99 protein-coding genes (2 of these 99 running past the window's edge) are annotated in these 115,343 nt (G+C 71.4%); 65 read left to right on the top strand and 34 right to left on the bottom strand.

Annotated features, from left to right (window positions below):
- Positions 1 to 931: the 3' portion of a phosphoglucosamine mutase gene (gene glmM, locus L3i22_RS03445; protein WP_221325550.1), read on the top strand. It extends 425 nt beyond the left edge of the window; only the last 931 of its 1,356 coding nucleotides appear in the window; its start codon lies off the left edge, out of view; its stop codon occupies positions 929 to 931.
- A gap of 6 nt (positions 932 to 937) precedes the next feature.
- Here the strand turns inward: glmM and L3i22_RS03450 are convergent, their stop codons facing one another.
- Complete coding sequence (locus L3i22_RS03450) at positions 938 to 2,101, bottom strand: pyridoxal phosphate-dependent aminotransferase (protein WP_221325551.1); 1,164 nt, start codon at positions 2,099 to 2,101, stop codon at positions 938 to 940.
- A gap of 45 nt (positions 2,102 to 2,146) precedes the next feature.
- Positions 2,147 to 2,827: an MmpS family transport accessory protein gene (locus L3i22_RS03455; RefSeq protein ID WP_221325552.1), complete on the bottom strand. Its 681-nt coding sequence runs from the start codon at positions 2,825 to 2,827 to the stop codon at positions 2,147 to 2,149.
- A 158-nt stretch (positions 2,828 to 2,985) separates the two neighbouring features.
- On the opposite strand from L3i22_RS03455, the gene glmS reads away from it, so the two are divergent.
- Complete coding sequence (gene glmS / locus L3i22_RS03460) at positions 2,986 to 4,869, top strand: glutamine--fructose-6-phosphate transaminase (isomerizing) (protein WP_221325553.1); 1,884 nt, start codon at positions 2,986 to 2,988, stop codon at positions 4,867 to 4,869.
- Between the two features lie 26 nt (positions 4,870 to 4,895).
- Here glmS and L3i22_RS03465 read toward each other — a convergent pair whose 3' ends face one another.
- Both L3i22_RS03465 and L3i22_RS03470 read right to left on the bottom strand, forming a co-directional pair.
- Complete coding sequence (locus L3i22_RS03465; RefSeq protein WP_221325554.1) at positions 4,896 to 6,326, bottom strand: alpha/beta hydrolase; 1,431 nt, start codon at positions 6,324 to 6,326, stop codon at positions 4,896 to 4,898.
- A complete protein-coding gene (locus tag L3i22_RS03470) occupies positions 6,323 to 6,610 on the bottom strand; it encodes a type VII secretion target (protein ID WP_221325555.1) in 288 nt (95 codons plus the stop codon). The genes L3i22_RS03465 and L3i22_RS03470 overlap by 4 nt, the downstream gene beginning before the upstream one ends.
- 101 nt (positions 6,611 to 6,711) lie before the next feature.
- Here L3i22_RS03470 and L3i22_RS03475 point away from each other — a divergent pair, with 101 nt between their 5' ends.
- From L3i22_RS03475 to L3i22_RS03530, 12 genes are all read left to right on the top strand, one after another.
- Positions 6,712 to 7,080: a holo-ACP synthase gene (locus L3i22_RS03475; protein ID WP_221325556.1), complete on the top strand. Its 369-nt coding sequence runs from the start codon at positions 6,712 to 6,714 to the stop codon at positions 7,078 to 7,080.
- 9 nt (positions 7,081 to 7,089) lie between these two features.
- Positions 7,090 to 8,541, top strand: a complete 1,452-nt coding sequence (locus L3i22_RS03480; RefSeq protein WP_221325557.1) for an NAD(P)H-hydrate dehydratase — start codon at positions 7,090 to 7,092, stop codon at positions 8,539 to 8,541.
- 48 nt (positions 8,542 to 8,589) lie between these two features.
- The gene (alr, locus tag L3i22_RS03485) at positions 8,590 to 9,699 is read left to right on the top strand and encodes an alanine racemase (protein ID WP_221325558.1); all 1,110 of its coding nucleotides are present in this window, start codon (positions 8,590 to 8,592) and stop codon (positions 9,697 to 9,699) included.
- A 73-nt stretch (positions 9,700 to 9,772) separates the two neighbouring features.
- Positions 9,773 to 10,960, top strand: coding sequence for an alpha/beta fold hydrolase (locus L3i22_RS03490; protein WP_221325559.1), 1,188 nt, complete (start codon positions 9,773 to 9,775; stop codon positions 10,958 to 10,960).
- Entirely contained in the window at positions 10,957 to 11,406 is a 450-nt protein-coding gene (gene tsaE / locus L3i22_RS03495) for a tRNA (adenosine(37)-N6)-threonylcarbamoyltransferase complex ATPase subunit type 1 TsaE (RefSeq protein ID WP_221325560.1), read from the top strand. The genes L3i22_RS03490 and tsaE overlap by 4 nt, the downstream gene beginning before the upstream one ends.
- Positions 11,403 to 12,086, top strand: a complete 684-nt coding sequence (gene ung / locus L3i22_RS03500) for a uracil-DNA glycosylase (RefSeq protein WP_221325561.1) — start codon at positions 11,403 to 11,405, stop codon at positions 12,084 to 12,086. Before tsaE ends, ung begins: the two co-directional genes overlap by 4 nt.
- Before the next feature lie 9 nt (positions 12,087 to 12,095).
- Positions 12,096 to 12,746: a tRNA (adenosine(37)-N6)-threonylcarbamoyltransferase complex dimerization subunit type 1 TsaB gene (gene tsaB / locus L3i22_RS03505; RefSeq protein WP_221325562.1), complete on the top strand. Its 651-nt coding sequence runs from the start codon at positions 12,096 to 12,098 to the stop codon at positions 12,744 to 12,746.
- Positions 12,743 to 13,180, top strand: a complete 438-nt coding sequence (rimI, locus tag L3i22_RS03510) for a ribosomal protein S18-alanine N-acetyltransferase (RefSeq protein WP_221325563.1) — start codon at positions 12,743 to 12,745, stop codon at positions 13,178 to 13,180. The genes tsaB and rimI overlap by 4 nt, the downstream gene beginning before the upstream one ends.
- Positions 13,173 to 14,219: a tRNA (adenosine(37)-N6)-threonylcarbamoyltransferase complex transferase subunit TsaD gene (tsaD, locus tag L3i22_RS03515; RefSeq protein ID WP_221325564.1), complete on the top strand. Its 1,047-nt coding sequence runs from the start codon at positions 13,173 to 13,175 to the stop codon at positions 14,217 to 14,219. The genes rimI and tsaD overlap by 8 nt, the downstream gene beginning before the upstream one ends.
- 60 nt (positions 14,220 to 14,279) lie before the next feature.
- Positions 14,280 to 14,534, top strand: coding sequence for a hypothetical protein (locus L3i22_RS03520; protein ID WP_221325565.1), 255 nt, complete (start codon positions 14,280 to 14,282; stop codon positions 14,532 to 14,534).
- Between the two features lie 42 nt (positions 14,535 to 14,576).
- Positions 14,577 to 16,259, top strand: coding sequence for an ABC transporter ATP-binding protein (locus L3i22_RS03525; RefSeq protein WP_221325566.1), 1,683 nt, complete (start codon positions 14,577 to 14,579; stop codon positions 16,257 to 16,259).
- On the top strand, positions 16,256 to 18,070 hold the full coding sequence (locus L3i22_RS03530) for an ABC transporter ATP-binding protein (RefSeq protein ID WP_221325567.1): 1,815 nt from the start codon (positions 16,256 to 16,258) through the stop codon (positions 18,068 to 18,070). Before L3i22_RS03525 ends, L3i22_RS03530 begins: the two co-directional genes overlap by 4 nt.
- A 23-nt stretch (positions 18,071 to 18,093) precedes the next feature.
- Here the strand turns inward: L3i22_RS03530 and groL are convergent, their stop codons facing one another.
- Positions 18,094 to 19,740 (bottom strand): chaperonin GroEL, encoded by a 1,647-nt coding sequence (gene groL / locus L3i22_RS03535; protein WP_221325568.1) that lies wholly within the window; start codon positions 19,738 to 19,740, stop codon positions 18,094 to 18,096.
- 74 nt (positions 19,741 to 19,814) lie between these two features.
- Positions 19,815 to 20,129, bottom strand: coding sequence for a co-chaperone GroES (groES, locus tag L3i22_RS03540; protein WP_092548647.1), 315 nt, complete (start codon positions 20,127 to 20,129; stop codon positions 19,815 to 19,817).
- Positions 20,130 to 20,343: 214 nt separating this feature from the next.
- Here groES and L3i22_RS03545 point away from each other — a divergent pair, with 214 nt between their 5' ends.
- The 10 genes from L3i22_RS03545 (at position 20,344) to L3i22_RS03590 (ending at position 32,766) form a co-directional block, all read left to right on the top strand.
- Entirely contained in the window at positions 20,344 to 21,522 is a 1,179-nt protein-coding gene (locus tag L3i22_RS03545; protein ID WP_221325569.1) for a methyltransferase domain-containing protein, read from the top strand.
- Positions 21,523 to 21,600: 78 nt separating this feature from the next.
- Positions 21,601 to 22,083 (top strand): Cys-tRNA(Pro) deacylase, encoded by a 483-nt coding sequence (ybaK, locus tag L3i22_RS03550; protein ID WP_221325570.1) that lies wholly within the window; start codon positions 21,601 to 21,603, stop codon positions 22,081 to 22,083.
- A 302-nt stretch (positions 22,084 to 22,385) separates the two neighbouring features.
- Positions 22,386 to 23,492, top strand: a complete 1,107-nt coding sequence (locus L3i22_RS03555; protein ID WP_221325571.1) for a sugar ABC transporter substrate-binding protein — start codon at positions 22,386 to 22,388, stop codon at positions 23,490 to 23,492.
- Between the two features lie 122 nt (positions 23,493 to 23,614).
- Complete coding sequence (locus tag L3i22_RS03560) at positions 23,615 to 24,418, top strand: ATP-binding cassette domain-containing protein (RefSeq protein WP_221325572.1); 804 nt, start codon at positions 23,615 to 23,617, stop codon at positions 24,416 to 24,418.
- On the top strand, positions 24,415 to 25,677 hold the full coding sequence (locus L3i22_RS03565; RefSeq protein WP_221325573.1) for a sugar ABC transporter permease: 1,263 nt from the start codon (positions 24,415 to 24,417) through the stop codon (positions 25,675 to 25,677). Before L3i22_RS03560 ends, L3i22_RS03565 begins: the two co-directional genes overlap by 4 nt.
- A 2-nt stretch (positions 25,678 to 25,679) precedes the next feature.
- On the top strand, positions 25,680 to 26,858 hold the full coding sequence (locus tag L3i22_RS03570; protein ID WP_221325574.1) for an ROK family transcriptional regulator: 1,179 nt from the start codon (positions 25,680 to 25,682) through the stop codon (positions 26,856 to 26,858).
- A 46-nt stretch (positions 26,859 to 26,904) separates the two neighbouring features.
- Positions 26,905 to 27,849, top strand: coding sequence for a hypothetical protein (locus L3i22_RS53280; RefSeq protein WP_255657918.1), 945 nt, complete (start codon positions 26,905 to 26,907; stop codon positions 27,847 to 27,849).
- Complete coding sequence (locus L3i22_RS03580) at positions 27,846 to 29,537, top strand: insulinase family protein (RefSeq protein ID WP_221325575.1); 1,692 nt, start codon at positions 27,846 to 27,848, stop codon at positions 29,535 to 29,537. Before L3i22_RS53280 ends, L3i22_RS03580 begins: the two co-directional genes overlap by 4 nt.
- On the top strand, positions 29,537 to 31,234 hold the full coding sequence (locus tag L3i22_RS03585) for a pitrilysin family protein (RefSeq protein WP_221325576.1): 1,698 nt from the start codon (positions 29,537 to 29,539) through the stop codon (positions 31,232 to 31,234). Before L3i22_RS03580 ends, L3i22_RS03585 begins: the two co-directional genes overlap by 1 nt.
- Positions 31,235 to 31,263: 29 nt before the next feature.
- Positions 31,264 to 32,766: a molybdopterin-dependent oxidoreductase gene (locus L3i22_RS03590; RefSeq protein WP_221325577.1), complete on the top strand. Its 1,503-nt coding sequence runs from the start codon at positions 31,264 to 31,266 to the stop codon at positions 32,764 to 32,766.
- Between the two features lie 159 nt (positions 32,767 to 32,925).
- Here L3i22_RS03590 and L3i22_RS03595 read toward each other — a convergent pair whose 3' ends face one another.
- The gene (locus L3i22_RS03595) at positions 32,926 to 33,312 is read right to left on the bottom strand and encodes a WhiB family transcriptional regulator (RefSeq protein WP_221325578.1); all 387 of its coding nucleotides are present in this window, start codon (positions 33,310 to 33,312) and stop codon (positions 32,926 to 32,928) included.
- Between the two features lie 231 nt (positions 33,313 to 33,543).
- Here L3i22_RS03595 and L3i22_RS03600 point away from each other — a divergent pair, with 231 nt between their 5' ends.
- A complete protein-coding gene (locus tag L3i22_RS03600; protein WP_221325579.1) occupies positions 33,544 to 34,368 on the top strand; it encodes a response regulator transcription factor in 825 nt (274 codons plus the stop codon).
- Between the two features lie 395 nt (positions 34,369 to 34,763).
- Here L3i22_RS03600 and L3i22_RS03605 read toward each other — a convergent pair whose 3' ends face one another.
- The gene (locus tag L3i22_RS03605; protein ID WP_203739646.1) at positions 34,764 to 35,159 is read right to left on the bottom strand and encodes a DUF5319 domain-containing protein; all 396 of its coding nucleotides are present in this window, start codon (positions 35,157 to 35,159) and stop codon (positions 34,764 to 34,766) included.
- A gap of 120 nt (positions 35,160 to 35,279) precedes the next feature.
- On the opposite strand from L3i22_RS03605, the gene guaB reads away from it, so the two are divergent.
- Positions 35,280 to 36,767 carry an IMP dehydrogenase gene (gene guaB / locus L3i22_RS03610; protein ID WP_221325580.1) on the top strand — a complete coding sequence of 496 codons (1,488 nt, stop codon included), beginning with the start codon at positions 35,280 to 35,282 and terminating at the stop codon, positions 36,765 to 36,767.
- A 17-nt stretch (positions 36,768 to 36,784) separates the two neighbouring features.
- Positions 36,785 to 37,906: a GuaB3 family IMP dehydrogenase-related protein gene (locus L3i22_RS03615; RefSeq protein ID WP_221325581.1), complete on the top strand. Its 1,122-nt coding sequence runs from the start codon at positions 36,785 to 36,787 to the stop codon at positions 37,904 to 37,906.
- Here L3i22_RS03615 and L3i22_RS03620 read toward each other — a convergent pair whose 3' ends face one another.
- The gene (locus tag L3i22_RS03620; protein WP_221325582.1) at positions 37,907 to 39,310 is read right to left on the bottom strand and encodes a M1 family metallopeptidase; all 1,404 of its coding nucleotides are present in this window, start codon (positions 39,308 to 39,310) and stop codon (positions 37,907 to 37,909) included.
- A 15-nt stretch (positions 39,311 to 39,325) separates the two neighbouring features.
- On the bottom strand, positions 39,326 to 40,420 hold the full coding sequence (locus L3i22_RS03625) for an LCP family protein (RefSeq protein WP_221325583.1): 1,095 nt from the start codon (positions 40,418 to 40,420) through the stop codon (positions 39,326 to 39,328).
- Positions 40,421 to 40,585: 165 nt separating this feature from the next.
- Between L3i22_RS03625 and L3i22_RS03630 the strand changes: the two genes are divergently transcribed.
- The 7 genes from L3i22_RS03630 (at position 40,586) to L3i22_RS03660 (ending at position 49,375) form a co-directional block, all read left to right on the top strand.
- Positions 40,586 to 42,382: a S8 family serine peptidase gene (locus tag L3i22_RS03630; RefSeq protein WP_221325584.1), complete on the top strand. Its 1,797-nt coding sequence runs from the start codon at positions 40,586 to 40,588 to the stop codon at positions 42,380 to 42,382.
- Between the two features lie 83 nt (positions 42,383 to 42,465).
- Positions 42,466 to 44,013, top strand: coding sequence for a glutamine-hydrolyzing GMP synthase (gene guaA, locus L3i22_RS03635; RefSeq protein ID WP_221325585.1), 1,548 nt, complete (start codon positions 42,466 to 42,468; stop codon positions 44,011 to 44,013).
- A gap of 131 nt (positions 44,014 to 44,144) precedes the next feature.
- On the top strand, positions 44,145 to 45,092 hold the full coding sequence (locus L3i22_RS03640; RefSeq protein ID WP_221325586.1) for an NUDIX hydrolase: 948 nt from the start codon (positions 44,145 to 44,147) through the stop codon (positions 45,090 to 45,092).
- 5 nt (positions 45,093 to 45,097) lie between these two features.
- Positions 45,098 to 45,988, top strand: a complete 891-nt coding sequence (locus L3i22_RS03645) for an NUDIX hydrolase (RefSeq protein ID WP_221325587.1) — start codon at positions 45,098 to 45,100, stop codon at positions 45,986 to 45,988.
- 150 nt (positions 45,989 to 46,138) lie between these two features.
- Positions 46,139 to 47,116, top strand: a complete 978-nt coding sequence (locus L3i22_RS03650) for a phosphatidylcholine/phosphatidylserine synthase (protein ID WP_370644357.1) — start codon at positions 46,139 to 46,141, stop codon at positions 47,114 to 47,116.
- Positions 47,117 to 47,296: 180 nt separating this feature from the next.
- Positions 47,297 to 47,725: a YciI family protein gene (locus L3i22_RS03655; protein ID WP_221325588.1), complete on the top strand. Its 429-nt coding sequence runs from the start codon at positions 47,297 to 47,299 to the stop codon at positions 47,723 to 47,725.
- A 147-nt stretch (positions 47,726 to 47,872) separates the two neighbouring features.
- Positions 47,873 to 49,375 carry an RNA polymerase sigma factor gene (locus L3i22_RS03660; RefSeq protein ID WP_221325589.1) on the top strand — a complete coding sequence of 501 codons (1,503 nt, stop codon included), beginning with the start codon at positions 47,873 to 47,875 and terminating at the stop codon, positions 49,373 to 49,375.
- Between the two features lie 483 nt (positions 49,376 to 49,858).
- Here L3i22_RS03660 and L3i22_RS03665 read toward each other — a convergent pair whose 3' ends face one another.
- Genes L3i22_RS03665 through L3i22_RS03675 form a run of 3 tightly spaced genes read right to left on the bottom strand, consistent with a single transcriptional unit; the run spans position 49,859 to position 52,848 of the window.
- The gene (locus L3i22_RS03665) at positions 49,859 to 51,103 is read right to left on the bottom strand and encodes a phosphatidylserine decarboxylase (RefSeq protein ID WP_221325590.1); all 1,245 of its coding nucleotides are present in this window, start codon (positions 51,101 to 51,103) and stop codon (positions 49,859 to 49,861) included.
- A gap of 54 nt (positions 51,104 to 51,157) precedes the next feature.
- Complete coding sequence (locus L3i22_RS03670; protein WP_221325591.1) at positions 51,158 to 51,502, bottom strand: phage holin family protein; 345 nt, start codon at positions 51,500 to 51,502, stop codon at positions 51,158 to 51,160.
- Complete coding sequence (locus L3i22_RS03675; RefSeq protein ID WP_221325592.1) at positions 51,499 to 52,848, bottom strand: PspC domain-containing protein; 1,350 nt, start codon at positions 52,846 to 52,848, stop codon at positions 51,499 to 51,501. The genes L3i22_RS03670 and L3i22_RS03675 overlap by 4 nt, the downstream gene beginning before the upstream one ends.
- Before the next feature lie 132 nt (positions 52,849 to 52,980).
- Between L3i22_RS03675 and L3i22_RS03680 the strand changes: the two genes are divergently transcribed.
- From L3i22_RS03680 to L3i22_RS03710, 7 genes are all read left to right on the top strand, one after another.
- Positions 52,981 to 54,243 (top strand): ATP-binding protein, encoded by a 1,263-nt coding sequence (locus L3i22_RS03680; protein ID WP_255657919.1) that lies wholly within the window; start codon positions 52,981 to 52,983, stop codon positions 54,241 to 54,243.
- Entirely contained in the window at positions 54,240 to 54,905 is a 666-nt protein-coding gene (locus L3i22_RS03685; protein WP_221325593.1) for a response regulator transcription factor, read from the top strand. The genes L3i22_RS03680 and L3i22_RS03685 overlap by 4 nt, the downstream gene beginning before the upstream one ends.
- Positions 54,906 to 55,152: 247 nt before the next feature.
- Positions 55,153 to 56,790, top strand: coding sequence for an ABC transporter substrate-binding protein (locus L3i22_RS03690; RefSeq protein ID WP_221325594.1), 1,638 nt, complete (start codon positions 55,153 to 55,155; stop codon positions 56,788 to 56,790).
- A gap of 133 nt (positions 56,791 to 56,923) precedes the next feature.
- Positions 56,924 to 57,850, top strand: coding sequence for an ABC transporter permease (locus L3i22_RS03695; protein ID WP_221325595.1), 927 nt, complete (start codon positions 56,924 to 56,926; stop codon positions 57,848 to 57,850).
- Entirely contained in the window at positions 57,843 to 58,781 is a 939-nt protein-coding gene (locus tag L3i22_RS03700) for an ABC transporter permease (RefSeq protein WP_221325596.1), read from the top strand. The genes L3i22_RS03695 and L3i22_RS03700 overlap by 8 nt, the downstream gene beginning before the upstream one ends.
- Positions 58,782 to 58,785: 4 nt before the next feature.
- Positions 58,786 to 59,823 carry an ABC transporter ATP-binding protein gene (locus L3i22_RS03705; protein ID WP_221325597.1) on the top strand — a complete coding sequence of 346 codons (1,038 nt, stop codon included), beginning with the start codon at positions 58,786 to 58,788 and terminating at the stop codon, positions 59,821 to 59,823.
- Positions 59,816 to 60,823, top strand: a complete 1,008-nt coding sequence (locus tag L3i22_RS03710; RefSeq protein ID WP_221325598.1) for an ABC transporter ATP-binding protein — start codon at positions 59,816 to 59,818, stop codon at positions 60,821 to 60,823. Before L3i22_RS03705 ends, L3i22_RS03710 begins: the two co-directional genes overlap by 8 nt.
- Before the next feature lie 750 nt (positions 60,824 to 61,573).
- Here the strand turns inward: L3i22_RS03710 and L3i22_RS03715 are convergent.
- Together L3i22_RS03715 and L3i22_RS03720 are read right to left on the bottom strand one after the other, a co-directional pair.
- Positions 61,574 to 61,885 (bottom strand): chorismate mutase, encoded by a 312-nt coding sequence (locus tag L3i22_RS03715; RefSeq protein WP_221329768.1) that lies wholly within the window; start codon positions 61,883 to 61,885, stop codon positions 61,574 to 61,576.
- 693 nt (positions 61,886 to 62,578) lie between these two features.
- Entirely contained in the window at positions 62,579 to 64,423 is a 1,845-nt protein-coding gene (locus tag L3i22_RS03720; protein ID WP_221325599.1) for a bifunctional UDP-sugar hydrolase/5'-nucleotidase, read from the bottom strand.
- A gap of 171 nt (positions 64,424 to 64,594) precedes the next feature.
- On the opposite strand from L3i22_RS03720, the gene pcrA reads away from it, so the two are divergent.
- A complete protein-coding gene (pcrA, locus tag L3i22_RS03725) occupies positions 64,595 to 67,012 on the top strand; it encodes a DNA helicase PcrA (RefSeq protein WP_221325600.1) in 2,418 nt (805 codons plus the stop codon).
- A gap of 15 nt (positions 67,013 to 67,027) precedes the next feature.
- On the opposite strand, the gene L3i22_RS03730 is transcribed toward pcrA, so the two are convergent.
- Positions 67,028 to 67,870 carry a M23 family metallopeptidase gene (locus L3i22_RS03730; RefSeq protein ID WP_221325601.1) on the bottom strand — a complete coding sequence of 281 codons (843 nt, stop codon included), beginning with the start codon at positions 67,868 to 67,870 and terminating at the stop codon, positions 67,028 to 67,030.
- 106 nt (positions 67,871 to 67,976) lie between these two features.
- Positions 67,977 to 68,735 carry a M23 family metallopeptidase gene (locus tag L3i22_RS03735; protein WP_221325602.1) on the bottom strand — a complete coding sequence of 253 codons (759 nt, stop codon included), beginning with the start codon at positions 68,733 to 68,735 and terminating at the stop codon, positions 67,977 to 67,979.
- Between the two features lie 1,021 nt (positions 68,736 to 69,756).
- On the opposite strand from L3i22_RS03735, the gene sucC reads away from it, so the two are divergent.
- The 8 genes from sucC (at position 69,757) to L3i22_RS03775 (ending at position 81,562) form a co-directional block, all read left to right on the top strand.
- Positions 69,757 to 70,935 carry an ADP-forming succinate--CoA ligase subunit beta gene (gene sucC / locus L3i22_RS03740; RefSeq protein WP_221325603.1) on the top strand — a complete coding sequence of 393 codons (1,179 nt, stop codon included), beginning with the start codon at positions 69,757 to 69,759 and terminating at the stop codon, positions 70,933 to 70,935.
- A gap of 4 nt (positions 70,936 to 70,939) precedes the next feature.
- On the top strand, positions 70,940 to 71,821 hold the full coding sequence (gene sucD, locus L3i22_RS03745) for a succinate--CoA ligase subunit alpha (RefSeq protein WP_221325604.1): 882 nt from the start codon (positions 70,940 to 70,942) through the stop codon (positions 71,819 to 71,821).
- Between the two features lie 114 nt (positions 71,822 to 71,935).
- Complete coding sequence (locus tag L3i22_RS03750) at positions 71,936 to 73,390, top strand: DUF6350 family protein (RefSeq protein WP_255657921.1); 1,455 nt, start codon at positions 71,936 to 71,938, stop codon at positions 73,388 to 73,390.
- Positions 73,391 to 73,435: 45 nt separating this feature from the next.
- Positions 73,436 to 74,053 carry a phosphoribosylglycinamide formyltransferase gene (purN, locus tag L3i22_RS03755; RefSeq protein ID WP_221325605.1) on the top strand — a complete coding sequence of 206 codons (618 nt, stop codon included), beginning with the start codon at positions 73,436 to 73,438 and terminating at the stop codon, positions 74,051 to 74,053.
- Positions 74,050 to 75,612 carry a bifunctional phosphoribosylaminoimidazolecarboxamide formyltransferase/IMP cyclohydrolase gene (gene purH / locus L3i22_RS03760; protein ID WP_221325606.1) on the top strand — a complete coding sequence of 521 codons (1,563 nt, stop codon included), beginning with the start codon at positions 74,050 to 74,052 and terminating at the stop codon, positions 75,610 to 75,612. The genes purN and purH overlap by 4 nt, the downstream gene beginning before the upstream one ends.
- A 173-nt stretch (positions 75,613 to 75,785) precedes the next feature.
- Positions 75,786 to 80,270, top strand: coding sequence for an RICIN domain-containing protein (locus tag L3i22_RS03765; protein WP_221325607.1), 4,485 nt, complete (start codon positions 75,786 to 75,788; stop codon positions 80,268 to 80,270).
- Positions 80,271 to 80,282: 12 nt separating this feature from the next.
- Positions 80,283 to 80,963, top strand: coding sequence for a pentapeptide repeat-containing protein (locus L3i22_RS03770; RefSeq protein WP_221325608.1), 681 nt, complete (start codon positions 80,283 to 80,285; stop codon positions 80,961 to 80,963).
- A gap of 8 nt (positions 80,964 to 80,971) precedes the next feature.
- Positions 80,972 to 81,562, top strand: coding sequence for a pentapeptide repeat-containing protein (locus tag L3i22_RS03775; RefSeq protein WP_221325609.1), 591 nt, complete (start codon positions 80,972 to 80,974; stop codon positions 81,560 to 81,562).
- Here L3i22_RS03775 and L3i22_RS03780 read toward each other — a convergent pair.
- Positions 81,555 to 82,091: a hypothetical protein gene (locus L3i22_RS03780; RefSeq protein WP_221325610.1), complete on the bottom strand. Its 537-nt coding sequence runs from the start codon at positions 82,089 to 82,091 to the stop codon at positions 81,555 to 81,557. The genes L3i22_RS03775 and L3i22_RS03780 overlap by 8 nt on opposite strands.
- A 112-nt stretch (positions 82,092 to 82,203) precedes the next feature.
- On the opposite strand from L3i22_RS03780, the gene L3i22_RS03785 reads away from it, so the two are divergent.
- Positions 82,204 to 83,418 (top strand): NADP-dependent isocitrate dehydrogenase, encoded by a 1,215-nt coding sequence (locus L3i22_RS03785; RefSeq protein ID WP_221325611.1) that lies wholly within the window; start codon positions 82,204 to 82,206, stop codon positions 83,416 to 83,418.
- A 306-nt stretch (positions 83,419 to 83,724) separates the two neighbouring features.
- Here the strand turns inward: L3i22_RS03785 and galT are convergent, their stop codons facing one another.
- From galT to L3i22_RS03805, 4 genes are all read right to left on the bottom strand, one after another.
- Positions 83,725 to 84,819, bottom strand: a complete 1,095-nt coding sequence (gene galT, locus L3i22_RS03790; RefSeq protein WP_221325612.1) for a galactose-1-phosphate uridylyltransferase — start codon at positions 84,817 to 84,819, stop codon at positions 83,725 to 83,727.
- A complete protein-coding gene (locus tag L3i22_RS03795; protein ID WP_221325613.1) occupies positions 84,816 to 85,592 on the bottom strand; it encodes a DeoR/GlpR family DNA-binding transcription regulator in 777 nt (258 codons plus the stop codon). The genes galT and L3i22_RS03795 overlap by 4 nt, the downstream gene beginning before the upstream one ends.
- Positions 85,593 to 85,683: 91 nt before the next feature.
- Positions 85,684 to 86,598, bottom strand: coding sequence for a glycosyltransferase family A protein (locus L3i22_RS03800; RefSeq protein ID WP_221325614.1), 915 nt, complete (start codon positions 86,596 to 86,598; stop codon positions 85,684 to 85,686).
- 40 nt (positions 86,599 to 86,638) lie between these two features.
- On the bottom strand, positions 86,639 to 87,571 hold the full coding sequence (locus tag L3i22_RS03805) for a sulfotransferase (RefSeq protein ID WP_221325615.1): 933 nt from the start codon (positions 87,569 to 87,571) through the stop codon (positions 86,639 to 86,641).
- 62 nt (positions 87,572 to 87,633) lie between these two features.
- Here L3i22_RS03805 and L3i22_RS53285 point away from each other — a divergent pair, with 62 nt between their 5' ends.
- Positions 87,634 to 88,683, top strand: coding sequence for a WecB/TagA/CpsF family glycosyltransferase (locus L3i22_RS53285; protein WP_255657927.1), 1,050 nt, complete (start codon positions 87,634 to 87,636; stop codon positions 88,681 to 88,683).
- A 206-nt stretch (positions 88,684 to 88,889) separates the two neighbouring features.
- Here the strand turns inward: L3i22_RS53285 and L3i22_RS03820 are convergent, their stop codons facing one another.
- A complete protein-coding gene (locus tag L3i22_RS03820) occupies positions 88,890 to 89,432 on the bottom strand; it encodes a DUF4262 domain-containing protein (protein ID WP_221325616.1) in 543 nt (180 codons plus the stop codon).
- Between the two features lie 107 nt (positions 89,433 to 89,539).
- On the opposite strand from L3i22_RS03820, the gene L3i22_RS03825 reads away from it, so the two are divergent.
- The 5 genes from L3i22_RS03825 to L3i22_RS03845 all read left to right on the top strand — a co-directional run bounded on the left by L3i22_RS03825 (position 89,540) and on the right by L3i22_RS03845 (position 92,757).
- The gene (locus tag L3i22_RS03825; RefSeq protein ID WP_221325617.1) at positions 89,540 to 89,935 is read left to right on the top strand and encodes a glyoxalase; all 396 of its coding nucleotides are present in this window, start codon (positions 89,540 to 89,542) and stop codon (positions 89,933 to 89,935) included.
- 117 nt (positions 89,936 to 90,052) lie between these two features.
- Positions 90,053 to 90,433 (top strand): hypothetical protein, encoded by a 381-nt coding sequence (locus L3i22_RS03830; RefSeq protein WP_221325618.1) that lies wholly within the window; start codon positions 90,053 to 90,055, stop codon positions 90,431 to 90,433.
- On the top strand, positions 90,430 to 91,407 hold the full coding sequence (locus L3i22_RS03835; protein WP_221325619.1) for a hypothetical protein: 978 nt from the start codon (positions 90,430 to 90,432) through the stop codon (positions 91,405 to 91,407). The genes L3i22_RS03830 and L3i22_RS03835 overlap by 4 nt, the downstream gene beginning before the upstream one ends.
- Complete coding sequence (locus L3i22_RS03840; protein WP_221325620.1) at positions 91,404 to 91,904, top strand: hypothetical protein; 501 nt, start codon at positions 91,404 to 91,406, stop codon at positions 91,902 to 91,904. Before L3i22_RS03835 ends, L3i22_RS03840 begins: the two co-directional genes overlap by 4 nt.
- Positions 91,905 to 91,920: 16 nt before the next feature.
- Positions 91,921 to 92,757 carry a hypothetical protein gene (locus L3i22_RS03845; RefSeq protein ID WP_221325621.1) on the top strand — a complete coding sequence of 279 codons (837 nt, stop codon included), beginning with the start codon at positions 91,921 to 91,923 and terminating at the stop codon, positions 92,755 to 92,757.
- On the opposite strand, the gene L3i22_RS03850 is transcribed toward L3i22_RS03845, so the two are convergent.
- From L3i22_RS03850 to cysC, 8 genes are all read right to left on the bottom strand, one after another.
- Positions 92,750 to 93,757, bottom strand: coding sequence for a glycosyl hydrolase (locus L3i22_RS03850; protein ID WP_221325622.1), 1,008 nt, complete (start codon positions 93,755 to 93,757; stop codon positions 92,750 to 92,752). The two genes, L3i22_RS03845 and L3i22_RS03850, sit on opposite strands and share 8 nt — an antisense overlap.
- Positions 93,750 to 94,487 carry a class I SAM-dependent methyltransferase gene (locus L3i22_RS03855; protein WP_221325623.1) on the bottom strand — a complete coding sequence of 246 codons (738 nt, stop codon included), beginning with the start codon at positions 94,485 to 94,487 and terminating at the stop codon, positions 93,750 to 93,752. Before L3i22_RS03855 ends, L3i22_RS03850 begins: the two co-directional genes overlap by 8 nt.
- Before the next feature lie 8 nt (positions 94,488 to 94,495).
- Positions 94,496 to 96,049: a lipopolysaccharide biosynthesis protein gene (locus L3i22_RS03860; protein ID WP_255657929.1), complete on the bottom strand. Its 1,554-nt coding sequence runs from the start codon at positions 96,047 to 96,049 to the stop codon at positions 94,496 to 94,498.
- Entirely contained in the window at positions 96,046 to 96,924 is an 879-nt protein-coding gene (locus L3i22_RS03865) for a sulfotransferase domain-containing protein (RefSeq protein ID WP_221325624.1), read from the bottom strand. Before L3i22_RS03865 ends, L3i22_RS03860 begins: the two co-directional genes overlap by 4 nt.
- A gap of 29 nt (positions 96,925 to 96,953) precedes the next feature.
- Positions 96,954 to 98,192 (bottom strand): hypothetical protein, encoded by a 1,239-nt coding sequence (locus tag L3i22_RS03870; RefSeq protein ID WP_221325625.1) that lies wholly within the window; start codon positions 98,190 to 98,192, stop codon positions 96,954 to 96,956.
- A complete protein-coding gene (locus L3i22_RS03875) occupies positions 98,189 to 99,559 on the bottom strand; it encodes an O-antigen ligase (RefSeq protein ID WP_221325626.1) in 1,371 nt (456 codons plus the stop codon). Before L3i22_RS03875 ends, L3i22_RS03870 begins: the two co-directional genes overlap by 4 nt.
- Positions 99,556 to 101,271: a Wzz/FepE/Etk N-terminal domain-containing protein gene (locus L3i22_RS03880; protein ID WP_221325627.1), complete on the bottom strand. Its 1,716-nt coding sequence runs from the start codon at positions 101,269 to 101,271 to the stop codon at positions 99,556 to 99,558. The genes L3i22_RS03875 and L3i22_RS03880 overlap by 4 nt, the downstream gene beginning before the upstream one ends.
- Positions 101,272 to 101,354: 83 nt before the next feature.
- Positions 101,355 to 102,875 carry an adenylyl-sulfate kinase gene (gene cysC, locus L3i22_RS03885; protein WP_221325628.1) on the bottom strand — a complete coding sequence of 507 codons (1,521 nt, stop codon included), beginning with the start codon at positions 102,873 to 102,875 and terminating at the stop codon, positions 101,355 to 101,357.
- A 175-nt stretch (positions 102,876 to 103,050) separates the two neighbouring features.
- On the opposite strand from cysC, the gene L3i22_RS03890 reads away from it, so the two are divergent.
- From L3i22_RS03890 to L3i22_RS03925, 8 genes are all read left to right on the top strand, one after another.
- Positions 103,051 to 104,151: a glycosyl hydrolase gene (locus L3i22_RS03890; RefSeq protein WP_255657930.1), complete on the top strand. Its 1,101-nt coding sequence runs from the start codon at positions 103,051 to 103,053 to the stop codon at positions 104,149 to 104,151.
- A 132-nt stretch (positions 104,152 to 104,283) separates the two neighbouring features.
- Positions 104,284 to 105,198 carry an ABC transporter ATP-binding protein gene (locus L3i22_RS03895; RefSeq protein WP_221325629.1) on the top strand — a complete coding sequence of 305 codons (915 nt, stop codon included), beginning with the start codon at positions 104,284 to 104,286 and terminating at the stop codon, positions 105,196 to 105,198.
- A complete protein-coding gene (locus L3i22_RS03900; protein WP_221325630.1) occupies positions 105,191 to 106,051 on the top strand; it encodes an ABC transporter permease in 861 nt (286 codons plus the stop codon). The genes L3i22_RS03895 and L3i22_RS03900 overlap by 8 nt, the downstream gene beginning before the upstream one ends.
- A 29-nt stretch (positions 106,052 to 106,080) precedes the next feature.
- Positions 106,081 to 107,013 carry an ABC transporter ATP-binding protein gene (locus L3i22_RS03905; protein WP_221329772.1) on the top strand — a complete coding sequence of 311 codons (933 nt, stop codon included), beginning with the start codon at positions 106,081 to 106,083 and terminating at the stop codon, positions 107,011 to 107,013.
- 1 nt (position 107,014) lies between these two features.
- Positions 107,015 to 107,725 (top strand): ABC transporter permease subunit, encoded by a 711-nt coding sequence (locus L3i22_RS03910; RefSeq protein WP_221325631.1) that lies wholly within the window; start codon positions 107,015 to 107,017, stop codon positions 107,723 to 107,725.
- Positions 107,726 to 107,867: 142 nt separating this feature from the next.
- Positions 107,868 to 108,230 carry a DUF4365 domain-containing protein gene (locus tag L3i22_RS03915; protein ID WP_255657931.1) on the top strand — a complete coding sequence of 121 codons (363 nt, stop codon included), beginning with the start codon at positions 107,868 to 107,870 and terminating at the stop codon, positions 108,228 to 108,230.
- Positions 108,231 to 108,373: 143 nt separating this feature from the next.
- Complete coding sequence (locus tag L3i22_RS03920) at positions 108,374 to 109,552, top strand: hypothetical protein (protein WP_221325632.1); 1,179 nt, start codon at positions 108,374 to 108,376, stop codon at positions 109,550 to 109,552.
- A 22-nt stretch (positions 109,553 to 109,574) separates the two neighbouring features.
- Positions 109,575 to 110,204, top strand: a complete 630-nt coding sequence (locus L3i22_RS03925) for an SMI1/KNR4 family protein (protein ID WP_221325633.1) — start codon at positions 109,575 to 109,577, stop codon at positions 110,202 to 110,204.
- Between the two features lie 55 nt (positions 110,205 to 110,259).
- Here L3i22_RS03925 and ppc read toward each other — a convergent pair whose 3' ends face one another.
- The 3 genes from ppc to L3i22_RS03940 all read right to left on the bottom strand — a co-directional run.
- On the bottom strand, positions 110,260 to 113,058 hold the full coding sequence (ppc, locus tag L3i22_RS03930) for a phosphoenolpyruvate carboxylase (RefSeq protein ID WP_221325634.1): 2,799 nt from the start codon (positions 113,056 to 113,058) through the stop codon (positions 110,260 to 110,262).
- Positions 113,059 to 113,183: 125 nt separating this feature from the next.
- Positions 113,184 to 114,206 (bottom strand): glycoside hydrolase family 6 protein, encoded by a 1,023-nt coding sequence (locus L3i22_RS03935; RefSeq protein WP_221325635.1) that lies wholly within the window; start codon positions 114,204 to 114,206, stop codon positions 113,184 to 113,186.
- A 6-nt stretch (positions 114,207 to 114,212) separates the two neighbouring features.
- Positions 114,213 to 115,343, bottom strand: the 3' portion of a protein-coding gene (locus L3i22_RS03940) for an enoyl-CoA hydratase-related protein (RefSeq protein WP_221325636.1). The gene runs 669 nt beyond the window's last position; the window shows 1,131 of its 1,800 coding nt (coding positions 670-1,800); the start codon falls outside the window, past its right edge — the gene reads right to left on this strand; it ends in the stop codon at positions 114,213 to 114,215.

Raw genomic sequence — 115,343 nt, forward strand, 5'->3', positions numbered from 1 at the left:
CCGCCCCACCGGCGCCAGCATCGGGCGGGTCCACGACCTGCTGGACGGTGCCGAGCACTACATCAAGCACCTGATCGAGTCGCTCCCGCACCCGCTCGCCGGCATCAAGGTCGTGGTGGACTGCGCGAACGGCGCGGCCAGCGAGGTCGGCCCGGTGGCGTACCGGGAGGCCGGCGCCGAGGTGATCGCGATCCACGCCGAGCCGGACGGGCTGAACATCAACGAGGAGTGCGGCTCCACGCACCTCGACAAGGTCCGGGACGCGGTCCTGGCCGAGGGCGCCGACCTGGGCCTGGCCCACGACGGCGACGCCGACCGCTGCCTGGCCGTCACCGCCGCCGGGGACGTGGTGGACGGCGACCAGATCATGGCGATCCTGGCGCTGGCCATGCGCGACGCCGGCACGCTGACCGACGACACCCTGGTCGCGACCGTGATGAGCAACCTGGGCCTGCGGATCGCGATGAAGCAGTCCGGGGTCAAGCTGATCGAGACCAAGGTCGGCGACCGCTACGTGCTGGAGCACCTGCAGGGCCACGGGCTGGCGCTGGGCGGCGAGCAGAGCGGGCACATCGTGATGCCGGCGTTCGCCACCACCGGCGACGGCGTGCTGACCGGCCTGCACCTGATGGCGCAGCTCGCGTCGAGCGGCAAGTCGCTCGCCGACCTGGCCGCCGTGGTGCACAAGCTGCCCCAGGTGCTGATCAACGTGCCGGTCGGCGACCGGGATGCCGGGGCGGCCGCGCCGACTGTGCAGGCCGCCGTCGCGCTGGCCGAGGCGGAGCTGGGCGAGACCGGGCGGGTGCTGCTGCGCCCCTCCGGGACCGAGCCGCTGGTCCGGGTGATGGTCGAGGCCGCCACCGAGGAGCAGGCCCGCGGCGTCGCCGAGCGGATCGCGGACGAGGTGCGGTCGGCCAGCCCGGCCGTCTGACGCCGGCTACAGCGCCTTGAGGCGGTCGGCCGCCTGGTCGATCACCTCGGGGCGCTTGCAGAACGCGAACCGGATCAGGTGCCGCCCGGCCTCCTGATGGTCGTAGAAGACCTGGGTCGGCACCGCCACCACCCCGCACCGGCCGGGCAGCTCGCGGCAGAACTCGACGCCGTCGGTCCCGCCCAGCGGCCGGATGTCGGCGGTCACGAAGTACGTCCCCTCGGGCCGCAGCACGCCGAACCCGGCCGCGGTGAGCCCGTCCACCAGCCGGTCCCGGTTCGCCCGCAGACCGGCCGTGAAGCCGCTGAAATACGCCTCCGGCAGGGCCAGGGCGACCGCCACGGCCGGCTGCAGGGGTGACGCGTTCACGAACGTCAGGAACTGCTTCACCCGCTGCACCGCGGAGACCAGCGGGGCCGGGCCGGTCGCCCAGCCGACCTTCCAGCCGGTGCAGGAGAACGTCTTGCCGGCCGACGAGATGCGCAGCGTGCGCTCGGCCATCCCGGGCAGGGACGCCAGCGGGGTGTGCACGCTGTCGAAGACCAGGTGCTCGTAGACCTCGTCGGTGACCGCCCAGGTGTCGTGCTCCCGGCACAGCTCGGCGATCAGCGCCAGCTCCGCCGGGGTGAAGACCTTGCCGGTCGGGTTGTGCGGGGTGTTCAGCAGCACCAGCCGGGTGCGCGGGCCGAACGCCGAGCGCAGCTCCGCCTCGTCGAACTCGTACCGCCCGTCGGCGCCGGGGCGCAGCGTCACCGGCCGCCGGACCGCGCCGGCCAGGGTGATCGAGGCCGCGTAGGAGTCGTAGTACGGCTCGAAGCAGACCACCTCGTCGCCGGGCTCGCAGAGGGCCAGGATCGCCGCCGCGATCGCCTCGGTGGCGCCGGCGGTGACCACCACCTCGGTGTCCGGATCCCGGGTCAGGCCCCAGAAGCGCTGCTCGTGCCCGGCGATCGCGTGCCGCAGGGCCGGGATGCCGGGCAGCGGTGGGTACTGGTTCGCCCCGCTCGCCAGCGCCTGCGCGGCGGCGGCCAGCATCTCCGGTGGGCCGTCGGTGTCCGGGAAGCCCTGGCCGAGGTTGACCGCGCCGGTCCGGGCGGCGAGCGCGGACATCTCGGCGAAGATCGTGGTCCCGAACGGGCGCATCCGCTCGACCAACGGGTCCGTGCGCACAGCACTCCCTCTAGTTGAAGGTGACCTCGTCGCAGGTCGCGGAGGCTAGTTGAAGGTGACCTTGTTGCAGGTGGCGGTGGCGCCGACCCCCGACGCGGTGTGCTCGGACACCACCTTGCCGTCGATCGTCGCCCGGCAGGTGATGCTGCCGTCCTCCAGGGACGTGCGCAGCGCCGACACCGAGGCGAACGACAGCCCCTCCATGGTCACCGACAGCTTCCACGGCAGTTTCGCGTCATTGACCGTCTTGGGCAGGCCGCCGAGCTTTTCGGTGTAGATGACGGTCGCCGGTCCGTCGCCGGTCACCTCGTACTTCACGGTGATCTTCGCGCCGCTGTCGATGCCCGGCAGGTTCGGCACGTCGGTCGGCAGGGCGGTCGGCACCCCCGTCGGCAGACCGGTCGGGATCTGCTGCGCGGCGGCCTTGGCCTTGTCGGTGGCCCGCTGGATCAGCAGCACGCTGGTGGTCACCACCCCGCCGCAGAGCAGCAGCGTGACGGCCAGGACCAGGGCGATCAGCGGGACGTTGCTGCGGCGCGGGGGCGGCGGGCCGTAACCGGGGTGGCCGGGCGGCGGGCCGTAGCCGGGCGGGCCCGGCGGCGGTCCATAGGGACTCTGTGGGCCATAACCAGGCGGGGCATAGCCGACCGGGGGAAACTCCGAGGTGGGCGGATAGTCCGGAGACGGCTCGGAGGGCGGCCACGACGGGTCGCGCTGATCGCTCATCTCATTCCTCCCGGTGGAGCCCCTGGTGAGGCCGATGCTGACGGTACGCCACCGGGGCGAGCTCCCCCTATCCGGTCTATGTTTCCGATCACGTAAGATGCTCGTAAGAGTGCTTCTCGAGCATGACGTTTGCGCGAAAGTCGGCTACGCTGCCCGGCATGTGTGGGATCGTGGGTTACGTAGGCAATCGCCCGGCATTGAGCATCGTCCTCGATGGCCTCCGCCGGCTGGAGTACCGCGGATATGACTCCGCCGGCATCGCCGTCATCGACGACGGTGCGGTGCACACCGAGAAGCGGGCCGGCAAGCTCGCCAACCTGGAGAAGGCGCTGGCCGAGCGTGCCGCGGGCGGCATCGCCGCCGGGCGGACCGGCATCGGGCACACCCGGTGGGCCACCCACGGCGGGCCGACCGACCGCAACGCCCACCCGCACCTCTCCGCCGACGGCCGGGTCGCGGTCATCCACAACGGCATCATCGAGAACTTCTCCCGGCTGCGCGCCGAGCTCGAGGCGGACGGCATCGAGTTCCGCAGCGACACCGACACCGAGTGCGCGGCGCACCTGCTCGCGGCCGAGATGCGCGCGCTGCGTGCGGCCGGCGGCGAGGACGGCCCGGCGCTGCTGGCCGAGGGCATGCGGCGCGTCGTGCGCCGGCTGGAGGGCGCGTTCACGCTGCTCGCGATCGACGTCGACGTGCCCGACGCGGTGATCGCCGCGCGGCGCAACTCGCCGCTCGTGGTCGGGCGCGGCGACGGGGAGTACTTCCTGGCCAGCGACGTCTCGGCGTTCATCGAGCACACCCGCGAGGCGGTCGAGCTCGGGCAGGACCAGGTCGTCCTGATCACGCCGGCCGGCATCGAGATCACCGACTTCGACGGCGCCCCGGCCACCGGCAAGGAGTTCCATGTCGACTGGGACCTGTCGGCCGCCGAGAAGGGTGGCTACGAGTACTTCATGCTCAAGGAGATCGCCGAGCAGCCGCAGGCGATCGCGGACACCCTGCTCGGCCGGCTCAGCGACCGCGGCGAGATCATCCTGGACGAGGTCCGGCTCACCGACCAGGACCTGCGGGACGTGGACAAGGTGTTCATCGTGGCCTGCGGCACGTCGTACCACGCCGGGATGGTCGCCAAGTACGCCATCGAGCACTGGGTGCGGATCCCCTGCGAGGTCGAGCTGGCCAGCGAGTTCCGCTACCGCGACCCGATCCTGGACCGCTCCACCCTGGTGATCGTGATCAGCCAGTCCGGCGAGACGATGGACACGCTGATGGCGCTGCGGCACGCCAAGGAGCAGAAGGCCCGGGTGCTGGCGATCTGCAACACCAACGGCTCCACCATCCCGCGCGAGTCGGACGCCGTGCTCTACACCCACGGCGGCCCGGAGATCGCGGTCGCCTCGACCAAGGCCTTCCTCACCCAGCTGGTCGCCTGTTACCTGATCGGCCTGCACCTGGCCCAGATCCGCGGCGTGATGTACGCCGACGAGGTCGCCGCCGTGGTCGAGAAGCTGCAGGCCACCCCGGACAGCCTGCGGACCCTGCTGGCCGGCATGGAGGAGGTCCGGGCGCTGGCCCGCGACCTGCGGACCGCCTCGACGATCCTGTTCATCGGGCGGCACGTCGGCTTCCCGGTGGCCCTGGAGGGCGCGCTCAAGCTCAAGGAGCTCGCCTACATGCACGCCGAGGGCTTCGCCGCCGGTGAGCTCAAGCACGGCCCGATCTCGCTGATCGACGAGGGCACCCCGGTGGTCTGCGTGGTGCCGTCCCCGGCCGGCCGGGGCGTCATGCGGGACAAGGTCGTCTCCAACATCCAGGAGGTCCGCGCCCGCGGCGCCCGGACCATCGTGATCGCCGAGGAGGGTGACGACGACGTCCGCGCGTTCGCCGATCACCTGATCACCGTGCCGCCGACGCCGACGCTGCTCGCGCCGCTGATGACGACCGTGCCGCTGCAGATCCTGGCCTGCGAGATCGCCGCCGCCCGCGGCAACGACGTGGACCAGCCGCGCAACCTGGCCAAGTCGGTCACCGTCGAGTAGTCCGCCGCCGAGTTGTCCGGCGGCCCTCACGGCGCCCCGCCCAGTGTGATCCGGGCGAGGGCGTCGAGGGCCGGCCGGCCCGGGTCCCAGTAACCCAGGTGGCCGGCGTTCCACTGGCTGCCGAAGACCCGGGCGCCGAACGCCGGGTCGCTCGGGTTGTGCCCGAACCACAGGTCGTCGGCGGGCCCGGTGACCGGCACGCCGGGCAGCAGGTGCCGGGCGACGGTGGCCGGGGAGACCGCGCCGTACTGGATCGGGTCGGTGATCGAGGTCGACGCGAAGACCCGGTCGGCCGGGACGGTCAGCCCGGCCGCCGAGTCGACGCCGACGCCGGGTGAGCCGACGAAGACCACGCCGTCCGCGGCCAGCGCGCCGGTCGCCGCCTTGCCCACCACCAGCGAGCCGTAGCTGTGCCCGAGCACGGTCTGCCGCGCCGCCGGCCCGTCGTGGGTGGCCCGCAGCCCGTCCTGGAACCGGCGCAGCCCGGCCGCGCCCTCCTCGGCCGGCCGCGCCGACCACGCCTCCTGCAGGAAGTCCGGCGCGTCGTAGTCCAGCCAGACCAGTGAGCTCGTCGCGGCGGCCGGCCCCAGCTCGGTGGCCCGGGTCGCGACCCGCTCGGCCCGGACCAACTCGTGATCGAGCGAGGCCAGGTCGGCGGTCATCCCGGGCACGTGGGTCAGCACGTTCGCCGCGCGGTCCGGATCACCGAAGGCGACCACGGCCCGGCCGTCGCCGGAGACGTCCAACCCGATCAGGTACGCCCGGGGCCCGCGCTCGTCCGCCAGCCGGGACGCCAGCCGGTCCAGCCCCCGGGGATCGCCGCCGTGGCGCAGCAGGTCGTCCCGCCGGTCGTCCAGGAGCAGCCGGTTGGCCAGGTCCCGGTCGGCGGCCGGCACCCCGTCCAGCCCGGCGACCGAGCCCGGATCGACGGCCAGCAACCAGTACCGCTCGCCGGGGGTCAGCCCGGCCCACCACTGCCGGACCCGGGCCGGGGTGGCCGTGCAGTCCGGCCGGGTCAGGGCGGTCGGCGCGACCGGGACGGCGGCGAGCTCGGCCAGACGGTCGGCGGCGCTCCGGTCGGCGTCGGCGGCCACCCGGAGCGCGCCGGCCAGGTCGGGATCGTCGAGCGCGGGCTCGGCGCCGGCGGCCCGGGCGCGGGCCCGATCGAGCAGCGCGCGGGCCCGCCGCAACGCCGCGGCGAACTCGCTCAGCACCTGGTCGGCCCGCCAGCAGAACAGGCGGAACAGCAGCAGCCGGCGGCGGAACGTGGCCAGGCGGGCCACCGCGGCGTCGGCGGCGGCCCCGGACCAGGCCGCGCGGAGCCGCTCGGTCAGCGGTGCGAACTCGCCGCAGAGCACGCCGGCCAGCGCGGCCCAGCGGCGCCAGGACAGGGCGGCGGCGGTCCACCGGGCCGGGTCGGTGGTGCGCAGCCGGGTGTAGGTGACGGCGCTGCTCATCGGGTGGCCCGGAGACGGGTGGCGGCACGGGCGTCGGTGTCGTCGTACGCCGCAATCGTGGTTTTGATCTTGTTGGCGGTCGTCGTCAGGTCGGCGGCGAGGTCGCGCAGGCCGCGTTCCAGGGTGTCCGCGGCCCGGAGCGCGGCGTCGACGGCCGACCAGCGCGGACCGGCGGCCGGCGCGGGGGCGGAGGCGGCGGCCTCCCGCACCCGGGACGCCGTCGCGTCGAGCGCGGTGGCGACCGCCTGGAGGTGCCGGGTGTCGACGTCGAGATCGGGATTCATGGCGGCGAGGCTAGGCCGTTCCGGAGGGCCGCCGGGACGGCCTGTGGACAACGCCGCGCAGCCTGTCCACAGGCCGCGGGCAGACCGTTAGGGTGTCCGTTGTGATCGTGTCTGTCGGCATCGACGTCGTCCTGGTGGACCGCTTCGCCCGCGCCCTGGATCGGACCCCGCTGCTCGCGGATCGGCTGTTCACCGAGGAGGAGCGGCAGAACGGGTCGGGCAGCCCGCGTTCACCCGAGTCGCTGGCCGGGCGGTTCGCGGCGAAGGAGGCGGTGGCCAAGGCCCTCGGCGCGCCGGCCGGCCTGCGCTGGCACGACTGCGAGATCGTCACCGACCCGGACGGGCGGCCCTGGTTGACCGTTTCCGGTACGGTCGCCGCCGCCGCGTCCGAGCGCGGCATCAATCGATGGCACCTGTCGCTGTCGCACGACGGCGGCATCGCGTCCGCGATGGTGGTCGCGGAAGCCTAGGAGGACAGCATGCGGCAGGCGTGGCGGGTCGCGGACGTACGCGCGGCCGAGAAGACGCTGATGGCGACGGTGCCCGAGGGCGCGCTGATGCAGCGCGCCGCGGCCGGCCTGGCCCGGCGGTGCGCGCTGCTGCTGGACGACACCGGCGGCGTCTACGGCGCCCGGGTGCTGCTGCTGGTCGGCAGCGGGGATAACGGTGGCGACACGCTCTACGCCGGCGCCGCGCTGGCCCGCCGGGGCGCCCAGGTGCGCGCGCTGCTCCTCAGCCCGGACCGGGTGCACCTGGCCGGGCTCGCCGCGCTGCGCCAGGCCGGCGGGTTCACCACCGCCGACCTGCCGACCCGGGCCGACCTGGTGCTGGACGGGATCGTCGGGATCGGTGCGTCCGGGGGCCTGCGATCGGCGGCCGCGGCGATCGTGGACTGCCTCGGTGACCTGCGGGGGCGTACCGGGGAACGGCCGTTGATCGTCGCCGTCGACGTCCCCAGCGGGGTGCGCGTCGACACCGGTGACGTGCCCGGCGCCGCGGTCACCGCGGATGTCACGGTGACCTTCGGCTGCCTGAAGCCGGCCCACGTGGTCGGGCCGGCCGCGACCCGCTGCGGGCAGATCGAGCTGGTCGACATCGGGCTGGGCCCGGCGCTGGTCACCGATCCGGCGGTCCGGGTGGCGGAGGCCGAGGACATCGCCGGGTGGTGGCCGCGGCCGGTCGCGACCTCGGACAAGTACACCCGCGGCGTGGTCGGCCTGGCCACCGGCTCGGCCGGCTATCCGGGCGCGGCGCTGCTCTCCACGGCCGGGGCGCTGGCCGGCCCGACCGGGATGGTGCGGTACGCCGGCAGCGCCCACCGGGAGGTGGTCCGCGCCCACCCGTCGGTGGTCGCCGCGCCGAAGGTCGCCGACGCCGGCCGGGTGCAGGCCTGGGTCTGCGGCTCCGGGCTGGGCACCACCGAACAGGCCCGGGTCGAGCTGCGCAGTGTGCTGGCCACCGCGCTGCCGGTGCTGCTGGACGCGGACGCGATCACCATGCTGGTCGGCGGGGCGCACGCCACCGACCTGCGCCGGGACGCGCCGCTGGTGCTGACCCCGCACGACGGCGAGTTCAAGCGGCTGGCCGGGGAGGCGCCGGGCGCCGACCGGATGGCCGCCGCGGCGAAACTGGCCGCCTGGACGAACGCGGTGGTGCTGCTCAAGGGCGACCGGACGATCGTGGCGACCCCGGGCGGCGAGATCTGGGCGAACCCGACCGGCAGCGCGGCGCTGGCCACCGCGGGTAGCGGCGACGTGCTCGCCGGGCTGCTCGGCTCGCTGCTCGCGGCCGGTCTGCCGGCGGTCCGGGCGGCGGTGGCGGCCGCGTTCGTGCACGGTCTGGCCGGTCGGCACGCGGCCCTGGACGGGCCGGTGACCTCGGCCGAGGTGGCCGCCGCGGTCCGCCCGGTGCTGGCCGGGCTGCTGGGGTAGACACCCGGTCCGACAGAAACTGTCGTACCCCTCAGTAGGGTGGACGACATGTGGCAGGCCGAAGTCCGCGTCGATCTGGACGCCATCCGGGACAACGTCGCGACGCTGCGCGCCGGCACCTCCGCCGAGGTGCTGGTCGCCGTCAAAGCCGACGGCTATGGGCACGGCATGGTGCCGGCCGGCCGGGCCGCGGTGGCCGGCGGGGCGACCTGGCTCGGCGTGGCCACCCTGGACGAGGCGCTGGAGCTGCGCCGGGGCGGCATCGAGGCCCGCGTGCTGGCCTGGTTGCTCGCGCCCGGGCTGCCGCTGCACGAGGGCGTCGAGGCCGGCATCGACCTCAGCGCCGCCACGCCGGGCCTGGTCGGCGAGCTGGTCACGGCCGCGCGCCGGGCCGGGCGGCCGGCCCGGGTGCACCTCAAGCTGGACACCGGGCTGTCCCGGGGCGGCGCGGTCGCCGACGAGTGGCCGGCGCTGTTCGAGGCGGCGGCCAAGGCGCAGGCCGGCGGCGACCTGGAGGTGGTCGGCGTGTGGAGCCACTTCGCCTGCGCCGACGAGCCGGGCCACGAGTCGATCGACCGGCAGCTCGCCGCGTTCCGCGCCGGTCTGGAGCTCGCCGAGCGCTACGGGCTGGCCCCGCGCTATCGCCACATCGCCAACTCGGCGGCCACCCTGACCCGGCCGGACGCGCACTTCGACCTGGTCCGGGTCGGCATCGCGGCCTACGGTCTGTCGCCGATCGCCGGTGGGTCCTACGGCCTGCGGCCGGCGATGACCGCCCGGGCCCGGGTGACGCTGACCAAGCGGGTGCCCGAGGGGCAGGGCGTCTCCTACGGGCTGACCTATCACACCGATCGGGAGACCACCCTGGCCGTGATCCCGCTGGGCTACGGCGACGGGGTGCCCCGGCACGCGTCCAGCGCCGGGCCGGTGCGGATCGGGGCGGTCACCGCGCGGATCGCCGGGCGGGTCTGCATGGACCAGTTCGTGGTCGACGTCGGGGACGCGCCGGTCGTGGTCGGGGACGTGGCGACGCTCTTCGGCGAGGGCGGGCCGAGCGCGGACGACTGGGCCGCGGCGACCGGCACGATCAACTACGAGATCGTCACGCGGTTCGGCAGCAGCCGGGTGCCCCGGGTCTACACCGGGGAGCAGGCATGAGCGAGCTTGCGAGCGAATCATCGGGCTCAGTTGTCAGCTCATGCCGACGCCGTAGCGAAGCGGAGGTGGCGGCATGAGCCCGTCCAAGGCGGCCAAGACCGCGGGGATAGCCGGGGCCGTCGTCGGTGTCGCGGCGGCCGGGTTGGCCACGGCGTTCGCCGTGGAGCGGGTGCTGGTCCGGCGGTCGGTCAACAAGCCGGGGGACCCCTATGTGGACGAGCCGTTCGGGGACCAGCCGTTCGACGAGGAGTTGACGGTCACCGCGTCGGACGGCACCGACCTGCACGTCGAGATCGTCAACGCCCGCGCGCCGGAGGAGCCGCAGGCAAGGGCCGAAGCGCCCCGGCCGTCGTCGGCCAGGCGCTGGCTGGGCCGGATAAAAGCCGAAAAACCCGAAAAATCCGAGACCACTGACGGTACGGACGAAGCCGCGGCGCCCAAGCCGACGATCGTCTTCGTGCACGGCTTCGCCCTGGACATGGGCACGTTCTACTTCCAGCGCAAGGCCCTCGCCGAACGCGGCGACCACCGCATGGTCTTCTACGACCAGCCCGGGCACGGCCGTTCGTCGAAACTGCAGTCCGGGACGTACGACATCGCCGCGCTCGGCCGGTCGCTGGCGGCGGTGCTGGACGCGACCGTGCCGGACGGCCACATCATCCTGGTCGGCCACTCGATGGGCGGCATGACGATCATGGCGTTTGCCGAGCAGTTCCCGGAGTGGTTCGGCAACCGGGTGACCGGCGTGGTGCTGATGTCCACCTCGGCCGGCCTGTTCGACAAGGCCACGCTGGGCGTGAGCAACGTGGTGGCCCGGGTCAGCGCGCCGTTCTTCCCGCTCTGGGACAAGGCGGCCAAGCTCGGCGGCGGCACCATCGACCGGGCCCGGGTGGCCTCGTCCGACCTGGCCTGGCTGCTCACCCGGCGGTACGGGTTCGGCGAGTCCCAGCCCAGCCCGTCGCTCGTCACGTTCGTGGAGAGCATGAACTCCAAGACCTCGGCGGAGACGCTGACGAAGTACCTGAACACGCTCTACCGGCACAGCCGGCTGCCGGCCCTGTCCGTGCTGCGCGGCGTGCCGGTCCTGGTGGTGGTCGGCACCCGGGACTACCTCACCCCGGTGACCCACTCCGAGCAGATCATCAAGGAACTGCCCGAGGCCGAGCTGCTCAAGATAGAGAACAGCGGGCACGTGGTGATGCTGGAGAAGTCCGACGAGGTGAACGCGGCCCTGATCCCGTTCCTGGAGAAGATCTCGTGAAGCTGACCACCGTCGAGCAGACGAAGGCGTTCGGCCGCCGTCTCGCCGCCGTGCTGCGCCCCGGTGACCTGGTGCTGCTCGCCGGCCCGCTGGGGGCCGGCAAGACCGCCCTGGCCCAGGGCATCGGCGCCGGGCTGGGCGTGCGCGGGCCGATCACCTCGCCGACCTTCGTGATCGCCCGGGTGCACCAGGGCCCGGTCCCGATGGTGCACGCGGACGCGTACCGGTTGGGCGACCGCCCGGATCCGCGCGCCGAGATCGACGACCTGGACCTGGACGCCTCCGCCGACGAGGCGGTCACCGTGGTGGAGTGGGGCGCCGGCCTGGTCGAGCGACTGAACGACGAATATCTGCTGGTCCGTATCGACCGGCTGGACGACGACACCCGCGTGCTCGAACTGGTGCCGCACGGCGGCGACTGGGCCCGACGACTGGAGAGAATGTGAACCTGACCGAGCTGCTTCCCGCGCCGTGGCGCGCCGAGCTGGCCCCCTTCCTGGACGAGAAGGCGACGGCCGCGCTGGGCGAGTTCGTCGCCGCGGAGTACGCCGAGCACACCGTCTACCCACCGGTGGAGGACCTGTTCTCGGCGTACCGGCTGTGCCTGCCGGAGCAGACCCGGGTGCTGATCCTGGGCCAGGACCCGTACCACGGGGCCGGCCAGGCGCACGGCCTGAGCTTCAGCGTGCGGGACGGGGTCCGGGTGCCCCCGTCGCTGCGCAACGTGTTCAAGGAGCTCGCCGAGGACGTCAACATCGCCCCGCCGAAGAGCGGCAACCTGACCGGCTGGGCCGAGCAGGGCGTGCTGCTGCTCAACGCGGTGCTCACGGTCCGGGCGACCAAGGCCGCCTCGCACGCGAACAAGGGCTGGGAGACGTTCACCGACGCGACCATCCGGGCGCTGAACGAGCGGGACGAGCGGGTCGTCTTCATGCTCTGGGGCAACTACGCGAAGAAGAAGGCGGCCCTGGTCACGAACCCGGTGCACGCCGTGCTGGAGGCCGGTCACCCGAGCCCGATGAACCCGGCCGGCTTCCTCGGCACCCGCCCGTTCAGCGCGGCGAACAAGGCGCTGGCGGACGGTGGCCGCCCGGTCATCAACTGGGATCCGCGGGGCACCGACTAGGGTCTAAGCGTGCTCGTACTCGCTCTGGACACCGCCACGCCGGCCTCGACGGCGGCGCTCGTCGAGGTCACCGCCGACGGACTGTTCGGGGTGGCGGAGAACCGAACCGTCGACCCCCGCGCGCACGGCGAGAAGCTGGCGCCGGGGATCGCGGCGGTGCTCGCCGAGGCCGGCGTCCGGCCCCGGGATCTGACCGCGATCGTGGCCGGCCTGGGCCCGGGGCCGTTCACCGGCCTGCGGGTGGGCCTGGCCACGGCCGCGAGCATGGGGCAGGCGCTCGGGATCCCGACCTACGGCGTGTGCTCGCTCGACGCGCTGGGTCGCGCGGCCGGGCCGGGGCGGGTGCTGATCGCGACGGACGCGCGGCGCCGTGAGGTCTACTTCGGGACGTATGTTGACGGCGTACGGGAAAACGGTCCTGATGTTGCGAAGCCCGCGGATGTAACCATAAATGTGGACAAAGCCGCTGGCGAGGGCGCGCTGAAGTACGACTTCGGTGTGCCGGTGGAGGAGCACCTGCTCTACCCGCCGGGCGCCGCCCTCGTCGCGCTGGCCGCCGATCGGATCCGCGCGAAGGCGCCGGGCGAGATTCTCACCCCGCTCTACCTGCGCCGCCCGGACGCGGTCGAGCCGGCCGCCCGCAAGTCGGTGCTGACGTGAGGATCGAACGTTTCCGCTGGTGGCACATCGAGGACGTGCTCCCGCTGGAGGAGGACCTCTTCGGTCCGGAGAAGTGGTCCGCCGCGATGTTCTGGAACGAGCTGGCCCAGCGGAACTACTACATCGCCGCCCTGGACGACGACGCCCTGGTCGGTTATGCCGGATTGTCCGTTGTGGACCAGGAGGAGTCCTGGGTGCAGAACATCGCGGTCCGGCGGGACGCCCAGCAGCGGGGCATCGGCCGCGCCCTGCTGGAGGACCTGCTCGCCGAGGTCGCCCGGCAGCAGGTGCGGCGGACCCTGCTCGAGGTGGCGGTCGACAACCACCCGGCGCAGAAGCTCTACGCCACCTACGACTTCGAGCCGGTCGGCATCCGGCGCGGCTACTACCAACCCAGCAACACCGACGCCCTGGTGATGATGCGAGATGCGTGACGAGCCCCTGGTCCTCGGGATCGAGACCTCCTGCGACGAGACCGGCATCGGCATCGTGCGCGGGCACACCCTGCTCGCCGACGCGATCGCGTCCAGTGTGGAGCAACACGCCCGGTTCGGCGGGGTGGTCCCCGAGGTGGCCAGCCGCGCGCACCTGGAGGCGCTGGTCCCGACCATGCGACGGGCCCTGGACGAGGCCGGCGTCACGCTCGCCGACGTCGACGCGATCGCGGTGACCAGCGGTCCCGGCCTGGCCGGCGCGCTGCTGGTCGGGGTGGCCGCGGCGAAGGGCTGGGCGCTCGCCGCCGAGAAACCGATCTACGGCGTGAACCACCTGGCCGCGCACGTCGCGGTGGACACCCTGGAGCACGGCCCGCTGCCCGAGCCGGCGATCGCCATGCTGGTCTCCGGCGGGCACTCGTCGCTGCTGCTGGTCGACGACCTGACCGCGGGCGTGACGCCGCTCGGCGCGACCATCGACGACGCGGCCGGCGAGGCGTTCGACAAGGTGGCGCGGCTGCTCGGGCTGGGCTTCCCGGGCGGCCCGATCGTCGACCGCTCGGCGCGCGCCGGCGATCCCCGGTCGATCGCGTTCCCGCGCGGGCTGACCGCGCCGAAGGACCAGGCCGAGCACCGGTTCGACTTCTCCTTCTCCGGGCTGAAGACGGCGGTGGCCCGCTGGGTGGAGGCGCGCGAGCGGGCCGGCGAGCCGGTGCCGATCGCCGACGTCTCGGCGAGCTTCCAGGAGGCGGTCTGCGACGTGCTCACCGCGAAGGCGATCGACGCGTGCCTGAGCACCGGGGTCGGCACGCTGGTGATCGGTGGGGGTGTGGCGGCGAACTCGCGGCTGCGGGTGCTCGCCGAGGAGCGCGCCGCGAAGCACGGGATCGTGGTTCGGGTGCCGCGGCCGCAGCTGTGCACCGACAACGGGGCGATGGTGGCGGCGCTGGGCTCGCACCTAGTCGCCGCCGGGGTCGCGCCGAGCCGCCTGGACCTGCCCGCGGACTCGTCGATGAGCCTGACGACGGTGAGTGTCTAGGGCGCGACGTCACATCGTGCGAGTTTGACCGCGATCGGTGTCGCGGGGTAGACAGCGAGCATGATCGCGCGGATGTGGGAGGTGCGGGCCTCGCGCAGTGGCTTCGACGAGCTGCTGAGCTGGGTCTGTGACAAGGCGGTGCCGGCACTCGAGGTGCTGCCACAACATGTGTCGAGTGACGTCTATTCGTCCACGGATCATCGCATCGTCGTCATCACCAAATGGCGAAACACCCCGGAGAGCCTGCCCGCGCCTCCGGAGAAGCTGGTAGCACGCGCTCCGCACGTCTGGGATTTCACTCCCGTCGATCGCTGAGCAGTCGCTCCACGGGCCTCCCGGCCGTACCGTCGGGGCCTGATGCGCAGACTGCCCGTGGCCGATCCCGGCCCGCCCGACGCCCGATCCGCCTCCCGATTTCTCAGCTGGCTGGTCCGGCGCTCCCGTATGACGATCGTCACCGCGATCGTGCTCGCGGTCGCCTGGATGGGCTGTCAGTCGCTGGTTCCGGCGATGGTCGGCCGGGCCATCGACGCGGCCGCCGAGGAGCGCGCCCCGGCGCTGGTCGGCTGGGGCCTGGCGCTGTTCGTGGCCGGGGTGGCGCAGGCGCTGACCGGGATCAGCCGGCACCGCTACTCGGTCTACAACTGGCTGGGCGCCAGCTTCCGGACCGTGCAGGTGACGGTCCGCCAGGCGATCCGGCTCGGCTCGTCGCTGCCCCGCCGCCTGGAGGCCGGCGAGGTGGTGGCGATCGGCACCGCGGACATCACGCACATCGGCGGCGCGGTCGACGTCGCCTCCCGGGGCACCGGGGCGCTGCTCGCGGTCACCACGGTCACGCTGATCCTGCTGCACACCTCGGTCCCGCTCGGGCTGGTGGTGCTGATCGGCGTGCCCGCGCTGATGCTCGTCGTGAGTGGACTGATCCGGCCGCTGCACCGGCGCCAGCAGGCGTACCGGGAACAGCAGGGCCGGTTGACCGGCCAGGCCGCGGACCTGGTCACCGGGCTGCGGGTGCTGCGCGGCGTGGGCGGCGAGGCGGTCATGGTGGCGCGCTATCGCGCGCAGTCCCAGGCGCTGCGCGCGGCCGGCGTACGGACCGCCACCGTCGAGTCCCTCCTGGAAGCCGCCCAGGTGCTGCTCCCCGGAACGTTCCTGGTCCTGGTGACGTGGCTGGGCGCCCGGTTCGCCGCGGACCGGCAGATCACCGTCGGCCAGCTGGTCTCGTTCTACGCCTACGCCGCGTTCCTGGTCGCGCCGCTGCGCCAGCTCACCGAGTCGATCGACAAGGTGACCCGCGGGCACGTCTCGGCCCGCCGGGTGGTGAAGATGCTGAAGCTGTCCCGGGACGTGCCGGCCCGGGCCGCCGCCGAGCGACCACCCGGGGAGCTGGCCGACCCGGAGTCCGGGGTCCGGGTCGGCACCGGCCGGCTCACCGCGATCGTGACCGAGGACCCGGCGGACGCGGCCCGGATCGCCGACCGGCTCGGCGGGTACGAGCCCGGCGGGATGCTCGGCGAGACGCCACTGGAGGAGCTGCCCCTGGCGTACGTCCGGGGGCGCATCCTGGTGGCGGAGAACGACGCCCGGCTCTTCTCCGGGCACCTGCGGGCCGACCTGGACCCGGAGCGCGGCGGCCGGCTGGCGCAGGCGCTGGAGGCCGCGGCCGCCCAGGACATCGTGGACGGTCTGCCGCGCGGACTGGACAGTGTGGTGGCCGAGCGCGGCCGATCCTTCTCCGGCGGCCAGCAGCAACGGTTACGGCTGGTCCGGGCGCTGGTCGCGGACCCGGAGATCCTGATCCTGGTGGAGCCGACGAACGCGGTCGACGCGCACACCGAGGCGCGGATCGCCGAGCGGATCCGGGCGGTCCGAGCCGGCCGCACCACGCTCGTCTGCACGTCCAGCCCGCTCGTGCTGGGCCACACCGACCGGGTGCTCTACCTGGAGGACGGCCGGGTGGTCGCGGCCGGCACCCATCACGAGCTGCTCGACTCGGAGCCGCGGTACGCCCGCGCCGTGCTCCGCCAGGAGCGGCCGTGACCCACGCGCTACCCGTCGCCGACCGCTCCCAGGCCTGGCGCTACGCACGCTCGTTGTTCCGGACCCACCCCGGGATGTTCCGTGCCACCGTCGGGCTGCACCTGCTCGCCGCCCTGGCCGGGGTCACCGGGCCCCGGCTGCTCGGCGACCTGGTCCAGGCCGTCCAGCGCGGGGCGCACGCGGCCGAGCTGAACCGGGTGGCCGGCGCGCTGGCCGGGTTCGTGCTCCTGCAGGCGGTGCTGATCCGGTTCGCGTACCTGGCCTCCGCCCGGCTCGGCGAGCAGATCCTGGCCGAGCTGCGGGAGGAGTTCATCGCCCGGGTGCTGACCCTGCCGCTGGGCACCGTCGAGTCGGCCGGGACCGGGGACCTGCTGACCCGGACCACCCGGGACGTGGACGCGCTCTCCAAGTGCGTCCGGCTGGCCGTGCCGGAGACTCTGATCGCGCTGCTCACCGGCGGTCTCGTGGTGGTCGCACTGATCACCGTGAGCCCGGTGCTGGCGATTCCGCTGGTGATCGGGGTGCCGATCACGGTGGCCGGGACGCGCTGGTACGTACGCCGGGCGCCGTCCGCCTACCTGCGGCAGAACGCGGCCTACTCGGAGGTGACCGACGGGCTCGCCGAGACGGTCGAGGGGGCCCGCACGGTGGAGGCGCTGGGGCGGCAGGGGCAGCGGGTCGCGCGTACCGACCGGGACCTGGGCCGATCCTGGCGGGCCGAGCGGTACACGCTGTTCCTGCGGACCGTCTGGTGGCCGGTGATCGAGGTCAGCTACGTGGTGCCGATGGTGCTCACCCTGCTCGCCGGCGGCTGGCTCTACCTGCGCGGGTCGGTCACGCTGGGCCAGCTGACCGCGGCGGTGATCTACGTCCAGCAGCTGATCCACCCGCTCGACCGGCTGCTCTCCTGGCTGGACGAGCTCCAGGTCGGCTCGGCCTCACTGGCCCGGCTGCTCGGGGTGGCCGACGCCCCGGAGCCGCCCCGGCCGGCCGCGCCGCTGCCCGACGGGGTCCGGATCGAGGTCCGTGGCGTGCGGTTCGGCTATCTGGAGGGGCGGGAGGTGCTGCACGGGGTCGACCTGACCCTGCGGCCGGGGGAGCGGCTGGCCGTGGTCGGCCCGTCCGGCGCCGGCAAGTCCACCCTGGGCCGGCTGCTCGCCGGCATCCATCAGCCCACCGAGGGCAGCGTGACGGTCGGCGGGGTGCCGCTCGGCGCGCTCGCCCCGGACCGGCTGCGTGCCGAGGTGGCCCTGGTCAGTCAGGAGCACCACGTGTTCATCGGAACCCTGCGCGAGAACGTGGCGATGGCCCGCCCCACCGCGCCCGAGCCGGACGTCCGCAGCGCGCTCACCGCCGTGCACGCGCTGGCCTGGGCGGACGCGCTGCCGGCCGGCCTGGACACGATGGTCGGCGACGGCGGGCACCAGCTGACCGCGGCCCAGGCGCAGCAGGTGGCGCTGGCCCGGCTGATCCTCGCCGACCCGCACACGCTGGTGCTGGACGAGGCGACCGCGCTGCTGGACCCACGGGCGGCCCGGGACCTGGAACGGTCGCTGGCGGCGGTGGTGGACGGGCGGACGGTGGTCGCGATCGCGCACCGGCTCTTCTCCGCGCACGACGCGGACCGGGTGGCGGTGGTGGAGGGCGGCCGGATCACCGAGCTCGGGTCGCATGACGAGCTGGTGGCGGCGAACGGGCCGTACGCGGCGCTCTGGCGATCGTGGCAGGGCGGCGCCGAACCGCCGGAAGAGCCACCGGAGAAACCGCCGGACATGGCAAGGGCGCGTCCCCGGGAGGACGCGCCCTTGTAGAACCGGTGGAACCGCGGGACGGATCAGAAACCCGGACCGTGCTGGTGGCCGTGCCCGTGGCCGTGACCGTGACCGCCGTCGCCGGCCGGAGCCGCCTCAGCCGGCTTCTCCACGATCAGGCTCTCGGTGGTCAGCAGCAGACCGGCGATCGAGACGGCGTTGGAGACCGCGTTGCGGGTCACCTTCACCGGGTCGATGATGCCGGCGGCGGCGAGGTCCACGTACTCGTCGGTGGCCGCGTTGAGGCCGTGGCCCCAACCCAGCTCGGCCACCTTGTTGACCACGACGTAGCCGTCGTGGCCGGCGTTCTGAGCGATCCAGCGCAGCGGCTCGACCAGCGCCTTGCGGACGATCGAGACACCGACCGCCTCCTCGCCGGTCAGGCCGAGGCCACCGTCGAGCTCCTTGGCGACCTGCGCGAGCGCGGCGCCGCCACCGGGGACGGTGCCTTCCTCGACAGCCGCCTTGGTCGCCGCGATGGCGTCCTCGATGCGGTGCTTGCGCTCCTTCATCTCGACCTCGGTCGCGGCGCCGACCTTGATCACCGCGATGCCGCCGGAGAGCTTGGCCAGCCGCTCCGAGAGCTTCTCGCGGTCCCAGTCGGAGTCCGACGCCTCGATCTCCTTGCGGATCTGCGAGACCCGGTCGGCGACCTCGACGGAGTTACCGCCGCCGTCGACGATGGTGGTGTTCTCCTTGTCGACCACGATCCGCCGGGCGCTGCCCAGCTGCTCAAGGCCGACCTGGTCGAGCTTGTAACCGAGCTCGGGGGCGATCAGCTCGCCACCGGTCGCGATCGCCAGGTCCTGCAGGATCGCCTTGCGGCGGTCCCCGAAGCCGGGCGCCTTCACCGCGGCGACCTTGATGGTCTTGCGCAGCGAGTTGACCACCAGGGTGGAGAGCGCCTGGCCCTCCACGTCCTCGGCCACGATGAGCAGCGGCTTGCCGGTCTGCAGCACCTTCTCCAGCAGCGGGAGCAGCTCCTCGATGCTGGAGATCTTCTGGGTGGTGATGAGGATGTGGGCGTCCTCGAGCACCGCCTCCTGCGACTCGGCGTCGGTCACGAAGTTCGGCGAGATGAAGCCCTTGTCGAACTGCAGACCCTCGGTGACCTCGAGCTCGGTCGCCATCGCCGAGCCCTCCTCGACGGTGAGCACACCGTCGCGGCCGACCCGGTCCATCGCCTCGGCGATCAGCTCGCCGATCGTGGTGTCCTGCGCCGAGATGGCGGCCACGTTGGCGATCGCCTTGTGGTCGTCGACCCCGACGGCCTTCGCCAGCAGCGCCTTGGAGACGGCCTCGGCGGCCTGGTCCATGCCGCGCTTGAGACCGATCGGGTTGGCACCCGCGGTCACGTTGCGCAGGCCCTCGCGGACCAGCGCCTGGGCGAGAACGGTCGCCGTGGTCGTCCCGTCGCCGGCGACGTCGTTGGTCTTCGTCGCCACCTCCTTGACGAGCTGGGCGCCGAGGTTCTCGTACGGGTCGGAGAGCTCGATCTCCTTGGCGATGGTCACGCCATCGTTGGTGATCGTCGGCGCGCCGAACTTCTTGTCCAGGACGACGTTGCGGCCGCGCGGGCCGAGAGTGACCTTGACCGTGTCGGCGAGCGTGTTGACGCCGTGCTCCAGCAGGTGCCGGGCGTCGTCAGAGAAGCTGAGAATCTTCGCCATGTATAGGTCCCTTCACGCGCCGACGCCCTGCCCCGAAGTTGCCGGAACAGGGCGTCTGCACAGTCGGTTAGGTCTTACTTCTCGATGACCGCGAGGACGTCGCGGGCGGAGAGCACCAGGTACTCCTCACCGGCGTACTTGACCTCGGTGCCGCCGTACTTCGAGTAGAGGACCACGTCGCCGACATTGACGTCGAGCGGGACGCGGTTGCCCTTGTCGTCGATCCGGCCGGGGCCGACAGCGAGGACGGTGCCCTCCTGCGGCTTCTCCTTGGCGGTGTCGGGGATCACGATGCCGGAAGCGGTCGTGGTCTCAGCCTCGTTCGCCTGGACCACGATGCGGTCCTCGAGCGGCTTGATCGCAACCTTGGTCGCGGTAGTCACGGGCATACCCTCCTGGGTACAGGTTTCGCCGGCCTGGAATCAGACCGGTCAATGCCTCATGCCACCGGGCGGGGCCGTCGTCGCGGGTGCCGGTCCGCCTGGTGCCTAGCGTCCGGGACGGGCCCGGGCGCTGGCACCCTCATGTTGAGAGTGCTAATCGGAGATTATGCCGGAACTAGCACTCCGTCAACCAGAGTGCCAGCCTGTCACGCCGGGGAGAATGCCTGGTGTGACCCCTGAACTCCTTGCTCTGCTGCAGACCCCGGAAGGGGCGGATGCCCTGGCCGCGGCGGCTGAGGTCGGCGACGGCGAGCCGCTCGCCGCGGCCTCGGCCCTTCGGGCCCGGGGCTTCGGCGCGGAGCTGGCCGCTGCCGCTCTCACCCAGGCTAGTTTGCGCCGCCGGGCGGCGGTGAAGTTCGGCCCGGACGCCACCCGAATGTTCTTCACCCGGCCCGGCCTGGAACAGGCCACCCGCGCGGTGGTCGCGGAGCGCCGGGCCGCCCGGCTCGCCGCCTCCGGCGCCGCGACCCTCGCCGATCTGGGCTGCGGGCTGGGCTCCGACGCGCTGGCCGCGGCCCGCCTGGGGATCTCGGTGTACGCGGTGGAGGCCGACCCCGGCACTGCCGCGCTCGCCGCCGCGAACGCCCAGGCCGCGGGGCTGGCCGACCGGATCACGGTGACCTGCGCGGACGCGACCACGGTCGACGTGGAGCGGTTCGACGCGGTGTTCGCCGACCCGGCGCGGCGACAGGCCGGGCGGGGCCGGGTGTTCGACCCGAAGTCGTACTCGCCGCCCTGGGACTTCGTCGCCGGCCTGGCCGAGCGGGTCCCGCGCACGGTCCTCAAGCTGGCCCCGGGCATCGACCACGGGCTGTTGCCACCGGGCGCCGAGGGGGAGTGGGTGAGCGTCGGCGGGGACCTGGTCGAGGCGGCCTTCTGGTGCGGCCCGCTGGCGTCGGCGCCCCGCCGGGCGACCCTGGTCGGGGTCGGCGAACTCACCGGTTCGGGTCTGCAACGGGCCCCGGTCGGGCCGGTCGGCGCCTGGTTCTACGACCCGGACCCGGCCGTGGTCCGGTCGCACCTGGTCGCCGAGTTCGCGGCGGCGATCGGCGGGCGGCTGGGCGACCCGGAGATCGCGTACGTCTACACCGACGATCCGGTGGACACCCCGTTCGCCCGGCGGCTGGCGGTGACCGACGTGCTGCCGTTCTCGCTGAAGCGGCTGCGGGCGCTGCTCCGCGACCGCGGGGTGGGGACGCTGGAGATCCGCAAGCGCGGGTCCGCGCTCGTACCGGATCAATTGCGCAAGGACCTGAAGCTGAGCGGACCGCTTGCCGCGGGATTGGTTCTGACCAGGGTCGACGGCGCGCCGACCGTGCTGTTGACGGCGCATTCCTGAGCCGGAACGTAACCGGCACGTCGCAACGTGTCCGAATCGGGGTGAGGTGGAGATCACTCCCGGAGTACCGTGCGGCGCATGCCGAAGAAGGCGGCCGGTACCCCGGCCACTGTGCTGCTGAACGCGGAGAAGGTGCCACACACCTTGCATCCGTACGAGGTGTCCCCGGACGCGCCGAACTACGGCGCCCTGGTCGCGGCGGCCCTCGGAGTAGCGCCGGAACGGCTGTTCAAGACGCTCGTCGCCGAGGTCGACGGGCGTCTCGTGGTCGGCGTCGTGCCGGTCACCGGTGATCTCGATCTGAAGGCGCTGGCACACGCCGCGGGTGGCAAGCGTGCCGCCCTCGCCGACCGTGCCGCCGCCGAGCGGAGCAGTGGCTACGTGCGCGGCGGCATCAGTCCGCTGGGCCAGCGTAGGCAACTGCCCACAGTGATCGACGAGTCGGCGCGGGAACTGGACCTGATGTATGTCTCCGCGGGACGCCGCGGTCTGCAGGTCTCCCTGGCGCCGGCCGACCTGATCCGGTTGACCAGCGCGACCGTTGCGGTGATCAGAACCTGACACCCGGGCCCGGCGAAGGTAGCCGGGGATGTCGTTCGGTGGATGCGTGGTGTTACGCCCAGTTACACACAGCGGCCTTTGGTGTGCCTTCCAGCGCGGCTGTGTTGCTGGATTGTTATCCAGCGTTACGAGATAGATCTCCGCAGTGCCTTGTGTTCCAGGCCACCATCGGAATACGTTGCCGGGCACAACAAACCGGTTCCTGATCCATCGGCGCCCAGGGGAGCGACACTCCCAGGCACGCACCACCCCTGACAAATCCGAATAAGGCCCCGGATTTACCCCCCGAAAGGACATATGGAATGCGTAAGGGACTGTTCGCCCTTGCCGCGGTCGGCCTCCTGGCCACCGGAAGCATGGCTGCCTGTGGCGACGACAAGGCTGCCGACACCGGTTCTTCTGCCGGTACCGCCACCAAGGCGGGCAAGGTTGGCGTGATCCTGCCCGACACCAAGAGCTCGGCTCGTTGGGAGACGGCGGACCTCAAGTACCTGACCGAGGCGTTCAAGGCCGCGGGCGTCGAGGCGGACATCAAGAACGCCCAGGGCGACAAGGCCTCCTTCCAGACCATCGCCGACGGGATGATCCAGGAGGGCGTCAAGGTCCTCATGATCGTCAACCTGGACTCCGGCACCGGCAAGAACGTGCTGGACAACGCCAAGAAGGCCGGCATCGCGACGATCGACTACGACCGTCTGACGCTGGGTGGCGGTGCGAACTACTACGTCTCCTTCGACAACGTCGAGGTCGGCAAGCTGCAGGGTCAGGGCCTGATCGACTGCCTGACCGCGGCCAAGGCGACCAAGCCGGTGGTGTCGTTCCTGAACGGCTCGCCGACCGACAACAACGCCACCCTGTTCAAGGAGGGTGCGGTCTCCGTCCTCCAGCCGAAGTTCGACTCGGGCGACTACACCAAGGGCCCGGACGACGCGGTTCCGGACTGGGACAACGCCAAGGGCGGCACGATCTTCGAGCAGCAGCTGACCAAGGACCCGAAGATCGCCGGCGTGCTCGCCGCGAACGACGGCCTCGGCAACGCCGCGATCGAGGTGCTGAAGAAGAACAAGCTGAACGGCAAGGTCCCGGTCACCGGCCAGGACGCCACCGTTCAGGGTCTGCAGAACATCCTCGCCGGTGACCAGTGCATGACGGTCTACAAGGCGATCAAGAAGGAGGCCGACGCGGCCGCCGGACTCGCGGTCGCCCTGGCCAAGAGCGAGACGCCGACCACCGCCACCGGCACGGTCACCGACACCGAGTCGAAGGCCACCGTCCCGGCCGTGCTGCTCAAGCCGGAGGCGATCACCAAGGCGAACGTCAAGACGGTCGTCGACGACGGCTTCGTGACCAAGGCCGAGCTGTGCACCGCTGCCTACGCCGCGGCCTGCACCGCTGCCGGCATCAGCTGATCCAGCCCAGCTTCACCGCTTGAACCGGCGACGGCGCCGCTCACGCACCTTCGCGTGGGCGGCGCCTGAGTCGGTTCCGGCGGGCCCCGAACGGCCGGTCACCGAACGAAGGAGAAACACCCGTGGCCGCGACACCCCTTTTGGAGCTGCGCGGGATCGACAAGAGCTTCGGTCCCGTACAGGTCCTGCACGATGTCGAACTGAACGTCTACCCCGGCGAGGTGACCGCCCTCGTCGGTGACAACGGCGCCGGCAAGTCGACGCTGGTCAAGTGCATCAGTGGCATCTACACGATCGACGCGGGCACGGTGACTTTCGACGGCAAGCAGGTCGCCATCCACAGTCCCCGCGAGGCCGCCGATCTCGGCATCGAGGTCGTGTACCAGGACCTCGCGCTCTGCGACAACCTGGACATCGTCCAGAACATGTTCCTCGGCCGGGAGAAGGTCCGCGGCATCGTCCTGGACGAGCCGACCATGGAGCAGATGGCCGGCGAGACCCTGGCCAGCCTCTCGGTGCGCACCGTCAAGTCGCTGCGCCAGCTGGTCGCCAGCCTCTCCGGTGGTCAGCGCCAGACCGTGGCGATCGCCAAGGCCGTGCTCTGGAACAGCCGGGTCGTCATCCTCGACGAGCCGACCGCCGCGCTCGGTGTGGCGCAGACCGCCCAGGTTCTGGAGCTGGTCCGCCGGCTGGCCGACAACGGCCTCGGCGTGGTCCTGATCTCGCACAACATGAACGACGTCTTCGCGGTCTCCGACCAGATCGCCGCGCTCTACCTGGGCCGGATGGCCGCCCAGGTCAAGGCCAGCGACGTCACGCACTCGCAGGTCGTCGAGCTGATCACCGGCGGGCGCAGCGGCAACCTGGGCCTCCCGCCGGAGAAGCCCACCGACTTCGTCGACATCACGCCTGGAGCGGATCAGTGACCACCACACCCACCCTTGAGACCGCCGGTGGCGTCAAGGTAGTCAAGCCCACCGTCGGCACCCACGTCCGGGACTACATCGGCCGGATCCGGGGCGGCGACCTCGGCGCACTGCCCGCCGTGCTGGGCCTGGTCATCCTGGTGGCGATCTTCGGCAGCGCCCGGAGCGACACCTTCTTCAGCGCCGGCAACTTCGCGAACCTGTTCAACCAGGCCGCCGGCATCATCATGATCGCGATGGGCCTGATCTTCGTCCTGCTGCTGGGCGAGATCGACCTGTCCGCCGGTTTCGCCGCCGGCGTGTGCGGCGCGGTGATGGCCATCCTGCTCACCGAGCACGGCTACAACCAGGGCCTCTCCCTGGCCGCCGCGCTGGCCACCGGCGTCGTGATCGGCCTGCTGCTGGGCCTGCTGGTGTCGAAGGTCGGGATCCCGTCCTTCGTCGTCACGCTGGCCGCGTTCCTCGCCTTCCAGGGCGTGCTGCTGAACCTGCTGGGCGAGGGCAAGAACATCTCGATCCCGGACGGCTTCATCAAGTCGCTGAACAAGGACAGCCTCCCGGTCGGGTGGAGCTGGGGCCTCGCCCTCGCGGCGGTCGCGGCGTTCGGACTGGTGCAGTTCCTGCGCTACCGCGGCCGGGCGGCTCGTGGCCTGGTCACCGAGCCGATCGGGATCATCCTGCTGCGGGTGGCCGGCATCGCCGCGCTGCTGCTGGTCTCGACCGCGATCCTGACCCAGGAGCGGGCGATCAACCCCGCGATCGCCACGCTCAAGGGCGTCCCGATCGCCGCGCCGGTGATCGGTGGCTTCCTGGTGCTCTGGACGTTCATCCTGGGCCGCACCACGTACGGCCGGCACGTCTACGCCGTCGGTGGCAACGCCGAGGCGGCCCGCCGCGCCGGTATCCCGGTCGACCGGATCCGCATCTCGGTCTTCGTGATCGGTTCGTTCATGGCCGCGGTCGGCGGCGTGATGCTGGTCAGCCGGGCCGGCTCGGTCGACCCGAACACCGGTGGCAGCAGCACCCTGCTGTACGCCGTCGGCGCCGCCGTGATCGGTGGCACCAGCCTCTTCGGCGGCAAGGGCAAGGTGATCCACGCGGTGATCGGTGGCGCGGTCATCGCGGTCATCGACAACGGCATGTTCCTGATGGACTTCTCGTCGGGCACGCGCTACATGTTCACCGGCATCATCCTGCTGATCGCGGCGGGCGTCGACGCCCTCGCACGGCGCCGGGCCGCGGCTACCGGCAACCGCTGACGATGCGCGCGGGCCCCAGCCAGGAAGAGGTTCGCCGACACAATCTCGGGACACTGCTGCGGTACGTCCACGTACACGGCGCCACGTCCCGGGCGGAACTCACCACCCGGCTCGGACTCAACCGCAGCACCATCGGCGCACTCACCGGCGAGCTGATCACCGCAGGGCTGGTCAGCGAGGCGGTGCCGAAGGAGACCGGCCGGGCCGGGCGACCGTCACTGGTCGTCCGGCCCGAGTCGGAGAAGATCTTCGCGTACGCCCTCAGCATCGAGGTGGATCGCCTGCGTGCCGCCCGGGTCGGGCTGGGTGGGCAGATCCTGGAGCAGTACGAGACCGTCCGCCCGCCCGGGATGAGCGCGGACGAGGCGGTCGAGCCGCTGGCCCGGTTCGTCCGGGCGATGCACGACCAGGTCGGCGACGACTCCCGTTGCGTGGGCAGCGGGCTCGCGGTGGCCGGCATGGTGCGCCGCGAGGACGGCATGGTCCGGCTCGCGCCGACGATCGGCTGGGTCGAGGAGCCGGTCGGCGCGGCGCTGCGGGCCGAGCTGGGCGCGCCCGGCTCGCTCAGCATCGGCAACCACGCCGACGTCTGCGCGCTCGCCGAGCACGCCCGGGGCGCGGCGGTGGGCTGCGACAACGTCATCTACCTGTACGGCGACGTCGGTGTCGGCGCCGGCATCGTGGCCGGCGGGCGCCGGGTCACCGGGCACGGCGGGTACGGCGGCGAGGTCGGCCACATGGTGGTCAACCCGTACGGCCGGCCCTGCGACTGCGGGTCCCGTGGCTGCTGGGAGACCGAGATCGGCGAGCACGCGCTGCTGCGCCTGTCCGGCCGGGAGGACCGGACCGGGCGGGACGCCGTGCTCGAGGTGGTGGACGCCGCGGTCCGCGGGGACAGCCAGGCCCAGCACGCACTGCGGCACGTCGGCGACTGGATCGGCTTCGGCGTCGGCAACCTGGTCAACATCTTCAATCCGGAGGTGGTGATCTTCGGTGGCACGTTGCGGGACGTGTACCTGGTCGCCGCCGCCCAGATCCGCAGCCGGCTGAACGCCGTCGGCCTGCCCGCCTGCCGTGAACACGTCCGGCTGCGCACCCCGGAGCTCGGCGCGGACGCGGCCCTGATCGGGGCCGCCGAGCTGGCGTTCGATCGCCTGCTCGACGATCCACTGGTCTCCTGATCACCCGGGACGCGCGGATCGCCCGAGAAGCTCTATGCTGCCGCGCATGCCCCCGCACCACCCGGTCCTGGACGTGGCCGTCGCGTACCCGAAGATCGCCGAACTTCGCTCCCTCCTGACCGCCCAGGACTGGTCCGCCGCGCGCACGATGCTCGACGTCGCCGAGCCGGTCGAGCGCGACTACCTGATCCGGGCCGGAAGCGAGGTCGCCGGGTGTGCGGAGCTGCTGCGCGGGGTGCTCGCCGGCGATCCCGCGGACAGCGCCGCCGCCGCGATGCTCGGCCAGCACCTGATCGCCGCGGCCTGGGCGATCCGGACCGCGGCCCGCGCGCAGCACGTCGGCAAGGAGCAGTTCGCCCGCTTCCACGACGGGCTGCGGCAGGCCGAGATGGTGCTGATCGACGCGGCCGCGCGTACCCCGGACGACCCGGCCGTCTGGTCCGCGCGGCTGACCACCGCCCGCGGCCTGGAGCTGGGCCAGTCCGAGGCGCGCCGCCGCTACGACCGGCTCGCCGAGGTCAGCCCACACCACCTGCCCGGCCAGCTCCAGCTGCTGCAGCAGCTCTGTCCGAAGTGGAGCGGAAGCTGGGAGAAGGGGCACGCGTTCGCCCGGGAGGCGGCCGCCGCGGCGCCGGAGGGCGCGCTGAACGCGGTGCTGATCCCCGAGGTGCACATCGAGCACTGGCTGGAGCTGGAGGGCGCCGCGGCCCGGCGCGCCTACGTGATGTCGGACGCGGTCCGCGGCGAGGTGTACGAGGCGGCCCGCCGCTCGGTCTGGCACCCCGAGTTCCGCCGGACCCACGGCTGGGTGCTGGTGATGAACACCTTCGCGGCGTACTTCGCGATGGTCGACGACATGCCGGCGGTCGGCTCGCTGTTCACCGCCCTCGGCGACCTGGCCACCGAGTCGCCCTGGCGCTACCTCGGCGACCCGGCCACGGTGATCAGCCAGTTCCGGGCCCGTGCGCTGCCGGCCGGGAGCCCCGCATGATCACCCAGGTCGAGGTGGACGGCGTGCCGGCCGTACTCGCGCCGACCACCGGCCCGATGCACGCCGGCCTGGTCTTCCGGGTCGGGGTGGCGGACGAGACGCTGCCGCTGCGCGGCCTGACCCGCCTGGTCGAGCACCTGGCGCTGGACGGGCTCGGCACCGCCGACCAGCAGCACAACGGCACGACCGGCGCCGAGCACACGTTCTTCCACGTGCAGGGCACGGCCGAGGAGATCACCGGGTTCCTCGGCGCGGTCTGCGACGCGTTGCGCGAGCCGGACCCGGCCCGGATCGCGGCCGCCCGGGAGCGGCTGCGCGCCGACGAGCGGGGCAACGACCCGCTCGCGCTCTGGCGGCACGGCGCCCGCGACTTCGGCCTGACCGGTTACCCCGAGTGGGGTCTCGACCGGATCGGCGAGGAGCAGCTGCGGACCTGGATCGGACGGTACTTCACCAGGGAGAACGCGGCGCTCTGGATCGCCGGCGCGGAGGTGCCGGACGGGCTGAAGCTGCACCTGCCCAGCGGCGAGCGCCAGCCGGCCCGGACGCCGTCCTCGGCCCTGCCGAGCAGCCCGGCCTGGTTCACCGGGGCGGACAGCGACGTCGCCTGGGACGCGGTGGTCCCCCGGGAGTCGCGCGCCGCGGTCTTCGCCAACGTGCTGGAACGGCAGATGTTCCGGGAGCTGCGGCAGCACGACGGCATCTCGTACACGGTCCGCACCGACTACCAGCCGCGGGCCGGTGGCACCGCGCGGATCGTCGCGTACGCCGACGCCCTCCCGGAGAAGCGCGAGGCGGCCCTCGGCGGCCTGGTCGACCTGCTGGCCGCGATGCGGGCCGGCCGAATCGACCCGGAGGACGTGGCCACCGTCCGCACCCTGACCGCGGACGGGCTGGCCGAGGCGGACACCCGTGGCGGGCGGCTGCCCGGGCAGGCGTTCAACCTGCTCGCCGGCCGGGAGCTGAAGGACCTGGACGAGGCGGTCGCCGAGGTCCGCGCGGTGTCGGCCGAGGACGTGGCCGGGGTGGCGGTGGCGGCGTACGACGCCGGCCTGCTGATGACCCCGGCCGGGACCACCGGCGACTGGGCCGGCTACACCGCCGCCCCGACCCACTCCGAGTCGACGATCGCCGGCCGGGCTCACCGCGCCATCCGCGACCCGCGGCACCACCTGGTCAGCGGCCCGGACGGGGTCAGCCACGTGATCGGCGAGCAGGCCGCGACGGTCCGCTACGACCAGGCCGTGGCCGTGCTGGCCTGGCCGGACGGTGCCCGGCAGCTGATCGGCCAGGACGCGATCGTGGCCCGGATCGAGCCGTCGCTGTTCCGGGCCGCCGCCGCGGTGACCCGGGACGTGGACGCGCGGGTGCCGGCCGGCCTGCGGATCGAGATGCCGGCCCGGGATCCGGAGCGCGTCCCGCAGCCGCCGCCCAAGCCCGAGATGGGTCTCCGGGAGCGGATCCGGCCGTACTTCATAGTTCTGGTCTTTGTTCCCTTCGGTCTTCTCCTGCTCGCCGTGGCGGGCTACGGGCTCTGGCAGGTGATGAACGGACGGCCGTTCACCGGGGACGGCACCACCGCCAAGGACCTGGTGGTCGTCTGCGGCAGCGTCCTGATCGTCGGGGTACTGCTCCAGCTCGTCCGGCAGGGCGTGCGTGAGCTGCGCGAACGCTGGGCGAACCGCTGATGGTCCGGCGACTCGACGTGGACGGGGTGCCCACGCTGCTCGCTCCGACCACCGGGCCGATGCACGCCGGCCTGGCGTTCCGGGTCGGCCTGGCCGACGAGCCGCTGGCCCGGCGCGGCATCACCCACCTGGTCGAGCACCTCGCGCTGCACTCGTTCGGGATGGCCGACTACCACTACAACGGCGCGACCGGGGTGGAGCACACCTACTTCCACATGCGCGGCGCCGAGGCGGACATCGTCACGTTCCTCAACGGCGTCTGCGCCGGGCTGCAGGACCTGCCGATGCGGCGGCTCGAGGTGGAGAAGGAGATCCTGCGCACCGAGGAGAACGGGCGCGGCGAGGGCGCCACCGACGGGCTGGCCCTGTGGCGGCACGGCGCCCGGGACTACGGCATGCCCGCCTACCCGGAGTGGGGCCTGACCGGGCTCACCCCGGACGACCTGCGGGCCTGGGTGGCGCATTGGTTCACCAGGGAGAACGCGGTGCTCTGGATCGCCGGGGCGGAGGTGCCGGCCGGGCTGCGGCTGACCCTGCCGGCCGGCGAGCGCCGCCCCGCACCCCGGCCGTCGTCCGCCCTTCCGGTCCGCCCGGCCTACTTCCACGGGCCGTCCAACGTGGTGGCCTGGAACGCGGTCGTGCCCCGCCGGCCGGCCGCCTCGGTCTTCACCGGCGTGCTGGAGCGGGCGCTGTTCCGCTCGCTGCGTCAGGAGAGCGGCCTCTCCTACACCGTGCAGACCGACTACGACCCGCGCGGTGACGGCACCGCGGTGCTGACCGCGCTCGCCGACGCGCTGCCGGAGAAGCAGGACGCGGTGCTCGGCGGCTTCGTCGACGTGCTGGCCGCGGTCCGCGCCGGCCGGATCGACCCGGCCGAGGTGACCGCCGTGGTGAACCAGCGCCGCGAGGACCTGGCGCACGCCGAGGAGATCGGCGCCCGGCTGCCCGGGCAGGCGTTCAACCTGCTCGCCGGCCGGCCGGTGCAGAGCGCCGAGGAGGTGCTGGCCGAGCTGGGCGCGATCACCCCGGAGGACGTCGCCGAGGTGGGCCGGGTCGCGGTCGAGGACGGGCTGCTGATGACGCCGGGGCGCACGACGGCCGACTGGGCCGGGTACACCGCGGCGCCGGACAGTTCGCCCGAGGCGGTTCCGGGGACGTCGTACGCCTCGCTGGAACGCCCCGAACGACGGCTGATCGCCGGCGAGCACGGGGTCAGCGCGGTCGACCCGGAGTCGGTGACCACCGTGCGGTTCGACGCGTGCTCGGCCGTGCTGGTCTGGCCGGACGGCGCCCGCCGGTTCGTCGGCGAGGACGGCATCCAGGTGCACATCGAGCCGACCCTGTTCGGCTACGGCTACGCCGTGGTGGCCGCGCTGGACAGCCGGGTGCGTCCCGAGCTGCGCGTCGCGATGCCGGCCCGCGACCCGTCCCGGATCCCGTCGCCCCGGCCACCCGCCGGGCCCGTCCCCGCGCCGGGGCCCGCGCGGACCGGGCACGGCGCGCTGATCACCCTGCTCGTCGTGCTGATCCTGGTCGTCCTGGCCTGCGGTGGGCTGGGCCTGCTGATGGGCATCGCCTCGGTGGTGGAGTCCGAGGACCGGGCCTACGGGATCGGCGTGACCGTGTTCAGTCTCGGACTCGCGGCCGGCGCCGCCTATGGCGCATATCGCCTTACGAAACGCTTACGCGCCAGCTGACTTCCAGTTTCGCGAGGCAGGATGGCCCGGTGAGAACATCGATCCGGGCCGGACTGGCCGGCGTGGCGGCGGCCGCGGCCGCGCTCGGGGTGGCGGAACTGCTCGCGGTCTTCGCCGGAGCACGCTCGGCGCCGCTGGTCGCGGTCGGCGGCGTGGTCGTCGACCACGTGCCGCCCGGGGTGAAGGATTTCGCCATCGCGACGTTCGGCACCCACGACAAGACCGCGCTGCTCACCGGCACGGCGGTGCTGCTCGGGCTCTACGCGTACGGCGTCGGTGTGCTCGCCGCGCGCCGCCGGCCGTTCGCCCTGGCCGGGATCGCGCTGTTCGGCGTGGTCGGGATCGCGGCCGCGGTGACCCGCCCGGGCGCCGGCGTGGCGGCCGGGATCCCGTCGGCGGTCGGGGCGGCGCTGGCCGTCTGGGTGCTGCGGCACCTGCTCGGTCTGGAGGGGGCGTCGCACGAGACCGATCCGGAGGCCCGGCGCCGCTTCCTCAAGCAGGTCGGGATCGTCGCCGCGGTCGCGGTGGGCGGCGGGACGGCCGGCCGCTGGCTGACCTCGCGCGGCGCCGCCACCGAGGCCCGGAAAGAGCTCACCCTCCCGGCGGCGAGCGAGCCACCCCCGGTGGTCCCGGCCGGCGCGCAGGTGCCGGGCGCGGTGCCGTACGTGACGCCGAACGCGGACTTCTACCGCATCGACACCGCCCTGATCTCCCCGCAGGTGGACCCGGCGAACTGGACCCTGAAGATCCACGGCATGGTCCGCAACCCGATCGAGATCACCTGGGCGGAGCTGCTGCAGCGCCCGATGGTCGAGCGGTACGTGACGCTGGCCTGCGTCTCCAACGAGGTCGGCGGCGACCTGATCGGCAACGCGCTCTGGCTGGGCACCCCGATCAAGGCGCTGCTCGACGAGGCGGATCCGCTGCCCGGGGCGGACCAGGTGGTGCAGCGCTCGACCGACGGCTGGACCTGTGGCACGCCGACCGCGGCGCTGCGCGACGGGCGGGACGCGCTGCTGGCGATCGGGATGAACGGCGAGCCGCTGCCGGTCGAGCACGGCTTCCCGGTCCGAATGATCGTTCCCGGACTGTACGGATACGTCTCGGCGTGCAAGTGGATCACCGAGATCGAGCTGACTCGATTCTCTGACTTCGATGCCTACTGGGTGCCGCGCGGCTGGTCGGCGCAGGGCCCGATCAAGACCGAGTCGCGGATCGACACACCCCGCGACCACGCGTCCCGCAAACCCGGCCCGGTCGCGGTGGCCGGCGTGGCCTGGGCTCAGCACCGGGGCATCGCCAAGGTCGAGGTGCAGGTCGACGACGGGGCCTGGGAGACGGCGTCGCTGGCGCCGGCGGTTTCCGACGACACCTGGCGGCAGTGGAAGCACACCTGGACGGCGTCCTCCGGCGAGCACGTGCTGCGGGTCCGGGCGACCGATCTCGACGGCTACACGCAGACGTCCGACCTGGCCGATCCGGCCCCGGACGGGGCCACCGGATGGCACCAGGTGACGGTCTCCGTCAGCTAGTTGAAAGCCGCACTTTCGGTCCGACTCGAAAACGCAAGTCGCTCATACGGTGGGTTGCATGTCCACCAATGCGGTTGAAGAACCGCTGAACCACTCGACACGGCCCCCTGGGGAGGACCGTGTCGCCAGTCGTGTGGTGATGCCGCGTACCGGGCGTTCTCAGGCCGCCGGTGCCTGCCGCTGTGCGGGCACCGCCGACTTGTGGGGCCGGCCGAGGCGTGCCTCGAGCCGGAGCAGGTCGACCCGGCCGTGACGATCGGCCAGGTCCTCCCAGCCGACCGCGAGCAGCCGCAGCCGCTCCGATTCGCTGAACCCTCCCCACACCCCGTACGGCTCGCGCACCGCGAGTGCGTGGGCGGCGCACTCGGCCCGCACGGGGCACGCGCCGCACATCGTCTTGGCCTTCGCCTCGCGGCGGTTGCGGGACGACCCGCGCTCACCGTCGGGGTGGAAGAACTGCGCACTGTCCCGGCCCCGACACAGTCCCAGTCGCTGCCAGTCCCACAGGTCGGCGATCGGACCGGGCAGCCTGCGAACGTTCGACATCAACACCCTCCTCACCGCGCGGCACCGCGGATTGGTCGACATGGGGGCCTTCGACGGGCCTCACGCGGGTGTACCCCGGCGAAAGCCGGCTCACACGCAACATGTCGATGTCTCTCCGAGCGCAGTGGCAAAGAGGTGGCAAGTCATACCTTTCTTTCCCGTTTTTTCCATCTAAAGCGCGTAATGCTGCGGCCCTCGCGTGATCTCCTCTGAGAGAGAAGGAGGATCACTGTGCGTACCGTCCTCGTGTGCGTCCGAACCCCGCTGGCGGCCCAGACCGTCGCGTCCACCGCGGCCCGGCTCGGCATGACCGGCGTCGTCCGGACCGCGGTCAGCGAGACCGAGGCCATGATCCGACTGGCGGAACGGCCGGCCGAAGTGGTCCTGGCCGACACCGCCGTGACCCGACCCGACAGCGTCGGCTTCACCCGGCGCGTACTCGCCCGGGCTCCGCAGGCCCAGCTGGTGCTCTTCGGCGCTGAAGACCCCCGGGTGGCGGCGGCGGCCGTCGCCGCCGGCGCCCGCGGTGTCATCCGCGGCGTCGAACACGACCTGGTCAGCGTCGTCGCCAAGGCGCTGCTCCTACTACTGCTGCCGGTACGCCCGCAGGGCATGCCGATCAACGGCAACGCGCAGCCGGCCACCGTGGCCGGCGGAATGCGCAACAACAACTCGCCCGCGACCCGTGGGCAGTACGGCATGGTCGGTGCGCCGAACGCGGCCGCCGTCCCGGCCATGCTGCCGAACTCGCCGATGGTCCCGGCCCAGCGCGGCGACGCGCCCATCGACCCGGCCACCGGCCGGCCGATGGTCGCCTGGCCGGGCAACGAGATGGGCGAGGCTCAGCCGGCCGGGCGGCGGCTCACGCTCACCGAGCGCGAGCTGCAGGTGCTTCGCGGGATGGCGGACGGGAAGAGCAATGCGGAGATCGGCCGCGAGCTCTTCGTCTCCGAGGACACCGTGAAGACCCACGCGCGGCGGTTGTTCCGCAAGCTCGGCGCGCGCGACCGGGCGCACGCGGTGGCGGCCGGTTTCCGCGCGGGCCTGGTCGCCTGAACGGAAACAGCAGCTCCAAGACCGGCGGGGGAGATCTTTCCTCGCCGGTCCGCTTTACCCCGAAGGTCAAATTCTGCATTGCCTCGGCTGCGGCCAATAACTGATCGCTGCTCCCGCGGGGACCCTTCCGGGCTTTGCTGGCCGCTGGCGCGTCCAGAACGCAAAGCCCTACAGGGCGATGTCCGTGGGTGGTTGCGGAAAACCGTTCCCCGCGGCCGGGCCTGGACCGGCATCCGCGTCGCGGGGTCCTTTGAAACCGTGCCCACCCGCGGACGTCGCCCTGGAGGGTCTCGCGTTCTGGGCGCCCCGCGCCCTGCGAGGCCCGGAAGGGTCCCCGCGGGAGCGACGATCTGTACCCCGGCGGACCGGGGCAATGAAGATCTTGAAGTTGATCCTCAGTCGTCGTCGCTGCCCTCGGTGAGTGTGTCGTGTACGCCATCGGCGTAACCACGCGCGTACTCCCACGTCACGTAGTGATCCGGGTCCGGGTCGTAGGCCGGCTCGTGCACCCGCGGGCGGCCACTGCTCAACAGGTGGCGCAGGTTGCCGCGGAGCAGGTCCCAGTCGAAGTAGTGCGGCTCGTGACAGTCCTCGCACTCGATGACCAGCCCGCGGATTCCCGTCGGGCTCAGTAAGGCCTGATAGATCTCCAGGTCGGAGAGATCCTCCAGGACGTCCTGCCGCTCGTCCTCGGTCAGCGGTTCGTTCTCGGCGTCCTCGTTGAGGTCGTCGAGTTCCGCGGCCGGGTCGGCGGGGTCGCCGTTGAACGGGTCGATCGGCTCTTCTTGCACCCCCATACCGTACTCACCTCGCGGTGGTGTGTGCTGGCCCGCACGTTCTGTCCGCCGCCAGGGTGCCCCCGTCCAGGATGGGTAGGATGGACAACTCCGCCTCTTGCCTAGGGATGATCTGTGGAATTTGACAGCGCTCGCACTGTTCCCCTCGGTCTGACTTTCGACGACGTGCTGCTGCAGCCCGGGGAGTCGGACGTGGTGCCCAGCCGGGTCAACACGGTCACTCGCCTGACGCGCAACGTCGAGCTGTCCATTCCGCTGCTCTCGGCGGGCATGGACACCGTCACCGAGGCGCGGATGGCGATCGCCATGGCCCGCCAGGGCGGCATCGGCGTGCTGCACCGGAACCTGTCGGTGGAGGACCAGGCGGCCCAGGTCGACCTGGTGAAGCGGTCCGAGTCCGGCATGATCACCAACCCGATCACCTGTGGTCCGGACGACACCCTGCACCACGTCGATGCGCTGTGCGGGCGGTACCGGATCTCCGGCGCCCCGGTCGTCGACGAGCAGGGTGTGCTGGTCGGCATCGTCACCAACCGGGACATGCGGTTCGTCAGCGATCTGGACGCCAAGGTCCGGGACGTGATGACCAAGACCCCGCTGATCACCGCCCGGGTCGGGGTGACCAAGGACGAGGCGCTCGAGCTGCTCGCCAAGCACAAGGTGGAGAAGCTGCCGCTGGTCGACGAGGGCGGCCGGCTGCGCGGTCTGATCACCGTGAAGGACTTCACCAAGTCCGAGCAGTTCCCGAACGCGGCGAAGGACCCGCAGGGCCGGCTGCGCGTGGCCGCCGCGGTCGGGGTCGGCGACGACTCCTACAAGCGGGCCCGCGCCCTGGTCGACGCCGGGGTGGACGTGGTGATCGTCGACACCGCGCACGGTCACCAGCGGGCCGTGCTGGAGATGGTCGCCCGGCTCAAGAAGGACGTCACGGTCGACATCATCGGCGGCAACATCGCGACGTACGCGGGCGCCAAGGCCCTGGTCGAGGCGGGCGCCGACGCGGTGAAGGTGGGCGTCGGCCCGGGTGCGATCTGCACCACCCGGATCGTCGCGGGCGTGGGTGTGCCGCAGATTACCGCGATCATGGAGGCCAGCCGGGCCTGTGCGCCGGCCGGGGTGCCGGTGATCGGCGACGGCGGCATCCAGTACAGCGGTGACATCGCCAAGGCGATCGTGGCCGGCGCCAGCACGGTGATGCTCGGCAGCCTGCTGGCCGGCTCGGAGGAGAGCCCCGGCGAGCTGATCTTCATGAACGGCAAGCAGTTCAAGTCGTACCGGGGGATGGGGTCGCTGGGCGCGATGCAGTCCCGCGGTCAGGCCAAGTCGTACTCGAAGGACCGCTATTTCCAGCAGGATGTGAACGAGGACAAGCTGGTCCCCGAGGGCGTCGAGGGTCAGGTGCCCTATCGTGGTCCTCTGTCCAGGGTGGCGCACCAGCTCATCGGCGGGCTGCGCGCGGCCATGGGCTACGTGGGTGCGGAAACCATCCCCGACCTGCAGGAGCGGGGACAGCTCATCCGGATCACGGCGGCCGGGCTCAAGGAGAGCCACCCGCACGACATCCAGATGACGGTCGAAGCTCCCAACTACCACTCCCGTTAAGAGGATCTGGAAGCCCAATGCGTGACGTAGTGGAGATCGGCCTAGGAAAGACCGCCCAGCGCGGTTACCACCTGGATGACATCGCGATCGTGCCGAGCCGGCGGACCCGGGACGTCGACGACGTCTCGACCGAGTGGAAGCTCGACGCGTACCCGTTCAAGATCCCCTGCGTCGCGCACCCGTCGGACGCCACCCAGAGCCCGGAGTCGGTGATCGCCCTGGGCCGCCTCGGTGGCCTGGGCGTGCTCAACGCCGAGGGCCTCTGGACGCGCTACGAGGACCCGTCCAAGATCCTCGAGGAGCTCGCCTCGCTGGACGAGGAGGCGGACGCCACCAAGCGGCTGCAGGAGGTGTACGCCGAGCCGATCAAGCCGGAGCTGATCGCCGAGCGGGTGCGCCAGATCCGGGAGGGTGGCGTCACCGTCGCCGTCCGGGTGTCGCCGCAGCACACCCTGGCGCTCGCCCCGGTGATCCTGGACGCCGGCGTGGACCTGCTGGTCATCCAGGGCACCCTGGTCTCGGCCGAGCACGTCTCGACGACCGACGAGCCGCTGAACCTCAAGGAGTTCATCGCTGACCTGGACCTGCCGGTCATCGTCGGCGGCTGCACCGACTACAAGACCGCCCTGCACCTGATGCGCACCGGCGCGGCCGGCGTGATCGTCGGCGTCGGCGCGGACGAGTGGTCGACCACCGACACCGTGCTCGGCATCCGGGTGCCGATGGCCACCGCGATCGCCGACGCGGCCGCGGCCCGGCGGGACTACCTGGACGAGACCGGCGGGCGGTACGTGCACCTGATCTCCGACGGCGGCATCGCCACCTCCGGCGACATCGCCAAGGCGATCGGCTGCGGCGCCGACGCGGTGATGCTGGGCGAGCCGCTGTCGCTGGCCGAGGGCGCGCCGGCCGGGGGTGCCTGGTGGCACTCGTCGGCCAGTCACCCTGCTCTGCCGCGCGGTGGGTTCTGCATCGCCGGTGAGCCGGACGGGACGTTGGAGCAGCTGCTCTACGGCCCGGCGGACCGGGCGGACGGGCAGCTGAACCTGTTCGGCGGGCTGCGGCGCGCGATGGCGAAGTGCGGCTACCGCGACGTCAAGGAGTTCCAGAAGGTCGCGTTGGTTCTGGATCGCGCCTGATCAGATGACTGGGCGGGTTTTTCCGTTCAGCCAGGCCGCGAAGAAGGTGTCCAGGTCCTTTCCGGACACCTTCTCCGCGGTGGCGATGAACTGGGCGGTGTCGCCGTTCCCGTCCCGGTGCTCGCTGGTCCAGGTCTTCAGCAGGGTGAAGAACGCGTCGTCGCCGATCGTCTTGCGGAGCGCGTGCACGATCAGCGCGCCGCGCTCGTAGACCGGGGCGCCGAAGAGCCGGGCCGGCCCGGGGTCGCCCGGCGGCTGGGTCCAGTCGACCGAGGCGTAGGACCGGTCGAACTGCTTCTGCACGGTCTCCTGGTGATCGTGTTCGGACCAGAGCCATTCGGCGTACGTCGCGAACCCCTCGTTCAGCCAGATGTCCTGCCACCGGCTGAGCGCCACGCTGTCCCCGAACCACTGATGCGCCAGCTCGTGCGCCACCACCCCGGGGTTCGCCCCGCCGGCGAAGAACGTGGCGCCGTAGACCGGGCGGGACTGGGTCTCCAGCGCGTACCCGATCCGGGTGTCGGTGACCACCACCCCGCCGTTGGCGTCGAACGGGTACGGCCCGAACACGCTTGCCAGATAGTCGGTGATCTCCCCGGTCCGGGCCAGTGAGGTCGCGGCCGCGCTGCTGGCCGGCATCGAGTCGGGCACCGCGATGATCATCGGCCGGCCGTCGTGGGTGCTCGTGGTGATCCGGTACTGCCCGATCACCACGGTGGACAGATAGCTGGCCATCGGCGCGCTCTCCGCCCACCGCCAGGTGGTCCAGCCGTCCTTCGTGGCGCGCGGGCCGGGCACCCCGTTGCTGATCACTTCCAGTCCGTCCGGCACGGTCATCGCCAGCGTGAAGGTGGCCTTGTCGGACGGGTGGTCGTTGACCGGATACCAGGTACTGGCCGACTCCGGCTGGCCGAGCGCGATGCCGCCGTCCGTGGTGCGGATCCAGCCGCCGTTGCCCAGCGACTTGTTCTCCAGTTGGTCGGGGGTGCCGCCGTACTCGGCGACGACGGTGAACCGCTGCCCGTCCGGGATCCCGGCGGCCGGGGTGACGATCAGCTCGTTGCCACTGGCCCGGCTGGTCGCGGCGGCACCGTCCACGGTGATCTTCGAGACGGTCAGGTGGGCCAGGTCGAAGTCGAACGAGGACAGGCTCTGGGTGGCGGTCGCGGTGATCGTGGCGCGGCCGTCGAGCTTGCCGGTCTTCGGGTCGTAGCGCAGGTCGAGGTCGTAGCCGGCCACGTCGTACCCGCCGTTGCCGTACTTCGGGAAGTACGGGTCGCCGGCCCCGTCCGCGCCGGGCCGGAAGTCCGGCGCGGCCGCGGAGGAGGGCGCCGGGTCAGGCTGATGCCCGGTGCATCCGGCGAGCAGAAGCACAACGGCCAGCAGGGAACCCCGTCGTCTCATCCTTCGAGGCTACGGTCACCCCTTGTTGACCATTTTGGGGTGTGCCTTCAGATATGCGGGGATCGTTCCCTTGGCGACCGCGGTGAGGAACCCGCGGGCCTCCGAGTTGAGCTGCTCGCCGAGGTAGCCGCTGCCGCTGCCCACCCCGCCGCCGTCCAGCTGCACCGACGTGATGTTCGCCGGGGTGAGGTCGCGGAGCGCGTAGGCGTACTCGATCGGCTGCCGTCCGCCGAACGTGACGAGCGACTTGCCCAGGGCGGTGATCACCGTCTGCAGCTTGGCGCTGTCGCTGAGGTCCTGGCCGAGCGCCTTGTCCAGGATCGCCTCGACCATCTGCCGCTGGTGCCGCTGCCGGTCGTAGTCGCCGTTCGGCAGGCCGTAGCGCTGACGCGCGTAGTCGATCGCCTGCCAGCCGGTCAGGTGCCGCTTGCCGGGCAGGTAGACCGCCTGCGGTCCGATGTAGTCGTGGCCGGTCAGCTTGCGCAGCTTGCCGTCCGGCGTGCGGTGCCGGGACTTGACCTTCTGGTCGATGGTCATGTCGATGCCGCCGAGCTCGTCGACGAGCTGGTCCAGGCCACCGAAGTTGAGGATCGCGCCGGCCTGGATCGTCTTGATCCCGGTGTAGTTGCTGATCGTCTTGGTGAGCAGCTCGTACCCGTTCGGGATGTTCTTGGTGCTCTTGCCGGGGATCCGCGACCCGAAGGCCATCGCCTCGGTGATCTTGCGTTTCCCGCCGGGAAAACCGGATTTCTTGTACGCCGGGATCTGCACCCGCAGGTCACGGGGGAGCGAGTAGAGGTACGCGGACTTCAGTCCGGCGTCGACGTGCAGCAGCATGATCGCGTCCGAGTGCGGCTCCCAGTCCGGCACCGAGACCCGGGTGTCGACGCCGGCGATCAGCAGGTCGAACGGGCCGGTCAGGTCGGCGCCGGGGGAGGGCGCGGGTGACGCGGCGGGGCTCGGCACCGACTCGGTCACCGGCGCGGACGCCGACGACGACGCATCGGTGCTGCTCGACCGCTTGCTGACGGCGACCGCCACGCCGACACCGGCGAGCGCGGCGACGACCACCCCGATGACCACGACCCACGTGATCTTGCTGATCCGCATAGCCGGAACCCTAGATGACGTCCGGTAGCCCACTCAATGGTCGCGAAATCGAGTGGCCGAACGGCCGATTTCGGTATGGAAGATCTTAAGTACGCTATCCCGGCGCTTCACCGATGCGCGGTGATCGCTTTCGGGGGCTCATAGATGAACCGTAACGCCCGGCGGTTGACCGTCGGACTCCTCTCCACCGCCCTGGTCACGACAGCTGGTGCCTTCATCGGCGCGCCCGCGGCCACGGCAGACGCCCTTCCGGTACGCATCGTGGTCGGGCTCAAGCCCGGCAACGACGCCCGGGCGAGCGTTCCCACGCTCAGCCGTCTCGGCCTGAGCAACGCGGAGGCCGCCGGCCGCAAGCACGGCGACCTCCTGGCTCTGATCGGCGCGAAGACCCTCAGCGTGCCGAGCGGCAAGGTCAACACCACGCTTGCCGCGCTGCGGTCGGACCCGTCCGTGGCGTACGCCGAGATCGACGGTCAGAGCCGCGTCAGCGCGGTCACGCCGAACGACCCCGGCTACGCGTCGCAGCCCGAGCTGTCCCAGATCAACGTGCCCGAGGCCTGGGCCACGAGCACCGGATCGGACGTCGTCGTCGCGGTCGTCGACTCCGGCGTCTCGCCGGTCGGTGACCTGGCCGGCAAGGTGCTGGACACCGGCTACGACTTCTTCAGCTACGACAACGACCCCACCGACGAGGGGCAGTTCCCCCACGGCACGGTGGTGTCCTCGCTGATCGCCGCCACCACCGACAACGGCGCGGGCATGGCCGGCGTCTGCTGGCAGTGCAAGATCCTGCCGGTCCGCGTGATGGGGCCGGAGGGCTGGGGCTACAACTCCGACATCGCCCAGGGCGTCATCTACGCGGCCCAGCACGGCGCGAAGATCATCAACCTGTCGCTGGGCGGCGGGTACAGCGCCGACCTCGCGGCGGCGGTGGCCTACGCCACCTACAGCGGTGTGCTCGTGGTGGCCGCGGCCGGCAACGAGAACACCAGCGTCGCGTCGTACCCGGCGGCACTGCCGGACGTCATCGCGGTCGGTGGCACCAACACCCGGTCGAAGGTCAGCAATCACGAGCGGGTCTACTTCTCGAACTGGTCGAAGACCTGGGTGGACGTGGCCGCTCCGGCGATCACGGCCGGCATGCTCAACGACGGCACCTTCTGCTACGACGGCACCTCCGACCCGAAGTGCCTCGAAGCCGATTACCCGGACGACCCGTACATGGTGCAGGGAACCTCGTTCTCGTCGCCGCTGGTCGCCGGGGTGGCCGCTCTGGTCAGTTCGGTCCACCCGGACTACAACGGCTGGAGCCTGGGCAACGCGATCGTCAAGTCCACCGTGCCCGGCACCAACAGCTGGACGCAGTACGGCCTGGTGGACGCGGCCAAGGCGCTGACCATCGGCAAGGACACCACGGCGCCGACCCTGACCGGGATCACGCCGGCGCAGTACGCGCCGGTCAAGGGCACGATCAAGGTCACGCCGACCGGGCTGAAGGACGCGTCCGGCATCGGCCTGGTCGAGCTGTACGTCAACAACGTGTTCAAGAGCCGGTCGTACGCCTCGCCGTACGCCCCGGGTCTGAACACCACGGCGTACAACGGCCGGATCAACGTCCGGCTCAAGGTGACCGACAAGGCCGGCAACGTGACCATGTCGGGCAACCGGGTGCTGATCGTCGACAACGTCAAGCCGAAGCTCACGGTCACCACGTGGCCGGCGAACAAGGCCAAGATCAAGGGCACCGTCACGATCAAGGCCAAGGCCACTGACGTCGGTACCGGGGTCAGCAAGGTCCAGCTGCTGGTGAACGGCAAGGTCGTGGCGACCGACACCAAGTCGGCCTACGCCCTCGCGTTCAGTGTCGCCAAGCAGTCGAAGACCATGAAGGTCCAGGTCCGGGTGTACGACAAGGCGGGCAACTACGTCGTGTCGTCCACGCGTACGTACTACCGCCGCTGACACAGCGCGATCGCGAGGGGCCGTTCCGTCAGGGACGGCCCCTCGTGGCGTTCCGGCCCGGGAGCCGCCGGTAAACTCGCCGGGTGAGTACCCCGCGTCCCGTCCTCGTCGTCGACTTCGGCGCCCAGTACGCCCAGTTGATCGCCCGCCGGGTCCGTGAGGCCCGTGTCTACTCGGAGATCGTCCCGCACTCGATGCCGGTGGCCGAGATGCTGGCGAAGAACCCCGCCGCGATCATCCTGTCCGGCGGCCCGTCCAGCGTCTACGAGCCGGGCGCGCCCTCGCTCGACGCCGGCCTGTTCGACAGCGACGTGCCGGTCTTCGGGATCTGCTACGGCTTCCAGGCGATGGCCCAGGCGCTCGGCGGCACCGTCGCGCACACCGGCTCCCGGGAGTACGGCCGCACCCTGCTGACCGCTCAGGGCGGCTCGCTGCTGCGCGACCTGCCGGCCGACCTCCCGGTGTGGATGAGCCACGGCGACAGCGTCGCGGTCGCCCCGGCCGGCTTCATGGTCACCGCGTCCACCCCGGGCGCCCCGGTCGCCGCTTTCGAGGACCTGACCACCCGGCGGGCCGGCGTGCAGTTCCACCCCGAGGTGGCGCACACCGACCAGGGCCAGGAAATGCTCAAGCGCTTCCTGTACGACATCGCCGGCCTCGAGCCCACCTGGACGCCCGACAACATCATCGAGGACCAGGTCGCCCTGATCCGCGAGCAGGTCGGCGACAAGCAGGTGCTCTGCGCGCTCTCCGGCGGCGTCGACTCGGCGGTCGCCGCGGCGCTCGTCCACAAGGCCATCGGTGACCAGCTCACCTGCGTCTTCGTCGACCACGGGCTGCTGCGGTCCGGCGAGCGCGAGCAGGTCGAGAAGGACTACGTCGCGGCCACCGGCATCCGGCTCGTGGTGGTCGACGCCGAGGAGCAGTTCCTCGGCCACCTGAAGGACGTCACCGACCCGGAGCAGAAGCGCAAGATCATCGGTCGCGAGTTCATCCGGACGTTCGAGGCCGCGGCCCGTGACCTGGACTCCGAGCGGCACATCGAGTTCCTGGTCCAGGGCACGCTCTACCCCGACGTGGTGGAGTCCGGCGGCGGCACCGGCACGGCGAACATCAAGTCCCACCACAACGTCGGCGGCCTCCCGGACGACCTGCAGTTCGCGCTGATCGAGCCGCTGCGCACGCTGTTCAAGGACGAGGTGCGCGCGCTCGGCGCCGAGCTGGGGCTGCCCGAGGCGATGGTCCAGCGGCACCCGTTCCCGGGCCCGGGCCTGGCCATCCGGATCATCGGCGCGGTGGACCGGGAGCGGCTGGACATCCTGCGCCAGGCCGACCTGATCGGCCGCGAGGAGCTGACCGCCTCCGGGCTGGACCGCGACGTCTGGCAGTTCCCGGTGGTGCTGCTGGCCGACGTGCGCAGCGTCGGCGTGCAGGGCGACGGGCGCACCTACGGGCACCCGGTGGTGCTGCGGCCGGTCTCCTCCGAGGACGCGATGACCGCCGACTGGTCCCGGCTTCCGTACGACCTGATCGCCAAGATCTCCAACCGGATCACCAACGAGGTCCGGGAGATCAACCGGGTCGTGCTGGACGTCACGAGCAAGCCGCCGGGCACCATCGAGTGGGAATGACGGTCAGTAGTGGATCAATCGCCCAGGGCGGTTGAATCCGCTCTGACCTGCAGTTACGGAGCGCGATTCAACTGTCAGGAACCCGACAGACCTCCTGGATAGGTAACATAATCCGGGCAGAATGCCGCTTCGTGACCCCCGCACTGGAACCGCTCCGCAGGATCGCCGCCTACGCCGTCGCCACCGACGACGAAGGCCGCGTCCTCCTGGTCCGGGCCTCGGCCAAGTCCGGTACCCCCGGCATCTGGTCGTTGCCCGGCGGCGCCGTCGACCACGGCGAAGATCCGAACCACACCGTCGTCCGCGAGACCGCGGCGGAGACCGGGCTCTCCGTCGCGGTCACCGGGCTGCGTGACGTCCTGGCCGACATGCGCTCGCTGCCGCACCGAGGCGTCACCATCCACACCGACCGGTTGATCTACACCGTGTCGGTGCGTGGCGGCACGCTGGTCGACCGGGTCGGGCACAACACCGACCTGGCGCGCTGGCACACCCTGGAAGAGGCCGAGGGGCTGAAGCTGCGCCCGTTCGCCGCGGCCGCGCTCGGGCTCAGTGACGCCGCGCCGGATCTGCGACCCGACGTGCCGCCGACGTTCCCGTCCTTCTACGCCTACGAGGGGCCGGACGGGCTGCATCGGGCGCAGCGCTTCGCGGCGTACGCGATCGCCACCGATCCGTACGAAAATCTGCTCTTGACCCGGATCTCTCCCGGCTACCCCGGCGCCGGCTGCTGGCACCTGCCCGGCGGCGGCACCGACTACGGCGAGCAGCCCGGCACCGCGCTGATCCGGGAGCTGGTCGAGGAGACCGGCCAGGAGGGGCGGCTGATCGAGCTGCTCGGCGTGGCCAGCCACCGCGACGCGGCCTCGCTCGGGCCGGAGGGCTACCCGATCGACTGGCACGGCGTCCGCGCGTTCTACCGGGTCGTCGTGGACAAGCCGACCGAGGTGGTCATCCACGACGTCGGCGGCTCCACCTCCGAGGCCCGCTGGATGCCGCTGCGCGAGGTCGCGGCGCTCGCCGGCGAGGAGCTCACCGAAGTCACGGCCGATGCGCTGCGGGCGGCCGGGCTAATCTAGGTCCAGTGAAGATCAGACGAACGGCGGCGTACGGCGTCTGCCACACCGCCGACGGCAGCGTCCTGCTCGCCCGCGGGTCGGACCTCGGTTCCTTCCCCGGCGTCTGGTCGCTGCCCGGCGGTGGGGTGGACCACGGTGAGCACCCGGCCGACGCGGTCGTCCGGGAGTTCGCCGAGGAGACCGGCCTGGCCGTCGTCGTCCGCGGCGTGCGTGCCGTGGTCGCCGACGTGATCGCGCTGCCGGACGGGCCGGTCGAGCACACCGACCGGATCATCTACGACGTCGAGGTCGCCGGTGGCGATCTGCGGGCGGAGGTCGACGGCACGACCGATCTGGCCGCGTGGGTGACGCATTCCGAGGTGGCCGATCTGCCGCTGCTGCCGTTCACCGCCCGGGCGCTCGGCGTGCAGTTCCAGGCGCCCGGCCCGGTGCCGCCGAGCGACGAGCCGGTGCGCCGGCCGGACCGCGTGCAGCGGTTCGGGGCCTACGGCGTGGTGTCCGATCCGGCCGGTCGGGTGCTGCTGGCCCGGATCACCGAGAGTTATCCCGGTGGCGGCCGCTGGCACCTGCCCGGCGGCGGGACCGACTTCGGTGAGACCCCCGAAGAGGGCCTCCTTCGTGAACTTTATGAAGAAACCTCACAACGTGGCGAGGTTTACGCCTTACTCAGCGTGGGTCACCGATACGACCCGGCTACGCTCGGTCCCGAAGGCGTGCCGATGGACTGGCATGTGATTCGCGTCGTATACCGCGTAAGAGTGGACGAACCGGTCACCGCGCGGGTCACCGAAGCGGCCGGCGGATCCACCGACCGGGCGTCCTGGTTCACCCCCGGTGAGGTGGCCGAACTCCCCCTGACCGAGCTGGCCCAGGAAGCACTCGCTCAGGCGGGCTAAAATCGTTGCAGTACGTCGGAGAGCGGCCCGTAGCACAGCGCAACCAAACGGCCTCTCGCCAAGGCTGCTTCGCTGTGCGATGGTGTAACCCGCAATTTCGCCGGGCTTCAAGGATGACGCCGGTGACCACGAACTCCATGGAGGAACCACGTGCCGAGTACGCCTTGGCGCCGGCGTCGTACGACGGATAGTCCCCGTCCCGCCGGTCGTCGCTGGGCTGGCCGTCTGCGTCGCGGCGGGACACTCGCCCGCCAGGCCCTGCTGGTTCGGGTGGGTCGCCGGAACACCGAGACGAGCCGGGCCGCCACCGCGACACGTGCCGAGGTGCTGTACACCGGGCCGGAGCCGGGGCTGACCCACACCCTCCCCGCCCTCCCCGGAGTTTCGCTGAACACCCCCGTCACCCCCCTGAACTTCGACGACGAGCCGGTCCCGGCGACCATCCCGCTGCTCCCCGGTGAGCACACGATGGCCCGTCGCGTCAGCTTCGCGCTGGTCAACGCGTGCACGCTGAGCAGCCTCGGGCTCGGTCTGATGGCCATCTTCCTGGCCATGAACCACGAGCCCCGGATCGCCGCGGCGTTCCTCGTCGCCTGCGTCGGCTTCGACGGCCTGGACGGCGCGCTGGCCCGCAAGCTCGGCGTCGCCAGCCCGTTCGGCGCGCAGATGGACTCGCTCGCCGACATGTGCTCGTTCGGCCTGGCCGCGCCGGTCGTGGTCTACGCCTCGCTGTCCGGCACGGTGCCGCAGCCGGCCGCCGCGCTGGCCTGCGCCCTGGTCGCCGGTTGCGCCGCGATCCGGCTGGCCCGCTTCAACGTCTCGCCGAAGGACGGCCGCTTCTTCTGCGGCGTCCCGACCACGATGGCCGCGGCGGTCCTCGCCCTCGCGGTGCTGATCGGCCTCCCGTTGCCCGGCCCGGCCGTGCTCGCCGGGGTCGCGCTGCTGGCGTTCGCGATGGTGTCGAGCTTCCCGTACGCGAAGCTCGCCCGGATCGTGAAGTTCCCGCCGTGGCTGTGGCTGCTCCCGGTGGTCGGCGCGCTCGTCGAGCCGCGCATGACGTTCGTGCTGATCGTCGCGACGTACCTGGTCAGCGGCCCGATCCTGTGGGTCCGCGCCAAGCGCGCCTGACGCCCGTTCCTCGGAAAAGCCGCCTCTTCGGAGGCGGCTTTTTTTGCTTTCTCACCCGCCGCCCCGGTCCAGCTCAACCCTTGCTTCGGTACGTCGTGAAAAAGTTCTGACCGGGTGTCGACTGGGCCGCCCGCCGTTCGACGCACCGGTGAGAAGGCACCTTGAGATGAGGAGACAGCGATGCGGTTCATGGTGATCCTGAAGGCCACCGCCGAGAGCGAAGCCGGCGTCCCGCCCACCACCGAGGACTTCGAGACGATGGGCGCGTTCATCGAGGAGCTGATGGACGCGGGTGTGCTGCTGGCCGCCGACGGTCTGCACCCCAGCTCGATCGGCGCCCGGATCTACTTCGACGGCGAGCAGAAGACCGTGGTGGACGGGCCGTTCACCGAGACCAAGGAGCTGATCGCCGGCTACTTCCTGATCGAGACGAAGTCGCTCGAGGAGGCTGTCGAGTGGTTCAAGCGCTACCCGATCCTGCGCCCGGGCCAGGGGGCCAACCTGGAGATCCGGCGGGTCGCCCAGGCCGAGGACTTCGGCGACGAGTTCACCCCGGAGCAGCGTGAGGCGGTAGCCCGCCGGGACGCGGCAGCAGCCGGCAACAGCTGATCAGCTTCGCGCCGGCGGGCCAACAACTGATCGGCCTCGCGCTGGCGGCGGCCAACCGCGGGTCGGCTCGGTGGCGGGGTGTGGCGGTGGTCGGCGACGGCTGGGCGGTGGGTTTGCGCCTGATTGCGCGGTGGGGTAGACGAGGGCATGGCCACTGACACCCACCGTGCGATCGAGGCGGTCTGGCGGATCGAGTCGGCCCGGCTCGTCGCCGGCCTGACCCGGCTCGTCCGGGACATCGGCGTAGCCGAGGAGCTGGCGCAGGACGCGCTGGTCGCGGCGCTGGAGCAGTGGCCGGCGGACGGCGTGCCGCGCAACCCGGGCGCGTGGCTGATGACCATCGCCAAGCGCCGCGCCATCGACCAGATCCGGCGCGACGTGACCTTCCACCGCAAGATCGCGGAGGTCGGCCGGGACCTCGCGGAGGCCGTCCCGGACATCGGCGTGCAGGTGGCCGAGGACGACGGCATCGGCGACGACCTGCTGCGGCTGGTGTTCGTGGCCTGCCACCCAATACTGTCCGCGGAGGCCCGGGCCGCGCTGACCCTGCGGTTGTTCGGCGGCCTGACCACCGACGAGATCGCCCGGGCGTTCCTGGTGCCGGAGCCGACCGTGGCACAACGGATCGTGCGCGCCAAGAAGACCCTGGCCACCGCACGGGTCCCGTTCGAGGTCCCGCGCGGCGACGAACTGGCGGCCCGGCTCGCATCGGTGCTCGAGGTGGTCTACCTGATCTTCAACGAGGGCTATTCGGCGACCGCCGGCGACGACTGGATGCGCCCGGAACTGTGCGCGGACGCCCTACGCCTGGGCCGGATCCTGGCCCGCCTCGCCCCGCGCGAACCCGAGGTACACGGCCTGGTCGCGCTGATGGAGATCCAGGCCTCCCGGGCAGCCGCCCGCACCGGCCCCACCGGCGAGCCGATCCTGCTCGCCGACCAGAACCGAGCCCGCTGGGACCACCTACTGATCCGCCGCGGCCTGGCCGCCCTGGCCCGAGCCGAAACCCTGACCACCCCCTCAACCCAGCCGGAGCCCACAGCCTCGGCTTCAACCCGGCCGGACTCAACCCGGCCGGAGCCCGCAGCCTCGGCTTCAACCCGGCCGGAGCTCGCAGCCTCAGCGCGATCGGAGCCCGCAGCCTCCGCCTCGGCGCTGCCGGATTCCGCGGCCTCCGGTTCTGCCCGGGCCGGCGGTCACCCCGGCCCGTATTTTCTGCAGGCTGCCATCGCTGCCTGTCATGCCCGGGCCCGCCGCTTCGAGGGCACCGACTGGGTGCGGATCGCCGAGCTCTACGAGAGGCTGGCCCAGGTGGCGCCGTCCCCGGTCGTGGAGCTGAACCGGGCGGTGGCACTCTCCATGGCCTACGGTCCGGCGGTCGGGCTGGCGCTGCTGGACCAACTGATGGCGTTCCCGGCCCTGCGGAACTATCACCTGCTGCCCAGCGCGCGCGGCGACTTCCTGGCCAAGCTGGGCCGGCACGCGGAGGCCCGCCTGGAGTTCGAGCGCGCGGCGTCCCTCACCCGCAACGAGCGCGAGCGAACCCTCCTGTTGAACCGAGCGCGAGCCAGCCCTGCTGCTGAAGTAGGTGCGAACGAACCTCCTGTTGAACCGAGCGGTCATCGGCGAGCACCTGCCCGACCGTCCTGACCGTCGGGAGGCGCTGTCACTGCCGCAATTGTGCTCGGATCTTCAAGATCGTGCCGACGGGCTGTGGATAACCCGCCAGTGTGGATAACTCCCGCGGGGTGGGTTTTTGGGGTAGAGCGCAACCACCCGCGGACGTCGCCCTGGAGGGTCTCGCGTTCTGGGCGCCCCGCGCCCTTGCGAGGCCCGGAAGGGTCCCCGCGGGAGCGACGATCAGTTATTGGCCGCAGCCGAGGCAATAAAGAATTTGATCTTGATTGGCGGCTGTCCGGAGCTGGGGCGTGAGGCCGGGGCGGACCGCGGCCTCACGCCATGCGCAAGAATCAGCGCCTACTCAAGATCGGCGCCTCACGTGAGGATCGCCTTGCCTGGGGATCGCCTCGCGAGGGATCGCCGTGCGTGGGGGATCGCCTCGCGAGGGATCGCCGTGGGTGGGGATCGCCTTGCGGGGGAGCGCCTTGTGTGGGGACCGGCGTCTCGTGGGGGTCAGCGCCAGCGGGCGATGACCGTGGCGCCGCCGATGACCCGCTCGTCGACGCTGACCAGGGCCTCGGCCTTGTCGGCCGGGAGGTAGACGTCGGTGCGCGAGCCGAAGCGGATCAGGCCGTAGCGCTCGCCCTTGGCCAGCAGCGTGCCGACCGGCGCGCGCTGGACGATGCGGCGGGCGATCAGGCCGGTGCGCTGGGCCACGACGACCGTGCCGTTCTCGGTGTCCAGGACGGTGTAGGCGGCCACGTTGTGCTCGGCGGCGGCGGTGGCGGCGTTCGCGTAGCCGCCCTCCTCGACGAAGTAGTCGGCGACGCGGCCGGCGACCGGGGTGCGGTTGACGTGCACGTCGAAGACCGAGAGGAAGACCGCGATGCGGAGGAACTCGCCCGGGCCGAAGCGCTCGTCGTGCATCCGCTCGACGGAGAGGACCTTGCCGTCCGCGGCGGAGACGACGGAGGACGCGTCGGTGGGCACGTCCCGCTGCGGGTCGCGGAAGAACGCCGCGACCGGGGCGGCGGCCAGCGCCGGGATCAGCCAGAGCTTCGACTTCGGGCGGGCGCGGCGGGCCAGCGCGGCGAGGCCGAGGGCGATGCCGGCGGCGGCGACGCCGTTCGAGTCGATGTGCATGGTGCGGGTCAGCGGGACGCTCGACGTCCGGTACGCCGGGGCCAGGGTCGCCGCGGTGGTCACGTCGGCGGGGGTGAAGCGCAGCTTGTGCACCCGCAGCGGCGGCTGGTTGCGGACGATCAGGTCGGAGCCGACGCCGAAGAGCGAGCCCTGGCGGAACAGTTCGGCCGCGGCGCCCTCGGTGCGGCCCGGGCCGGCCGGGGTGGCGACGGTGAGCACCGCGCCGTCGTTCAGGTGCTTGGCGAGCTTGTCGATCAGGCCGCGGGTGTCCTCGGCGGTGCCGGTCAGCGGCTCACCGACGATGATCACGTCGGCCGGCTGCGCCTCGTCCAGCGACTCGAGGATCTTCACCCGGTCGGCCACCCAGCTGCCGAGGCCGGTGATGTGGCCGCGGAGCAGGTCGGCGCTGCTGTGCTCGCCTGCGACGAGGACCAGGGTGTCTCCCGGCAGCAGCGCCTCGACGGCGGCGGCGACCACGGTCGATGCGTGGTCGGCCCCGACCAGCAGCGCGGTGGTGGCCGCGTTCTGCCGGGCGAACTCGGCGGTCAGGGCACGGGCGGCCCGGGCTCCGACGGCCGGAACGGGCGTGGCGGACACGACGGGGAACTGGCTCATTCCGCGAGCATATTGCCCCGCCCACGGCTGTCGGCCTGTGGGCGGGGCATCGGGTCATTTCTCCGTTTTGTGCGCGGGGTGCTCGGTTTCGAACTTGGTGGCCGGGTCCTCCATGAGCTCCTGGACGATCGAGGCGTGCACCTCGGGCGGCAGGTCGCCCGGCGTGGTCGCCACCCGGGTCTCGGCGGCCACCGGGGTCGGGACCGGCTGCTCACGGCGTCCGGAAGTGATCGCCCCGAGCAGGCCGACCGCCCCGAACAGGATCAGGCCGCCGGCGACCGTCCAGCCCAGCGCCGGCAGGTGCAGGGTGATCACCCGGGAGATCGCCCACCAGGCCGCGATGACCAGGAAGAGCAGGCCGAAGGTCAGCGAGACGGCGTCCATCCGATGCGGTTTCATCGGATCACCTCCAGGTTTCCGGTGTCCAGGTGCAGGTCGAGGGCGAGCTTGCCGCCGCCGGCGCCGTCCGCGCCGAGGTCGGTGACGGACTGCGACTCCGCGGCGGAGCCGCTGTACTCCTGGCCGAAGACCAGGGCGCGACCGCCGACCCGGACCTGGGCCGTGGTGTCGACGTTGTCGGGCAGCATCACCCGCAGCTGGCCGACCTTCATGTCGACCGTGGTGGCCTGGTCGGCGTTGGTGAAGTCGACGCCGCGCAGGTCCAGGGTCACGTTGCCGAGGGTGAACTCGTACGAGTCGGCGAGCTCGGCGAGGCTGGCCGGACGGTACACGCTGTCCCGGAACTCGCCGCCCCAACGCTCGGTGCCCGTGGAGATCAGCAGACCGATTGTGGTCAGGATGGCCAGGAAGATCAGCCCACGTGCCCGGCCGAACCAGGTGCCGACCAGCAGGCCGAAGCCGATGGTGGTCAGCGCGGTCGCGAAGTACGCCGAGACGGAGACGTTCAGGCCGGCCATGTCCATCGCGGCCAGCACGCCCATCACCACGATCAGCGCGAAGAAGGTCAGCTTGCCCAGGATCGAGCGCTCCTTCGGCGGCTTCGGCGGCTTGGGCGGTTTCGGCGGGAGGGGCGCGGGCGGCGGGTACGCCCCGGAGTTCGCGAACGGGCCGTGCGGTGCGAACGGCGGCCGGTAGCCGGACTCGGCCGGCGGGGTCCAGCGGGGCGGCTCGTACGCCGTCACCGGTTCCTCGGCCGATGCGGCCGGGGCCGGGGGCGGCTGGGTGAACGCCATCGTCGGTTCCTCGGCCGGACGCGGCGGGGGCGGCCCGGCCGGTGCCGGCGGAAACGTCCCGGCCGGCGCCGTCCGCTTGATCAGCAGGAACGCGCCGACCAGCGCCGCGGCCGCCAGCATGCTGGCCCGGGCGCCGTCGCTGACCACGAACGAGAAGGTGAGCAGGGCGGCCGCGCCGAGCAGGACCACGGAGAGCGGCGACATCCCGGAGTGGCCCTTGCCGAGCAGCGACTCCACCGGGGAGGCGGTGTCCCCCTCGGACGGGATGATCAGCCAGCCGATCAGGTAGAACAGCACGCCGGCGCCGCCCAGCACGCCGAGCACCGCGAGCAGCACCCGCCACAGCACCGGGTCGGTGTTGGTGCGGCGGGCCAGCGCGCCGCAGACGCCGGCGATGTAGCGGCCCTCCCGGGGGCGGACCAGTTGCTGCCGGGCGAAGGCGGCCTGGGCCGCGGAGAGCCACGGCGGGATGTTCGCAGTTGAGGCGGAAGGTGCCGGCCCGCCCTCTGGACCGGTACCCGGGGTACGGGGTTCGGCAGCTTCGTCGTTCATGCCTTCGATCCTGCGTCCCGCCCGGCCCGAGTTGCCTCCGGCGCCGACCCTGAGGCCACCCTGATATCCGGAGTCTGTCTTCCCGGGGTGTTCCCCGTGGTCAGGGCTTGCCGTACGTGTGACGATCGGAGAGTGACCACAACCGTCGCTCCACCGCAGCCGCGCCGGCTGTACCGCCCCCGCGATCATCGCATCGTGGCCGGCGTCGCGTCCGGGCTCGCGCGCCATCTGGGCGTGCCGGTCCTGGCGGTGCGGATCAGCCTGGTGGTTCTGCTCGGCTTCAACGCCCTGGGCCTGCTGCTCTACGCGGCCTACTGGGCGGTCCTGCCGCAGGAGGCGCGCAACGACGAGAAGCCGGCCGGCCGGGACTTCGCCGCGCTGATCCCGTTCGCCGCGATCGGCCTGGGCGTGGTGATCCTGCAGACGCTGGTCTTCGGCGACCAGGTGGCCACCACGGTGGGCTGGATGATCGCGGTGGTCGCGGTCGGCGCCGGGGTGATCTGGCACCAGTCCGACCCGAGCCGCCGTGAGCAGTGGACCGATCCGAACGCACCGTCCGGCCTGATGGCCGCGATCGTCGGCGAGGGCGACCGGCGCTCGTTCATGTTCCGCTTCGTCGGCGGTGGCGTGCTGGTCGCGATCGGCGTGATCGGGGTGGTCGCGATCTACTCGCCGGCCGACTCGCTCTCCTCGGTGCTCAACGGCATCATCTTCGCGCTGGTCGGCCTGCTCGGCGTCGGCGTGGTGGTGGCGCCGCTGGTCTGGCGCACGTTCGGCCAGCTGCGCGCCGAGCGCGAGGGCCGGATCCGGGAGCAGGAGCGCGCCGAGGTGGCCGCGATGATCCACGACCAGGTGCTGCACACGCTGGCGCTGATCCAGCGCAACTCGGCGGACATCAAGGAGGTCCAGCGGCTGGCCCGCGGCCAGGAGCGCAGCCTGCGCAACTGGCTCTACAAGCCGACCGCCTCGCCGACCGAGCGGTTCGCGGCGGCGCTCGAGCAGGCCGCCGCCGAGGTCGAGGACACGTACGCGATCAGCGTCGAGACCGTGGTGGTCGGCGACACCCAGTGCGACGAGCGGGTCGCGGCCCTGGTCGCCGCCGCGCGGGAGGCGCTGGTCAACGCGGCCCGGCACGCGGGGGTGCAGACCGTGTCGCTCTACGCCGAGGTCGAGCCGGACGAGCTGAGCGTCTTCGTCCGGGACCGAGGCGCCGGCTTCGACCTGAGCGGCGTGGCCGAGACACGGCACGGCGTCCGTGGTTCGATCATCGGGCGCATGCAGCGTCACAACGGGCGGGCGGAGATCCGCAGCGCTCCCGACAGCGGTACCGAGGTGCGTCTCACGCTTCCGATGGCCCGGGAGAGCGTGACCGCCGGTAAGGAGTCAGCACGATGACCGAGCCCGTGACGCAGTCGGAGGGTCGGCTGGCCGTCTTCCTGGTGGACGACCACGCGATGTTCCGCGCCGGGGTGCGCGCCGAGTTGGGCCGCCATGTCGAGGTGGTCGGCGAGGCGAGCACGGTGGCCGAGGCGATCAGCCGGATCGGCACGATCCAGCCGGACGTGGTGCTGCTCGACGTGCACATGCCGGACGGCGGCGGCCGCGCGGTGCTGGAGTCGATCCGGCGCACCCACCCGCAGGTCAAGTTCCTGGCGCTGTCGGTCTCGGACGCCGCCGAGGACGTGATCGGCCTGATCCGGGCCGGCGCCCGGGGCTACGTGACCAAGACGATCTCGCCGGACGAGCTGGCCGCCGCGGTGCGCCGGGTGGCCGACGGCGACGCGGTGTTCAGCCCGCGGCTGGCCGGTTTCGTGCTGGACGCGTTCGCCTCCCGGCCGGACGTGCCGGTCGCCGACCCGGAGCTGGACCAGCTGACCAACCGCGAGCGCGAGGTTCTGCGCCTTCTCGCGCGGGGTTATGCGTACAAGGAAATCGCCAAAGAGTTGTACATCTCGATCAAGACGGTCGAAACGCACGTGTCCAATGTGCTGCGGAAACTCCAGATGAGTAACCGTTACGAGTTGTCACGCTGGGCGGCTGACCGCCGCCTCGTCTGAAGCGAGATCAACCGAGCGTCACCGAAGATCACATGATCGGCTGCGCTCGGTGTACGTTTGGCCACTACAGGGAGTACTTGCAGCTCAGACCCGTCGAATCGGCCGAAAGAACGATCTTTGGGCTTGCGTACGGACGTAAACGGCTAATATCGGCTTGATAACGGCGCTCTTTGGTTTCAGTGCCCCTGTGTCACAGTGGCAGCTACTCACACAACCCCTCGTGAGCGCCCTTGAAGGAGACACTCCCATGCTTGGGAAAGCCCCATGGAAGATGGCGGCCGGTGCGACCGCCATCGCCTTGTTGGCCGCTGGTTGCGGTGGCGGCGGGTCCGATGACTCGTCGACCACTTCCAATACGGTCGTGATCGGTATCGGCGAGCCGCAGCACCTGATCCCGACGAACTCCACGGAGTCGAACGGTTCCGAGGTCCTGGCTTCGCTGTTCTACCCGCTCGTCGACTTCGACGCCCAGAACAAGCCGGTTCCGGTCGCCGCCGAGTCGGTCACCCCGGACGCCACCAGCACCACCTGGACCGTCAAGCTGAAGTCGGGCTTCACGTTCAGCAACGGTGAGCCGGTCACCTCGGACAACTACATCAACGCCTGGAACTACGGGGCCTACGGCCCGAACGGTCAGGGCGCTTCGTACTTCTTCGAGAAGATCGCCGGTTACGCGGACATGCAGTCCACCGACCCGGACGGTGAGGAGGGCCCCAAGAAGGCCCCCGAGCCCAAGGCGAAGACCCTCACCGGTCTGAAGAAGGTTGACGACACGACCTTCACCATCACGCTCTCGGCGCCGTTCTCCGGCTGGGAGTCCGTCATGGGCTACAGCGCGTTCTACCCGCTGCCGAAGGCCGCCTGGAAGTCCGAGGGCGTCATCGCCGACGGCTTCGAGGACGCCATCATCGGCAACGGCCCCTTCAAGCTGAAGGGCAAGTGGGAGCACGACTCCCAGATCGTCGTGGAGAAGGTGGCCGACTTCAAGGGCACCGTTCCGAAGGTCGACGGCGTCACCTGGAAGATCTACCAGGACCAGCAGGCGGAGTACGCCGACCTGGTTGCCAACAACGTCGACGTGCAGACCACCATCCCGATCGAGTCGCTCGCCAAGGCGTCGGCCGACCTGGGTGACCGGTTCAAGAAGAGCCCGAACTCCGTCTTCCAGTTCGTCGGTTTCCCGACGTTCCAGAAGGAGTTCCAGGACGTTCGCGTTCGTCAGGCGATCTCGATGGCGATCAACCGCCAGGAGATCACCGACCAGATCTTCCTCGGTTCGCAGTCGCCGGCGACCTCGTTCGTCTCGCCGGTCGTCGCGGGTTACCGCGAGAACACCTGTGGCAAGAACTGTGAGTACAACCCCACCGAGGCCAAGGCGCTGTACCAGGCTGCCAAGGGCCCGTCGGAAATCAAGATCACGTACAACGTCGACGGCAACCACAAGGCGTGGGTGGACGCGACGTGCAACCAGATCAAGGCTTCTCTCGGCATCAACTGCGTCGGCGGCGAGGAGCCCAAGTTCGCCGACCTGCTGAGCAAGGTTGAGAAGAAGCAGCCGGTCGGCCTGATCCGTCTCGGCTGGATCATGGACTACCCGCTGATGGAGAACTACCTCGGCCCGCTGTACAGCACCGACGGTTCCTCCAACTACTACGGGTACAGCAACCCGACGTTCGACAACCTGGTCAAGGAAGGCTCGGCCGCCAAGACCTCCGAGGAGGCCATCGCCAAGTGGCAGGCCGCCGAGGACATCCTGGCGAAGGACATGCCGGTCATCCCGCTGCGGAACGGCCAGAACGTCTACGGCTACTCGACCAAGGTCTCCAACGTGAACGTCGACCTGTTCCAGAAGGTCGACCTTTACAAGATCGAAGTTGTCGGCTGATCTGATCTGCCTGCACGACTGGTGGTGGCGTCACGGAGAATGTGAAACCGTGGCGCCACCACTGCGTTACCCCAACCTCATCGTCGCCGTGCTCACGAGGCCGGCGCTCTTCCGCGGAAGAGGCTAAACCCGTATGTTCCGCTATATCGTGCGGCGCTTGCTGCAGATGGTCCTGACGTTCTTCGGGGCCACGTTTCTGCTGTACGCGCTCGTGTTCGCCAACCAGAAAGACCCGATCCAGGCCTTGGTTGGCGAACGTCCCGTAACTGAGAGTCAGCGCATCGCGCTGACCGAGCGGTACCACCTGGATGAAGGCTTCTTCATGCAGTACTGGTACTACATGAAGGGCCTGTTCACCGGGGACTTCGGCACCTCGCTGACCGGTCGAAAGATCCTCGACATGATGTCCGACGCGTGGCCGGTCACCCTTCGCCTCGCCCTCATCGCGATCGTCATCGCGGCTGTCTTCTCCGTGACCGCGGGCGTTTACTCCGCCATCCGGCGCGGTGGCATCTTCGACAACGTCACGCTGATCATCACGCTGGTCCTCCTGGCCATGCCGATCGTCGTCCTCGCGCCCCTCGCGCAGCTGGTCTTCGGTATTCAGCTCGGCTGGTTCGCACCTACCGCAACACGCGACGCGACCTTCGTGCAACTGCTTTTGCCGGCGATCGTGCTCGCCTGCATCGTGATCGCGCCCGAGATGCGAGTGACCCGGACGTCGGTCGTCGAGAACCTCCGCGCCGACTACGTGCGCACCGCGCGAGCCAAGGGCCTGACCCGGATGCGCGTCATCTGGGTGCACGTCCTGCGTAACTCGCTGATCCCGGTCGTCACGCTGATCGGCGTCGACCTGGGCACCTTGATGGCCGGCGCGATCGTCACCGAGAAGATCTTCAACATCCCCGGTGTCGGCTTCAACCTGGCCCGGGCGATCCGCACCGAGGACGGCCCGCTAGTGGTCGGTTTCGTGAGCATCCTGGTGATCCTGTTCCTGTTCATCAACCTGCTCGTCGACCTTCTGTACGCCGCCCTCGACCCCAGGATTCGCTATGAGTGACTTGAACACCGTGACCGCGGCCGAGGCGCCGGGCGGTCAGCCGAACGTCCCGCGCGGCCCGGTCAAGAAGGACAAGCCCCGCAGCCTCGCCGCGGACGCCTGGTCCGACCTCCGGGGCCGGAAGATCTTCTGGATCGCCGTGGTGCTGGTCATCATCGTGCTGGTGATGGCCGCCTGGCCGACCCTGTTCACCTCGGCGGACCCGGACTCCTGCGCGCTGTCGCACCAGTTCAAGGGGCCGTCCGGCGCTGCCCTGTTCGGGTACGACTTCCAGGGCTGCGACGTCTACGCCAAGGTCATCCACGGCGCCCGCAACTCGATCCTGATCGGCATCTCCTCCACCCTGCTGTCCGGCGTCATCGGCCTGGTCTTCGGTCTGGTGTCCGGCTACTTCGGCGGCTGGGTCGACGCGGTCCTGTCCCGGTTCATCGACATCATGCTGGGCGTGCCGTTCCTGCTGGCCGGCATCGTCCTGTCCAGCCGGCTCTCGTCCGGCCCGACGGACAACGGCAAGGTCGCGGTCACCCTCACCCTGGGCCTGCTCAGCTGGACCTCCGGGGCCCGCGTGATGCGGTCCGCGGTGATCTCGGCGAAGAACCAGGACTACGTCGCGGCCGCCCGGATGCTGGGCGCCCCGCCGATGCGGCTGATCCTCCGGCACATCCTGCCGAACTCCATCGCGTCGTACATCGTCCTGTTGACCCTGCTGCTGGGCATCAACATCTCCAGCGAGGCGACCCTGTCGTTCCTCGGCGTCGGTCTCCGGAACGGCGCGATCAGCTGGGGCATCATGATCGCCGACGGCACGGGCTTCGCCCGGACCGAGCCCTGGCCGCTGGTCTGGCCGGCGATCTTCCTCGGCGTGACGGTGCTCGCGTTCATCATGCTCGGCGACGCGGTCCGCGACGCCTTCGACCCGAAGTTGCGGTGACCCTGTGACTGATATCAAGGCGCGAATCGATGTCCTACCGGGCATCGACCCACGCGCACCGCTGCTCGAAGTGAGCAACCTGCACGTCGAGTTCCGCACCAACTACGGCGTGGCCAAGGCCGTCAACGGCGCCAACTTCTGGCTCTCCCCGGGCGAGACGCTGGCGATCCTCGGCGAGTCCGGCTGCGGCAAGTCGGTCACCGCCCAGGCGATCATGGGCATCCTGGACACCCCGCCGGGCTACGTCACCCAGGGCGAGATCAAGTACCGCGGCGTCGACCTGCTCAAGATGAAGGAAGAGCAGCGGCGCAAGGTCCGGGCCAACCGGATCGCGATGATCTTCCAGGACGCGCTCTCCGCGCTGAACCCGGTCTACACCGTCGGCTTCCAGCTCAGCGAGCTCTTCCGCAAGCACCGCGGAATGTCCCGCTCGGACGCCAAGAACCGGGCGATCGACCTGCTCGACCAGGTCAAGATCCCGGCCGCCCGGGACCGGATCAACGACTACCCGCACCAGTTCTCGGGTGGCATGCGGCAGCGCGTCATGATCGCCATGGCGCTGGCGCTCGACCCTGAGGTGCTGATCGCCGACGAGCCCACCACGGCGCTCGACGTCACCGTGCAGGCGCAGATCATGGGCCTGCTCGCGGACCTGCAGAAGCAGCGCAACATGGGCCTGATCCTGATCACGCACGACATGGGCGTGGTCGCCGACGTGGCCGACCGGATCTCGGTGATGTACGCGGGCAAGGTCGTCGAGGAGGCGCCGGTCTACGACATCTACGCGCGCCCGGCCCACCCGTACACGCGGGCCCTGCTCGAGTCGATTCCCCGGCTCGACATGAAGGGTCAGCAACTCAGCGTCATCCGCGGTCTGCCGCCGGCGCTGACCGACGTGCCGAAGGGTTGCGCGTTCAACCCGCGGTGCGCCTACGCGCGGGATGCCTGCCGTCAGGACCCGGCGCCGCCGGCGTACCAGGTCTCGGTCCAGCCGCACCGCACGGCCCGCTGCCACTTCTTCCGGGAGGTCATCGGTGAGTGACGTAGTCCTCGAGACCAAGGGTCTCACCAAGCACTTCCCGATCACCCAGGGCATTCTCTTCAAGAGCAAGGTCGGGGCGGTCCGGGCCGTCGACGGCGTCGACCTGCACCTGCGGCGCGGCGAGACGCTCGGCGTGGTCGGCGAGTCCGGCTGCGGCAAGTCGACCCTGGCCAAGCTGCTGGTCGGCCTGGAGAAGCCGACCGCCGGCACGATCAACGTGCGTGGCCAGAACATGGTCACCATGAAGGGCGGCGAACTGCGCCGGGCCCGTCGCAACATCCAGATGGTGCTGCAGGACCCGTACACGTCGCTCAACCCCCGGATGACGGTCGGCGACATCATCGGCGAGCCGTTCGAGATCCACCCCGAGGTGGTCCCGAAGGGCGGCCGGCAGCGCGCGGTGCAGGACCTGCTGGACACGGTCGGCCTCAACCCCGACCACATCAACCGGTACCCGCACCAGTTCTCCGGCGGTCAGCGCCAGCGCATCGGCATCGCCCGCGCGCTCGCGCTCAAGCCCGAGATCATCGTCTGCGACGAGCCGGTGTCGGCGCTCGACGTGTCCATCCAGGCCCAGGTGATCAACCTGCTCGAGCGCCTGCAGGACGAGTTCGGCCTGTCGTACATCTTCATCGCGCACGACCTCTCGGTCGTCCGGCACATCTCCGACCGGGTCGCCGTGATGTACCTCGGCAAGGTCATCGAGACCGGCCACGACCAGGCGATCTACGAGCAGCCGACGCATCCGTACACGCAGGCGCTGCTCTCCGCCGTCCCGGTTCCGGACCCGCGCCTGCGCGGCCACCGTGACCAGATCGTCCTGGAGGGCGACGTCCCGTCCCCGGCCAACCCGCCCTCGGGTTGCCGCTTCCGTACCCGGTGCTGGAAGGCTTCGGACATCTGCGCCCAGCAGGAGCCCCTGCTGCAGATCCGCGAGCGCTCCCCGCACCCCAGCGCTTGCCACTTCGCGGAAATTCGCGACGTCGTGCACGGTCGCTGACCTCGGGCAGCAGGCCGGGCCGGATCCGCTTTCCCGCGGACTTCCGGCCCGGCCTTCGCCGTTTCCGGGGGCTTTCCGACGCGGCTGCGCCATTTTTAAGATCAAATTCTTTATTGCCTCGGCTGCGGCCGATAACTGATCGTCGCTCCCGCGGGGACCCTTCCGGGCCTCGCAGGGCGCGGGGCGCCCAGAACGCGAGACCCTCCAGGGCGACGTCCGTGGGTGGTTGCGGTTCAAAGAACCCACGCGAGGCCCGCCGAGGTCCAGGCCGTAGCGCGTCTCTCGGCTCCGGCTGGTCCGCCGGGATGCCGTAGCGCGTCTCTCGGCTCCGGCTGGTCCGCCGGGATGGCGTAGCGCGTCTCTCGGCTCCGGCTGGTCCGCCGGGATGGCGTAGCGCGTCTCTCGGCTCCGGCTGGTCCGCCGGGATGGCGTAGCGCGTCTCTCGGCTCCGGCTGGTCCGCCGGGATGGCGTAGCGCGTCTCTCGGCTCCGGCTGGTCCGCCGGGATGGCGTAGCGCGTCTCTCGGCTCCGGCTGGTCCGCCGGGATGGCGTAGCGCGTCTCTCGGCTCCGGCTGGTCCGCCGGGATGCCGTAGCGCGTCTCTCGGCCCCGGCCGGTCCGCAGGGATGGCGCAGCGCGGTGAAGGCGCCGGCCGAGAGCCGCGACCGCTGCTGGGGGCCGGGTCGCGGCTGGTGGTGAGGGCCGTTTCGTGGTGATTGAGGCAGCTCCGCGGGCCGGCCGGGAGCGCGGGTTACAGGGGGCCGCGGCCGGAGCGGAGCAGGAGCAGGGCCACCTGGGTGCCGTCGGGGCCCAGCGCGGCACGGAAGCGGTCGACGATCTCGCGTTCGCGGGCCAGGACCAGGCGGGTGCCGCCGGAGGCCATCCGGGTCTTGCCGACCTCCTGGGAGAGGCGGGACCGCTCCTGCCAGAGGTCGATGATGGCCTGGTCGATCTCGTCGATGCGCTCGCGCATGGCACGGATCTCGTCGGCGGCCAGCGGGCGGCCCGCGCCGGTCGAGGCGTCCAGGGCGGCGGTGGCGGCGACGGACTTGTCGGTGACGATCCCCGGGTTAGCGGGAGCGTTGCCGCCGGTCGGGCCCGCGGGCGCGCCGGCGACGGCAGCCGAACTCGCGGGCACCTCGGCTGCCGCGGTCGGGCTCGCGGGGGCTGCGCGGTCGGCGGCGGCGAGGGTCGGGCTCGCGGAGGCGGCGGCGGCCGGGCTCGCGGAGGCGGCGGCGAGGGTCGGGCTCGCGGAGGTGGCGGCGGCCGGGCTCGCGGGGGCCGCGCTGTCCGGGGCGGGCGGATTCGGGGCGGCGGGGGAGTCGTCCGGGGTGGTCTGGGCCATCACGTCGGCGGTCATGGTGTGCTCCTTGGGTGCTTTGTCGCTCCGGACAGCCCGGCCCGGGAAGCAACAAGCCCCGGGCTGTGGAAGCCCGGGGCTTGAAGTAGGTCTGTCGTTCAGGGGCGACCTACGGCTGCCGGACTTCCGGAACCGTAGTAAAAAAATCGCGCCTGCTGGATCACGCAGCCGAGTATGCCCCGCTCCCGGACCGCCCCGCAAGGAAACCGCCCGAACGTTGGGAAACCGGCCCGGCGGGGCGGGGATCCCGCCGTACCGGGAAGGGTTTTGCCTGGTCTGAAGCGGATGAGAAACGCGCCTTGACTCTGCCCCTGGGGCCGACCCCACCATGGTTCTCAAGAAGAAAACGGCCCGGCGCGAAGAAGCGCCGGGCCGTCGGAGAAGCGAGTGGAAGGGTCAGGGGGTGGTCGTGATGCGGTTGGCCGGACCGGGGGCAATGGTGCCCGTGGCGAGGTAGGCGGTGAGCGCGTCGATGTCGAAACCGGGCGCGGTGACGACCTTGGCGGGGTCGACGACCAGGTTGCCGAAGCCGTCCCCACCCGCGGCCAGGAAGTTGTTGATGGTGACCTGGTAGGTGGCGGCCGGGTCGATCGGCGTGCCGTTCAGGGCGAGGTTGCTGACCCGCGAGCCGAGCGCGGCGGAGGCGCTCCAGGTGTAGGTGAAGCCGGCCGAGACCTGGAGGATCTTCGTGGTGGTCTGCCCGGAGTAACCGGCGAACTGCTGCTCCAGCACGCTCTTGAGCTGCGCGCCGGTGAGCGGCTCGGTGGCGACCAGGTTGTTGAACGGCTGAACGGTGAACGCCTCGCCGTAGGTGACCTGGCCGTAGGCCTCGCCACCGGTCGACTGGTCGGCGTCGAAGTCGGCGCGGATGCCGCCCGGGTTCATCAGGGCGATCTGCGCGCCGGCGGACTTGGTGTAGGACAGCTGGGCGTCCGCGATGACGTCGCCGAGCGGGCTCTCACCGGCCGCGGTGTTGGTGCGCACGATGTCACCGGTGATGCTGCCGACCACCTTGTTGGCGAGCGGGGCGACGGCGACCCGGTACTTGTCGGCGACCTTCTTCGCGGCGGCGTCGACGGTGGCCGGGTTCTTCAGGTAGACGCCGGCCGCGTCCTTCTTCCAGCCGCCGTTGCCGTCCGGGACGCCGTTCTCCACGATCACGTTCTTCGCGGTGATCTCGGCGAACTTACCGGTGCGCTTGTCCAGCGAGTAGTCGATGTCGGTGATCAGCTGGCCGTTGGTGCCGGCGCTGGTCACCACGGTGTCCGTGCCGGTCTTGTTCGGCAGCTTGCAGCTGTAGAACCGGTGCGTGTGCCCGGAGACGACCACGCCGATCTCCGGGTTCAGGCCCTTGACGATGTCGACCACCGGGCCGGTGAAGTTCACGCAGTCCGAGACGCCCGGGGTGGGGGTCGCCGAGCCCTGCGCGCCGCCCTCGTGCAGCAGCAGGACCTGCGCCTTGACCCCGAACAGCTTGAGGATGTTGCTCCACTTGTTCGCGGTCACGATCTCGTCGGTGAAGTGCACGTTCTTGATGCCGGCCGGGTTGACGATGCCGGCCGTGCCCTCCAGCGTCAGGCCGATGAAGCCGACCGGCACGCCCTTGACGTACTTGATCTCGATGGGCGGCAGGATCGGCAGCCCGGTCTTGTTGTTGATCGTGTTCGCGGCCAGGTAGGTGAACTTCGCCCCGCGGTACGGGTCGCCGTCCTGGCAGCCGTCGACCGGGTGACACCCGCCGCGCTGGATCCGGATCAGCTCGTCCACGCCCTCGTCGAACTCGTGGTTGCCCACCGAGCTGACCTGCAGGCCGATCGTGTTCATCAGCTCGATCGTCGGCTCGTCGTGGAACGCCGCGCTGACCAGCGGGGACGCGCCGATCAGGTCGCCGGCCCCGGCGGTGATGGTCGCCCGGCCCTCGCTCGTGGCCTCGGCGCGCAGCTTCTTCAGGTACGTCGCGAGGTACTCCACCCCACCGGCCGGGGTGCTGGTGCCCCCGGCGTTGACCACCGCGCCGCTGCCGATCGGCGGGTCGATCGCGCCGTGGAAGTCGTTGTAGCTGAGGATCTGACCCTTGACCAGGGCCGATCCGTGCGACGCGCCGTAGCTGGCGGTGACCGGCGTGAACTCGGCGGGCGGCGCGGCGGCCGCGGACTGGGCGGCGGGCATCGCGGACAGCGCGCCCACGACGGCAAGGGCGACGGCTGGTACGCCGATACGCCGCCGAAGCGGAGAAGTCATGTTATGGAGCCTCCGGATTCTGCAGTGGACGTTCAGGCAACCCGATCAGACTCGTTGATCAGGCTCTTCGGCGCCACCACTTCGAGGTGACATGTCGATTGCCGAACACCGATGTCCGCCCCGCCGTGGCGCGATCGGGTGTCGGAGGGTCGGCATACACTGGCTCCCGCGATGCGACCTTCATCTGAACCTTCCGACAACGCCCTGTTCGCGCTGCCCACGGCCGTTCCCCCGGCGCCCGTGCGGCCGGCCCCGCGGAGATCCGCCGACCCCGAGGCTCTGCTCGAAGGGCTGAACGGCCCGCAACGGGACGCGGTGACCCACGCCGGGGGCCCGCTGCTGATCGTGGCCGGCGCCGGCTCGGGCAAGACCCGGGTGCTGACCCACCGGATCGCGTACCTGCTGGCCGCGCGGAACGTGCACCCCGGCGAGATCATGGCGATCACGTTCACCAACAAGGCGGCCGGCGAGATGAAGGAGCGGGTCGCCCACCTGGTCGGCCCGCGCGCCCGGCTGATGTGGGTGTCGACGTTCCACTCGGCCTGTGTGCGGATCCTGCGCGCCGAGCACGAGCACGCCGGGCTGAAGAGCACGTTCTCGATCTACGACGCGGACGACTCGCGCCGGCTGATGACCCTGGTCGCCCGGGAGCTGGATCTGGACCCGAAGCGGTACACCGCGCGGGGCCTGGCCGCCCAGGTGTCGAATCTGAAGAACGAGCTGGTCGACCCGGAGACGTTCAAGCAGCGGGCGAACGGGCCGAACGAGCGGGCCGTGTCGGAGGCGTACGAGTTGTATCAGCGCCGCCTGCGTGAGGCGCACGCGCTGGACTTCGACGACATCATCATGTCGGTGGTGCACCTGTTCCAGTCGCACCCGCTGGTCGCCGAGGCGTACCGGCGCCGGTTCCGGCACGTGATGGTCGACGAGTACCAGGACACCAACCACGCGCAGTACACGCTGATCCGCGAGCTGGTCGGCAAGGATCACGAGGACCCGTCCGAGCTGTGCGTGGTCGGTGACGCCGACCAGTCGATCTACGCGTTCCGGGGCGCCACGATCCGCAACATCCTGGAGTTCGAGCGGGACTACCCGTCCGCGCGGACCATCCTGCTGGAGCAGAACTACCGCTCCACCCAGACGATCCTCTCCGCGGCGAACGCGGTGATCGACCGGAACACCTCGCGCAAGCCCAAGCGGCTCTGGAGCGACCAGGGCGCCGGCGAGCAGATCGTGGGCTACGTCGCCGACACCGAGCACGCCGAGGCCGACTGGGTGGCCCGGGAGATCGACCGGCTGACCGACAACCATGACGTCCGCCCCGGTGACGTCGCCGTCTTCTACCGCACCAACAACCAGTCCCGGGTGTTCGAGGAGGTGTTCATCCGGGTCGGCCTGCCCTACAAGGTGGTCGGCGGGGTGCGCTTCTACGAGCGCAAGGAGGTGCGGGACGCGCTGGGCTACCTGCGCGCGATCGTGAACGACGACGACACGGTCAGCATCCGGCGCGTGCTGAACACGCCGAAGCGCGGGATCGGGGACCGGGCCGAGGCGTGCGTCGAGGCGCTGTCGAACCGGGACCGGATCTCGTTCGGCCAGGCGCTGCGGCACGCGCGGAACGCGCCAGGCATCTCCACCCGCGCGGCGAACAGCATTCTGGACTTCGTGCGGCTCCTCGACGACCTGCGGGAGCTGGCGCTGACCGCCCCGCCGGAGGAGGTGCTGGAGTCGGTGCTGCAGCGCTCCGGGCTGCTCAGCGAGCTGGAGGAGAGCCTCGACCCGCAGGACCAGGGCCGGGTGGAGAACCTGCAGGAGCTCGTCAGCGTCGCCCGGGAGTACACCGAACGGGTGGAGTCGCAGGCGAGCGAGGACGATCCGGAAGCGCCGGCGGCGACGCTGGCCGGGTTCCTGGAGCAGGTGGCCCTGGTCGCGGACGCCGACCAGATCCCCTCCGACGACCCCGATCACCAGGGCGTGGTCACGCTGATGACCCTGCACACCGCGAAGGGCCTGGAGTTCCCGGTGGTGTTCCTGACCGGCCTGGAGGACGGCATCTTCCCGCACATGCGGGCGATGTCCGACAACACCGAGCTGGAGGAGGAGCGCCGGTTGGCGTACGTCGGGATCACCCGCGCCCGCCAGCGCCTCTACCTGTCCCGCGCGGTGACCCGCTCGCAGTGGGGCCAGCCGCAGTACAACCCGCCGTCGCGGTTCACCGACGAGCTGCCGGCCGAGCTGGTGCGCTGGGAGCGCACCGGCGGGTCGTACACGTCCTGGTCCGGCACGGGTGGCGGGCACGGCGGCCGGGCCGGCGGCGACCGGGGCCGGGGTGGCGGTTTCGCCGGCGGCACGCCGAAGGCGCAGCGGATCGCCGAGCGGCTCGGCATCGACGCGAGCAAGCTGTCCACCGCGAGCGAGCTCAAGCAGGCGCCGAAGGTGGAGCCCGGCGACCGGGTCAACCACCAGCGTTACGGCCTGGGCCGGGTGGTCACCGTGGAGGGGCAGGGCCCCGGCGCCCGCGCGCAGATCGACTTCGGCGATCAAGTGATGTGGCTGATCCTGCGGCACGCCCCGATCGAGAAGATCTAAGACCAAAATTCCGATTCAGTACGTATCGCAGCCGGGAATGTCCACCCCGCGCTGATGCATCCACGCGGTCGGTTCGATCGGGTTCTTGTAGTGCCCCTCGTGCACCTCGAAGTGCAGGTGCGGGCCGGTCGAGTGCCCGGTCGAGCCCTCGTCGCCGATCTGCTCGCCGGCCCGCACGACCTGGCCGACGGTCACCGCGATCCGGGACATGTGGCCGTAGTGGGTGAGCCAGCCGTCGCCGTGGTCGATCAGCACGGCGTTGCCGTAGCCCTCGGCCGCCCCGGCCCGGACCACGACGCCGGCGCCGGCCGCGAGGATCGGGCTGCCGTCCGGCGCGGCCAGGTCCACGCCGGCGTGCAGGCGGCCCCAGCGCTGCCCGAAGCAGGACGTGACCCGGGCGGCCGGGTTCGGGTTCACCCAGCCGGTGCCGGTCCCGCCGGTCGTGCCGTGCGAGGCCACCAGCGGGACGATCGCGGGGGCCGGCTTTGCCTTGCGCAGCACCGGCGCGGCCGAGGAGACGCCCAGGCCGGCCGCGATGCCCAGCCCCTCGTCGTCGGTGCCGAGCCGGGGGTACGTCTTGCCGGGCGCCTCGTCACCGCTGGGCGGGACGATCGGGAGGGCGGCGGTGGCGTGCGCGGCGGTGTGCCCGCGGCTGGAGGAGTGGTCGCCCGGGCCGGCCGCCGAGGCGGCGGCGCCGGCGATCCCGATCCCGGTGGCGAGCGTGGCGGTCAGCGCGGTGAGGGAGAGGACGGACCGGCTGCGGCTGGCGAAGAGTGCCGGGAAGACCGGGGCCCGGTGCCGGCCGAGGCGTTCCTGACGGTGCCGCCCGTTGGCGCCCGCAGCCGTTGTCTGCCCCACGCGTAACTCTCCTCCCGACGACCGTGATTCGTGCTGTCACGGTTCTGTCGGCGGGGCGCGCGGAGCGCTGAGGGAGATCGTGGCCGGTACAACCGGCCGGCAACTCTTAGGAGGCGGCTTCGGCCGCGGCCATGCTCGCGTAGACCGACTCGGTCTGGAGCTGGATGTCGACCCCGTGCGCCTTGAGGAAGGTGATCGGGTCGATCGGCTTGCCGCTGACGTGGATCTCGAGGTGCAGGTGCGTGCCGTACGAGTAACCGGTGTTCCCGATCTCGCCGACCACCTGCCCGGCCTTGACCGTGTCGCCCTTCTTCACCAGCAGCCGCCGGGAGTGGGCGTAGATGATCTCGGTGCCGTCGTCCTGCTGGACGGTGATCGAGTAGCCGTAGCCGCCGTTGTAGCCGGCCGCGGTCACCGTGCCGCCGTGCACCGCCTTGTAGGGCGTGCCCTCCGGGGCGGCCAGGTCGATGCCGGCGTGCAGCTTGCCGAACCGGACCCCGAACGCCGAGGTGAACTGGTAGTCGTCGACCGGCAGCAGGTAGACCTCGGCGGCGGCTTCCTCGTCGGAGAGCTTCGTGCCGGCCTTGGCGGTGGCGTCCCGGTTCTCGCTACGGGAGGCGCGGGTGGCGTCCGTACGGTTCGCCAGCGCGTCGGAGGCGGCCTGGGACTGCTGCGACTGGTCGAGGCTCTGCAGGACGTCCGGGCTGATCGTCTTCGCGTCGGAGAGGTTCGCGGCGCCGAGGGCGACCACACCGGCCCCGACGAAGGCGGAGGTGACGACTGCGGCGTAACGGCTGCGCGGAGGGGTAGGTACACGGCGGCGGCCGCGATAGCGATCGGGCTCAGACGACAAGCGCTGGCGCACGAACAACCCTCCGTCGACGACATTGCGGCGGCACCCTCGAAACCCGCCGTCAAGCGGTTATCAAGTGTTGGCCGGGCCCTCGCTTAGGGGTGAACCTGTGCGGGAGCCGTCGCCACGGTAACGAAACGACTGCCCGGTCACAAGTCGCAGCGCCATTTTCGTGACAGTTCCGCGCCGGTAATGATCAGTTATTGTCCGAATTGGCTTACTTTCCTTAGGGGCAAATTAGCGACGGTGTGTAATCGCCTATAAAGCGGAACGTGATGTGACCGGAGTAACCATTCCCAAGCCGTGTCCTGGTAGGGGGCGCGCCCCGGGCGTGGTGCCGCGGGGTCGGCGAGGTTGGCACACGAGCGGGGGCCGGATCCGGCGGCGTCGTGGCATTTGGTGGCGAGGTCATTCCGGAGGGCGACATCACGGAATGGAATTCACTCGGTGTAGCCGAGGCATTTACGGGCGGTGCTACCGCCGTACCGTCGGCGAATGGTTTTCGCGGCAATGCGGGTCGCCGGGACATAGGGAGGGGCCGGACGCACCCCTCACACGTCCGGCCCCTCTATGCGCGATGCCCCGCCGCCACCCCTCGACCGACAGGGCATCGGCCGCTTTCTGATCCGCGGGCCCGAGTAGCAGCTCGCTGACATCACACTCAACGACGCCCTTCTCCGAGGGGTTACGCGCCGTCGCGTGACTTTTTGCGAACACTTCCGTGGACGGGCCGGCGAGCGCGGCCGGGGCGAGCCGGCGAGGGCGACCGTCGGGCCCCGGCAACCTCTTCTTGCACAGGTGTCCCGACCGTCCCGGACCTGCGATTTCGTCCCCCTGGTGTGTGGTCTTGCACACCGTGTACCCGCGCGGGCACGGAGCCCGATTCGGTCGCTAGTCTGCGGATGAAGGCCATTTCACGATGGCCCGACGATCCTCACGCTGGCGGCGCCACTGCGACGCGCCGCGCACACAACAGGTCGGGACGCAATGGTGCGGCTTGCCGGCGCTTGGCGTCGCGAGCGAAAGGAGACACGTGGACCTGTTCGAGTATCAGGGGCGCGACCTGTTCGAACGGCACGGGCTGCCCGTGCTGGGCGGCGGCGTCGCCGAGACCCCGCAGGAGGCCCGGGCGATCGCCGAGCGCCTCGGTGGCAAGGTCGTCGTCAAGGCGCAGGTGAAGGTCGGTGGCCGCGGTAAGGCCGGCGGCGTCAAGCTGGCCGACGGCGCCGACGAGGCGGAAGCCCGCGCGACCGACATCCTGGGCATGGACATCAAGGGTCACACCGTCCACAAGGTGATGCTGGCCGAGACGGCCGACATCAAGGAGGAGTACTACTTCTCCTACCTGCTGGACCGGGCGAACCGTACGTTCCTCTGCATCGCCAGCGTCGCCGGTGGTATGGAGATCGAGACGGTCGCCGAGACCGACCCGGACCGGGTCGCCAAGGTCGCCATCGACGCCAGCAAGGGCGTGGACGAGGCCACGGCGCGGGAGATCGTCACCCTCGCCAAGTTCCCGGCCGACGTCGCCGACCAGGTCGTCGACATCGCGGTGAAGCTGTGGCAGGCGTTCGTCGCCGAGGACGCCCTGCTGGTCGAGGTCAACCCGCTGGCCAAGGTGGGCGACGGCCGGGTGCTGGCGCTGGACGCCAAGGTCACGCTGGACGAGAACGCCGGCTTCCGGCACCCCGACCACGAGGCGCTCGAGGACAAGTCCGCGGTCGACCCGATCGAGCAGGCGGCCAAGGCCAAGAACCTCAACTACGTCAAGCTCGACGGCGAGGTCGGCATCATCGGCAACGGCGCGGGCCTGGTCATGTCGACCCTCGACGTGGTCGCGTACGCCGGTGAGAAGCACGGCGGCGTGAAGCCGGCGAACTTCCTCGACATCGGTGGCGGCGCCAGCGCCCAGGTGATGGCGAACGGCCTGGAGATCGTCCTCGGCGACCCGTCGGTGAAGTCGGTCTTCGTGAACGTCTTCGGCGGCATCACCGCCTGTGACGCGGTGGCCAACGGCATCATCCAGGCGCTCGAGCTGCTCGCCGACCGCGGCGAGACGGTCACCAAGCCGCTCGTGGTGCGTCTCGACGGCAACAACGCCGAGGCCGGCCGCGCCATCCTCGACGGCGCCAACAACCCGCTCGTCACGCGGGTCGACACGATGGACGGAGCGGCAGAGAAGGCCGCCGAGCTCGCGGCTGCGGGGAAGTGAACTAATGGCTATCTGGCTCACCAAGGACTCCAAGGTCATCGTCCAGGGCATCACCGGTGGCGAGGGCTCCAAGCACACCAAGCGGATGCTCGCCGCGGGCACCCAGGTGGTCGGCGGCGTGAACCCGCGCAAGGCCGGCACCAAGGTGGACTTCGACGGCACCGAGCTGCCGGTGTTCGCCACGGTCGCCGAGGCGATCAAGGAGACCGGCGCCGACGTGTCGGTCATCTTCGTGCCGCCGGCGTTCACCAAGGCCGCGGTCCTCGAGGCGATCGACGCCGAGATCCCGCTGGCCATCGTGATCACCGAGGGCGTACCGGTGCAGGACTCGGCGTCCTTCTGGTCGTACAACGTGGCCAAGGGTGAGAAGACCCGGATCATCGGCCCGAACTGCCCGGGCATCGCCTCGCCGGGCGCGTCGAACGCCGGCATCATCCCGGCCGACATCACCCCGCAGGGCCGGATCGGCCTGGTCAGCAAGAGCGGCACGCTGACCTACCAGCTCATGTACGAGCTGCGGGAGTTCGGCTTCTCCACGGCCGTCGGCATCGGTGGCGACCCGATCATCGGGACCACGCACATCGACGCGCTGAAGGCGTTCCAGGAGGACCCGGACACCGACGCGATCGTGATGATCGGTGAGATCGGTGGCGACGCCGAGGAGCGGGCCGCCGAGTTCATCAAGGCGCACGTGACCAAGCCGGTGGTCGGCTACATCGCCGGCTTCACCGCTCCGCCCGGCAAGACCATGGGTCACGCCGGCGCGATCATCTCCGGCTCGGCCGGCACCGCCGACGCGAAGAAGGCGGCGCTGGAGGCGGCGGGCGTCAAGGTCGGCAAGACGCCGAGCGAGACGGCCCGGCTCATGCGCGAGATCATGAGCTGACCATCGATCTGCCTACGATCGGCGCGCCGCCGGCCGGGTCGACGAGACCCGATCGGCGGCGCGCCGTCGTATCTGCATCGCTGTAAGTGCCCTGGCGTGACAAGGTAGGTCGCGATGCCCAGCACAACCGACCGTCCCGGCGGCTCGGAGGACCCGTTCGCGGTCGCCGAGGCGCTGCAGTCTGTCGTGCGGGACACCGAGCAGCTGCCCGCCCCGGGCGCGAGCCGGGAGCCCCAGCCGCAGGCCGCGGGCGCGCCGGACACCCGGGACACCGTCGTCGTGGACGACGCGATGCTCGGCCGCCGCGAGACGGTCCGGGTCCCCAACCAGCGCCGGCCGCCGGAGCGCGCCAAGGGCGCCCCGCTGCCGGTGGCGGTGGCCTTCGCCACGACCTGGGCGGCGCTGCTCACCTATCTTCCGGTCGCCGCGGCGCTCGGGCTGGCCCGCACCCTGGAGGGCCAGGGTGGCCTGCTCGGGGCGGCCCATGCCGGCGCGGCCGCCTGGCTGCTCGGCCACGGGGTGCCGATCGGCACGTCGATCGGCTCGCTCGGGCTCTCGCCGCTGCTGCTCACCGGGCTGGTGCTGTGGCGGCTGCAGCGGGCCGGGCTGCACGTGACCCGGGCGATCGGGGCGCGGCGTACCGGCTCGATCGGCTCGGCGCTTCTCGTGGCGATGTGCGTCGGGGTGGCGTACGGCGCCATCGGTTTTCTGACCGCGCAGCTCACCGATGGCCGCGGCACCCACGTCTCCACCGCCCGCGCCGCGGCGGATTTTCTGCTGCTCGGGCTGGTCGGGGCGCTGATCGGCGCGTTGCGCGGCAGCGACGCGGTCACCACGCTGGCCCGGCGGGTCCCGTCGGCGCTGCGCCACGGCATCCGGACCGGGCTGGTCGCCGGGCTCCTGATGGTCGGGGCGGGCGCGGCGGTCGGCGGGCTGTCGGTCGCGCTCGGCGGTGGCGACGCCGCGAAGATCATCGCGGCCTATCACACCGGGGTGGCCGGCCAGGCCGGGATCACCCTGATCAGCGTGGCCTACGCGGCGAACGCGGCGGTCTGGGCCACGGCGTACCTTCTCGGTCCCGGTTTTGTCCTGGGGGTTGGCTCGATCATCCGGCTGACCGAGTTCGCGGTCGGTGACCTGCCCACGTTGCCGCTGCTGGCCGGCCTGCCGAACGGGCCGGTGGGCTCCGGCGGCACGCTGCTCCTGACTCTTCCGGTGATCGCCGGCGCGGTGGCCGGCTGGGGGCTCACCCAGCGGCTGCGCTACGGCCGCGCGCACGCCTGGGGGCCCGGTCGCGGCTCCGGCGCGGACGCCCCGGAACCGGCCTGGTCGCTGCTGTTCGGCGCGGGCCTGCTGGCCGGCCCGGTCGCGGGTCTGCTGCTCGCCGGGCTGGCCTGGTGCTCCGGCGGCCCGGTGGGGGACGGGCGGCTCGCCGAGATCGGCCCGGCGGCCGGTCAGGTCGGGCTGGTGGCCGCGATCGTCGCCGCGATCTCGGTGATCGTGGGCGCCTCCGCGGCCCGGATCTTCAGCACCCCGCGGCGGCCGGTCGTGACCAAGAGCCGCCGATAACCGCCCGATTTCGGTTGACCTGGGCGTCCCGGATAGGGTGCTGAGGTGACTGACCCCGCGCCCGCCCGCCTGGTCGTCCTGATCTCCGGATCGGGCAGCAACCTGCAAGCTCTTCTCGACGCGGCCACGGATCCGGCGTACGGCGCCGAGGTCGTCGCGGTCGGTGCGGACCGGGACGGCATCGCCGGCCTGGAGATCGCCGCCGCGGCCGGTGTGCCCACGTTCGTGGACTCGGTGAAGGCCTACCCGACCCGCGACGACTGGGACGCCGCGGTCACCGGGCACGTCGCCGCGCACCGCCCCGACCTGGTCATCTCGGCCGGCTTCCTGAAGCTGGTCGGCAAGCAGTTCCTGGACGCGTTCGGCGACCGGTACATCAACACGCACAACGCGCTGCTGCCGTCGTTCCCCGGCATCCACGGGCCGCGCGACGCGCTCGCCTACGGCGTGAAGCTGGCCGGCGCGACGCTTTTCTTCGTCGACGCCGGTGTCGACACCGGGCCGATCATCGCCCAGGTCAGTGTCCCCGTGCTCGACGACGACACGGAAGCCACGCTGACCGAGCGGATCAAGGTGGCCGAGCGGGCCCAGCTGGTCGAGTTCGTCGGCCGCCTGGTCCGCGACGGCTGGACCATCAAAGACAGGAAGGTACGGATTCCGTGAGCACCGAGGGTCTGCGTCCGATCAAGCGGGCGCTGCTGAGCGTGTGGGACAAGGCCGGCATCGTCGAGCTCGCCCAGGCCCTGCACGCCGCCGGCGTGGAGATCGTCTCGACCGGCTCCACCGCGAGCACCGTGGAGAAGTCCGGCGTGCCGGTGACCCGGGTGGAGGATCTGACCGGCTTCCCGGAGATCCTCAGCGACCGGGTGAAGACCCTGCACCCCAAGGTGCACGCCGGTCTCCTCGCCGACCTGCGGCTGGACAGCCACGCGCAGGAGCTGGCCGAGCACGGGATCGAGCCGTTCGACCTGCTGGTGAGCAGCCTCTACCCGTTCTCCGAGACGGTCGCCTCCGGGGCGAGCGAGGAGGAGTGCATCGCCAAGATCGACATCGGCGGGCCGGCGATGGTCCGGGCCGCGGCGAAGAACCACGCCTCGGTTGCCGTGGTGGTCTCCACCGAGGGCTATCCGCTGATTCTTTCCGCGCTGGCGGCCGGCGGCTTCACGCTGGAGCAGCGCAAGGTGCTCGCCTCCCGGGCGTTCATCAACATCGCGGAGTACGACGTCGCGGTGGCGAACTGGACGGCGACCGTGCTGGCGCCGGCCGCGGAATGGCCGGACTTCGCGGGCATCGCGCTGAAAAAACAAGACATTCTCCGGTACGGCGAGAACCCGCACCAGCAGGCCGCGCTCTACGTCGACGCGAATGCTCCCGCCGGGCTGGCGCAGGCCGAGCAGCTCAACGGCAAGGAGATGTCCTACAACAACTACGTCGACGCGGACGCCGCCTGGCGCACCGCGAACGACTTCACCGACCCGGCCGTGGCGATCATCAAGCACGCGAACCCGTGCGGCGTGGCGATCGGCGCGGACGTGGCGGAGGCGCACCGCAAGGCGCACGAGTGCGACCCGGTCTCCGCGTTCGGCGGCGTGATCGCGGTCAACCAGGCGGTCACGCTCGAGCTGGCGCAGCAGGTCGCGGAGATCTTCACCGAGGTCATCGTGGCCCCGTCCTACGCCCCCGAGGCGCTGGACCTGCTGCGCGAGAAGAAGAACCTGCGCGTCCTGGTCGCCCCGGCGTGGAACCCGCCGCCCGCCGAGATCAAGCAGGTCGGCGGCGGCGTGCTGGTGCAGATGTCGGACCGGATCGACGCCGAGGGCGACGACCCGGCGAACTGGACGCTGGCGACCGGCGCGGCCGCGTCCCCGGCGGACCTGCGCGACCTGGCCTTCGCGTGGCGGGCGATCCGCAGCGTGAAGAGCAACGCGATCCTGCTGGCGCACGACGGCGCGACCGTCGGCGTCGGCATGGGCCAGGTCAACCGGGTCGACTCGGCCAAGCTGGCGGTCGACCGGGCCGGCGCCGAGCGGGCGGCCGGCAGTGTGGCCGCCTCGGACGCGTTCTTCCCGTTCCCGGACGGCCTCGAGGTGCTGATCGCGGCCGGCGTCAAGGCGGTCGTCCAGCCGGGCGGCTCGATCCGCGACAACCTGGTGATCGAGGCGGCCGAGAAGGCCGGCCTGACCATCTACTTCACCGGAACGCGGCACTTCTACCACGGCTGATCGCTTCTCCCGAAGAGCCGGCCCGCACCCGCGGGCCGGCTCTTTCGTGTTCCGGAACCACGGGGTTACCGCCGAGTATTGATTTTGTTACATCAGTAGATCTAAATTCTTAGCCGCGCTCGTGCGGGGGCGTCGCCGTCACGGCGTTCACGGGGGAGAGGACGGGCATCGGCGTGCGCGGACAACGATGGCTGCAGGCGGGGGTGGCGGCGCTGGCCGCGCTCTCCTTGACGATGGTGGCGCCGGCGACCGGCGCGCACGCCGACACCGGGGACACCTGGGCCTATCCGAGCCGGCTCGACGACGGACTGACCGCGGCCCGGCTGGACCGGTGCCGGCTCGGCTTCGTGGCCCAGGCCGGCGGCCCGGCGATCCGCTCGGTGGCGCAGACCGGGCTGACCGGGACGACCGCGGCGATGCACACCGCGGCCGATCCGAGCTACTGGAACGCGACGCCGCTGTCGACCGCGTACGACCAGGACCGGGCCGACTACTCGGCCAAGGTCGACACGCTCTACGGCCGCAAGGACGTGTGGAGCGACTCGATCCCGAACAACTTCGAGGTCGTCGACGAGACCGTCACCGGCTTCCAGTGGGCCCCGAACTTCTACGGCGACCTGGGCATCCTCTCGTTCTACAACCACCGGTTCTTCGACGGTGAGGGCAGCCTCTACGAGGACCTGGCCCCGGTCGGCTCGGCCGAAGCGGTGGCCAGCGCGGTCGCGATCGCCAAGGCGCAGGGGTTGTACACCGGGTCGGGCGGCTCGTCGTACGAGCGGTGGGCCTGGGGCGAGGTCGGCGACGAGGACCCGTTCAACGACGGCCACGTCTACCCGGGCAACCACCACGCCGACGACCTCCGGCTGTTCCTGCAGGCCGGCGGCTTCCCGAAGAGCGCCCCGGCGCCCGGCTCGACCGAGTTCCGGCTCGAGGTCGAGGCGATCAAGCAGCGGTTCGCCTCGTGCGACACGGACAACCCGCTCGACCCGAACCACGTGCTCGCCCCGGTGGTGCACACCGCCGCCGCCGAGTGGCAGGCCGAGCTCGACTCGCAGGCCACCCAGCGGGCCGCGATCCTGGCCGCGCACGCCAAGGCGTACCTCGACCTGGAGAACGCCGCGATCGCGATGGGCGAGGCGGTCGGCCAGTCCTGGATCGCGCACCAGCTCACCAAGTGGCAGTCCTGCTGGAGCGCGGGCGGCCTGTGCACGGCCGGCTCCGGCCCGATCACCTTCAAGTACAAGCCGTCGACCACGTTCTGCCTGGACAACACCAGCGGATCGGCGACGAACAACAACAAGATCGAGCTCTGGACCTGCAACAACGGCACGGCCCAGCAGTGGCGCCCGTACGGCTACAACTACCTGGACGGCCCGCTCTACAACGCGGCCACCGGCAAGTGCCTGGACCTCAACGGCACCAATGTGGTGCTCTACGCCTGCACCACCAACAAGGCCAATCAGCACTGGCAGTGGTCCACCACCGGCGGCCTGACCCGGCTCTACAACGTCGGCGCGAACAAGTGCCTGGACTTCGCCTCGGCCACCAACGGGCTGGCCGCCGCGGTCAAGACCTGCACCGGCGGCACCACCCAGCAGTTCGTCTCGGCGCAGAACAACGCCGGCACCGGCACCGGGACCGACATCCTGGACGCGCCGAAGGCGGCCGACTTCACCTACGCGGTCAACGAGATCAAGAACGCCCAGAACCGGGCCGCCGCGCAGCTCACCATCGCCAACAACGCCGCCGCCGACGCCCAGGTCCAGGCGACCGCGGTGACCAACGCGCAGAACGCGGCCGCCACGATCGCCACCGCCGGGCACTACCCGGTGGGGCGTGGTCTCGCCTACGCGCAGCAGTCCGCCCAGGTGGTCAAGGCGTCCGCGGCCGGCACCACCGCCGCGGCCAAGGCGACCGCCACCGCGGTGCAGGCCACCAAGGCCGCCGTCGCCGACAGCGACACCCTGCTGGCCCTGGCCAAGACCCAGGCCACGGCGATGCGCGCGGAGTACGCCAAGAACGCCGCCCAGGAGGCCGCCCGTCAGGCGCAGGCCGCCGCGCAGTCGGCCGCGGCCGAGGCGACCGCCGCGGCCAGGGACGCGGCGACGGCCAAGGCCAAACGGGCCGAGGCCGAGCAGGCCCGGGCCACCGCCAAGATCGCCGCGGACCAGGCCGCGGCGCAGCGGAAGATCGCCGAGCAGCAGCGGGACGTCGCCGCGCAGCAGCGCCGGATCGCCGAGAGCCGGCGGGCCGACGCGGCCGCCGCCGACGCCGAGGCGCAACGCCAGCTCGGCATCGCCGGCAGCGCCCGGGCCTCGGCCGACGCCGACGCGGTGACCGCGGCCGACCGCGATCACGACGCCCAGGTCTCCGCGAACAACGCGATGATCGCCCGGGAGACCGCGGAGAACGCCAACGCCAAGCACGACTCGCTGGCCGCCCGGGCGATGGCCATGCAGGCCAAGGCGGACGCGCTGGCCGGCACCGACCAGGCCGCCGCGGCCCGGGCCGCCGCCGACCATGCCCAGCAGGAGGCGGATCGGGCCCAGGACGCGGCCGACGCGGCCGGCCGGGCCGCGGACACCGCCACCCGGGCCGCCGAGGACGCCCGTGAGGCCGCTACCCGGGCGCACGCGGCCGCCGCCCGGTCCGAAGCGGCCGCCAAGAAAGCCGACGCCCAGGTCGGGATCACCCGGGCGGCGATGGCCAAGGCGCACTCCGCGGCGGCCGACGCGCTCGCCGCCTCCCGGGACGCCAAGGCGCATGCCAACGCCGCCGACGCGGATGCGGCCGCCGCGGCCGCCGCGATGCGGGTCGCGGCCCAGCAGTCCGCCGCGGCCTGGGCCGCGGCGCAACAGGCGCAGTTGGACAGCGCGGTGACCGCCGGCAAGGCGTACGCCACGTCGCTGGCCGCACTCGCCGCCCGGGACTCCGCGGCGCAGGTGGCCACGCCCGCGAACGAGGCGATCGCGCTCGGCGCACCCTTCGTCGAGCGGGACTCCGCGGCGGCCCTGGCGGTGCTGGTCGGGCAGAGTGCGATGACCGTCGCCCAGCAGCAGAGCGCCGCGGCCGACGCCCGGGCCGCGGATGCGGCGACCGCCGCCGGGACCGCGGCCGCGCTCGCCGCCGCCGCGGTGGGCGACGCCAAGATCGCGGCGCAGGCCGCCGCCGACGCGGCCGCCTCGGCCTCGGCCGCGGCGAAGTCGGCGCGGGATGCCCGGGCCTCGGCCGCCGCAGCGGCCGCCGACGCCGCCGCGGCGGCGACCGCCGACGCCGAGACCGCCCAGCTCAACGCGCAGGCGGAACGGGATGCCGCGGCCGCGCACGCCGCCTCGCAGCAGGCGGCCGGGGAGGCCGACGCGGCCGACGCGGCGGCCGACAGTGCCGAGCGGGACGCGGCCTCGGCCCGGTCCGCGGCCACCCAGGCCCAGCAGGAGGCCGACGCGGCGCAGGACGCGGCTGACCGGGCCGACGCCTCGGCCGACGACGCCGAGGCGGCCGCACAACGGGCCAGGGAGGACGCCGCCGCGGCCGAGACGGCCGCGTCCAGCGCCGAGGCGGACGCCCGGTACGCGGACCGGATGAACCAGGTGGTGGCCACCTGGGACGGCGGCTACATGGCCCTGATGCTGCGGCCGGACCTCACGGTCGACGCCTGGGAGGGGCACTGCTCCACCGGTAACGGGTCGCCGACCTGTGACATCGACGTGCCGCTGCACATGCACGGGTTCGTCTACTACGACCTGATCATCTGCACGCTGACCGGGACCACCAGCGCGACCTGCGGCTCGCTGCCGCTGGCGGTCAAGACGGTGGACACCACCGTGCACCGGACCCTGCACATGGACGTCCGCGACCAGATCAAGGCGTCCTGGGACAACCTGGTCCACCTGGTCTTCGGGGATTTCATCGAGTGCGGCAAGAAGGCCACCAAGGGCGACATCCTGAACAGCAGCTGCGCGTGGGCGGCGGCCGAGCTGATCCCGTACGACCGGGTGTTCGCCTGGGTCAAGGGTGTGGTCGAGGCCCGGGCCGCGCTGCGGGCCGGCCAGGGGATCACCGACGCGCTCGAGGTGCTGCGGGCCAGCGACCTGCCGGCCGAGGCGCTCCCGCTGCTGGAGCGCGAGGCGTCGGCGGCCACCCGGCTGCTCTCCTGCGCGGCCAACGCCGCGGCCGCGGCCCGGGTGACCGCCCGGGTGACGGTGGCCCGCGCGGCGCAGACCGAGATCTGCCCGGTGGATCTGCTCACGGCCGCCGGCAAGGCCAGCTACCAGCTGCTGCGGGCGGCCGTGGAGCGGGCCCGGGCCCGGTCGGCCGCGGACTTCCGGGCGATGCTCGGGCCCGGTGAGTACGCTCGGGGCAAGACCGAGCCGTGGCTGCGTAGCATGTATGTCGGCACCGCGCTGGAGAAGATGGTCGCCGACGACGCGGCCGTCCTCGCCGACGCGAACATCGAGCACCTCGGTGCCGGGATGCGCGGTCAGTCACTGCCCGACTTCGTGATCGAGCACGGCGAAATGGAGTGTCCCATCGACGTCACCGGCGGCAGCGCCACCTCGATCCGGGATCACCTCAACTACGCCTTCGTGATCGGCCGGGACCAGATCATCGACTATCCGTCGTTCTCCGCCGACTTCCTCGCCGAGATCTTCTCGTGAGGGAGATCGTCGGTGAGTGACGGCGTCCGGGTCGAGAAGCAGGACTTCTCCGGGGTCAAGAGCATCGGCAGTCATCGGACGCTGCGGGGGTGGGAGCTGAGCGGGTGCCGGTTCGCCGGCTCCACCCTCTCGCAGTTCGACGATCCGGGGATGAACCTGGTGGTCCGGGACACCACGCTGACCCGCAGCGTCTGCAAGCAGTCGTCGCTGAGCGGCGTGCGGCTGGAGGACGTGCTGGTCGACGGGGTGACCATGACCGGCTCGCTGAACCTGTACGGCTGCGCCCTCCGGCACGTCACGTTGCGCGGCCGGGTCGGCACGTGGTTCGTCATGCCGCCGAACCCATCGCTGCCCGCGCCGGTACGGGCGGCGTTCGCCGCGGAGATCGAGCGGCACTACGCGGACGTCGACTGGGCGCTGGACATCACCGCGGCCGAGTTCACCAGCGCCCAGCTCCAGTACGTGCCCGGTGAGCTGGTCCGCCGTGACCCGGAGACGCAGTTCCTGCTGCGCCGGGCGGTGGTCGGCGCGGTGCCCCGCGCCGAGCTGCCGACATTCGCGTCGTTCGAGGTGAGTCGCTTCGAGACGACTCCGCTGGACTGCATCGTCGCGGTGGCGCCGAAGCGGTCGAAGGACTTCGCGGCGATCCTGGCCCAGCTGACCGGGCTGCGGGACCAGGGCCTGGCCGAGTGAGCTCGGCCATGCGGCACATCCAGGGCGAACGGCTTTCCGGTACGGACCGGGCCCTCGCCGAGGAGGAGCGGGTCCACTACGAGGACTGTGTCTTTCACGACGTGGACTGGAGCGAGTCCACGTTCACCGGGTGCACGTTCGAGCGGTGCGAGTTCGGCAACGTCAAGTTCAACGCGGCGACGTTCGTGCGTACCGCGATTCTGCAGTCGACGCTGCAGCGGTGCTCGTTCTTCGACGCCACGTTCGACGACTGCAAGCTGACCGGCACCACCTTCGTGGACTGCGGGCTGCGGCCGCTCACCGTGACCGGCGGGGACTGGGGGTTCGTGTCGCTGCGCGGGCACAACCTGAGCGGCATCCGGTTCGGCGCGCTGCGGCTGCGGGAGGCGGACCTGACCGGGGCGGATCTGTCGAAGACCGACCTGCGCGGGGCGGATCTCTCCAACGCGCGCCTGAAGGATGCCGTACTGAAGGGATCTGATCTTCGCGGAGCGGACCTGGACGGCACGCCGCTGCGCGACGTCGACGTGACCGGGGCGAAGATCGACCTCGGGCAGGCGGCGCACTTCGCCCGCGCCTACGGTGCCATCGTCAGTTGATCCGGCCCAGGACCACTGCGAGCGCGAGCATGGCCGCCGCCCAGAGGGTGACCAGGAGCGCGGCCAGGCGCCGGTTCGGGTGCTTCGCGGTGGCGAGGACGCCGGCGGCGGCCGGGAGGCCGGTCAGCGCGCCGAAGATGGTGCCGGTCCGCAGGGCCTCGGCGCCGTCCCCGGTCACCTCGGCGGGCCCGCAGTGGTGCCGGTCGCAGCCGGGCAGGAACCACAGCGCGACGACCGCGAGCAGGACGGTGACCACGATCAGCGCGATCCGGCCCGGCCGGCCGAGCCGGTCGGCGAACAGCCAGCACAGGAACCCGGTCAGGAACGGCGCGACGACGACCAGCCAGCCGGCCGCCGCCATCCCGGCCGGGGCGCCCCCGGTGACGTCGTGGATCAGGCCGATCACCCGGTCCCGCCACAGCATGCCGGCGACGGCGACGGCGGCGAACCCGGCGACGGCCACCGCGGTCCGGCCGAGATCGAGCAGCTTCTCCCGCACATGAGGCTTATTGGCCCGGCTGGTCTTCATCGCCTGGGATGGTAGAGGCAGATCACCGGTTCGGGGCCGCCCGGCGATCTTCAGCGGGCGGGCAGTACGCTCGTACTGCTAAGCATGTGTTTCGGGAGAGGAGCGCCGGCCGATGGCGAAAATCAAGGTCAAGAACCCGGTCGTGGAGATCGACGGCGACGAGATGACCCGGATCATCTGGAAGCAGATCCGTGAGCAGCTGATCCTGCCCTACCTCGACGTCAACCTCGAGTACTACGACCTGTCGATCCAGTACCGGGACGAGACCGACGACCAGGTCACGATCGACTCGGCCAACGCCATCAAGCGACACGGCGTTGGCGTCAAGTGCGCGACCATCACGCCGGACGAGGCGCGGGTGCAGGAGTTCGGGCTGAAGAAGATGTGGCGGTCGCCGAACGGCACCATCCGCAACATCCTCGGCGGCGTGGTCTTCCGTGAGCCGATCATCATGAGCAACGTACCCAGGCTGGTGCCGGGCTGGACCAAGCCGATCATCATCGGCCGTCACGCCCACGGTGACCAGTACAAGGCGACCGACTTCGTCGCGCCGAGCGCCGGCAAGATGACCGTCACCTTCACGCCGGACGACGGCTCCGCGCCGATGGAGTTCCTGGTCTCGGAGTTCCCGGCCGGCGGCGTCGGCATGGCGATGTACAACTACGACGCGTCGATCCGCGACTTCGCGCGGGCCTCGTTCCGCTACGGCCTGGCCCGCAACTACCCGGTCTACCTCTCCACCAAGAACACCATCCTGAAGGCCTACGACGGCCGCTTCAAGGACCTGTTCGCGGAGATCTTCGAGACCGAGTTCGCGGACCAGTTCAAGGAAGCCGGCATCACCTACGAGCACCGGCTGATCGACGACATGGTCGCCGCCGCGATGAAGTGGGAGGGCGGCTACGTCTGGGCCTGCAAGAACTACGACGGTGACGTGCAGTCCGACACCGTGGCCCAGGGCTTCGGCTCGCTCGGCCTGATGACGTCGGTGCTGATGACGCCGGACGGTCAGACCGTCGAGGCGGAGGCCGCGCACGGCACGGTCACCCGGCACTACCGGCAGTGGCAGAAGGGCGAGAAGACCTCGACCAACCCGATCGCGTCGATCTTCGCGTGGACGGGCGGGCTCAAGCACCGCGGCAAGCTGGATGGGACGCCGGAGGTCACCCAGTTCGCCGAGACGCTGGAGCAGGTCTGCATCGACACCGTCGAGGGCGGTCAGATGACCAAGGACCTCGCGCTGCTGATCAGCCGGGACGCGCCGTGGCTGACCACGGATGAGTTCATGAACGCGCTCGACGAGAACCTGGCACGCAAGCTCGCCTGATTTCTCGACACGACAAAAACCCCAACTTCTTCTTCGGTACGGCGGGAGCGGTGCTCCGGTCGTACCAAAGCGGGGGTTGGGGTTTTGTTGTTTTGGAAGATCCGACAAAGCCGGAGGTTTAGGGTCGTAACCACTGGGTATGACAGTTCGTTTGTCTCAGTGGTGCGGGTGGCGGGCTCGGGCTTGCCGCTCGCCGTCCCCTTCAGCGGGGGCCTTGTCCCGGGCCCCCGCTGGTCCCCCCATGCAAACGGCCCCGCCTGGGTCAGAGGCGGGGCCGTTCTGGGTCTTCTGCTCGTCGTGCTGCCGTCAGAGCGCGTCGCGCAGCAGCTGAGCGGCCTTCTCCGGGACGACGTCGCTGACGAACGCGCCCATCGCCGACTCCGAGCCGGCCAGGTACTTCAGCTTGTCGGCGGCGCGGCGGATGCTGAACACCTGCAGGTGCAGATAGCCCAGCTCCCGGCCCTCGCCGACGACCGCCTGGTGCCAGGCCGAGATGTACGGCATCGGCTTGCCGAACAGCCCGTCGAACCGGTGCAGCACCTCGAGGTAGAGCGGGCCGAACGCGTCCCGCTCGTCGCCGGTCAGCCCGGGCAGGTCGAGGACCTGGCGGTGCGGGGCGATCTGCACCTCGAACGGCCAGCGGGCGGCGGCCGGCACATAGGCCGTCCAGTGCTCGTTGGCGCCGATGACCCGGACCTTCGCCTCCTGCTCGGCGGCGAGCACGTCCGCGTACAGGTTCCGTCCGCCGGTCTTCGCGGCGTGCTTCGTGGCGGCCCGCAGCATCGCCTCGGTGCGCGGCGGGACCGTCGGGTACGCGTAGATCTGGCCGTGCGGGTGGTGCAGCGTCACGCCGATCTCGACGCCCCGGTTCTCGAACGGGAAGACCTGGGCGACGCCCGGGAGCTGCGACATCTCGGTGGTCCGGTCGGCGAGCGCGTCGACCACCGTGCGCACCCGGGCCGGCGTCAGCGCGCCGAACGAGCTGTTGTGGTCGCTGGTGAAGCAGACCACCTCGCACCGGCCGAAGCCCGGCTTGACCGGCACCATCCCGGTCAGCTCGGTGATCTCGCCGCCCGGCACCTCGCGGTAGCTGAACGACGGGAACTGGTTCTCGAAGACCACCACGTCGTAGTCCGGCGCGGGGATCTCGCTGGCGAACCGCGAGCTGGTCGGGCACAGCGGGCACGCGTCCGACGGCGGCAGGAACGTGCGGGTCTGCCGGTGCGCGGCGACCGCGACCCACTCGTCCACGAGCGGGTCGTAGCGCAGCTGCGAGGCCGGCGGGGGCGGTGGGAGCTCGCGGGCGTCCGCGTACGCCGAGCGGCCGGAGTCCGGCTTCTCGTCGAAGTAGATGAGCTCGCGCCCGTCGGCAAGGTTGACGGTCGAGCGGAAGAACGTCACTGCGGGTTCACCACCACGAGTTCAGGAACGGTTTCGGAGAGCAGGGATCGTGCGGTGGCGTCCAGGCCGTCGTCGGTGATCAGCACGTCGGCCCGTTCCAGCGGGACGATCGAGGAGATGCCGACGGTGCCCCACTTGGTGCTGTCGGCGAGCACGACCAGGCGTTCCGCGGCCTCGACCAGGGCGCGGTTGACATCCGCCTCCATCAGGTTGGGCGTGGTGTAGCCGGCCCGCTCGCTCATCCCGTGCACGCCCAGGAACAGCATGTCCAGGTGCAGGGTGCCGATCGCGGCCACGGCCACCGGGCCGACCAGCGCGTCGGACGGGGTGCGGGTGCCGCCGGTCAGCACGACGGTCTGGTCCGGCCGGCCGGCGCGGTAGAAGACGTCGGCGACCGGGATCGAGTTGGTCACCACGGTCAGCGACGGGACGTCGACCAGCCGCTGGGCCAGCTCGGCCGTGGTGGTGCCGGCCGAGAGCGCGATGGCGTCGCCGGGCGAGACCAGGGCGGCCGCGCGGGCCGCGATCGCGGTCTTCTCGTCGCGCTGGCGCACCGACTTGGCGGCGAAACCCGGCTCGTGTGCGGAACCGGGGCTGACCGTGGTCGCTCCACCGTGTACCTTCGCCAGCAGCCCGCGGTCGGCGAGCGCCTCGAGGTCACGGCGGATCGTCATGTCGGAGACGCTGTACTCCGCGGCGAGCTCGGAGACCCGGACGCCGCCGGTGGCACGGACCCGATCGAGGATCGCGGCCTGACGCTGCTGGGCGAGCATCAGCAATCCACCAACTTCGGTCGTGGTTTCCGCACTATTTCGAACACACTTGAACAGTACCGCGATTTCGGGTGTGCGCGAAAGAGTGACTTCAGATACCCCGGCCCCGTTTGTGCAGCGCTGAAAGGACATTCTCCACCTTCACCGCTCCGGTCATCGCGGCGAGAGCGATCGCCGTCCGCGGTTCCTTCCAGTTCGCCCGGACCGCCTCCTTGCTGAACTGCCACGCCTGGCTGCGGTTCCCGGTCGCCGCCGACCAGCACGCGAGCTGGCCGTACACCCGCGCGGCGCCCGGCCGGCAGCCACTGATCTCCGGGTGCCGCTGCATCATCCAGCGCAACGAGGAGATCTTCGTGGCGTACTCGTAGGCGTAGTGCGAACTGCGCCCCCATAGCACCTGCACCAGAGGTTCGTCCACATGCACGATCGGCGCGCGGCGGGCCGCCCTGAGCAAAAGGTCCCAATCCTCGTTCTGGCTGCCGGGCGCGTCCTCGGCGACCATCCCCATCGCGTCCTCGGCCAGCACCTCGCGGCGGACCAGGAACGACGACGAGTGCAGCATCGACATCCGGGAGCGGGCCAGGTCGTCCACGGTCACCCGGCTGTGGCCGGCCAGCCGCGGCGTGGTGCGGCCCTCGAACTCCACCTCGATCGCGCAGGTGGCGAACTCCGCGTCCGGCTCGGCCAGCAGCGCGGCCACCTGGCGGCGCAGCTTGTCCGGCAGCCAGCGGTCGTCGTCGTCGCAGAACGCCACCAGCTCGGTGTCCAGGGCCAGCACGCCGGTGTTCCGGGCGCCGGCCAGGCCGCCGGTCCGCCAGTTCGTCAGCACCAGCACCGGGACGTCCTCGGTGTGGGCGAGCAGATAGTCCGGCTCGGTCTGGTCGTAGACGACGACGATCCGCAGCTCGCCCGGGTACTTCTGGGCGCGGACCGCGGCGATCGACCGGCGGACCAGCTCCGGGCGGTTCCGGGTGGGGATGACGACCCCGACCGACGGCCAGTTCATCGCGCCTCCTGCTGTGCGGTTCGTCCTCGGGATGGGCGGCTCATCGGGCGTCGTCGGGGTTCAGCTGGTAGCCGTAGGCGCGCAGCATCGGGCCGCACACCGCGCCGACCAGGCGGCGCTGGGCGACCGGCAGCTTGCGCATCCACGCGTCGTCCTGGCGCAGCGGCAGCCGCCCCACGGTGAACCGCATCGGATTGCCGGCCGCGCTGTGCCCGACCCGCAGCCGGGCCTCACCGGGCCGGAGGAAGTCCAGATCGGCCGGCTGCAGCGTGAGCCCGGCGAAGTCGGCCAGCCGGATCAGCCCGGCCCGCGGGTCGGCCAGGAACTCCTCGTACCGGATCCGGCGCAGCGGCACACCCCGGCGGGCGAGCAGTCCGAACGCGGCGTTGTGCGCGTTCCAGAGCAGCGCCGAGCGGCCGGGGGAGTAGCGGGTCATCTCGTCCGCGCCGTCGGTCTCCGGGCGGGCGACCCGCTTCGTCCAGGAGTAGGCGACGCCGCGGGCGTCCCGGACCACGTGCACCACGCGCAGGTCGATGTCGCCGGCGGCGCGGAGCACGTGCGCCAATGCGGAATGCTTCGACGAATCGACGACCAGCTTCGCCCCGGAGACCTCGGCGGCGGCCGCATAGACCTTTGCATAAAAAGAGGCATATTCCCGTACGTCCACAGCGGGCTTGGCGGCGGATGCGAGCCGGGGGATGTGGCGGGTCCGCTCGACCGCGTCGCGCAGGGCGTGCACCCGATCGACGTCGACGTTCGCCCAGCCGTCGAAGGCGCTCTTGCCCACCCGCTGCCAGAACTCGCAGGCGGAGAAGCGCTCCCCGCAGCCGCACCGCTCGTCGTCCCGCAGGTCCCGCTGCCACAGGTGGACGACCTCGCCGAGCGCGCAGACCCCGGGCAGCTCTCCGAGCAGTCGTTCGACGAGCGTGGTGCCGCTTCGCCCCAATCCGCCCAGAAATAGCACTTGTGCCACTTTGGCCCGCCTTCACTCGTTTCGCTCTGGTAACGAGTGAAGCAGGCAAAAGGAGGCGTCAAGTGGTTATCGAGGCTTTCGAACGCGTGCACCTGGACGGCACGGGAATTGACCGGATCACCGAGGAGGAGGTGGTGGCGGTCGTCCGGGAGGCCCTGTCCCGAGGTCGGGGCGGGCGCATCAGCACGCCGAACATCGACATCCTGCGGCGGGCGGCGATCGACCCGGAGGCCCGCCGCCACCTGAACGACGCCGACCTGATCGTCGCCGACGGGATGCCGCTGATCTGGGCCAGTCGGCTCGGTGGGGCTCCGCTTCCGGAGCGGGTCGCCGGGAGCAGTCTGATCTGGACCCTCTCCGAGGGGCTGGGGCGGGACGCCCGCTCCGTCTTCATCGTCGGCGGCACCCCGGCCCCGCGGGTGATCAGCCCGAACGCCGGTGAACCGCACCGCGCGGAACTCCCCGCCACCCCGCGCAAAACCCCAGCCCCGGCCGGTGCCCCAGCCCCGGCCGCAGCCCCCGGCCCGGCCGCAGCCCCCGACTCGGCCGTTGGCCCCGCTCCGGTGCCGACTCGCGACCTCGGGCGCGGGCAGGCGGCTCTCACCGGGTCGACCGCGGAGGCGCCGATCGTCGGGTCGCGGCGGGTCGCGGTCGCCGGGGCGGTCACGGTTCGCGAGGTGCGGGCGTCCGGCGCGGTCCGTGCCGCGGTGCGGCTCGCCGCCGCCAGCCCGGGCCTGCGGATCGCGGGCGCGATCAGCCCGCCGTTCGGCTTCGAGGAGGACGAGACGTCCTACGCCGAGGTCTGTGATCGGGTCGTCGAGGCCCGGCCTGACCTGGTCTTCGTCGGCCTCGGCTTCCCCAAGCAGGAGTCAGTGATCGAACGCCTCCGCCGTGACCTCCCCGCCACCTGGTTCGTCGGGTGCGGAGCCGCGGTCAACTTCGTGGCCGGCGACGTGCACCGGGCCCCGCGCTGGATGCAGCGCACCGGCCTGGAGTGGGCGCACCGGCTGGGCGCCGAGCCGCGTCGCCTGGCCCGCCGTTACCTCCGCCAGGACGCCCCCTACGCCCTCCGCCTGCTGGCCCGGGCCCCCCGCCGAGCCCGCCGCACCTGACCAGCCCCAGCCCCCACTCGTGCCGCCGTGTGCCGCCGCCCCGCCGTGTGCCGCCGCCCCGCCGTGTGCCGCCGCCCCGCCGCGTGCCGCCACCCCGTCTCGCGCCGCGCTGCTCCTTTTTGCGCCGCGAGGCTTCTGCCTGCGCCGCGCTGCACCCGTCTCGCGCCCGGCCTGCGCTGAACCCGTCTCGCCTCCTGTCCCGGGGGTCACGGGGTGGCTCGGCCGCGACCCGTCGCCGAGCGGCGCCCGCGCGGACCGGCCAGGCTGCGCGGGGCGCGGCACCGGACCATGGCCGCCGACGGGGCGTCTATCAACGGCTGCCGGTACTCCTCCGGCTCATACCCCTCCTGCCAGGGGAACAGGTTGCCCGGATCGGGCCAGACCAGCTGCTGGAGGCGCAATCGCTCCCGCCCGTACCGCGCCAGCGCGGCGCCCGGCCACAGCTCCGCGGTGGGCCGGCCGGAGAGGATCACCAGATCCTGATCGACGATCACGTCGGCGACCCGGCGCCCGTGCCCGAACCGGGCCCCCTCGTCGTGCACCCGCCCGGCCACCTCGTTGAGGAGCTGATGCCCGAGATCCGGCGGCAGCCCCGCGATGATCAGCTCGGGGTGGCCGGCGGCGGTCAGCCCCACCGTGTACGCGAACGGGACCGCGTCGGCCGGATCCTCCTCGGACGGCACCACGTGCACGACGGCCCAGCCGAACTGCTGGATGATCTCGGTCTGCTCTCGGAAGTAGTCGGACATCACGTGACCCCTCGGCTCGGTCGGGAAGACTGAGCCCCACTATGGAACACGTGTACGACACTTTTGAGGGATCGAAAGCAGTACGCCCGTACTGTTAAAGTCGCCGAATGACCTTCCGCATCGATGATCTGCATCATGTCCAGCTCCTGATCCCGCCCGGCGGCGAAGCCGTGGCGAGATCCTTCTACAGCGGCGTCCTGGGCATGGCCGAGGTGGTGAAACCTCCGGTGCTGGCCGCGCGGGGCGGCTGCTGGTTCCGCGCCGGCGGCTGGGAGGTCCACCTCAGCCCGGTCCCGGACTTCACCCCGGCCACCAAGTCCCACCCCGGCGTCCTGGTCCGCGACCTCGACGCGCTGGCGGCGACGCTGAAATCCGCCGGTCACCCGATCGAGTGGGACCCGCACTTCCCGGCCCACCGCCGCCTCTACTCCGCCGACGGCCACGGCAACCGCCTCGAATTCCTCGAACCGGACCGCGCCCAGATCAATTCAACAGGAAATTGATCTACGACGTTGCTTGAACCTGATCATCGATAGTGGCGTGTACGTTGTTAGCGCATCGAGCTGAGTTGAGGTGTCGCGCGATTTGACCTGGTAGCCGAGGTGCGCGGGGAGCCGAGAATGGCGATCAATCCGAATCTTGCTGTTGATCTCTATAACCTCTTGAAGGCCGCGAAGGACAACTACCCGTCGGTCGCCTATCAGTACGCCCAGGCGCTTCAGTATGTCGACGGCACCGAGCGCAGCCTCACCTACGCGTTCCGCCGCCCGGACGTCCTCGGCGGCGGCACCTATGGCCCGGTCCTCCAGCCGTGGCGTGACCTGCGGGACGCCCTCTCGGACGCCCTCGGCGAGACCAGGACCAATCTGCTGGGCGTCGCCGAGGTCCTCGCCATGGCGGTGACGACCTATCAGGAGACCGACGACGCGGCGGCCGCCGCGTTCAAGGAGGTCCTGGCCCGCAAGGGCGAGCCGCACCCGGTGCTGGGGATCGGGTCATGAGCTTCGAGCAGCTGATGCAGCACGCCCACGACATCCGGGCCACCGCGACCGCGAAGGCGCTGGAGCAGCACGGCGTCCGCGAGGCGCCGAAACCCGGCGATCCGCCGTTCGCGCCACGCCCCGGCGAGGACGCGTCCCGGGCGAGCATCGTCGCCGGCTTCGCCGACATCGTGTCGCTGTTCGAGCCGTTCGCGATGATGCCCGATCCGGCGACGTTCGACGGGCCCATCCTGGACCTCCTGAACGGGCTGCAGTACCTGGCGGTCGGTGTGAAGCCGATCGATCCGATCACCGGGCATCCGCTCATCACCAACCTGGTCATGGACCGGGTCGGCGCATCGGAGAGCTATCTGGAGGAGTGGACGGGCGACGCGGCGGATGCCTTCCGATCAGACCTGGTCCACCCATTTCTGCTGATCGTGATGAACCAGCTCATCGGGTGCTCGGTGCTGCGCAGCGCTCTCATGGCCCAGCGGGCACTGTGGGTGAGCGCTCGCGAGGACATCGACAAGGTCGCCCACGCCACGCTCACCGCGCTCGACAACATGGGTCACTGCGGGCAGAACACCTGGACCATGAGCTGGACCATCGTGTCCTCCATCGCGGCGGTGGCGGCGGTGCCGATCTCGGCCGGCACTTCGTTGCTGGGGGAGGCAGCCGCGCTCGGCACCGCGACCGCGGTCACCGCGGTCGGTGCGGCCGGGCAGGTGGCCGCGGCGTACCAGGTCGAGCCGGAGAAGGAAACCACGTACCACGGCGAGACCGCCGAAGCCGTCATCGAGCAGATGCGCCACGGCGTGAACCAGGCGATCAGCGAGATCCAGCAGGGTGAGCAACTGATCGCCGCCGCGCTGCGCAGTGTGAGTGGAACCGTGCGGCAGAGCCGGCGGGCGTTCGTCGGGCCCCAGCCGAAGCTTCTCGACGCCACGTCGCGCACCGTGTTCGACGAGTGGTACCTGGGGCGTGCGCGATGAGGCTGCGGGACGCGCTGGAGCGCATGCGGGTGCGGGTGTCCGTCGCGGGTGGCGCGATCACCGGTGAGTTGTCCGACAACGACCGGGTCGAGCTCTCGTTCGCTCCCGGCTACTACGACCGGGTCTCTGAGCCGGCTCTGGAGGAGCACCTGGTGGCGCTGGCCCGGGTGATGCACGCCGAGTACGTCCGGCAGTACTTCCAGGCGGTCAGCGCGGCGTATGGACGGACGATCTCGAAGGATCCACCCGCCATCGGACGGCAGGACCGGGAGTACACCGCGCGGCGGGCGGAACTGGTCGCCGAGGGCCGCTCTGCGGACGACCGGATCTCCGTCACCGTCCGTGGAATGCGGTCCTGGCGGGTGCGGATCGCTCCGGGCACGCAGCGAGCGCTCGACGAACGGCAGTTCGCCGTGAGTTTCGGCGCGGCCGCCCACGCGCTGATCCGGGATCAGTTCGCCGGTGTTCGTGTCTTGAAGAACCATGTCTACGGCTGAGACGACGAGAGGTGCCATGACCCGGCTAGCTCGATGGGCCGCCGTGCTCGGCCTGACGTTGATGGCTTCGGTGAGCGGCTGCGATCGTGGATCGTCCGCCCAGCCGCCCGGGTGCGCGATCCCGACGGCCCCGCCGGCCGGGGCCTACGCGCCGTCCGGGAGCGCGCCCGGTGGTGGCGGCCTCGTGGTGGTCGATCATGGGTTCACCGAGGTCGGCGGCAGGTTCAACGTGAGTCTGGGCGGCTTGGTGCGCAACACCAGCGAGAAGATCGCCTACCGCACCGAGGTCCGGCTGCGGATCACCGACGGGCAGGGCCGGGACGCGGTCCACCCGTCGCAGGCCGCCTGGCTCCTCCAGGAGATTCCGGTGATCCGCCCCGGCGAGGTGGCGGCGATCGGAGTGACGCTCAATACCCGGACCGACGTGAGCCCGGATGAGACTCCGGACCGGGTGACCTCGTTCGCGGTGAAGCTCGGTTCGTCGACCTGGCTGCCGGTCGAGGACGGGGCGTGGTTCCCGGCTTTCCCGGTCACCGTTGAGCGGATCGAGCGGAACGGTGCGGCATCGGTCGACGGCGGAGTGCGGTACTCGGTCGCCTCGACGGCCTGCCGCCAGATGATCGCTCGGGGGACGGGCGCGGTCTTCCTCGACAAGTCCGGTGCCGTGGTCGGCGGCCTGATCGATGTGGCGGGGGGCGCGATCCATTGCGGAAAGTCCGGATTCACCGACAAGACCGTGGCCAGCGACATTCCGCTGGGCATCGACGAGGCGAAGACGGTGGTGACCGAGTACTGCGATGTCGCGAAGTCGCAGTGGGGGGTCTACCGGCCGTCCGGGGCGCCGATCAATTGAGTTTGCGGGCGTTGAAGTACGGGTCCTTGACCAGCGAGTGGAACGCGCCGAACGCCGCCCGGTCCCCACTCAACCGGAACTGCTGATTGGGCCCGTTCCCCGCCGGATCCGACTCGAAGTACGCGACCGCCTTGATCTGCCGGTTCGCCTTGAACGTCCGCTCCGCGTCCCGGAGCCACGCCGCCCGATTGGCCGACCCCCACGCCTTCGCCACCCCGAACTCGCCGATGATGATCGGTTTCGGGCGCTGGCCCGCCCACTGCAGGAACGGCCCCATCAGCTCCCCGATCGGCTGGAACGAGGCGCCGGCGTACACGTCCACGCAGTTCCAGTCGACCTGGTCGTCGCCGGGGTAGAAGTCGGCGGCCTCGCCGCGCTGGAAGCCCTCGGCGGTCGGGCACCACACCCAGGACACGTTGTCGGCGCGCTCCCGCTTGAAGATCGCCCGCACGTATTTCCAGGCCGCGATGTAGTCGGCGCCGGACCACATGGTCGCCCGCAGGTTGGGCCGGTCCATCTCCCAGCGCATCCGCAACAGCACCGGCTGCTTGATCCGCCGGATCGCCCGGGCCTGTTCCCGGATCAGCGCGTCGTGCTCGCCGTCCAGGATGGACCGGTTGTCGCCGGTCGCCCAGCTGATCATCAGGGATTGCCCCTGGGACAGGAACTCCTGATCGGATTCGGTCCCGACCATCTGGTCGAAGCGGCGGTACGTGTTCAGGATGTCCAGCCGGCGCCCGAGGGAGCTCTCCAGCGAGCCGACCGCGGCCAGGCGCCCGACGTGGGTCAGCTCCTCGGGCTTGATCCACGCCCCGACGTACGCCCCCTTCGCCGGAGGCGCGAACGGCCCGGCGGCGAACGGACCACCCTGCACCGCGACGGCCTGCGGCCGGCCGGAAAGATCCGGCGAGGGCTCCGGCGCCGGCTCCTTCTTGTCGTCACTGCAGGCCGCTACCAGCAGAAGTACGGCGATCAGTACGCCCGTGACCGCCCTACGCATGGACGCGCCGCGCCGTGTAGAGCACATTGACCGCGTACCCGTCGGTGCCGGGCAGGCGTTGCGCGGCCGCGTCGGCGAGCCGGGCCAGCCGGTTGTCGTGCAGCGACGGGGTGAGCATGGAGAAGCCGCGGCGTTCCACGATCTCGAAGCCGTGCCGGTCGAGCAGCGCCGCGACCTCCTCGTGGGACAGTTCGGCGAACCAGCGCCGGCCGCGGTGCCGCCGGGCCCGCAGGTGCCGGACCGAGCCGGCGTTGCCGTGGTTCTCCACGACCAGCAGCCCGGAGCCGCGGTGCGGCAGCGCCTTGGCGGCGAACGCGAGCGCCCGGTCCCGGATCGTCTCGTGCACGTTGAGCAGCAGCCGGAAGATCGTCACGATGGCCGGGAAGCCGGCCGCGACCGGGGTGGGCACCGGCCCGTCGGTGGGCACCTGGTGCCAGTAGGCGCGCGACCCGACCTCGGCCGCCTTCGCCATCATCTCGGCCGACGTGTCGTAGCCGTGCGCCTCGCGGACCAGTCCGTGCAGGGTCCGGATGGCCCGCCCGGTGCCGCAGGCGAAGTCGTGCTGGACCGGCGGGTGCTGGCCCTCGAACTCGCGGCGGACCAGCGAGCGCAGGTAGTCGCGCTGCCGCTCGTTGATCCGGGTCGCGTAGCTGTCCGGCGCGTACGTCACCGACTCGTACTTCTCGACCGCCTCGGTGTCCTGGAACACCTCGGTGTAATCGCTGGTCAACTCGCCTCCTAGGGGTTTCGTCGGGTGAACGCGCCGAGTTCGAGCCGGCCACGCAGCAGCCATCCGCCGGCGGCGAAGGCCGGGACGGCCAGCGCGACGGCGAGCGCCAGGCCGGCCGGCCCGCTCCCGAACAGGGCGGTCACCGCCCGGGGCAGCAGGCCGAAACAGCCGATCGAGAGCAGCGCGGCGGCCCGGGTGCCCGGACCGAACGGGTGCAGTCGGGTGCCACGGAAAACCTGGATCAGCGGCAGCAGGTTGTTGGCGACCATCGCGCCGGCCAGTCCCACGGCCGCGCCCAGCGCGCCCCACCGGGGAATCAACAGCACGTCCAGGCCGATCGTGACGGCCAGGGCGACCAGGACGTTGCCGAGGTTCAGCGAGGTGCGCCCGGCCATCGACAGAACCATGTCGACCATGCCGCAGCCGGTGGCGATCAGCATCGCGACGGCGAGCAGCCGGACCACCGGCGCCCCGGCGGTGTACTCGTCGCCGAAGAACCGCAGGTAGTACGGCGCGAACAGGATCACCAGCAGGCTCACCGGCCAGGTGATCAGGACCAGCCAGCCGGTGGCGACCTGGTAGAGCCGGTTCGCGCCGGCCCGGTCGCCGGTGCTCAGCGCCTCGGCCAGCCGCGGCTGCACGGACTGGGAGATGCCCTGGTTGGCGAACTGGATCAGGATCACGAACCGGCCGGCGACCGCGTAGACGGCGGCCGGCCCGAGTCCGCCGAGCGCGGCCACCAGCAGCACGTCGACCCGCTGCAGCGCGAGCTGGGCCACCGCGGCGAGCGCGCGCGGGCCGGTGAACAGCCAGAAGTCGCGGCGCAACCGGCGGCGTTCGGCCCGTTCCGAGGCCGCGCTCCGGGGGCGTCCGGCGAGGTAGAGGCGGCGGGCCGCGTACGCGGAAAAGATCGTGACCGGAAGGTAGGGGGCGGCCCAGGCCAGCGCGAAGATCGGCAGCGAAGCTGCCGCGAAGAGACCGGCCGCACCGACCGCGAGCAGTTGCAGGCAGCTGCGCAGGATCCGGTCCAGCAGCACGGTCGGCCGCATCGAGCGGTACCCGCGGGTCACCGTGAGCAGCACGTCGGTCAGGGCCTGGAGCGGGACGAAGACGGCCAGCACGCGCAGCCCGACGACGATCCCGGGCGCCTCGTGGGCGGTGAGCCGGGCGATCTCCGGCGCGGCCGTCCACACCACCGTCGCCAGGATCAGCGAGAACACGAGAACCGGGACCAGGCCGGTCCGCAGGCAGGCGCCGAGCAGGTGACTGCGGCCGGTGGCCCGCAGCCGGGCCGGCCAGTAGACCAGCCCGGTGTTGGTGCCGAGCTTGGCCAGGCCGCCGGCCAGCACGAACGCGGCGGTGGCGGAGAAGAACGCGCCGGCCTCGGCCTGTCCGAGGCGGCGGGCGACGACCCAGGTGACCAGCACGCCGGTGCCGCCGGCCAGCGCGGAGCCGGCCATGTTGGCCAGTCCGCCGCGGGCCGCGCCCCGGGTGCCGCGGCCGGGCGTGGCCGCCGGATCGGCGCCGGGCGGGGCCGGGTCGGTGAGCGAGCCGGCCGTCACCGGCGGCGCCAGATCGGCGTGTGCCCCAGCCAGCCGGCGAGCGCCTCGTCGTGTGACTGGTAGTAGGCGCTCAGGTCGTGGCGCAGTCGCGGGTCCATGTCGGCCTGCCGGGGGCGGGCGTTGTGCTGCTCGAACGCCGGTCGTTCCAGGTCCGGCGGGAGCCCGAGGAACCGGCAGACCTCGTCGTAGACCGGCTCCGGGTCGGTGAAGAAGCGCTCGCTCTCCACCACGTGGATGCGTTCGCGGCCGACGTGCTGGGCCATCACGCTGAGGTAGCGGGCGTATTCGCCGCGGGCCCGGTAGGCGTGGTGCTGATGGGCGAAGCTGTAGTACTCCGGGTCGCTGGCCAGGCGTTCCTCCTGCCGGTGCAGCCGGGCCGGTTCCAGCGCGACCGCCGAGCCGAAGTCACGCTCCGTCTCGAAACCCCGCGCGACCTCGTGGTGGTGCTGTGAGTAGGCGCGCTCCACCGGATCCCGGACCAGAACCACGAGCTTTGCGTACGGCAGGTCGTGCGCGATCCGAGCCACCGCCTGCGGGTGGTACATGTAGTACGGACTGGACTCGAAGGTCTGGGCCGGTACGCCGTACTTCTCGGCGATCCGCTCGGCCGACCGCCGGGCCGGGAAGTGCGCCCGGTACCAGTCGATCCCGCGCTGGTACGACGTGTCGAAGTAGTGCACGCCCTTGTGCAGCACGGCCTTGAGCACCACCGGGTGCGCGGCCAGCGCGCGGTAGAGCGAGGTGGTCCCGCACCGCTGGCCGCCGCAGATCAGGAACGACGGCAGCATCCGGTGATCCGAGGTGAGCCGGCCGTACGAGCGGGAGCCCAGGTGCACCACCCGCTTCATCGGGGCGGGCAGTTTGCGGACGTTCATTCCAGCTCCTCAACACGGCGGACGTTCATCTAGAGCTCCTCAACACGCCGGATGAGCACCGGCAGCAGCCAGGTGCCGAGCACGCCGAGCCGGGCGCCGGCCTCGGCCTGCCGGTCGGTCAGATAGCGCACGGCCAGGTCGACCAGGTACAGCAGCGCGGTCGTCTCGCGGGCCACCGGCGCCACCCCGAACGGGGCCAGCAACTCGTCGGCCCGCTTGACCGTGGCCTCCACCGCGGCCCGCGCGTCGCCGCTGGTCTGAATACGTTTCTGCAGCTCGTGGTGCACGGCGTCGAAGCCGAGCGGCACCCCGGTGGCGAACCGCTCCCAGTCCCAGACGAGCAGCGCGTCGGCGAGGTTCGCCATGTTCCACGGTGCCCAGTCGCCGTGCCACGCCCCGTAGCGCAGCGTGGTCTCGCCGCCGTGCGTGGCGAGCAGGTCGACGGCGGCGGCGAGCGCGGCGCCCTCGGCGCGGTCGGCGACCGCAGCCAGCCGGGCGCGCAACTCGTGCCAGTACGCGCTCTGGCTCAGCGGCCCGGTGGTGTATCCGCAGCACCCGGCGATGTCGAGCATCGCGGCGGTGAGCCGGCGCGGGGTCAGCGGCGCCCGGGGCAGCCACACCGGCAGCGCCGACTGGACCAGCACCTGCAGCCCACGCCACTGGCCGGCGTGCAGCACCCGGGGAATGGTCAGCTTGGTCAGCCCGCTGCTGCCGATCGCGTTCAGCGCGGCGGTCTCGGCGCGGACCAGGCGCTGGGTGAGCGGCCCGGTCCCGATCTTGCCGAAGGCGAACGTCTCGCCCTCGGGGGTGAGCAGCTGCAGCACCGGCTTGCGGTTGGCGCGCGCCGGACCGATGTGGACACTTACTGACAAATCGCGCCGGAGCGCGTCGCTCAGATATCCGTCGATGCTGGCCGAGACCGGGCCGGTGACCCGGATCCGGTCCCGGAACACCAGCCGGTCGGCGCGGGCGTGCACGGCGGCGACCACCGCGTTGCGCTTCAGCCGGGCCATCCGGGACTGCGGCTCGGCGTAGCGGCGGACGGCGGCCGCGGCGATCGCCGGGGACGCGTTCGGGACCAGCAGGCGGGGGCGGTGCGCGTTCGGCACCACCAGGTACTCCGCGATCAGGTTGCGCTCGCCGTCGTCGTCGCGCGAGGTCCGGCACGGCGGCGGATAGAGCAGCGACAGGACCTCGGTCAGATATTGGGTACGCAGTGCGGCGTCGCCCGCGGTCAATTCGGCGGGCGCGGTCTTTACCGGACTCATTCGTTGTCAGTCCCCTCGATCCAGTTGCGCCAGAGCAGCGCGTACGCCAGAACCATGAAGGCAAGCGGGGTGACCAGGGAGTTGTACCAGAGCATCGCGGAGAACGAGCTGACCAGCGCGGCGCTGCCGGCCACCCCGATCGCGCTGCGGTCCCGGCGGAACCGCCACAGGCCGTACCCGAAGAAGCCCAGATAGCCCGCGGTGCCCACCGCGCCGTGCGAGAAGAGCAACTGCCAGAGCTGCCCGTTGCCGCCGATGGTGAAGTTGCCGCAGCGCTCGCACTCGGAGCTCTCGCCGACCGTGATCGAGTTGCGCCCGCCGAGGGTGTTGCGGGTGCCGCCGTAACCGATCACCGGGGAGTCGGCGAAGCCGGCCACCGCCCGCTCGGTCAGGAACGCGCGGACGCCGTTCGACTTGCCGTTGTCCAGCCGGGCCTGCACGGTGTTGCCGAGCGGGGTGGCGGCCAGCGCCACCGCGATCGCCGCGGCGGTCACCGCCAGCGCGCCGAGGATCCAGAGCTGGCCGGCGAGCACGTAGCGGGCCGACACGTAGAGCAGGAGCACGCCGAGCCCGATCCACAGGCCCCGGTTCAGCGAGACCACCGCCGGCGCGACCGAGACCAGCAGGCACAGCCAGGCGAATGTCCGCTTGCGGCGGCTCGCGGTCGCCGCGGCGGCCACCAGCAGCCAGCCGACCAGCAGGCAGAAGTTGTTGCCCCAGGTGTTGGTGTAGCCCCAGGGCGCGGCCGGGCGCGGCGCGGCGCCACCGACCAGGTCCATGATCTGGGCGGCGTACGGATGCACCAGCGACCGCACGAACCCCTTGTCCCGGATCCCGTGCGGCAGCAGCCACTCCACCGGCGAGGTGAACTCGAAGTTCCCGGCCACCATCCCGAGCAGGCCGCCGAGCACGGTCAGCACGAACATGCCGGCCAGCAGCCGGACCAGGCGGCGTTGGGACAGCTCGCGCGCGGTCAGGTTCCCGGCGTAGAGCAGGAGCACGGTGAGCGACACGTACATCGCAAGTTTGTAGATGACCGCGGGCAGGCGGCCCGCCGCCCGCTCGACCACCGTGCCGCCGGGGTCCGCGCCGAGCGCGGCGATGCTCACCACCACGGCCAGCAGGAACACCACCCACCAGGTGAAACCGGGTGGCACGCGGAGCGGGCGACCGGCGGCCCGGCGCCGGATCAGCAGGAACAGCATCGGCGCGGCCAGCACCGGGAAGATCAGCACGCCCAGGCCGAGCGCCCACCAGAGCGGGTAGAGCAGCAGGATCCCGGCGACCGGCCAGGCCGGCAGGGTGAGGTCCTTGGTGGCGCCGCGGTCCGCCGGGCGGGTGGGGGTCGCCGGGACGACCGTGGTCACTTCTCGTCGCCGTCCGTGGCGCCCGTGCCGGACCGCTCGATGATCGTGGTCTGCTCGCCGGTCTCGTCGGCCGGGCGCTGCCGCACCGAGGTGGCCGCGACCGGCTCCTTCAGCGCGGAGATCTGCTGGGTGGCCTCGTCGATGATCGGCTCGTGGCCGGGCGACGGCAGGGCCACGGCCGGTTCGGCCAGGCTCCCGGTCCGCCGGGCGGTCAGCCGGGGCAGCACCACCGCGCCGAGCAGCCGGGTGCCGACCCGCTGCAGTTGCTCGGCCGCGTCGACCAGGGCCGGGCGGGCGGTCCGGCGCAGCTCGACCGCGAGGATCGCGGCGTCGGCGAAACTGGCCAGGCTCTGCGCGTCGGCGCTGCTGCTGGTGGACGGGGCCTCGATCACCACGTAGCCACCCTGCCGGCGCAGCGCGTCCAGGGTGTCCCGCAGCCGCTGCGACTGCATCAGCCCGGCCGCGGTGGCCGCGCCGCCGGTGGTGATCACCCGCAGCGACGGGATGCGCGGCGTGCGCTGCAGCACCCGGTTCAGGGCGACCCGGCCGGCGAGCATCTCGGAGAGGCCGGGCACGGCCGCGACGCCGAGCATGCGGGCCAGGGGTGCCGCGTCGACCACACTGTCCGGGAGGTGTGCGCCGATCAGGACGACATCGCTTCCGGTACGGGCGAGCGCCGCCGCCAGATTCGCGGCCACCAGCGTGCTGGCCGAGCCACGGCTGGTCCCGGTCACCACGATCACCCGGTCGTCGGCGTTCAGACTGGCCAGGACCTCGTTGCGGAGCCGGTTGAAGACCCGGCCGCCGGGGCCGTAGGGCTGCAGCACGTCGTCGAAGTGCGGGGTGGTCCGGCCGTCCAGGGTGGCCAGGACCGGTACGCGGCCCCGGTCCCGGACGTCCACCGCGGTGACCAGCCGCCGGTCGAACCGCTCCCGCAGGTAGGCCAGCGCCAGCCCGAGCAGCAGCCCGATCATCCCGCCGGTCGCGATGTCCAGCAGCGTGTTCGGGCTGGACGGCTTGTCCGGCAGGCGGGCGTCGCTGATGATGCTGCCGTTGTTGATCGTGGTGGTGGTCACCTCGTTCAGCCGGCCGGTCAGGCTGTTCAGCTGGTTCTGCGAGTTGCTGCGCAGGCTCATCAGGTTGCTCTCGATGGAGCTGCCCCGGCGGGCCTGGGACAACTTCGCGTTGATCCCGGTGAGCGCGATGGTGAGCTGCTTGACCTTCAGGTTCAGCGAGGCGATCTGCCGGTCCAGCGCGGACCGGGCGGTCTCCTCGCGGTTGCGCAGGTACGCCTCGGCGAACGCGTGCGACCCGGCCTGCGCCTTCAGCGGGCTGTCCGCCTGGAACGTGATCACCAGAACCGTGGTGTTCGCCGGGACCTGCACCGACACCGAGTGCGCCAGCTCCAGCGGCGACACGTCGGTGCGCAGCAGCGCGACGGCCTTCGCGGCGACCGCGCCGGAGCCGACCAGCTGGGCCTCGGTGTCCAGGTTGACCGAGCCCTTGGTCCGGCCGCCCTGGGCGTTGGTGTCCTGGTCGACCGCCTGCACCAGGACCGACGAGGAGGACTCGTAGACCCGGGGCAGGGAGTGCGTGACCGTGGCGCCGACGCCCAGTCCCGCGGCTGTCGCCACCAGGGCGATCCACCAGTGCCGGCGAACCGCGCCCAGGTAGTGCGCGACATCGGAGGACGGTGGGCGAGACGCTTCCATCGGTCTACGCGGCCTTTCGAGGAGGAGTTTTGGGCGTTTCGCCCCAAGGGCTCCAACGCCCTACTCCCGCCGCGAGTGATGGGTCAGCTCAGTTTGGGCTCCACCCAGCCGTTCTCGACCAGGTAGCTGAGGATCGTCTCGACCGCCTCGGAGACCGACATCGTGGTGGTGTCGATGGTCAGCTCGGCGTCCAGCGGCTCCTCGTACGGATCATCGACGCCGGTCATCCCGCGCAGCTGACCGGCGCGGGCCCGGGCGTAGAGGCCCTTGCGGTCGCGCCGCTCGCAGACCTCGAGCGGGGTGGCCACGTGCACCAGCACGAACCCGGCGCCGGCCTCCACCGCCATCCGGCGCACCGAGGAGCGGGCCGCCTCGTACGGCGCGATCGGGCAGGCCACCGCCATGCCCCGGTGCCGGCCCACCTCGGCCGCCACCCAGCCGATCCGGCGGACGTTGCGGTCCCGGTCCGCCTTGCTGAAGCCCAGCCCGGCGGTCAGCTCCCGGCGCACCACGTCGCCGTCCAGCAGGGTGACCGTCCGCTCGCCGGTCTCCCGCAGCGTGTCGGCCAGGTTCCGGGCGATCGTCGACTTGCCGGAGCCGGACAGGCCGGTGAAGAAGAGCACCAGGCCCCGGTGCCGGCGCGGCGGCCGGACCCGGGACAGCTCCTTCGCGACCGCGGGCGGGGTGTGCCACTCGGGCAGCGGGAAGCCCCGGTCCAGCAGGTCCTCGATCTCGTCCGGGGGCATCGCCAGGCGGCGGTTGCGCGGCGGGATGTCGTCCCGCCACCGCCACTGGCCGTCCCGGTTGTCGTAGGCCAGCTCGCGCGGCACCAGCACGCGCAGCCCGGCGCCGGACAGCGTGTCGCCGGTGGAGAGGACGTGGGTGACGCCGTACGACGCGGCGACCCGGGAGCGCAGCAGGGCGTCGCGCATCTCGTCGCCGTGCGGCGACACCGGCACCGCGACGATGGTCGCCGGGGGCATCCGGTCCCGGGCCGCGAAGATCGCCCGGACCAGCGCCTCGGGGGGCAACCCGTCCGGCCCGTGGCCACTGACCGGAATCAAGATCAAAAGATGAGCTGCCAGGGTACGGGCGGCGTGCGCGATCTGGGCGAGCTGCGGCCGGTGCAGCGGGCGGTCGGCGATCACGCCGAGCACCCGGCCGGGCGGCAGCAGCGACCGGACCTCCTCCGGCGTGCGGCGCAGGCGCTGGAACGGGCCGTGGCCGCCGTCGCCCATCTTGCGCACCGGGCCGCCGACGCCGTACCGGTTCTCGGCGACCTTCCAGACGTCCAGGGCCTCGATCGCGGCGATCGGGGCGCCCTCCAGGTCGGTGAGCACCACGGCGCGCCGCGCCGGATCGGCCGGGTCCAGTCGCTCGGCCAGCTCCTGCGGGACCTCCAGGGTGACCGGGACCGGCCAGGGCGTGCCGTCGGCGAGCCGGCCGGTGCGCGCCAGCGCCACCAGGTCGGCGCGCGCCAGGAATCCGGTCAGCGGCGCGTATGCCCCGGAGAGCAACAGTTCGAGATCTGCCAGCTCAAAGGGGCGCGGGGCGTACGACGGTGCGTCCCGTAGGACGTCTTCCGGCAAAACCGAGCCACTCACCTTGTATCCCCTTGCCGCGGCCGACTTGGGTGACAGTTTCGCAGCCCGGTTCCAGCCGGTCGAGGCGGGCTCGCGATCTCGCGCTCACGTCCACAAATTCGCCCGTTTGCCTGATCTCAGGTTAGTTTTCCGTCTTCCTGGACAAATCTGGGCAATCCTTTAATATTGGGCGATTGTGAGACAGAACCCGCATGTCGCCTTCGTCGCCACGGCCTTCACGATGGCCGTGGCGGTCGTGCTCTCCTGGGCCTGGACCGGCGGCGTCCGACCACCCGCCGACGACCGGGTGCTGGCCGCCCACGCCCAGCCGGCCGCCGCCGCACCGGCCCGGGCCTGCCGCACCGGCTACAAACTCGTGCCCACCTGCGGCATCCTGTGGGGCGTGGCGCCCGGCGCGCGGACCGAGGACCACGGCTTCGACGCGCTCACCGACTTCGAGCGCAAGACCGGCCGGCACCAGGCCGTCTACCACGCGTACCACCACGGGATCCGGCAGCTGTTCCCGACGCCGCAGGAGATCGCGATCGCCCGGCAGCCCGGCAAGAAGCGGGTCCTGCTGCTCAACTGGAAACCGGAGAGCACCACCTGGGCGCGGATCGCCCGCGGCGACCGGCGCACCGACGCGTTCCTGGACCGGCTCGCCGCGCACATCCACCGCGACTTCCGCGAGCCGTTCTTCTTCGCGATCCACCACGAGGCCGAGGACCAGGTGCGCGAGCGGCGCGGGTCCGGATACACCGCGCGGGACTATGCGGCGATGTACCGGCACGTGGTCACCCGGTTGCGGGCCCGCGGCGTGACGAACGTGGTCACCGTGCTCGTGCACATGGCGTACGTGCCGCACACCTCGAAGAGCTGGTTCAGCGACATGTACCCCGGCGACGACGTGGTCGACTGGATCGGGTTCGACACGTACTCCTACAGCGACCCCGGGTACGGCCACGGCGACTTCGCCGAGCTGCTCAACCGGCGGTCGGCGATGAAACCGCAGTGGCCCGGCTTCTACAACTGGGTACGCGCGCACCACCCCCGCAAACCGCTGATGGTGGCCGAGTGGGGCGTCTGGTTCAGCCGGCGCAACCCCGGGCACATGGCCGCGTTCTACCGCGAGGTGGGGCAGCAGATCGGGCGCTTCCCGGCGATCAAGGCGATGGTGCACTTCGAGACACCGGCCAACCGCAAGGGCCAGGACTCGTCGGTGGACAGCACCCCGGCCGCGCTCCGGGAGTACCGTCGGCTGGGCCGGCTCCCGGTCTTCCAGGTCTCGCTGGGCTGAGCGGGGCTGACGACGTACCGTCGCAGTGGTTTTGGGGGTTTTTGGAACCTGTGAAAACGCTGAGGAACCCTGAGAGCGGCTCAGGGTCCTTCCCCGATTCGCGAGCGTGCGGCGGCTTCCTAGGCTGAGGCCGTGAACATCATCGCTACTCAGGCGCTCACGAAGACGTACGGGGGCGGGGTGACCGCCCTTTCCGACCTGACCGTGCAGGTCGAGCCCGGCGTCATCGGTCTTGTCGGCGCGAACGGCGCCGGCAAGAGCACGTTCATCAAAATCATGCTCGGCCTGATCGCGCCCACCTCGGGGTCGGTCCGGGTCTTCGATCTCGATCCGGTGGTGGACACCGACAAGGTGCGGGCCCGGGTCGGCTACATGCCCGAGAACGACAGCCTGCCACCGGACGTGTCGGCCTCCGAGTTCGTCACGCACCTCGGCCGGATGAGCGGCCTGCCGCGCACCGCCGCCCGGGAGCGCGCCTCCGAGGCGCTGCGCCATGTCGGCCTCTACGAGGAGCGGTACCGGCAGATCGGCGGCTACTCGACCGGCATGAAACAGCGGGTCAAGCTCGCCCAGTCGCTGGTCCACGACCCCGACCTGCTGCTGCTCGACGAGCCGACCAACGGCCTCGACCCGGCCGGCCGCGACGCCATGCTGGCGCTGATCCACCGGATCGGCACCGAGTTCGGCATCTCCGTCGTGGTCTGCTCGCACCTGCTCGGCGAGGTCGAGCGGATCTGTGACTCGCTGATCGCGATCCAGGGCGGCCGGCTGCTTCGCGCCGACCGGATCTCCTCGATGACCGAGGCCTCCGCCGTGCTCGCGGTCGAGGTCAGCGACGGTACGGACGAGCTCGCCGCCCGCCTCGCCGAGATCGGCCTGCCGGTCAGCCGGGACGGCCGGGTGCTGCTCGTGCCGCTCGCCACCGACGAGGCGTACGACCAGATCCTGCGCGCGGTCACCGATCTCGAACTCAACCTGCACCGCCTGGACCAGCGCCGGCACCGTGTCGCCGAGCTCTTCACCGCGAAGGAGACGGCCGATGTCTGAGACCGGCGTCATCCATGACATCGGCTATCAGCGGTACACCGGGCCTCGCCTGGGCCGCGGTGCCGCGATCCTGGCCCTCTACGGGCACGGCCTGCGGGCCGCGTTCGGGCTGGGCCGATCGGCCAAGGCCAAGATCTTCCCCTGGCTGGTCGCCGGGATCGCGCTGCTGATCGCGGTGATCATCGCCGCGATCAAGTCGCAGATCCCGGACTTCGACTTCGGCTACGTCGACATCGACAACCAGCTCAGCTGGATGATCATTTTCTTCGTCGCGATCCTGGCCCCGGCCCTGGTCTCCCGGGACATCCGCTCGAACACGCTGCCGCTGTACTTCAGCCGGCCGCTGCGCGCCGCCGACTACGTGATCGCCAAGTTCCTGGCCATGGTCACCGCGGTCTGGCTGCTGCTCGGCGTCCCGCAGTTCATCATGTTCCTGGGCGCCGCCTTCACCACCGACAAGGGCCTGTCCGGGGTCTGGCACGAGATCAAGGACCTGGTGCCCGGCTGGGGCTACAGCCTGCTCTGGGCGCTGCTGTTCACCAGCATCGGCCTGCTGGTCGCGTCGCTGACCGGCAAGCAGGCGTTCGCCGCCGGCGGCATCGTGGCGATCTTCCTGATGACCACCCCGGTGGTCGCCGTGCTCGCCCAGCTCCCGTCCAGCGCCGCCAACAAGATGGCCGGCCTGGCCAGCCCGAACACCCTGGTCCAGGGGTTCGGCACCTGGGCGCTCGGCGGCCAGACCGGCATCGACGTCGGCCGGTACGGCCCGATCTACGGCATCGAGGCCGTCTGCCTGATCGCCGCCAGCCTCCTGCTCCTGCTCGCCCGCTACCGGAAGGTGGCCGCGCTGTGACCATCGAAACCCAGCCCACGGCGCCCGTCGTGTCGGACGTGGCCGCCACCCCCGGGGTGGTCGATCTCCAGAACGTGTCCCGCTGGTACGGCAACGTCGTCGCGGTCAACGACATCACCATGTCGCTGGGCTCCGGCGTGACCGGCCTGCTCGGCCCGAACGGCGCCGGCAAGACCACGATCCTGCACATGATGGCCGGCTTCCTCGCCCCGTCGAAGGGCACCGTCACCATCGACGGCCGGCCCAGCTGGCGCCACCCCGAGGTCTACCGCGACCTCGGCCTGGTCACCGAGCGCGAGGCGGTGCACTCGTTCCTCACCGCCGAGCAGTTCGTGCTGGCCTGCGCGAAGATGCAGAAGCTGAAGGACCCGGCCGGGGCCGCCCGCCGCGCACTGCAGCTGGTCGAGATGACCGATGCGGCCGACCGCCGGATCGGCACGTTCTCCAAGGGCATGCGCCAGCGCACCCGGGTCGCCGCCGCGCTGGTCCACGAGCCGAAGGTGCTGCTGCTCGACGAGCCGTTCAACGGCATGGACCCGCGGCAGCGGATGCACATGATGGAGCTGCTGCACGGCCTCGGCGACAACGGGCACACCATCCTGTTCAGCTCGCACATCCTGGAAGAGGTCGAGCAGGTCGCCGGCCTGGTCCAGGTGATCGTGGCCGGGCGCCTCGCCGCCTCCGGCGACTACCGCAAGATCCGCCGGCTGATGACGAACCGGCCGCACGTCTTCGCGGTCCGCAGCTCCGACGACCGGCGGCTGGCGATCGCGCTGATCGCCGAGAAGTCGGTGAGCGGGATCGAGATCGAGAACACCGGTATGACCGTGCGGGCGGCCGACTACGGCGACTTCACCCGCGCGCTGCCCCGTATCGCCCTCGACCAGGGAATTCGTCTGCACCAGCTGGTGCCGTCCGACGAGTCCCTGGAGAGCGTCTTCTCCTACCTGCTGGAGGCCTGAGATGTCGACCGTCGCCATGATCACGGCGCGCGGCCTCTTCGGCCGGCGCCGGGCGCTGCTGCTCCTGCCGCTGCCCCTGCTGCTCATCGGGCTGGCCCTGCTCTGCAAGGCGTACGACCTGGACCCCTCCCAGTGGGGCAAGGCGGTCATCGAGGAGCTCGGCTACGCCGTGGTGCTGCCGGTGATCGCGCTGATCGTCGGCACCGGCGTCCTCGGCTCCGAGATCGACGACGGCACGCTGGTGCACATCCTGACCAAGCCGCTGGCCCGCCGGGACATCATCCTGGCGAAGTTCGTGGTCGCGGTCGCCGCCACCGCGGTCTCCACGGCCATCCCGCTGTTCGTCGTCGGCCTGCTGGCCGGCTCGGCCAAGCTGGGCGCCGCGCTGGCGGTCGCCGCGGTCGCCGGGTCGTTCGCCTACACCGCGCTGTTCCTGCTGCTCAGCCTGCTGACCAAGCGGCCGGTGCTGCTCGGCCTGGTCTACATCCTGATCTGGGAGAACCTGCTGGGTCGCTTCCTGAGCGGCACCCGGATCCTCTCCATCCGGCAGTACGCCATCTCGATCGCCGACAAGCTCGACCCGACCACGCTGCTCGACGCGAAGGTCGGCATCGCGACGGCGGTGGTGATGAGCGCGATCTTCGTGGTCGTCTGCACGGTGGTCGCGATCAACCGCCTGGGCTCCTTCAGCCTGGCCGGCGAGACCAGCTGACCGACCGCTCTCCGACAGGCCCGCACGATCCCCGGATCCTGCGGGCCTGCCCGTTTCCGGACTTCCATGGTTGGCATGGGACAACTAGTCTGGTGCTGCGCCACATCGAGGGCGCAGCCGACGGGACGAGCGGGGGCCGAGGGTGCACAAGAACGTTCATCAGGGGCTCCATGGTGAGGGCTTCATCCGTGCGCTTGCGTGTGCGGGCGGGTTCACCACGGCCCGGGCGAATCTTGATGTGGACGGGGTGGATCTGCAGATCGCGAACCCGGGCCCTCGTGGCACCGTCCGATCACCCAAGATCGAGGTGCAGGTGAAGTCCGCGTCCAGCCCGTCGATCCGAGCCGGAGTCCTCCTTCAGCGGCTCTCGACGGTGCATCACAACCAGCTGGCCGGCCCCGGTTTTCAGGTGCCGAGGTTCCTTGCTGTGGTGATCGTTCCTCCGGACGTCGTCGACTACGCCGTCGGTACCAATGAGCACCTGCGGTTGTCCACGGCCGCATAGTGGCGGTCGCTGGCGGATCAGGATCTTCGCCCGGTCGGAGAAGGGCACGCGGAAAGCGTCACGGTCGAGGTGCCGCTGCGAAACCTGCTGACCGTGCAGGCGATCCGGTGCCTGCTGGACGGCGATTTGGAAGGGGCGGCGCGATGATTCGGGCACAGGTCACCGACCGGGATGCCCTGGCCGCCCGGTCGCCAACTGAGCTGGCCATGTATTTGCGGGCGAACGGCTGGGTCACCCGGGACCGAGCCGGAAGCAGTGTGCACTGGGTGAAGCCGGTCGGCGACGAGGAATTCGAGGTTCACCAGCCGCAGGAGTCCACGCTCCGGGACTATCCGCTGCGCGTCCGGGATCTGCTCGCGGTGCTGGCGGCGGCCGAGGAGCGCTCCGAACTCGAGATCCTGGGCGACATCACCAGCGTTTCCATGGACGTGCACGCGGTGCGGGCGTTTCCTTCGGACAGCAGCCCGGGAATGATCGGGCTCGACGACGGCGTGCAGGCATACGAGAGTCTCCGGAATCTGGTTCTGGCCGCCGCCTACGTGGCCGCCACGGATCAACCGCGCGCCGTCCAACCGGCTCGCAAACCGGCCGATGTGCTCGGCTTTCTCCGCGAGGTGCGGATCGGTGTCCCGGCCGAGGGCAGCTTCATCTTCTCCGTGCACACCCCGGTTCCGCCCCGGCTGTCGTCGCCACAGGCGTCGTTCTTCGACGAGGACATGGCGGACGCGCTGGAACCGGCCGAACCGTTCGAACGACGGGTCTCCCTCGCCCTTTTCGACGCGGTGCGCGCTGCGTATTCGGCGGCCAATGACGCGCTGGCCTCCGTCCATGGGCTGGACGCGTTCACCGAGGCCGTTCCGCTCGGGGTGAGCGCGAATCTCTGTGAGGCGCTGGTCGGCCTCGGCGGTGCGGCGGGACACCCGTTCGACTTCACCTCGCGCCTGGCCCCGTCGCGGCCGCTGCGGGCGCGGGTCTTCCCGCCGATCCGATTTCGCCGGGATCATCTGCCGGTGCTGGCCTCGGCGGCTCAGGAACTACGCGAGCTCGTCGCCGACGAGGGTGTGCTGCTCGTCGGCAACGTGGTCCGGTTGCACCGGGAGGGCACCGGGGCCGGCGAGATCAGCATCGCCGGAACCATCGAGGGCGACGATCGGCTGCGCCGGGTCTGGATGCGCCTGGACGAGGAGGACTACTCCCGGGCGACCGACGCCCACCAGCAGATGCGCTTGGTCTCGGTGCGCGGTGACCTGGTGCGGCGCGGGACCCGGCACTATCTGACCAATCCGTCAGGCTTCCATTTCGTACGGGATCCCGGGAACTGAACCGGGTGGGTAGGGTGCGGCCGTGGACGAGATCGACTGGTCGGATGTTCCGGGGCGGGTCGCGGCGCTGGGCGGCCGTGACGCGCGGGTCTTCGGTGCCCTCGGGCACGGCTGGACGCTGGAGCCGCCACTGTCCGAGGTGGAGCTGACCGAGCTGGAGGCGCAGCTCGGCGTCGAGCTCCCGGCGGAGTACCGGTCGTTTCTGCGGCAGGTGAGCCGGGGCGGCGCGGGCCCGTTCTACGGTCTCTTCCCGGTGCGCCGGGTCGACGGCCGGTGGGAGTGGACGGGCGACTGCGCCGGCCTGGTCGACCCGGCGGCGCTGGCGACACCGTTTCCGCACACCGAGGAGTTCAACCCGGCCGAGGCCCTGCCCGAGCAGCCGGAGGACGACGACGAGGCCGAGGAAGCCTGGTGGGAGCTGCACGACCGGGTCGTCTTCGCCCCGGCCAACCATGCCGGGCTGCTCCACCTGGCCCACCGGGGTTGCGCCCTGCGGGAGGCGCTGGTGATCAGCGGCCCGGCCCGGGGCCAGATGTGGGCCGACGAGACCGCCGACGACGAGGGCTTCTCGCCGCTGCTGGACGATTCCGGCGAGCGGATCGGCTTCGCCCGGTGGTACCGGAAGTGGCTCGACACCGCCGACCACCGCTGAGCAGAAAACGCCCGGGAGCCGGCGGCTCCCGGGCGTTTCGTGATCCGGTACGAGATCAGCCGGTGTTGCGCATGCCGGCGGCGATGCCGTTGACCGTGGTCAGGAGGGCTCGCTCCAGCGCGGTCGAGTCCGACGGCCCGCGCCGCGCCCCCGGTGCGGTCGGCATCTGCCGGCCGGCCTCGCCCAGGTCGCGGTACTGGCGGAGCAGCGCCACCTGCAGGTGGTGCAGCGGCTCCAGGTACGTGTCCCGGACCCCCAGCGTGCGGGAGAGCTCCGGCTGCGCCGACAGGATCTGGGACTCGCCGGTGATGGCGAGCACCTCGCGGACGGTCTTGTCGTACTCCGCCTCGATGGTGGCGAAGATCGGGTGCAGGTTCTCCGGCACCAGCGTCTCCACGTACCGGCGGGCGATCGACAGGTCGGTCTTGGCCAGCATCATCGCCACGTTCGAGAGGAACGTGCGGAAGAACTGCCAGTTGTCGTGCATCTCGTCGAGCACGTTGCCGAGACCGGCCTCGCGGGCCGCGGCCAGGCCGGTGCCGACGCCGAACCAGCCGGGCACGATCTGCCGGGTCTGGGTCCAGCCGAACACCCACGGGATGGCCCGCAGACCGCCCAGGCCGGCGTCCGCGTTGGGGCGCTTGGCCGGGCGGGACCCGATGTTCAGCGCGCCGAGCAGCTCGGTCGGGGTGGCCGCCCAGAAGTAGGCGGGCAGGTCCGGGTTCTCGACCAGGGCCCGGTACGCCCCGAACGCCGCGTCCGAGGCGGTGTCCATGGTGGCGTCCCAGACCTTCAGGCGGACCGGGTCGACCTGGATGCTGGTGTGCAGCAGGGTGGCCTGGAGCACCGCGGCGACGGTGAGTTCCAGGTTCTCCCGGGCCAGGGCCGGCACGGTGTACTTGTCGGAGATGACCTCGCCCTGCTCGGTCACCTTGATCGCGCCGTCGAGCGTGCCGTACGGCTGCGCCAGGATCGCCTCGTGGGTCGGGCCACCACCGCGCCCGACGGTGCCGCCCCGGCCGTGGAACAGCCGCAGCCGGACGCCGTGCCGGGCGGCCACGTCACGCAGCGAGCGCTGCGCCTTGTGGATCCGCCACTGGCTGGTGGTGATCCCGGCCTCCTTGTTGGAGTCCGAGTAGCCGAGCATGACTTCCTGCAGGTCGCCGCGGGCCCGGACGATCTCCCGGTAGGCCGGCAGGGACAGCATCTCGTCGAGCAGGTCGCCGCCGGCGTCCAGCTCGGCCGGGGTCTCCAGGAGCGGCACGATGCCGACCCGGGCCCGCCCGGTCTGGATGTCGACCAGGCCGGCCTCGCGGGCCAGCACGGCCGCGGCGAGCACGTCGTCGACACCGAGGGTCATCGAGATGATGTACGACTCGACGACGTCCATCCCGAACTTGTCCTGCGCGTCCCGGATCGTGTGGAACACGTCGAAGGTCTTGCGCGCCGAGTCGGTCAGCGGGGTGTCCGCGCTGGACAGCGGCCGCCGGCCGGTCAGCTCGGTGGCGAGCAGCTTGGTGCGCTCGGCCCGGTCCAGGGTGGCGTAGTCGTCGATCTCACCGACCTGCGTGTACATCTGCTGGAGCACCTCGTGGTGCTTCTCGGCGTGCTCGCGCACGTCGAGGGTGGCCAGCTGCAGGCCGAACGCGGAGGCCTGGCGGATCGCGGTGGCGACCACGCCGATCGCGGACAGCTGGCCGGAGTTGCGGGCCAGCGACGCGCGCATCAGCTCCAGGTCGGCGATCAGCTCGTCGCTGCCGAGGTAGTCGCGGCCGGCCACGTGCGGGGTGCCGTGCTGCAGGCGGGACCGGGTGTTGGCCAGCTTCGCCTTGATCGCGCGGACCTTCAGCCGGTACGGCTCCTCGGCGTTGACCCGGCGGAACCGCTCCTGGACCTCGGGCAGGTTGTCCAGGTCCTGCGCGATGCTGGCGGACAGGTCGAGGGAGACCCCGCGCAGCCGGCGGGAGACGGACAGCTCCTCGATCAGCTTGTCCATCACCTTCTCGGTGGCCTGGATGCCGTGCTCATGCTGGATCAGCAGGACGTCGCGGGTGACCGCCGGGGTGACGAACGGGTTGCCGTCGCGGTCGCCGCCGATCCAGGTGCCGAAGGTCAGCGGCCGGGAGGTCGGCGCGGTCTCCACGCCCAGCCGGCGCAGCGTCTCGGCGAGGTCGTCGAGCACCTGCGGGGCGGCCTCGGCGTACAGGTCCTTGAGGTAGTAGACCGCGTTGCGGGCCTCGTCGAGCGGGTCCGGCCGGTCCAGCCGCAGCTCGTCGGTCTGCCAGAGCAGGTCGATCAGCTCGGCGAACCGCTTGGTGGAGACCGTGGTGTCGGTGTCGCCGTAGAGCACGGCGGCGGCGGACTCGGCGTCCAGCGAGTCGGCGACCTGGCGCAGCTTGGACAGGATCGAGCGGCGGGAGGCCTCGGTCGGGTGCGCGGTGAAGACCGGGCGGACCGCGAGCCGGCGGGCCGCGGAGGCGATCTCGTCGGCCGGCACGCCCGCCTCGGCGATCCGCTTGGCGGCCTGGTCCAGCCAGCCGCCGTTCTTGGCGCGGCGGCGGCGCAGGTCCCGGGCGCGGTGCACCTGCTCGGTGATGTTCGCCAGGTGGAAGTAGGTGGAGAAGGCCCGGGCCAGCTTGGTCCCGGTGGTGATGTCCATCGCGGCGAGCCGGTCGGCTGCCGCCGGCACGTCCTGGCGGACCAGGTGGCGGATCTCCTCGACCAGATCCAGCAGGGGCCGGCCCTCCTGACGGGCCAGGGTCTGCCCGAGCAACGTGCTGATCCGCCGGATGTCGGCGCGCAGCTCGGAGTCGGACCCTTCTCGCTCGTCGAAGTGGGTGGACAGCTCAGTCATCGGGGCGCTCCTTCGTTCGGATGGCTCCAGGACGGCGCTGTCCCGACTTCGCCGATCGTATCGGCGTACCCCGTCGCGGGGGTGAATTGAGTCAAGAGTCTCACGGTCGTTCAGGCGGCCGGCGTTCACCTGGCCAAAGCCAGTGCGTAAGACGGGTACCACTGGCCCGCCGGCGGCGCGTCACCCCCACAGGCCCCATCGGATTCGCCCGGGCGTTTGATCCACAGGTAGGCGTCGGCGAGCGGGTTCCCGGTGCGCAGCGTGGGCGGCACACCGAGGCGTCGGCCGGGCGGATTGCACCAGTGCTGGTCGCCCGCGCCGGGCCGGGCGGGACCGTTGCCGTTGCGGCTGGTGTCGATCACGAAGTGGGCGTTGCCGAGCAGACGGGACAGCTCCGTTCCGTACCGTAAATTGTCTTTTGTCGTTTCGAAGTTGGCGACGTTGAGCGCGAGGCCGCGGGCGTGCAGCGCGCCGGAGCGACGCAGCGCCGGCGCCATCGCGGCGACCGGGACCCAGGTCGGGTTGCCGGCGTCGAGGTAGACGCGGACCCCGGGCAGCGCCCGCAGCGCGTCCACCGCCCCGGCCAGCAGGCGATAGCGTTCGGCGGCGCGTTTCCGCGACAGGCAGCCGGTGGCGGCGTGCGCGACCGCGTCCGGCTCCAGGATCACCAGCGCGCGGTGCCCGCGAAGAACCAAAGCAAGATCAAAAACCCATTTGCGGTACGTCGTAGCGTCCCGCGCCCCACCCGCCGACTGCCCGGAGCAGTCCCGCTGCGGAATGTTGTAGAGCACCAGCACCGGCACCCGCTCGGCCTCGGTCGCCGCGGTGACCAGCTGATCCAGGCTCTCGAGGGTGGCCGCCCGGGAGTCGGTGAGCCAGGTCGCGACCGGCTGCCCGGCGATCCGCCGCACCGCCTCGGCCTCGTCCGGCCGGCCCCGGCGCCGCAGGTCGCGCACCTCCCGGGCGGCCGCGCCCAGCGGATCGACGTAGAGCACCGGCCGCTCGGCCGGGGTGGCCGCGGGCACCTGCAGGACCGCCGGCGCCGGATCGCGGGCGCGCAGCAGCAGGGCCGCCGAGGCCAGGGTCAGGACGGCGGTGAGCGCGATCCAGCGGCGCCAGCGGCCGCCGGTGTAGAGATGCCGGGCCACGGCGGGTCAGGCGACCACCGGCACCGCGGGACGGACCGCGATCGGCGCCCGCCGCTCGGTGACCGGCCCGGCGTTGCCGGGGCGCTGCCGGCCGGGGACCGCCGGCCCCACGTTGCCGGCCAGGAGCAGCTGACGGGGCGTGGCGGCGGGCCGTTCCTTGCGGACGAACGCGCCCCGGGCCGCGGTGAACCCGGACCGGTCGGTGTAGATGTCCCGGCTCATCTCGGCCAGCTCGCGCGTCTCGTACACGTCCAGCGGGATCCGCTCGGCGGCGAGCCGGCGCGCCTTCGCGGCCCGTCGCTTCCGCGCGGCCCGGGCATCCGAGTGCCGCTCGGCGAGCAGGGTCAGCCACTGGCCGAAGGCCTCCGGGTGGCGCGGCCCGACCTCGTCGACCAGGCCGATCCGGACCGCCTGAGCCGTGCTGACCGGCAGCTTCTCGTCGATCAGGCGCTGCGCCCGGTCCGCGCCGACCCGCCGCGGCAGGCTGTAGGTGTGCAGCTCGGAGCCGAACAGCCCGATGTCGTAGTACGGGTTGAGCACGATCCCGTCCCGGGCCGCCACCACGTCCGCGCCCAGCCCGAGCATCACCCCGCCGGCCCCGGCACTGCCCGCGTAGGCGGCCACCACCACCTGCCGGGTGCACGTGATGATCTCCCGGCACACCTGGTTGATCGCCCGGATGTTGGCCCACGCGGCCCCGGCCGGATCCGGCGCGGCCTCGATCACGTTCAGGTGGATGCCGTTGCTGAACGCCTCGGTCCCGCCGCGCAGCACCAGCACCCGGGTGTCCTGGGCGGCCGCGTGCCGCAGCCCGGCGAGCAGCCGGCGGCAGTGCCCGGGCGCCATCGCGCCGTTGTAGAAGTCGAAGTGCAGCCAGCCGATCGCCCCGGTGCGCCGGTAGCGGACCTGCCGGTACGCGTTCGGGAACTCCGGCTCGGCGTCCGCGGTCAGCGGCGAGTTCGGCACGCCGCGCAGCCGCACGCCGAGCGCGGTGGTGGCCGGCGTCTTGATCGTCCGGGTGCCGGGCTCGCCGGCCGGCCGCAGGTGGCCCAGCCACAGGCTGCTGTCACCGGCGGCGACCAGGATCGCGCCCTGGCGACGGGCCAGGACCGTGCCGGGGCGGGCCTTGCGGGCCGG

The organism is Actinoplanes sp. L3-i22 (genome assembly GCF_019704555.1).
Lineage (GTDB): Bacteria > Actinomycetota > Actinomycetes > Mycobacteriales > Micromonosporaceae > Actinoplanes.

Bases quoted from the DNA above. Each gene is read 5' to 3' on its own strand.
- L3i22_RS03455 (WP_221325552.1), bottom strand. From the start codon at position 2,827: ATGAGCGATCAGCGCGACCCGTCGTGGCCGCCCTCCGAGCCGTCTCCG.
- glmS (WP_221325553.1), top strand. From the start codon at position 2,986: ATGTGTGGGATCGTGGGTTACGTAGGCAATCGCCCGGCATTGAGCATC.
- L3i22_RS03465 (WP_221325554.1), bottom strand. From the start codon at position 6,326: ATGAGCAGCGCCGTCACCTACACCCGGCTGCGCACCACCGACCCGGCC.
- L3i22_RS03470 (WP_221325555.1), bottom strand. From the start codon at position 6,610: ATGAATCCCGATCTCGACGTCGACACCCGGCACCTCCAGGCGGTCGCC.
- L3i22_RS03480 (WP_221325557.1), top strand. From the start codon at position 7,090: ATGCGGCAGGCGTGGCGGGTCGCGGACGTACGCGCGGCCGAGAAGACG.
- alr (WP_221325558.1), top strand. From the start codon at position 8,590: ATGTGGCAGGCCGAAGTCCGCGTCGATCTGGACGCCATCCGGGACAAC.
- L3i22_RS03490 (WP_221325559.1), top strand. From the start codon at position 9,773: ATGAGCCCGTCCAAGGCGGCCAAGACCGCGGGGATAGCCGGGGCCGTC.
- tsaD (WP_221325564.1), top strand. From the start codon at position 13,173: ATGCGTGACGAGCCCCTGGTCCTCGGGATCGAGACCTCCTGCGACGAG.
- L3i22_RS03520 (WP_221325565.1), top strand. From the start codon at position 14,280: ATGATCGCGCGGATGTGGGAGGTGCGGGCCTCGCGCAGTGGCTTCGAC.
- L3i22_RS03525 (WP_221325566.1), top strand. From the start codon at position 14,577: ATGCGCAGACTGCCCGTGGCCGATCCCGGCCCGCCCGACGCCCGATCC.
- groL (WP_221325568.1), bottom strand. From the start codon at position 19,740: ATGGCGAAGATTCTCAGCTTCTCTGACGACGCCCGGCACCTGCTGGAG.
- groES (WP_092548647.1), bottom strand. From the start codon at position 20,129: ATGCCCGTGACTACCGCGACCAAGGTTGCGATCAAGCCGCTCGAGGAC.
- L3i22_RS03545 (WP_221325569.1), top strand. From the start codon at position 20,344: ATGCCTGGTGTGACCCCTGAACTCCTTGCTCTGCTGCAGACCCCGGAA.
- ybaK (WP_221325570.1), top strand. From the start codon at position 21,601: ATGCCGAAGAAGGCGGCCGGTACCCCGGCCACTGTGCTGCTGAACGCG.
- L3i22_RS03555 (WP_221325571.1), top strand. From the start codon at position 22,386: ATGCGTAAGGGACTGTTCGCCCTTGCCGCGGTCGGCCTCCTGGCCACC.
- L3i22_RS03570 (WP_221325574.1), top strand. From the start codon at position 25,680: ATGCGCGCGGGCCCCAGCCAGGAAGAGGTTCGCCGACACAATCTCGGG.
- L3i22_RS53280 (WP_255657918.1), top strand. From the start codon at position 26,905: ATGCCCCCGCACCACCCGGTCCTGGACGTGGCCGTCGCGTACCCGAAG.
- L3i22_RS03580 (WP_221325575.1), top strand. From the start codon at position 27,846: ATGATCACCCAGGTCGAGGTGGACGGCGTGCCGGCCGTACTCGCGCCG.
- L3i22_RS03585 (WP_221325576.1), top strand. From the start codon at position 29,537: ATGGTCCGGCGACTCGACGTGGACGGGGTGCCCACGCTGCTCGCTCCG.
- L3i22_RS03595 (WP_221325578.1), bottom strand. From the start codon at position 33,312: ATGTCGAACGTTCGCAGGCTGCCCGGTCCGATCGCCGACCTGTGGGAC.
- L3i22_RS03615 (WP_221325581.1), top strand. From the start codon at position 36,785: ATGCGTGACGTAGTGGAGATCGGCCTAGGAAAGACCGCCCAGCGCGGT.
- L3i22_RS03620 (WP_221325582.1), bottom strand. From the start codon at position 39,310: ATGAGACGACGGGGTTCCCTGCTGGCCGTTGTGCTTCTGCTCGCCGGA.
- L3i22_RS03625 (WP_221325583.1), bottom strand. From the start codon at position 40,420: ATGCGGATCAGCAAGATCACGTGGGTCGTGGTCATCGGGGTGGTCGTC.
- L3i22_RS03655 (WP_221325588.1), top strand. From the start codon at position 47,297: ATGCGGTTCATGGTGATCCTGAAGGCCACCGCCGAGAGCGAAGCCGGC.
- L3i22_RS03660 (WP_221325589.1), top strand. From the start codon at position 47,873: ATGGCCACTGACACCCACCGTGCGATCGAGGCGGTCTGGCGGATCGAG.
- L3i22_RS03665 (WP_221325590.1), bottom strand. From the start codon at position 51,103: ATGAGCCAGTTCCCCGTCGTGTCCGCCACGCCCGTTCCGGCCGTCGGA.
- L3i22_RS03670 (WP_221325591.1), bottom strand. From the start codon at position 51,502: ATGAAACCGCATCGGATGGACGCCGTCTCGCTGACCTTCGGCCTGCTC.
- L3i22_RS03675 (WP_221325592.1), bottom strand. From the start codon at position 52,848: ATGAACGACGAAGCTGCCGAACCCCGTACCCCGGGTACCGGTCCAGAG.
- L3i22_RS03685 (WP_221325593.1), top strand. From the start codon at position 54,240: ATGACCGAGCCCGTGACGCAGTCGGAGGGTCGGCTGGCCGTCTTCCTG.
- L3i22_RS03690 (WP_221325594.1), top strand. From the start codon at position 55,153: ATGCTTGGGAAAGCCCCATGGAAGATGGCGGCCGGTGCGACCGCCATC.
- L3i22_RS03695 (WP_221325595.1), top strand. From the start codon at position 56,924: ATGTTCCGCTATATCGTGCGGCGCTTGCTGCAGATGGTCCTGACGTTC.
- L3i22_RS03700 (WP_221325596.1), top strand. From the start codon at position 57,843: ATGAGTGACTTGAACACCGTGACCGCGGCCGAGGCGCCGGGCGGTCAG.
- L3i22_RS03720 (WP_221325599.1), bottom strand. From the start codon at position 64,423: ATGACTTCTCCGCTTCGGCGGCGTATCGGCGTACCAGCCGTCGCCCTT.
- pcrA (WP_221325600.1), top strand. From the start codon at position 64,595: ATGCGACCTTCATCTGAACCTTCCGACAACGCCCTGTTCGCGCTGCCC.
- sucD (WP_221325604.1), top strand. From the start codon at position 70,940: ATGGCTATCTGGCTCACCAAGGACTCCAAGGTCATCGTCCAGGGCATC.
- L3i22_RS03750 (WP_255657921.1), top strand. From the start codon at position 71,936: ATGCCCAGCACAACCGACCGTCCCGGCGGCTCGGAGGACCCGTTCGCG.
- L3i22_RS03775 (WP_221325609.1), top strand. From the start codon at position 80,972: ATGCGGCACATCCAGGGCGAACGGCTTTCCGGTACGGACCGGGCCCTC.
- L3i22_RS03780 (WP_221325610.1), bottom strand. From the start codon at position 82,091: ATGAAGACCAGCCGGGCCAATAAGCCTCATGTGCGGGAGAAGCTGCTC.
- L3i22_RS03785 (WP_221325611.1), top strand. From the start codon at position 82,204: ATGGCGAAAATCAAGGTCAAGAACCCGGTCGTGGAGATCGACGGCGAC.
- L3i22_RS03795 (WP_221325613.1), bottom strand. From the start codon at position 85,592: ATGCTCGCCCAGCAGCGTCAGGCCGCGATCCTCGATCGGGTCCGTGCC.
- L3i22_RS03800 (WP_221325614.1), bottom strand. From the start codon at position 86,598: ATGAACTGGCCGTCGGTCGGGGTCGTCATCCCCACCCGGAACCGCCCG.
- L3i22_RS03820 (WP_221325616.1), bottom strand. From the start codon at position 89,432: ATGTCCGACTACTTCCGAGAGCAGACCGAGATCATCCAGCAGTTCGGC.
- L3i22_RS03825 (WP_221325617.1), top strand. From the start codon at position 89,540: ATGACCTTCCGCATCGATGATCTGCATCATGTCCAGCTCCTGATCCCG.
- L3i22_RS03830 (WP_221325618.1), top strand. From the start codon at position 90,053: ATGGCGATCAATCCGAATCTTGCTGTTGATCTCTATAACCTCTTGAAG.
- L3i22_RS03835 (WP_221325619.1), top strand. From the start codon at position 90,430: ATGAGCTTCGAGCAGCTGATGCAGCACGCCCACGACATCCGGGCCACC.
- L3i22_RS03840 (WP_221325620.1), top strand. From the start codon at position 91,404: ATGAGGCTGCGGGACGCGCTGGAGCGCATGCGGGTGCGGGTGTCCGTC.
- L3i22_RS03845 (WP_221325621.1), top strand. From the start codon at position 91,921: ATGACCCGGCTAGCTCGATGGGCCGCCGTGCTCGGCCTGACGTTGATG.
- L3i22_RS03850 (WP_221325622.1), bottom strand. From the start codon at position 93,757: ATGCGTAGGGCGGTCACGGGCGTACTGATCGCCGTACTTCTGCTGGTA.
- L3i22_RS03865 (WP_221325624.1), bottom strand. From the start codon at position 96,924: ATGAACGTCCGCAAACTGCCCGCCCCGATGAAGCGGGTGGTGCACCTG.
- L3i22_RS03870 (WP_221325625.1), bottom strand. From the start codon at position 98,192: ATGAGTCCGGTAAAGACCGCGCCCGCCGAATTGACCGCGGGCGACGCC.
- L3i22_RS03880 (WP_221325627.1), bottom strand. From the start codon at position 101,271: ATGGAAGCGTCTCGCCCACCGTCCTCCGATGTCGCGCACTACCTGGGC.
- L3i22_RS03900 (WP_221325630.1), top strand. From the start codon at position 105,191: ATGTCTGAGACCGGCGTCATCCATGACATCGGCTATCAGCGGTACACC.
- L3i22_RS03910 (WP_221325631.1), top strand. From the start codon at position 107,015: ATGTCGACCGTCGCCATGATCACGGCGCGCGGCCTCTTCGGCCGGCGC.
- L3i22_RS03920 (WP_221325632.1), top strand. From the start codon at position 108,374: ATGATTCGGGCACAGGTCACCGACCGGGATGCCCTGGCCGCCCGGTCG.
- ppc (WP_221325634.1), bottom strand. From the start codon at position 113,058: ATGACTGAGCTGTCCACCCACTTCGACGAGCGAGAAGGGTCCGACTCC.